The following is a 115,343-nucleotide window of genomic DNA, read 5'->3' on the forward strand; positions in this document are numbered from 1 at the left end:
CTATTAGGTGAAAATGGCTCAGGTAAATCAACATTAGCCAAGATGCTCGCTGGCGTGATCACGCCAACAGAAGGCATTGTTCGTGTTAATGGTGAAGTACTTCATCACCATGATTATCAAACCCGCTGTAAATTAATTCGAATGATTTTTCAAGATCCAAATACTGCGCTAAATCCACGTATTCAAATTGGACGTATTCTTGAAGGGCCATTAAAACGAAATACGAATATGACCCCTCAAGCACGTGAGCGGCGCATTATGGACACCCTTAAGCGAGTAGGTTTACTGCCAGAGCATGCCTATTTTTATCCTCAAATGCTTGCAACAGGACAAAAACAGCGTGTATCACTAGCGCGAGCATTGATTTTGCAGCCCTGTATTATTGTCGCAGATGAAGCATTAAATGGTTTAGACATGTCAATGCGTTCACAGATGATAAACCTACTACTTGAATTACAAGAAGAGATGGGGTTGTCTTATGTATATGTGTCGCAACATATGGGAGTGGTGAAACATTTCAGTGACAAGGTCATGGTTATGCAAGATGGTGAAGTAGTTGAAAAAGGACGAACCGCTAACGTGTTTGATAATCCGAAGCATTCATTAACCCAAAAACTCCTTGATAGTCACTTCAGCTCACCAACTCGAGAAAAAAGTACTCGAATACTTAATAGCACCCCTAAAATCAGCTATTAGTAATAAAAATAACGCCAGTATTATCACGTTATTAAGGTGAAAAATACTGGCGTTATCGTTTGCTTAATACATTAAATTTATGCCAATGTTTTATTGATTGCGGCTAATACTGCAGCAGGATCGCTTGCTTGAGTAATAGGACGACCAATTACTAAATAATCAGACCCAGCAGCGATAGCTTCAACAGGTGTCATCACTCGACGCTGATCACCCGCTTCACTTCCTACAGGACGAATGCCCGGTGTTACCAACTTAAATTGTTGGCCAAGTTGAGCTTTTAATAAACTCGCTTCTTGTGCAGAACAAACAACACCGTCAAGACCGCTATTTTTGGTCAATGTCGCTAAGTTTAATACTTGTTGTTGCGGCTGACATGCAATACCAATACCCGCTAAATCACTGGCTTCCATGCTGGTTAACACTGTAACACCAATTAGCAATGGACGATCTTTACCATACGGCTCAAGGATTTCACGTGATGCCGTCATCATGCGCTCACCACCACTCGCATGCACATTTACCATCCATACACCTAATTCAGCAGCAGCTCTTACGGCTTTTGAACAGGTGTTTGGAATATCATGAAATTTTAAATCCAGAAATACAGAATGGCCCCGATCATGCAGTTGACGCACGAAATCAGGGCCAAAAAAAGTAAACATTTCTTTGCCGACTTTTAAGCGACAACTTCCCGGCTCAATACGATCGACAAAAGCGAGTGCCTCATTATGATTATCATAGTCAAGGGCAACGATTACTTTAGGGTCTGTTACTTTAGCGTCTAGCATTGAGGCTCCTATTATCTCTAAATATATCCACTGAACGGTTATCCCACCGCCGGCAGGATTTTACATCAATTGATTAAATTTGATAGCTACAACTACAAAAAAACCAGTACATTACTGCACTGGTTTTAATACGATATAAACAAACGGTGGCAACTATTCACCATCAAGCCCTCGAATTGGCTTTATTTGTCCCCAGCTTTTACAAGAAGGGCATTGCCAATACAAGGCATGCGTTGCAAACCCACATTGGCGACAACGGTAACGAGGTTTTACTTTAAGCTGCTCACCAACTAAGTGGCGTAAGCTAGTCAAACTCTCTTTTGCACGGCCTTCTTCAGCTTCATCAAGATGGTATTCCATCAACTGATAAAAGCCTTTCATAGTTGGATTTTTTTGAAGTTGGCGGGTCATAAAAGATTGCGCCGTTACAGCACCATCATGTTTTGCTATTTCATCAGCAAGCATGAGTTCTGCACTCGCCCCGGCTTTTTGATCAACACAATGCTGTAAATACTTAAGCCATGCGGTTTGATTATTCATCGCCTCATAGCACTCAAGTAACAGTGGCAAAGCTTCACCAACAAACTCAATATCTTGTTCTGAGATACGTTCTAATGTTTTTGCCGCTTGCTTATATTCTTGTTGCTTAACCTGAATTTTGGCAACAACGATGGATGCGCGTACACAATGTTTATCTACTGATAGTGCTTTTTTTAGCAGTTGAATGGCTTTATCTTGATTTTGAGCACTAAGCTCAAGCATCGCAAGCTCACACCAGTAATGGGCAATATCATGCTTTAATTTGGTTTTGCCTAGTTTTACCAACTGAGAAGCCATTTCAATGGCTTTTTCCCATTCTCGGGTTTGTTGGTAAATCGCCAAGAGTTGTTGTAAAGCAGGCTTACGATAGTCTGGTTCATCTAACAACTGTTCAAAAATACGTTCGGCTCGATCAAAAAAACCAGCGACCATATAATCTTTAGCTAACTGTTGTAATGATAAGTTACGTTGTTCAATCGATAAATTTGGTCTTGCTATCAAATTCTGGTGAATACGAATGGCGCGATCAACCTCTCCTCTGCTGCGGAATAAATTTCCTAAAGCAAGATGAGTATCAATAGTTTCACTGTCAACCTGAAGCAATTCAATGAACAGGTCTACTGCTTTATCAGATTGATCTGATAACAACATATTAAGACCTGTTACATACTGGCGAGATAAGTGGTCAGACTTTTCTTGCTTTTGGTTATTTGCGCTCCTGTTACCCATATACCAACCGTATGCGGCTGCAATGGGTAAAAGTAGGAACAACAATTCAAGCATTAATTCTTATTCCTTAATAGGCTGAGCACGAAGCTGATCTAGTTCTTGCTGCTGCTTCGCTACTTTCTTCGTTAGACGATTTTTAGCAAATCGTGCTTTTAGATATAAAGTACCACAAATTACCCAACCAATAACAAAGCCAGCACCAAATGCTGTTCCTAATAACGTAGAAAGCTGAAACTCACCCTGAGCAATTAAATAATCGAAATTAACCATTATTTGATTTTGCGCGCCAAGAGCCAGAGTGATCAAAAAGGCAGCTACTAGAACAATAATTCCTAAAATCTTCATCGTGAATCCTCTCACTAAATCTAAATTATAATTACTGATTATGCAGTAATTTTGCCGATCAAACCATGATCTATAGACATAAAAAAACGGCATACAGAGAGTATGCCGTTTTTTTGTTCTATTCGCGGTTAAGCAGCTATCGATGCATTAACACGGTCACGTAATTCTTTTCCTGGCTTGAAGTGAGGAACGTACTTGCCGTCCAACTCAACTTTATCACCTGTCTTTGGATTACGACCAACACGAGGAGCACGGTAATGCAAAGAGAAGCTACCAAAGCCACGGATCTCAATGCGATCACCTTCTGCAAGTGTGTTCGCCATATGTTCAAGAATATCCTTGATTGCATCTTCTACCTGTTTGGCAGAAAGATGTGTTTGTTGACTACACAGTCTTTCAATTAATTCAGACTTTGTCATAAACACTCCGTTTTAGTAAGTTTCTCAATAGTATAGCCGTTTGGAGGGAAAAAGCTAAAGCGATTTCCCCCCAATGCTCAATTATTCGCCTTTAGCAGCTTTGAAAGCGTCAGCCATAGCGTTACCAAACGCAGCATCGTCTGCTTTGTTTAGTGTAGCCATTGCTTCTTGCTCTTCAGCAACGTCTTTAGCACGTACAGAAAGGTTGATTACGCGGTTCTTACGGTCAACACCAGTGAACTTAGATTCAATAGCGTCGCCAACTGCAAGAATTAGAGTTGCGTCTTCAACACGGTCTACAGATGCTTCAGAAGCGCGTAGGTAACCTTCAACACCTTCAGCTAGCTCAACAGTTGCGCCTTTAGCGTCAACAGCAATAACTTTACCAGTTACTAGAGCACCTTTCTTAGTGTCAGCTACGAAGCTGTTGAATGGGTCTTCTTCGATTTGCTTAACGCCTAGAGAGATACGCTCACGCTCTGCGTCAACTGCAAGAACTACTGCAGAAATTTCGTCGCCTTTCTTGAAGTCACGAACTGCGTCTTCACCAGAAACATTCCAAGAAATGTCAGATAGGTGAACTAGACCGTCGATGCCGCCTTCAAGACCGATGAAGATACCGAAATCAGTGATTGACTTGATCTTACCAGTTACTTTGTCGCCCTTAGCTTGCATTTCTGCAAATGACTGCCATGGGTTAGCTTTACACTGCTTAAGACCTAGAGAGATACGACGACGTTCTTCGTCGATATCAAGAACCATAACTTCAACTTCGTCGCCCACGTTAACAACTTTAGATGGGTGGATGTTTTTGTTAGTCCAATCCATTTCAGAAACGTGTACTAGACCTTCAACGCCTTCTTCGATTTCAACGAAGCAGCCGTAGTCAGTTAGGTTAGTTACGCGGCCAGTAAGCTTAGTGCTTTCTGGGTAACGCTTAGCGATTGCAACCCATGGATCTTCGCCAAGTTGCTTAAGACCTAGTGATACGCGAGTACGCTCACGGTCGAACTTAAGAACTTTAACGTTGATTTCATCGCCAACATTAACGATTTCAGAAGGGTGCTTAACACGCTTCCAAGCCATGTCAGTGATGTGTAGAAGACCGTCAACACCGCCAAGATCAACGAATGCGCCGTAGTCAGTAAGGTTCTTAACGATACCTTTAACTTCCATGCCTTCTTGTAGAGAAGCAAGTAGCTCATCACGCTCAACACTGTTCTCAGACTCGATAACAGCACGACGTGAAACAACAACGTTGTTACGCTTCTGGTCAAGCTTGATTACTTTGAACTCAAGTTCTTTGTTTTCTAGGTGAGCAGTGTCACGAACTGGACGTACGTCTACTAGAGAACCTGGTAGGAACGCACGGATGCCGTTAAGTTCAACTGTGAAGCCGCCCTTAACTTTACCGTTGATGATACCAACAACTGTTTCAGCATCTTCATAAGCTTTTTCAAGCTGGATCCAAGCTTCGTGACGCTTAGCTTTCTCACGAGAAAGTTTAGTTTCACCAAAACCATCTTCGATCGCGTCAAGAGCAACGTCAACCTGAGCGCCAACTTCGATTTCTAGTTCGCCAGCAGCGTTCTTGAATTCTTCAGCAGGAATAGATGACTCAGATTTTAGACCAGCGTCAACTAGTACATAACCGTTTTCGATAGCGATTACAGTACCTTTAACGATTGCACCTGGGCGAGTTTCAACTTGGTTTAGCGACTCTTCAAAGAGTTGAGCAAAAGATTCAGTCATTTAATTAATCTTCAATATGATAAACAACCATGGGTATCCTACCGCATGGGGTTGATAATAAAGTCAGTTATCATCCGTGACACCGACGTTATTTAGCTGCTTACGCAACTAAATATGGATTCGTTTATTTTAGCTTAGCATCAACATATGCCAAGACTTTTTCAAGCACTTGTTCAATTGACATTTCAGTTGAATCAAGCACTAAAGCGTCATCAGCAGGACGTAAAGGCGCTACAGCACGATTACGATCGCGGTAGTCTCGCTCCTGAATTTCGCTTAAAAGGCTGCTAAAACTAACATCTAAGCCTTGTTTTTGCAACTGATTCATACGACGAGTTGCACGTTCTTCAGCACTGGCATCTAAGAAGATCTTCACTTCAGCCGATGTGAATACAACTGTACCCATATCTCGGCCGTCGGCAACCAATCCAGGTTGCTCACTAAATGCACGCTGACGGCGTAATAATGCTTCACGCACTCGAGGTAAAGCCGCTACTTTTGAAGCAGCATTGCCTACTTTTTCAGTACGAAGTGTATCAGAAACATCTTCACCTTCAAGAATAACTCGAACCAATTCACCTTCAGCAACAAACTGAACATCAAGATGTGCAGCAAGAGGTACTAAAGCATCTTCAGATTCAGTATCTACTCCATGATGAAGTGCTGCAAGTGCAAGAACACGGTAAATAGCACCGGAATCAAGCAGATTCCAGCCAAGCTTTTCTGCTAACAGCATACATAGTGTGCCTTTACCTGCACCACTTGGCCCATCAACAGTAATGACTGGAGCATGAGTAGACATAAGTTTTCTCCGAATAGGTGTCCGTAATAGCAGCAACTTAACCTTAATTAGGGTTAGCCATCAAACGGTGGCACATTATACGGAAAAAATTCTTAGATTTATAGCGTTATTCCCTTTTCTATCATACCTTTTTATACTAATTAAAAACCCAAAGTAATCCTATAAGGCAACTATAGATGTAAACTTAGAAATTAATAATTAATCACTCAAGTTTACGCACTCAGACCTTGAAGCCGAACAAAGTAATCAGGGAATGTTTTTGAGGTGCATTTAGGATCATTAATCGTGACAGCCGTATCACTTAACGCCACCAGCGAAAAGCACATTGCCATACGATGATCATCATAAGTATCAATCTCTGCATGTTTTAATTGTGTTGGTGGTGTAATCACAATGTAATCTTCACCTTCTTCTACTTCTGCACCCACTTTGCGTAATTCTGTTGCCATTGCAGCAAGACGGTCGGTCTCTTTTACACGCCAGTTATACACATTACGGATTGACGTTGTTCCTTTAGCAAACAAGGCTGTGGTTGCAATCGTCATTGCAGCGTCGGGAATATGATTAAAATCCATATCAATTGCTTTTAATTCACCACAACGCGCAATGACATAATCATCGCCCCATTCAATATTCGCCCCCATTTTGGCAAGTGCATCTGCAAATTGAATGTCACCTTGAATACTGTTTTTACCAATACCGGTTACTTTTATCGCGCCACCTTTAATTGCAGCAGCTGCTAAAAAATAAGATGCCGATGACGCATCACCTTCAACCAAAAATGCACCTGGTGATTGATATTGTTGAGCCCCTTTCACCACAAACTGTTGGTAATCATGGTTCTCAACTTGAACACCAAATTGCGCCATAATATGCAACGTAATATCAATATAAGGTTTTGAAACCAAATCACCTTTAATATTAATCACGGTGTCAGCACCAGCCAGAGGAGCCGCCATCAAAAATGCCGTTAAAAATTGACTTGAAATCGAGCCATCAATATCAACCTCACCGCCATTTAAACCTGTGCCAATAATTTTTAATGGTGGGTAGTGTTCGTTTTCAAGATAAGTGATTTCTGCGCCAGCACTACGTAGAGCATCAACAAGATGACCTATTGGGCGCTCTTTCATTCTTGGCTCACCTGTCAGCGTATACTCACCTGAGCCCAAACACAGTGCGGCAGCTAATGGTCGCATCGCTGTTCCGGCATTACCTAAATATAATTCAAGCGGCTGTATCGTGGTAAAAGCATGACCTAAACCGTCAACTTCACATTCGGTCTTATCTGCCGACAAACGGTAATTTACACCGAGTTGCTTTAATCCATTCAGCATATGACGAATATCATCACTGTCTAACAAATTGGTTAAACGTGTTGTTCCCTGCGCTAAAGCGGCTAATAACAATGCACGATTTGACACACTTTTAGAGCCCGGGAGATTGACTTCACCATTCACTTTTGCAATCGGCTGTAAGGTTAAACTTTCCATTGATTATTCTTCCAATCCTAATTTTTCTTATTTAGCAGAGTACCCAATAATGTGACAGTTATCTAGCGGCAGTTTTTTAAAATTTTGTCACCACTATTGAATATTATGCCAGTATCTAAACAACAATTACGGTAAAGTGCTTGTATATAGCAGCAATGATATTGAGGTCATAATGAGTGCAATAACCCCCATGGTTGGAATTGGAATTATTATCGTTAATCAAGATGGTCAAATCTTAATTGGCAAACGTAAAAATAGTCATGCACCTTATTACTCTATACCTGGTGGGCATATGGAACTAGGTGAGACCTTTAGTCAATGCGCTATTCGTGAAGTAGAAGAAGAAACAGGGCTTACCATCTATCAACCACAAGTGATTGCTGTAACCAATAATCTTGCTACCTATTCAGAATCAGGTAAGCATTATATCAGCGTCGCCTTACTTGCTACTGAGTTCAGCGGCGAATTGACCTTAAAAGAACCGGATAAATGTGAAGGATGGCAATGGGTAAATCCAACTCAAGTACCTTCGCCACAATTTGATGCCAGTGAGCAGTCGATTCAATGTTATTTAGAACAACAGTTTTGCATCAACGAGTAGTCACTGTAAATAAACCAACCGTTCTAAAACGCAAAAAGCGCCTCAATATATAGGCGCTTTTGACTCGAGGTTCGAGGTTCGAGGTTCGAGGTTATTTAATCATCTTCACGTTCTATTTCACGTGCAACGTAACGACTACCTATAATTACACCTTCAACTTCAACACGAGAACCATCAAGATCGACAAGTTTTTCATTTTTATCAACAAAGGTTTGGCTATCAATTTCAATTTTAAAATCATTTACAGTAAAACTAGTGGCTGTAATGTTAGCTAACATGCCTTTTTTCTCAAATTCATGCCAAGCATCACCAAAATCACCATCGAAATCATTTTCAAATTCTATCTCACGAGCAATACCATTTACGGCAGTAACTTCAACCATCACTCCAATATTTAAATTCGCTTTAGTGCCGTCTTCAAAATAAGTTGAGCCTGTTACCATAAAACGGCCGCGCGCGTTTAATTCAAACTGAGACTTATCATTACTAACCCAAGTTACAACACCTTCGATCTCATTATCATTATCAGATGCATCGTAAGTTTCAACGTCCACTTCAGAGGCGTCAAAGGTATTGCCAACCATTTGACCTTTAACTTCTACCCACTGACCATTTTGTAATGTTGCATTATCTTCAATAATATTATCGGCATAACGCACTTGAATAGCAGCACCAAGCGTAAAAGTTTTATTATTCTCATTTAACAAAGATAAACGACCTTCAACCTCATACTGACCCACAAGACCTTCATGTTCAAATTTCACCACTGAAAGTACTTTATAACCCAAACCAGTTTCAGTCGCTTGTGGTAATGATGACACCATCACCCAATCATTAACGTCAATATTTTGATCAAGACTAAAGGTTAATGTTGCGCCATTAATGACAAATGTTGAGTTAGCACGATCAATATGAGTAACCATGCCAACCATAGTTGGCTCTAATTGCACTAAAGCACCGGCTTTTGATGAAGTAGAAATAGCAACCATCATATTTTTTTGCAGATCTTTTATTGAATACTGAGTATCTGCACCATACGCAACCGATGCTACATCGTAACTATAACCGTTCACTTCAATCGTGTTAGCTGAAACATTCACTGCATTAATTGTACCTTGAACAGCTAGAGGCTTTGTTTCAATAGGCGGTTGCGGTGCAGTACTATCATCACCGCCGCCACCACCACAACCCGTAAGAATTAGACCAATCAGCGCCGCCAGTGTGATTTTGTTCATGAATACAGACCTTTTTATTAATAAATTATGAATATTGTTTTATTGATAAGTATACTAAAACGCCAAACGTGAAATATTCGTGAAGAGTCTAACCAAAAAGATGAAAATTCTTATTGTTGATGATAACCATCAAATTGTTGAAACGATTGCTGATTACTTAGAGCTAGAAGGGATGACAGCAGATTGTGCTTATCATGGTCAAGCTGCACTCACTTTTATTGAAAATAACCATTATGACGTCATCATTATGGATATTATGATGCCTAAAATAGATGGCATTGCTGCTGTTCAAAAAATCCGTAACGAGCTGTATTGTGGCACCCCTATTCTCTTTCTAACCGCTAAAGATACCCTTGACGATAAAGTTGCCGCCTTTAAAGCTGGCGGTGATGACTATTTATTAAAGCCTTTTGCAATGGAAGAACTGTGCCTACGACTTCATGCCTTAGCTAACCGTGGGCCTCGTCAAGATGTTGGGTTATTAAAATACGCCGATCTGGTGATGAATAACCGCAGTGATGAAGTAAGTCGTGATGGAAAAGCCATTAAACTTAGTCGCATTCAATTTAAAATTCTTAAAGTTCTATTACATCACGCTCCTAATATTGTAAATCGTCAGCAAGTCATTGACGCGGTTTGGGGCGAAGAGTCCCCCTCTAGCGATGCCTTACGCAGCCATATTTATGGCTTACGCAATGCCATTGATAAAGACTTCACTACATCACGATTAGAGACAATTCATGGACAAGGTTACCGCATCAAAACTGCCTAGTTTTCCTAGTATTTATCGAAAAGTTGGTTTAAGTTTTGGATTAATGACATTTGGTATGTTTATTCTATTTTGGGCTGTGATTTATATTGCAGAGAACCAATTAGAAGTGATTAGTCTTCATCATTGGCTAGACAAAGAATCAAGCCAATATGTTATCGACTATAAAACTATGGGGGATAATGCACCGCTACCAAACAATAGCGAATTTAAGAGTTACTGGAGTGAACATTCATTACCTAAGTGGTTAGCAAAATATAACCAGCCGGGCTTTTTTGAACATTTACGAGGCACTGAAGATAAGCACTTCTTAGTGTTTGATCACCCCTCAGGAAAAGGGCTCATGTATGTTGTTTATCAAGATGATGCTGATGATTACCTTGATGATTATGAAGATAACCTACATTACTTCACGTTTATATTTGGCTTATTATTATCATTAGTTATGGGAAGCTATAGCTTTTATTTTATTCGATCGTTATCGCAGCCATTGGCTAAAATAGATCAAAAAATTCGTCAAATGCCCCCAGATCAACCTAATTTTGAAGTTGAAACTCAATTTCGCGAAACACGAAAGATTGAACAAGCGTTACTTGATAGTAAAAATAATATTGCTGGTTTTTTTCAACGAGAAAAAGAATTTAGCCGTTTTGCTTCTCATGAACTACGAACCCCAATCATGATCATTCAAGGTTCGACAGATTTACTCAATAAAGTCCCCAATCAACCCAATGTTGCCAAAAAAGCCATTAATAGATTACATCAAGCCAGTGCTGATATGCGAATACTCACTGAAACCTTCTTACTATTAGGCAAAGAATCGATTGAAAGTCATCATTTTAGCCACTGTGACCTAGCGAACGAACTCCGCCAACAGTTATTAGTAATGGAGCCTTTATTTGCCAAACAGGATGCCAGCTACTATCTTGAGATAAATCACTCCGCCACAATTAATGCGCCACTGAGTTTTATCACTATTATTATTAATAATCTGATCAAAAATGCCTTTAGCTACAGTATTGGCGACATAGAAATAAAGTTAACCCATGATCGCCTCACGATAATAAACCGCCATGATGGCAATGAACTTTATAATCAGGGTTATGGCTGTGGATTAGTTATCGTGCAACGTATTTGTGAACGTATGCAATGGGCCTTTACCGTAACAGAGAATAAAGTGACATTTACAGCTGAAGTGGTTTTTTTTGCTTCAAAATGATCAAATAAGGAGGAAGGGATGCTTACTTATATTAAATGGAGTTGCTGTGCTATTTTACTAAGTCTAACCATGGGCTGCACAACAGGTAAGCCTAATAATGTTCAGCCCGTAACAAATTTTGATATCAATCGCTATTTAGGCCAATGGTATGAAATTGCACGATTAGACCATAGTTTTGAACGTGATTTGGACCGCGTTACCGCCACTTATAGCTTAGAGAAAAATAATACAATTAAAGTCGTTAATCGAGGCTTTAATGAAATGAACCAACAATGGCAACAGGCACAAAGTAAAGCAAAATTTGTTGACCAACCAAACCTTGGACATCTCAAAGTTTCTTTCTTTGGCCCTTTTTATGGCAGCTATATTATTTTTGCACTTGAAGATGATTATTCTGCCGCATTAGTCAGTAGCTATAATTACGACTATTTATGGATATTATCGCGAAACAAAAAACTCGATCCAGTGGTACTCGAACGTTATCTTAATCGCGCAAAACTTGCAGGATTTGATACTGAGAAGCTCATTTACCCACAGCAATAACGACTAATATTCATCAATACATTAGGCATTACTGTGGTAATGCCTAATTAAAAAGATGAAAACCTTGTGACAATGCAACAACTGCAGATATCGAACAAAGTCCTAAAACACCATATTGCATTACTTGTTTTTTAACTTTATTACGCACACGATAAGCAAGTAAGCTCGCTATAATCGGTGCTGGTAATAACCATACAATCGTATTGAAATCAGCCAGAGAAAAACGGCCAGAGAAATGTAGCGCTGTCAGTGACACAATATTCGTTAAACAAAAAAATGCAGCTAAGTTTGCTCGAATTTTTTCAGGTTCTTCATTTTGCATCAGTAATGCAATAACGGGTCCACCGATACCTGTAGTGGTGCCAGTAATCCCTGAAATAAAACCACCAATAAATAAATTACGAGGTGTGGAAGCTAAACGTAACTTTGCAAAGCTCAATATAACCGCACCTAATACCGTTACACCCAGCATGATTTCCAATTGATCAGTAGAGATTACCATTAATACATAAGCGGCAACAAAGATACCAGGTAAACGCCCTAAAAAAGCAAAAATCAAAAAACGAAGCGATAAAGCATGACGATATTGATACCACACAATTGCGGACATAAACATGCCAATAAAAATGATCGCGCATGGCATTAATCGTGGTTCAAGCAGAAGAATAAAAGGACCAACAAGGACCCCCATACCAAAACCAATCGTACTCTGAATGAAACACCCGCCAATAAAAACCAGCAAGCAAGTAATAAAAATAACAGGATCCATAACATTCTTATAAGGAGAAACTCCCTTTTAGATCCTACTCTTTATTTTTACCCATAAAGCACAATTAACACTTAACAAATGCAAGCTTAGATTGATGAGCACTTTCATCATTTTTAATGTTTAAGTTAAACTTTTTTAATCCACGTTAACACATCATAAAATGCCATTGGCTTAGCAAAATAAAAACCTTGGCAAATATTGATACCACACTGCTGCACAAACTGTTTTTCTGCTTCGGTTTCAACCCCTTCAGCAACTAATATACAACCTGTCACCTCACTTATTTTAGCCAACAGCTGATATAAGTTTTTTTCACGATCGTGTTCGATATTTCTCAATAAAGCGCGATCTAACTTTACTTTATCAAAGTTAAACTTCAACAAATGAGGAAAAGACGCATAACCCGAACCAAAATCATCAATGGCAACCGTTATTCCTAATGCTTGTAATACCTCAATATTCTCTGATACTTGTTTGTCATCTTCAAGTATGGCTTCTTCTGTAATTTCTATTTCTAAATTCAACGGTGAAATAGAATAAAAACTCAAGCGTTCTACAAGATAGGCAATAATATGTTTATCTGAAATTGTTTCAGCGGAAACATTAACCGCAATTTTGCAACCATTATCAAGAGGCATTTTTTGCATATCTTTTAGCACTAAATCAATCACCATTTGATCCAGTTGCTTCATCGCCCCTACTTGTTGAAAATCTTGAATAAATAATGGTGGTAATATTTTACCATCGACATCTTTATAACGAATCAGCGACTCAAACGATAATCCTTTATCATTATTTAAATTAATTTGAGGTTGATAAAACATCACAAACTCACCATGGCTTAACATACGACTGACACGACGACTAATATCATGCTTACTAACATAACTTGTCATAGCTTGATTCACATCACCCAAAAATGATTTAAGCGTACTACGCCCTAGCTCATATTGCTGACTGATCGATATATTATTAGATCGACTTTTCCCTACATAATGCAGATAAAATGGACGATAAATAGCAATGCCGATAGCAACCACAATCATCTGTAATATCACGCCAGATAAACTATGCTGAGTCGCCATATAACCACTAATAAAAGGAGGTGTCATCCATTCAACGATTGTCGTCACTGGATGTACTAATCCTGATGAAATCGCACCATACACAACCACAAAACTTACTAAAGGCACACAAACAAAAGGAACAATTAATATTGGATTAAAAATAATCGGCAGCCCAAAAAGTAATAATTCATTAATATTAAAAATCACCAGCGGCAATGCTGATAGTGCTAACGTAATATGTCGTCTTTCTTTTGAAAAAAATAAAATACAGAACAAAAGACTGATCATATTTCCAGAGCCGCCCATCGATAAAAAAGCATCATAAAAACCCTGCCCTAAAACATTGAGCGAGGCTTCTCCTGCTTGCCAATCAGCAATATTTTGTTGGGTAACTTCAAATAATTGCTGCTTTGTTCTAAAAAGAAAATTATGTCCATTAATACCAATTGCACCTAATAAACCCAAAATAAATTGATAGGTTAAGCCGCCATAAAACGTCAGTGGATTTGGAGCAATATAATTATGTATATTTTGACTAAACGAGATCACAATCTTAGTTAATTCTTCTAACCCTACGGTTAATAAAAGAAAACAAAAAAAATGTAATACATGCTTATACAGCGTACTAACAAAATCTATTCGCGAAGGATCAAGTGGAAAAAGGCGAAATGAAATACAACACGATGCAGAAATCAATGCTGATAGTAATGCGACTAATGGGTTATTAGGCAACCCGTTATGATCAGAGACCAAACCATTGGGAACGGAGACTGCAATTAACAATAATAGTGAATATGGCACAACAACCAAAGCATTAACGCCATGTTTGGTGGCCAGATAATAACTAGTGATTAAGCATAGTGCTATCGGGTAGATGCCAATTAATAAATTGGAAAAATAAAAAAAATGATTTGCTAATTCACTTAGCTCAACCCACTTTAATGCATAACCAACAAATAATGTAATTGCATTACAAATAATTAAAGGCAGTAACAATAAAAAAACAATAGAAATATCACGGATATAATCGTTGTAATATGATTTTAATATTGAACTTTTGCTCATATATTCACAGTCACAATAGAAGGGTTCTGGATTATATAGAGCGATAGTAAATGCTCAAGCAAAAAGAGTGTAACAAGTTATTACGGTTCTAAAATAAAGCTAAAAAAATACACACATAATGTGTGTATTCTACCTAGCAATAGCTTTTAGCGTTTACGCATTATTTTTTTCAAACTTCTGCATAAAATCAACCAATGCTTGTACGCCCTCTAAAGGCATCGCATTATAAATTGAAGCTCGCATACCACCGACAACACGGTGCCCCTTCAATGCTTTTAAGCCAGCGGCGTCCGCTTGAGCTAAAAATACCTCATCAAGATTCGAGTTTTTCAATTGAAATGGTACATTCATGATTGAGCGGTTATCCGCATGAACATTATTAATGTAGAAATGTGAGCTATCAATAAAATCATACAATAATTTTGCTTTCGCAAGATTACGTTGTTCCATTGCAGCCACACCACCTACACTTTTAAGCCATTTAAATACTTCACCCGCTAAATACCATGCGAACGTCGGTGGAGTATTAAACATCGATTCTTTATCAACCAATACCGTATAATCTAAAATACTCGGTAAAATTGATTTAGCTTTACCTAATAAGTCATCACGAACAATAACGATCGTTAACCCTGCTGGACCAATATTCTTTTGAGCACCAGCATAAATAACACCATATTTAGACACATCAATTTGACGAGATAAAATAGTAGATGACATATCAGCGACAATCGGCTTATTCGTTATCGGTAAATCACGAATTTCTATACCATCGATAGTTTCATTTGGACAAAAATGCACAAACGCAGCATCATCAGAAAGTGGCCATTCTGTTGCAGGTAAAATGGCTTTTTTACCCTCTTTTATGCAGGTGATATCAACATTATTAGGCTGACAATATTTTACTGCTTCTTCAACAGCACTGTGAGCCCAAAAACCACCATCCATATAATCTGCGCTGGTTGCTTCACCTAATAAATTAAGAGGAACAGCCGCAAATTGACCACGAGCGCCACCATGACAAAATAAGACATGGTAATTAGCAGGAATATTCAGTAAATCACGTAAATCTTGTTCTGATTGAGCGGCAACCGCAAGAAACTCTTTACTACGATGGCTGATTTCCATAACGGAAGTGCCTAAACCCTGCCAGTTAATTAATTCTTGCTGGGCTTGCGCCATAACATCTGCGGGAATCATTGCCGGACCGGCACAAAAGTTATAAACCTTATCCATAATGTTGTACTTGCTCCTGCTCGAGTGACAAAATAAAAATTAACTGCTTCATAAAGCTAATAGCATCACAATTGGTACTACTTTTAGCATTACAAAACAGACAGTAAAGATAAATCTCAACATTGTGACAGATATCATTCATTTATTTTTACACCTTTATTGCGCAACTTTAAAGTGTTAATTAACGATTCGTTGTTTATAAATATGCAGGCAAAAAAAAACGCAGCCATTTGGCTGCGTCTTGTTCAGAATAAAGCACTATAGGGCTTACTCTTGCTCGGTTGAATCACCTGATTCTGCATCTGTTGCTGGTAGTTCTGTATTTTCAACAGTCTCACCATCAACTAATTCTGCATCTTCAATTAATTCAACTTCTGCTGGCTCATCAATACGCTGTAAGCCAACAACTTTTTCGTCTTCAGCAGTACGAATAAGTGTAACACCTTGAGTATTACGACCTACACGGCTTACTTCAGCAACACGAGTTCGAACTAATGTACCACCATTGGTGATCATCATAAATTCGTCGCCGTCTTCAGCTTGAACAGCACCAACAACGCTACCGTTACGCTCAGAGACCTTAATTGAAACTACACCTTGAGTGGCACGACTCTTCGCCGGGTACTCAGCAAGGCCAGTACGCTTACCATAACCATTTTCAGTTACTGTAAGAATATCGCCTTCATTGTGTGGAACAATTAGCGAAACAACTTTGTCGCCTTCAGCAAGTTTAATACCACGCACACCTGCCGCAGTACGGCCCATGCCGCGAACACCACCTTTCGCATTGCCTTCAGCATCAATCACTGGGCTTTCGTAGAAACGCACTACTTTACCGTATGCTGAGAACAGCATGATATCGCAGTCACCATCAGTAACATCAACACCAATCAATGAATCGCCTTCGCGTAGATTTACGGCAATAATACCGGCACTACGAGGACGACTAAAGTCGGTTAATGGCGTTTTCTTCACCGTACCATCAGCTGTTGCCATAAAGACAAATTTGTCTTCTGTGTATTCACGCACAGGAAGAATAGCTGTAATACGCTCATCTTCTTCTAGTGGTAGAATATTCACAATTGGCTTACCACGTGCAGTACGGCTCGCTAATGGTAATTGGTATACCTTCAGCCAGTACATACGACCGCGGCTTGAGAAACATAGAATCGTGTCATGGGTGTTAGCGACCAACAAACGTTCAATGAAGTCTTCTTCCTTCATGCGCGTTGCTGCTTTACCTTTACCACCACGACGCTGTGCTTCGTAATCGCTTAGAATTTGATACTTAACATAACCTTCGTGAGAAAGCGTAACAACAACATCTTCTTTAGTGATCAGATCTTCTAAATCAATATCATTGCTTGCTGCTGTGATTTCAGTACGACGTTCATCGTTAAACTGTTCTTTCACTAGCTCTAATTCTTCACGGATCACTTCCATCAAACGCTCAGAGCTTGATAGGATGAACATCAGTTCAGCGATTTCTTCAAGAAGTTGCTTATATTCTTCAAGAATTTTGCCGTGCTCAAGACCCGTTAGCTTATGTAAGCGAAGGTCAAGAATAGCTTGTGCTTGTTGCTCAGTTAAATGGTATAGATTATCACGAATACCAAATTGCTCTTCTAGCCAATCTGGACGCGCAGCATCAGTACCAGCACGCTCAAGCATTGCAGCAACATTACCTAACTGCCAGCCACGAGCAACAAGTGCTGCTTTAGCTTCTGCTGGTGTATTTGCATTACGAACTAATTCAATAATTTCATCGATGTTCGCAAGAGCAAGCGCTAAACCTTCAAGAATATGAGCGCGATCGCGAGCTTTACGCAATTCGAAAATAGTACGACGGGTCACCACTTCTCGGCGGTGATTAACGAAGCACTTAATCATTTCTTTAAGATTAAAGATCTTTGGTTGGCCATTATCAAGCGCAACCATGTTGATACCAAATGTTGTTTGCAACTGCGTTTGAGCATAAAGATTGTTCAGAACAACTTCGCCAACCGCGTCACGCTTACATTCAATAACAATACGCATGCCGTCTTTATCTGACTCATCACGTAATGCGCTAATGCCTTCAACTTTCTTATCTTTAACTAACTCGGCAATCTTTTCGATCAAACGTGCTTTGTTAACTTGATAAGGAATCTCATGAACAATAATGGTTTCACGACCATTCTTTTCAGTTTCGATTTCAGCTTTGGCGCGCATGTAAACTTTACCGCGACCAGTATGGTAAGCATCAACAATACCTTTACGGCCATTGATCATCGCAGCAGTTGGGAAGTCAGGGCCTGGAATGTATTCCATTAGCTGATCAATAGTGATGCTCTCATCATTGATATACGCTAAACAGCCGTCAATCACTTCGCCAAGGTTATGGGGTGGTATATTCGTTGCCATACCTACCGCAATACCAGAAGAACCGTTCACTAATAAGTTAGGGATCTTTGTTGGTAAAACAGCTGGTATTTGCTCGGTTCCATCATAGTTAGGAACGTAATCAACCGTTTCTTTGTCTAAATCAGCCAATAATTCATGGGCAATTTTAGACATACGGACTTCGGTATAACGCATCGCAGCGGCAGAGTCGCCATCGATTGAACCGAAGTTACCTTGACCATCTACGAGCATGTAGCGAAGTGAGAACGGTTGCGCCATACGTACAATAGTATCGTATACAGCACTATCACCGTGTGGGTGATATTTACCGATAACATCACCTACCACACGGGCAGATTTCTTATATGCTTTATTCCAGTCATTGCCTAGCACATTCATCGCGAATAAAACGCGGCGGTGCACAGGCTTAAGGCCATCACGCACATCAGGAAGAGCACGACCAACGATAACTGACATCGCATAGTCGAGATAAGAGCTTTTCAGCTCCTCTTCAATATTTATGGGCGTGATCTCTTTTGCAAGATCGCTCATGGAGCCAATATCCCTCAGGTAATTTCTGTCGTATTTTTATACGTGCAAGGTGCAATAATATAGCATATTTCAGCCCTAATAGGCACACCTTTCACGACTTATGTTATGAGTAATTTAGCGGAATTTATAGAAAACAGAAACAAACATCGTCACATCTGTGGATTAATCACATATTACTGTTTATTTATTGTTCATAATACCAACTATATAAACTACTCTTTTTAACCTACAGAGTATGTAACCATTTGTAAAAACAAGATGTAACACCGTTTTATATATAGAACAGCTTAAAATTAACAAAATAAAATCAAAAATGCGACATTTGACCATTTATTAATCATTACTATTGCGCACACTATCGGTGATGGTTAACCATAAGTACCAAAAATAGATTTAAATACTAACAAACATGTTAATGCTACAAACAGCGCTATCATTCAATTGATCAACCTATGCCACAACCGCATAGATTCACTGAGGATAAAGTCATGGGTACAGCAATTAATATCATTGGTCTATCAATCATTGTTGGTAAATATATTTTAATGCTCATCCTTGCTATTACCACCTTATTTGGCGGTATTTTCTCACCGGAACTCATTCCTGCCACCATCAGCAGTTTCAATGAGTAATTTGTGACATCGCCAAGTAATACTATTGTGCTTGGCGAGTTTCATCCCCACGATGATAGAAATCAAATTTTCCTATTTGTGTTTGTCATAGTTATTCTTTGCAACAACGCGTTTATTTCGCATAATAGACATTACCAATTAAGGAAAATGGCACCACTAAAATGACTAAATCACGCAATGTTGACCTTGCAGAAATCGAAAAATTTGAACAAATAGCTTCACGTTGGTGGGATCTTGAAGGTGAATTTAAACCGCTTCACCAGATAAATCCATTACGTTTAAATTATATCATTGACCATGCTAATGGCTTATTTGGTAAAAAAGTCCTCGATGTGGGTTGTGGTGGTGGTATTTTAGCTGAAAGCATGGCAATTGAAGGTGCACATGTTACCGGTCTTGATATGGGTAAAGAGCCCTTAATGGTTGCCAAACTGCATGCCTTAGAAACAGGCACTAAGCTCGACTATGTTCAATGTACTGCAGAAGAACATGCAGAACATCATCATGAAGCTTATGACGTCGTCACTTGTATGGAAATGCTTGAGCATGTTCCTGATCCCGCATCGGTGATTGCTTCATGTGCCAAAATGGTCAAACCTGGCGGGCATGTATTTTTTTCAACATTAAACCGTAATATTAAATCGTATTTATTTGCGATTGTTGGCGCTGAACATGTCATGAAATTAGTCCCTAAAGGTACTCATGACCATCAAAAGTTTATTCGTCCTTCAGAACTTATCGCTATGATCGATAAAACACCATTACAAGATCGTCATATTATTGGACTTCACTACAATCCACTCACCAACACCTATAGTCTAGGCAATAATGTTGATGTGAATTATATCGTCCATACTATCAAGCCATAATAGTTAACTCTTACCAATATTAAAGGAGATCAGTTTTTCTCCTTTAGCTACATTATACTAACAAAGATCAAACCACTCACTATTTTAGTGAACAAAAAAAACCAACAAGATCAAGGACTATTATCACTTTATTTAATCAAAAACCCACCATTTTACTGATTCAAATTCGTTCTCAAAAAGCAATAAAAATAAATTTTATTTATCTAAAAAAATACCGTAAAAAGCATTGATTTTTACTATCTATTTGATGCTATTCGCTACATCAGTGAGTTGGTACTAACTTTTTTATTGAAATCCCCATGTTATCCACAGCTGCTCAAAAAATACCATCTTGCAAAACCACGCATTCACCACTATCTTGTAAGCACTTTCGCTCAACACCCCAACATGTAGTGTTTTTGCCGAATAACGATATTTATAATAAAGATCACATTCTTTGCTAATCTAAATAGATAAATTGCAAAAAAATATCATCTGCAAGGAAAACTGGGAAAATAACAACAAATGACTCAACAACTAACAGTTACCAAGCGCAACGGCCGTAAAGAGCTTATCGATCTCGACAAAATCCACCGAGTAATAGACTGGGCAGCAGAAGGCCTAGAAAATGTCTCGGTATCCCAAGTCGAACTCAAGTCGCACATCCAGTTTTATGACGGTATTCGTACTGATGATATTCACGAAACTATCATTAAAGCAGCTGCGGATCTGATTTCAGAAGAAACACCTGACTACCAATATCTTGCTGCTCGATTGGCAATTTTCCACCTTCGTAAAAAAGCCTATGGTCAATTTGAGCCACCAAAATTATTTAACCATGTAAAAAACTTGGTTGAAAAAGGTAAATACGATAGTCACCTACTTGACGATTACACCGAAGAAGAATTTGCAGTGATGGATACATTTATCGATCACTGGCGCGACATGAATTTCTCTTATGCTGCGGTTAAGCAACTCGAAGGTAAATACCTCGTTCAAAACCGTGTATCAGGTGAAATTTTTGAAAGTGCACAGTTTCTTTATGTATTAATTGCAGCCGCATTATTTAATAAATACCCCAAAGAAACACGTCTTGATTACATTAAGCGTTTTTATGATGCTTCATCAACGTTTAAAATTTCATTACCAACGCCAATTATGTCAGGTGTACGTACACCTACACGTCAATTTAGCTCATGTGTATTGATTGAATGTGATGACAGCCTTGATTCAATTAACGCAACAGCAAGCTCTATTGTGCGTTATGTTTCACAACGTGCAGGTATTGGTATTAATGCGGGCCGAATTCGCGCATTAGGCTCTGAAATTCGTGGCGGTGAAGCTTTCCATACAGGCTGTATTCCGTTCTACAAATACTTCCAAACAGCGGTTAAATGCTGTTCTCAAGGTGGTGTTCGTGGCGGTGCAGCAACGTTGTTCTATCCTATTTGGCACCGTGAAGTTGAATCTTTATTAGTGCTAAAAAACAACCGTGGTGTTGAAGAAAACCGCGTTCGTCATATGGACTACGGCGTACAAATCAACCGCCTGATGTATACCCGTTTGATCAAAGGCCAGAACATTTCATTGTTCTCTCCTTCTGATGTTCCAGGACTATACGATGCGTTTTTTGCAGACCAAGTTGAATTTGAACGCTTATATAACTTGTATGAGCAAGACGACAGCATCAAAAAACAATCGATTAAAGCAATCGAACTGTTTTCACTATTGATGCAAGAGCGAGCTTCAACCGGTCGAATCTATATTCAAAACGTTGACCACTGTAATACGCACAGTCCATTTGATCCTGCAGTAGCGCCAATTCGACAATCAAACTTATGCCTTGAGATTGCATTGCCAACCAAGCCATTAAAGAATGTTGAAGACGAAAATGGTGAGATCGCATTATGCACATTATCTGCATTTAACTTAGGTGCGATTGATAGCTTAGATGATTTAGAAGAGCTTGCAGAACTGACCGTTCGTGCACTAGACGCACTGTTAGATTATCAAGATTATCCATTACCAGCAGCACGCCGTTCAACCATGAATCGCCGTACTTTAGGTGTGGGTGTGATTAACTTTGCTTACTACCTCGCTAAGCATGGTGTACGTTACTCAGATGGTAGTGCAAATAATCTAACCCATGAAGCTTTTGAAGCGATTCAATATTACTTATTGAAAGCATCGGTAAATTTAGCCAAAGAGCAAGGTCCATGTCCGTTATTTAATGAAACGACTTATGCTCAAGGCATTTTACCTATCGATACTTATAAAAAAGAAATCGATAATATTTGCAGTGCCGACTTACATTATGATTGGGAAACACTACGCGAAGAGATCAAGACTCATGGTCTGCGTAACTCAACTCTTTCAGCGCTAATGCCATCAGAGACCTCATCGCAGATTTCAAATGCGACCAATGGTATTGAGCCACCACGTGGATACGTTTCCGTTAAAGCATCGAAAGATGGTATCCTCAAGCAAGTTGTTCCTGAGTTTGCTAAATACAAAGACAACTATGAGTTACTTTGGAACATTGGCAGCAACGATGGCTACCTACAACTTGTTGGCATTATGCAGAAGTTTATTGATCAGGCTATCTCAGCAAATACGAACTATGACCCAAGTAAGCAACCTGGCGGCAGAGTTCCAATGAAACTGCTATTAAAAGATCTGCTAAATGCTTATAAATTAGGTGTTAAGACACTGTACTACCATAACACTCGCGATGGCGCAGCAGACAGCCAAAGCGATCTAAGTGATGATGATTGTACAAGTTGTAAAATTTAAATATTAAAAGGGAGCCGATGGCTCCCCTTTGATTTGAGGATATCATGGCCTACAGTACTTTTTGTCAAACAAGCAACGATCAACTTAAAGAACCAATGTTCTTTGGTCAATCTGTCAATGTTGCGCGTTATGACCAGCAAAAATTTGAAATTTTTGAAAAACTTATCGAAAAACAGTTATCTTTCTTTTGGCGTCCAGAGGAAGTTGATGTATCGGGTGATCGCATTGATTACAATAACTTACCCGATCATGAAAAACATATTTTCATCAGTAATTTAAAATACCAAACATTACTTGATTCTATTCAAGGGCGTAGTCCAAACGTCGCATTATTGCCGATCGTTTCACTGCCAGAATTAGAAACATGGATTGAAACATGGTCGTTTTCAGAAACGATCCACTCACGCTCTTACACGCATATTATTCGTAACATTGTGAATAACCCGTCGATTATTTTTGATGATATTGTTCGTAACGAACACATCATTAAGCGTGCTGGTGACATTTCTAAATACTATGATGATTTAATCACAGCAACTAATGACTATCATCGTTATGGTGAAGGTCAACATTCAGCAAACGGTATTGCTTTCACTGTTGATTTACATGAAATCAAAAAGAAATTGTACTTATGCCTAATGTCAGTCAATGCGTTAGAAGCGATCCGTTTCTATGTTAGCTTTGCATGCTCATTTGCTTTTGCTGAACGTGAAGTGATGGAAGGTAATGCAAAAATCATAAAGCTAATTGCGCGTGATGAGGCATTACACCTAACAGGTACTCAACATATGTTGAACTTGTTACGTAATGGCCATGACGATCCGGAAATGGCAATAATTGCTGCTGAATGTGAAGATGAATGTTTCAGCATCTTTAAAGCTGCAGCAGAGCAAGAAAAAGAATGGGCTGAATACCTATTTAAAGATGGTTCGATGATTGGTTTAAACAAAGAGATTTTGTGCCAATACGTTGAATACATCACAAATCTACGTATGGCTGCTGTTGGTTTACGTCCAGCCTATGATGGTGCTAATCAAAATCCAATTCCATGGATTAACTCTTGGTTATCATCAGACAACGTTCAAGTTGCACCGCAAGAGGCTGAAATCAGCTCTTATCTTGTTGGCCAAATCGACAACGATATTAGTGCTGATGATCTTGGTGACTTTGAATTGTGAGTCAATTAACCATTACGGTTAACGGTATAAAGGTTTGTGGCAATAGCTGCGAACCTTTATTGACTCAGTTAGAAAAAGCCGGCATTCAACCTGAATATCAATGTCGCAATGGCATCTGTGGCGCTTGTCGTTGCAAACTGGTTTCAGGTACCGTTACTCAACCAGAAACGTTAGCTTTTATTGGACCAAATGAAGTATTAAGTTGCTGTTCAATACCACAACAGAATATTGAAATTAACTTTGATTACCAACTCAATACTCCGCAACAACCAACTAAAACTAAAATAGCCCTTTAACGTTATCTTATTATTAAAATCAAGATAAACAATAAAGAGCTATTTTTTATTGTCTGTAAGTGATGCCGCTACTTCACACACATTACATGATAAACGCCATCTTCGACTTCAGTCCCTTCAGTCTCATGCTCAAAACCAGGAAATTCTTTATCCCAAATTTCTAAACTATGTAAATAACCAATCTGTGGACTATTGGCATCACCAAAGTTCTCACCTGACATCAGCATTGGAATACCCGGTGGATACGGAATAACCGCATTTGCAGCTATACGCCCTTGTAGCTTATTAGATGGCACCATTTCTACATTATCATCAACAATTGCTTCAAATGCAGCACGAGGGGTAATATCCGCTTTAGGTAATGTTGAATAAGCAGCATTTAACATTTCTGACGGAGTATGGGTTTTCAGATAAGTGAACATTTTGTCACCCAAATCTTTCAATCCTAAATCGCCATACACTTTCGGGTGACTTGCTGCCAAATCAGGTAACACTGATTTCAATGGCGTATTATTATCATAATGAGTTTTGAAACTAAGTAAGGTATTAACTAAAGTAGCCCACTTACCTTTGGTTATCCCCATTGAAAATAAGAACATAACTTGGAAATCAGTAGTACGAGTTGGCACAATACCAAAACGAGTTAAATATTGAGTCACTAACGCGGCTGGAACACCAGTATCAAGTAACTTGCCATCATCCCCCATTCCTGGCGCTAAAATACTGACCTTAATTGGATCGAGCATGCACCAATCTTTAGGGATATCATCAAAACCATGCCACTTATCCCCCGGCTTCATGATCCAAAAATCTTGCGTTGTTGCTAATAATTCAGCGGGAGCATCTTCAAAACCATATTCAATACCGGTTTCAGGATCAACAATAGATTCTGCATTCCATGGTTTGAAGAACCAATCACCATCAGCGACAAACTCACGGTGTAAACGCCCCATTGCTTGACGATAATCAACCGCTTCTTTGATAACTTCATTGGTCAGTGACTCACCACGATTACCCGCCATTTGTGACACTGCAATATCATTTGAAACACTAATAGCATACAGTGGCGATGTGGTTGCATGCATCATATATGACTGATTAAAACGCTCAAAATTAATATGATCTTTACCATAGCGCACATGGATCCACGATGCTTGAGAAAGCGCATTTAATAATTTATGGGTTGAATGCGTTGCAAAAACCGTTGGCCCGTCATCTGGTGTCTCTTCTAGCTCACCGCGCATTGCAAAGTGATCGGTATAAATAGGATTAAAACGCGCGTAGCCATACCATGCTTCATCAAAGTGGATACGGTTACTACTCTCACTTAAAATATCTTGTGCACGCTTTGCGTTGTAACATAAACCATCATAAGTACAATTTGTAACAACAGCATATGTGGCCATTCCACCCGCTAGATCTTTTGTTAGTTCACTACTTTGTGCCGATTTTTTTAACCCTTCTGGTGACATTTGATCGGGATAAATCGGACCAATAATGCCGTAGCGATTACGTGTAGGCACCATATAAACAGGCAATGCCCCGGTTAACATCAACCCCTGCTCAATCGATTTATGGCAGTTTCGATCACAAATTGCGAGCGTATTTTCGCGCATACAAATCTGCATGATTGTACGGTTAGCACCTGAAGTACCTGTTACCAATGAATAAGATTTATCAGCACCAAAGACTTTAGCAGCATAATCTTCACTTTCACCAAAAGCCCCCGTGTGATCAAGTAATGATCCTAAAGAACCTCGTTCAATCCCCATGTCGGAACGGAACAGCCCTTCGCCATAATAATTATAAAACCGCTGACCTTCTGGTGTTTTAAGAAAACCGACACCGCCCTGATGACCGGGAGCCGCCCATGAATATTCATGAACACTATTATATTTCATCATGGCATTTGCCAATGGTGGTAATAACTGATCACGGTAACGTTGCATCGCTGCAATCGCACGCCCAGCCATAAAATCAGAGGTATCTTCTAAAATCCAAGCAAACTCACTCACTAATGACATTAAGTGACGATCGACGGTTAAAGTCATTTTCTTACGTTCCGCGAGTAAGAAAACAGGGACCCCTTGTTGGCGCTGATTTAATTTTTCAATCAAAGAAAAGAACATATCATTCTCTTCTTGTTGATGCCCCGTCATACTCGATGTCAACATAAAGCAATCAATAGCCATATTAACGTTTAGCATCGAATAACAATCATCGTAAGTTGATGCTTTGGCAACAATAATTGATTCATCTTCAAATTGTTCAACTAATCGATCGATAGCATTTGCAACCACACCCGTAGCTTGAGAGTTATCAAAAATTAGCACTCTCATATGCTTACCATAATTCAACATATACAATCCTTTAATATCAGAATAATAATTAAAATTTTGTTAATACTATAAATTTCACGATGACACTTTATTATTTAACGCTTCTCGACTAGCAATAAACCCATAGAAGAAATAACCAATTAAAGTGATGATAGCGCCATAAAACACCGCTTCTTCACCAGTAGAATAAGCACCATATATACTATAGAGCACAGCTACCGACCCAATAATAATACCGTTCTTATATTCTTTTTGATCAACATTACTTTGTTTCATAATTATTCCTAGCGCGGTTAATGCTAATACATAAGGAACCATATTTATAAATACAGCTAAGTTCACTAATACGTTAAATTGCTTTAATAGTGTTGGTGAAATAGTCATAACGGCAAGTAACAATTCAAAGGCTAACATAATCATCATGCCTTTAAATGGTGCATCATACTTATTTACATCACCAAAGATTTTAGGGAATAAACGCATATCTGCGGCAACTTTCGATACTTGAGCATTAGTAAATTGCCAACCAAGTAGCGATCCTACACAAGCCATAATCGCCATAGCCGTAATAATTTCACCAACTAATGGACTAAACATTTGAGCAAAAACAAGTCCAAAAGGAGAGTCTGATTTTGCTAAAATCTCATTAGGAATAATGCCTTGAATAACTGTTGTTGAAGCAATATAAGTCGCCGCTGAAAATACCGTGGCCAACATACATGCAAGAGGAACATTACGTTTTGGGTTTTCTACTGTACCTGAGTTAGCACCTGCGGATTCAATGCCCAAAAAAGCCCACAACGTCAGTGCCATACCGGAATAGATAGCACTACCAACCGAGATATCATGAGGGTTCCAAGCTTCTTCAAAAACTTTTGTATCAAACCAAAACCAACCAATAATTGATAATCCCAGTACCGGAATGATAATACCCCACACTGTAATTGTAGATATTTGCCCGGTGATCTTAGCGCCTTTCACATTGGCAAACATGGTAATAATTAAAATGGAAATCACACCGACAAAAGTATGAATCGGAGTTTCTTTTAACCACGGAATAAAGTATTCCAAGTAACCAACACACGACACTGCAATAGCGACAGCACTAATAACAAGACACACATAGTAAGTATAAGAGGCAATAAAAAAACTGGATTTACCATGCGCTTTTTCAGCATAAGCAGACATACCGCCATCGTCAGTACAATACATACCACATTTAGCAAATGCATACGCAATGGCTAAAGCTCCAATGGCTGTAACAACCCAAGCAAGTAGTGCAATCCCTCCTGTTGCAGCTAAACTGGAGGGCAATAATATTATCCCCGATCCCATCATATTAACGGTAACTATGGTCGTTAATCCCATTAGTCCCATTTTGTTACTATTTGAACTCATAGTGTAAACTACCTTATAGCTTATTAATTATATTTAAAACCATATTATTAATAATGGAATTACCCATCACTGTGTTATATCGAAATAAGTATAATTTAAAAAATCAAGGTAGGTTTTTTTGTTAATGATATATTCTTATATTTTGACAAATATATAATTAAATAATATTTTTTTTGCGTATTTGAATTTTTTGAACTAGGTTAATTTGTTAATTGTTTAATAATCAGCAATTAATACCCACAAAAAAAAAGCGTATAAAGGTAAATTTCCTTTATACGCATAGTATATTTTTATTAAACTTTTATTTTATTTTATTTTAAATGTCGCAATAATATCAGCGTTATTATTTTTAATACTTAATATATTATTATTAATACTGTAGCTGGCAAATTCAGGTAATGCTGCTAAGAATGCTTGTTCTAACTCCATTCCTTCCATACACATTTTACGCGTTGATGCAGCTTGACCTACTGTGAGTGTTGTTGCCGTTTGTGCTTCTAATGCACCATGGAAATTATTACAACCAGAGAAACCACTCACACTATTGGTTGTTGCATCAAATTGAATAAAGGCATTATTGCCACCAGCACCAGGCTGTACAGTTTGACCAGATAATGTCACTAATTGCCATTGTGGGCCAGCAAGGGTTGGTTGACTCGCTTGAGGAGCGGCATTTTGAGATGGTGCAACACGATCTAATTGAACCTCTAAAGGTTGTTTTGCATCAGTTGCAAACGGATCCATAGCCGACGTTGAAGTCATGATTAATTTATCATCAACTTTTACTGTGGCACGTACATTATAACGGTGATTCGCTTGTATTTTATTTGCGTCATAATTTAACGTAACAGGATAAGGTGGTGCACCTGCAATATCCATTGATTCAGTACTCAATGTTACCGATGGTGCATCTGCAAGAGATACATCTTCAAGAGCAACATTCAGCACCGCACCTGGTGGTAACATACGGCGATCTAAATAGATAACACTGACTTTTAATGGTTTCATATCGGCTTTTTCTGCTTTAACAACAGCTGTCGGTTGCTGAGGGCTCTTTACCGTTGCTTCATTATCATTACATGCTTGAAGCATCAGTGCTGATAATATTACTGATGTCGCTAATACTACTTTTTTAAGTTTGAAAGCCATTATTTTTCCTTAAATTTACATATGCTTATTTGAAGAAATTACGTTGCTTATTTTAGAGTAGCTAATCATTATTATAAGCTTATTTATAATTGTACAAGCGATGATTAGTCACTAAGTTGATTGAATGTTAGCACTTATCTTTGCAATAATACAGCATTCAAAATAACAAACAAACTGCCATAGGCACACCAATTATAAAATCACTATGCTATAAATGTTCACTTGCAACACGATCTAGTGACTCATAACACCCAAATATTTCTTTACCTTGTAAATAGCGGCGCAACATATCAAACATAACCGTTGAGATAATCCAACGTCGATTATAATTACTATATTGACGCTTAAATATTAGCTGCTGACACCAACAACCATCAGGCGTTGTAAGGCCTAACATAAACCCACCTTCCGTTGATGATGGTCCTGTTGTTAATGTATACGTTGCAGGTGCATGCAAATGCAATCGTTGGGCTCGTAAAGCTATCAATGTTGAGAGTTCAGCAGCACAAGCATTATCGTCAATATCATCAGCCATCACTTCACTCACCGCTAATCGAGCACTTAATGAAGGTACATCTTGAAGCCAATTAATTGCAAATCCACCTGAGCTTTGTTCTGATAATGCTAACGTTGTATCATCAGCTAATAAGTCAGCAACAGTATTCAATAAATCTCCCCCATCACCGACAATATTATCACCAAGTAATTTAGCCATTTGTGCCAATAATGTCGGTACTTGCGCGTCATTTTGTGGCGCAAATAGCTTTATTTCGATAAAAGGCAATGATGAGCGATAGCCTAAACTGCATGTGGCGGGCAATGATAATAATTGAAACAAATCACTAATGCCCGACTCAGACAGGCCATACGTGTATAAACGATGACAAACTTTGCTGTCCGTTACATTAAACATTGTTTTTAAGCGCGGTAAAATTTGATCATTCACCATGACTTTAAACTCGCTCGGCACGCCGGGAGTAAAAAATAACCACGCTCGATTTAACTGCATTATAAACCCACAGGCAGTACCAACAGGGTTATCAATTAACTCAGCTCCCTCTGGTAACATTGCTTGTTTAAGATTCGCAGCAGGCATCACACGACCCATTTGTTGATATTTGACGGTCATTTCAGCGACCCAAGCATCTGATTGCTCTAAACCGACATTGGCAGCCATGGCCGCAGACGCTGCGGTAAGATCATCTGACGTTGGCCCTAAGCCACCATTCACAATCACAATATCAGCACTTAAACTGCACATTTCTATTTCTTTAGCTAATGCTTCATAGTTATCACCCACAGTAACTCGACGTGTCATCGCAAAGCCTTGCTCAAAAAACTGTGCCGATAACCATGCTGCATTAGTATCGGTAATATCGCCATACAGCACTTCTTCACCCGTACTGATCATCACTACACTGAGCATGGTTATTATGTCCTATAAAAAGATTATGAATTAATTACAGTTTATGCCGAACCTCACGCCATGGACAGAATATTATGCATCATCATTATTATTGATTTATTTTTCACACCACCAAACCAAGTGTAAATAAAAATTTACACAATAAAGATAAGTTGACAGCCATAATCTCTATCGTTAATGTAGCACTTAGCAGCAAATTACCGTTAATTTACGATTATATTCAGCTTAGAGAGAGTAAACGTGCTAATTACCCATCCTAATACAGCCTATCGATAGCCACAGTGGCTAAATCTAGGTGTAAACATTTTAAAACACTTCATCTCGATTATGCCATTGTGGCCTGCTTTATATATAGGGAGCGACCACAGGTGTATTTATACCCCCTCCCAAGTTAAATTTTTATCCTTCAGGGAGCGACATAATCATGTCTTTAAATAAAACATTCGGCAGTATGCTGATTATTGCAGGTACCACGATAGGTGCAGGTATGCTAGCTCTTCCCCTTGCATCAGCAGGGTTAGGTTTTACCACTGCAACTATTATTATGATTGGAATTTGGGCCTTAATGACCTACACAGCATTATTAATGCTAGAAGTCCATCAACACGCAAATCCTTCCGCAACATTAAACACGTTAGCCTACGAATTATTAGGCCGTAAAGGGCAAACCATCGCAACATTGGCAATGTTCTTCTTATTCTACGCATTATGTGCCGCTTACATTGCCGGTGGTGGTAGCCAATTAAGTGAAAAATTATCATCTTGGACAGGAACAGCCATCGCTCCTCAAATTGGCGCTGTCATTTTCACGGTAGTGATTGCAAGTGTCGTATCAATCGGTACCCACAGTGTGGATATGGTTAACCGTGTGCTATTTACAGCAAAAGTCATTGCTCTTGCCGTAATGCTAGGGTTATTACTACCCAACGTTCAAGGTCAACATCTGGTTGAGATGCCAGTAGAGAAAGGATTAATTCTGTCAGCCTTGCCTGTTATTTTTACCTCTTTTGGCTTTCACGGTAGCATTCCTTCAATTGTTCGTTACATTGGTATCGACATCAAGGCATTGAAGAAAATCATGATTTTTGGATCGGCATTGCCATTAACCGTGTATATTTTATGGCAATTAGCGAGCCAAGGTATTATGGGTCAACCGCAATTAATGGCTAACAGTACGCTAGGTGCATTTATTGGCAGCTTAAGTGAATTACTTCATAATCCAATGGTAGGTCAATCAGTTTCTATCTTTGCAGATCTGGCACTAGCAACATCCTTTCTTGGTGTAAGTTTAGGTTTGTTTGATTTTTTAGCTGACACACTTAACCGTGGTAATCATCTTTCAGGCCGTGGGCAAACCGCTTTAATCACATTTTTGCCTCCACTAGCTTTTGCTGTGTTCTACCCTCAAGGGTTTATTATGGCATTAGGTTATGCTGCCATTTCGTTGGTTATTTTAGCCATATTTCTGCCCGTTGCGATGGTACGAGCACAACGAAAAACACAGACAGCAACCAACACCTCGTCAGGCTATATTGCTAAAGGCGGCTCATTTACTTTAGGACTGATAACTGTCATTGGTATTATTATTATCGCGGCTCAGTTATTACAAATGGTAGGAATAATACCAGCCGTCGGTTAATTATAATGATGCACATAAACAAATGAGGTTATTAATAACCTCATTTTTTAATCTGATTGGTTTAAAAATACATAATTTATATATCAAAACGTGGACTAATATCACGTAGCTATAATATTATAATGCTTAACGCTTCCATTTCCGTTATTCTTTTAAAATTAACACGTAAAAAGAAAGAAGTTGGAGATGGATCCATTCTCACCTCTATATTATCTCCAAAATCCAATCTGGGTATTTGACGTTGATAATAAAAAAATCTTGTGGGCTAATGACAAATCATTACGTTTATGGGAAGCGACATCTATAGAAGAACTTTTAAATCGAGATTTTGGTCAAGATATGTCTGCAGCGGCGGCCGCAACATTATTAGAATATCAACAAACATTTAAATTAAATAAAACAATTAAAACATGGTGGCGATTTAATCCTAAACAAATAACAAAAAATATGTTGTGTTTATTTTCAGGTATTCCACTGGAAGATGGACGCATGGCTATGCTTGTCGAAGTGATAGCCGATGAATCTTCTCTACGACGAGATCTGGCCTTTTCAGATTGCTCAAACCTCGCACTTCTCTTTAGTGGTAATGGCGACTTTATTAGTGCAAATGCTGCATTTTCAAGTAATTATGGAGAAAGCCTAGTTGATCTTTCTGAGTTTGTTGGTGATATTACAATCGCACAACAATGGATAGAAGATGCGAAAAAGAATAACTACTTTACTTGCAACCGTTTATGTTGGACGGGCCAGCGCCACCATTGGTTTGATATTGAAGCTAAGTGGTTAAATGATAATTCACAATTATTATTACAATTAGTGAATATCACTAAAGATAAAGAAAAACTGAATAAAGAAAAATATAATGCAGAACATGATTTTCTGACAGGATTAATGAACCGTCGTGGTGTTTCTGCGGCATTAAAAGCCAGTCATCACCATCGTTCTCATTATAGTTTATTATTTCTTGACCTTGATGGTTTCAAACTTGTTAACGATTCTTACGGCCATGCTGCAGGCGATAAATTACTTCGAGCTGTTGCCATTCGTTTATTAAACGTTGTAAAAGATAAAGGCCTTGTAGCACGGTTTGGTGGTGACGAATTTATTATTCAAATAGAGAAGCGTAATTATACTACCATCGCTAACTTTACTGACCAAATAATAAAAACATTAAGTCGACCTTTCCATATTAAAGATATTGGTGAACTCTCTATTAGTTGTAGTATTGGTACTGCAAATTATCCTGATGACGCTAATAATTTTGATACGCTTGTCACCCAAGCAGATATGGCAATGCATCGCGCGAAACAACGAGGCCGTAATTGCTATTATCCTTTCTTACAAGAAATGGCAGATGCGCTATATCGAAAAATGACCTTGCGCCATCATTTGTCTCTGGCTCTCGAAAACCATGACTTTGAGCTATATTATCAACCTATTATCGATTTAAAAAACCAACAATTAAAAGGTTTTGAAGCATTAATCCGTTGGCATGATGATTTACTTGGTCAAGTTTCACCGGCAGAATTTATTCCACTAGCAGAAGAAACAGGTCAAATAGTCCCTCTAGGACTTTGGATTCTACACAGTGCCTGTCAACAACTTGCCTATTGGAACCAACGTTACGCACAGCGATTTATTATTAGTATTAACCTCTCACGGGCGCAATTACAACCCAATCTAGCACAGACAATTGAACAAATTATTCGCCAATATAACGTTAATCCATCGCAGCTAGCCTTAGAAATTACTGAATCAGCGATGCTACAAGATTACTGTGAAACCAAGCCCTGCTTAGATGCATTAGCCGCAATGGGCATCGAACTTTATTTAGATGATTTTGGTACTGGCTATTCTTCTTTATCACAATTACATGAGCTTCCCATTAGCACGGTTAAACTTGATCAAAGTTTTGTTCAAGGTCAACACTCAAGTAACAAAGTTATCATAGAAGCAACCAAGGCTATTTGTGACAAACTTAATTTAAAAATAGTCGCCGAGGGAGTAGAAACGCAACCCCAACTGGATTATATCACCCAATGTGGTTTTGATTATTGTCAAGGGTATTTCTTTAGCAGACCTCTGCCAGTGTATGAACTTGAAGAAAAATATTTTAGCGAGCCAATAACCAATAAATCAGCACAACTCTTACTATAGTGGTATTCCCTATCATTCGTTTGATAGGGAACCTACTCGACTCATTAAGCCATTTTACGCCGTTCTGCATGAATTAATAAATTACGAGGGGTTATTGGTTTATCACAAAAAGTGCCAAGTACGACCTTATAACCTTGCTCTTCAAGAAAGCAAACCCGATCTAATGCCAACCAAATTTCAAGTGGTCGCCTAAATAATTGTCGAACAAGTTCCATACGCTCAATAATAGCAAATCGTTTTTCACCTTGCCGCAGCCACTTATCGAAATCAATATTCTCTGGTAAATCAACACCTCTTTTTGCTGCAGCCCATAGACAAAAAGCTTCAAAACCTTGATTCAGTAAAGCTTTTTGTACATTTGGCACTGAAAGATATGTTTCTGTTTGGCCAATTTCTCGCTGTAATAAATCAAACCCTAATCGAAAGCTAACTTCCACAAATCGTAGCTGCTTAACTCGATTACCCGCAGTAACAGTTTCTTGCAAAGGAAGACGTAAATCATGCTTAGATAGCACTAAAGGGCTTGTTTTGGCAATTGCCGACATTGGTTGGTAGTGGGATTGATGAATGAGGTGATAGCAGCACGGTGAAATACTCACTGCCGCCCCTTTATTAGCAGCGACCCGTTGCAATAATGACACATGCAAATCACCACAAGCATGAAGTGCAACTGCATGTTGATGAGTTGTGATTGCATTATCACTCTCACTACTAAATGCATCAGCATGAATGAAGTTAATCGCTAGCCCTAATTGTTTAGCGGCTAGTTCTCCATCAATGCATAATTGCGACTGCCATTCGAGACTTGTCACCGAATGCTGATGTGAAGCGGCCAACACTCGCCCAAGATACCCCTTACCCGCACACCACTCGAGCCATGGCAATCCTAATGGGGGTAACACTTCATTGAAGGCAATGATTTGCTGCCATTTTCGTCCAGGGATTCCACTATCAAGCCCTTGCGGAACCGTTCTTTGCGTACGTGTTAACGGTTTAATTTTATTACTAAGTTGAGTTAATGCTTCTGCATCACTAATCCACGGCATAAGGGCTGTTGTTAGTGCACTCATGTCATGGCTTAATAATTGTAATTGGCTATCATCTAATCCACTTAACCATTGGCAAAATGGTAAATTTTGATGCCACACAAAATCACGTTCAGCAAAAGGCATAAATTGCCAAAATTGCCTATTTTTTACCAATAATGCATCGAGATGACGAAAAAGCTCAACGTAGTTAGACATAAACAACCATTAACCTACCCAAAATGGGAGCTAGTGTATACCAAGCTTACGTTTGACACATTAACCAAATAAAAAAACCGCTATCACTAGCGGTTTCAATTATTTTAGTAACAACAACGACATTATCTAACCGGTAATTCCATTGAAGCAAACATATCATTTATTTCTGCAGCATTTTTTAATGCGATAGCTTGATCAACAACACTACGTGTTAGGTGTGGCGCAAAACGTTCCATAAAATCATACATATAAGTACGCAAGAATGTTCCTTTTTTGAAACCTATCATAGTCGTACTTGAATCAAAAATATGACTCGCATCCAAAGCAACTAAATCATCATCAGTATCAGGATCCATCGCCATACTCGCGATCACACCAACACCAAGACCTAATCGAACATACGTTTTAATAACATCAGCATCTGTTGCTGTAAATACAATTCGAGGTGTCAGACCTGAACGATTAAATGCACTATCGAGTTCAGAACGTCCAGTAAAACCAAAGACATAAGTGACTAATGAATACGCAGCTAAATCGTGAATAGTAATAGTTGGTTTAGTCGCAAGAGGATGATCTTTACGTACCACAATTGAGCGGTTCCAATAATAGCAAGGCAACATAATCATATCTTGATATAAATGTAATGCTTCAGTTGCGATTGCAAAATCAGAGTTTCCTTTACCTACAGCATCTGCAATTTGACTTGGCGTTCCTTGATGCATGTGTAAAGAAACTTTAGGAAATCTTGTTGTAAAACCTTGAATCACATCAGGTAGCGCGTAACGTGCTTGAGTATGTGTCGTCGCAATATTTAGCGTTCCCATTTCAGGATGAGTATGCTCACTTGCAACAGCTTTAATACTTTCGACGCGAGATAAAATATCGCGTGATATACGAACAATCTCTTCGCCAGCAGAAGTTACTTTAGTTAAATGCTTACCACTACGTTCAAAAATTTGAATACCTAATTCATCTTCCAATAAACGTACTTGCTTACTAATGCCCGGTTGAGAAGTATATAAACTCTCAGCGGTTGATGAAACATTGAGGTTATGGTTTACAACCTCAACAATATAACGTAATTGTTGTAATTTCATGGTCTCGCCCAATCAATAATCCGTTACCTTTCATACTTAGTCCTAAAATCTTTACCTGATTTTCATCTCAAAGCATGATCGTGCAACCATGTAATAAATATTTTATATATTGAATTAACGTTGTTTCATAGTATTTATTTAGTTTTAATCGTAAAAATACTTTTTCATCGTCAAATAAGCATGAAGCAATGTTAACACTTTATATTCAACGTCTTTTTTAATTACTGGAAAATAGCACTCTTTGTTACGTTGTAATGCTGCATGTTGAAGTAATTTCGGCATAAAAACAAAGCATTTAAATTAAAAAGCCAGATATTTCTCTATCACGTTATTTAGTTAGCATTTTTTACTAACAAACTACCACCAAACAACGAGATAGTGTATCTTTCTAAGTAATACATCAACCATGGAAGATAGACACACTTTATGAGTATCCCTCTCGTTATTGGCCTAATCAGTCTTCTGCTAATTTTAGTTATTGGCTACAGCATTATCATTCAATATCGTCAACGGTTAGAAAGTGCTAAGCAACAAGAATTGGCAAAGCAAGTTGCAATTATTGACGCCACAGAAGAGCTCATTAGTAATGCTAGTCACTTACCTTATAGTAAAGAACTCTTAGTTTGTCTTAATAAACGTATTCTTTATGCACTAGAAACTATTGCTGAAGTTGACACCAAAGATCGTTCATTAAAGCAACGAATTCATCACGTAAGCGAACAAATATCACATTTAGAAACACATTTTGACCAAACGAATGTTGTCCCTTTCCAAGTGCCGAATTCCGATCGTCAAGCTATTGGTATGTTACAATTAGTCAAACGCTTAAAAAGTGTGATTAAAGGAGAACATGGTAAAGGCCGTATCGCCACTCAAGCCTATGTTATTGAAAATACGCGTTTAGAAAATATACAATTAAGAATTAATATTGAAAATGTTGTTAAACGAGCCAATGATGCACGCTTAAAACGCCAATTTGGTACAGCCAAACAATTACTGAAGAAAGGAATTGATGTTTTATCTTCTCGTAATGATGAGTATGCAACAAAAGCGCAGCAGAAATTGCAGTATATGCTCAATGAAATTGATAATAATATGAGTGTCAGTAGTGAGCAAGAACGACAACAATTACTCGACAAAGATAATGATGAACTTGATGTATTATTTCAGCCAAAACGGAAATGGTGATTTAACTCTTTTTGTCTTACACTAACTCAACGATAAAGGTCGCCAATGCGGCCTTTTTTGCGCCTTCAATAACTATAAATAAAGACATGCCTTATGGATAACGACAACACTCAACAAATGGTTAATGAATTACTCAAGCCTATTAACCAATTTCTTCAATGTGAGACCCCTGATAGCTGGATCACTGAAGCTATTAAGCCAGAGAACCTGATTCCATTATTAGTCGATCACTGTAATTGTGAATTAAAAGCAAGTCAGACTGCGATGTTTATGGTGCGTAAATACGCGGTCGACAAACAGAGTGGTGAAGCACTAATGGCATGGGCAAAACCTTATGAAGATTTTGTTTACGGTGGGAGTAATCGCTCAACGGCCCTTTTTCACAGTAAGAAAAATGGTCTTTTAGCGCCATTAACACCTCGGGATGACTTCATTCACGGACAAGAATTAATTGATAAAATGGTGCGATTAATAAAAGAAGAGTTCCATCATTTTGAACAAGTATTAGAGATCATGGAAAAACGTAATATCCCTTATAGTAACCTTCATGCTGGACGTTATGCTAAAGGATTAATGAAAGCAGTACGCACTCATGAGCCAGCAACCTTAATTGATAAGCTTATTGTTGGCGCCTATATTGAAGCACGTTCTTGCGAGAGATTCGCCAAACTCGCCCCTTATTTAGATTCCGAATTAAGGAAGTTTTATATCTCGTTATTACGTTCAGAGGCACGCCATTATCAAGATTACCTGACATTGGCTGAAAAAATTGCGGGAACAAACATTGCCGATCGTATTCGCGCAATTGGTAATAAAGAAGCAGAGCTAATTACCTCGCTCGATGATACGTTTCGTTTTCATAGCGGTATTCCTATCACTTCTATCGCTTGTGTTTAAAATCATAAGATCACTAACACCTACAAAAAAACCGCCAAATTTGGCGGTTTTTTTTAATCACAGAATAACGAATTACTCTTCTTCTGCTGATTTTTCTTTTTTAGGCTTTTTACGCTTATCGGTAATTTCCCACTTACCGTCCACAAATAAACCCGTCCAGCCTGTTGGCTTACCGTCTACTTCTGAACGCACGTAATTCTCTTTGGTTTTACGTGAGAAGCGAATCACTGTTGGTAGACCATCAGGGTCAGCCACAGGCGCATCAGTTAAGTATAAGAACTTAGGTGATAGGCGTTCTTTAAAGCGTACAAGCTCTTCCACTAACGGTGCACGTGTTTCACGTGACTTAGGGAACGTACTCGCTGCCATGAACAAACCAGATGCACCATCACGTAAAACAAAGTACGCGTTGGTGTCTTGTGTACATGGAATTTCTGGCAAATGTACAGGATCTTCTTTTGGTGGCGCAACTTCGCCATTCTTTAGAATCTTACGGGTATTCTTACATTCTTCGTTAGTACACCCCATGTACTTACCAAAACGACCGTTCTTCAGTTCCATATCAGAACCACACTTGTCGCATTCAATCAACGGGCCTTCATAGCCTTTAAGCTTGAACTCACCTTTTTCAACAATGTAACCATCACAGCTTGGGTTATTACCACAAACGTGCAGCTTACGATCTTGATCAATAAGGTAAGCATCCATTGCCGTGTTACAAATAGGACAACGTTTTTTAGCGCGTAATGCGGCTGTTTCAACGTCTTCCTCTAGAACATTAACAATGCCTTCTTCACTGCCTAAGTTGATCGTTGTTTTACAACGTTCTTTAGGTGGCAGTGCATAGCCAGAACAGCCAAGGAAAACACCCGTTGATGCAGTACGAATACCCATTGGACGCGAACATGTCGGACATTGAATATCAGTTAATACGATATTATTAGGCTGCATACCGCCTTCTGATTCATCCAACTCCGCTTTTTGAAGCTCAGTTGTAAAATCAGAAAAGAACTCATCGAGTACTTTCTTCCAGTTTTTCTCACCTTCAGCGATTTTATCAAGATTACCTTCCATGCGGGCAGTAAAATCAAAATCCATCAAATCAGGAAAACTATTGTCTAAACGGTCAGAAACAATCTCACCCATCTTTTCTGCATAGAAACGACGTTGATCAACACGTACATAACCACGATCTTGAATGGTTGAAATGATCGACGCATACGTTGATGGACGACCAATGCCACGCTTTTCAAGTTCTTTAACCAATGCTGCTTCTGTAAAGCGTGCTGGCGGCTTAGTAAAGTGTTGCTTAGGCTCAAGTTGCTCTAACTTCAATACATCGCCTACGTTAACTTCTGGCAATGTCGTGTCTTCATTTTTACCAGAAGGACGCTGTACTAATGTCCAACCTGCAAAACGTAAAGTACGGCCTTTCGCTTTTAGCAAGAAATCCCCTGCTTTAACGTTAATCGTACTTGAGTCATATTTTGCTGGCATCATCTGACAAGACACAAATTGACGCCAAATTAAGTCATACAACTTAACTGCATCTTGATCCATGCCTTCTAAATTTTCAGCTTTCACTTCTACGTTTGAAGGACGAATTGCTTCGTGCGCTTCTTGCGCATTTTTCTTACTGCCATAAACATTAGCATTTTCAGGTAAATACTCATTACCATACTCATTACCAATTAGCTCACGTGCTGCTTCAACGGCCTCTTTTGAAAGGTTAGTCGAGTCAGTACGCATGTAAGTAATATAACCCGCTTCATATAGGCGCTGTGCAAGGCCCATAGTGCGCTTAACACCATAACCTAGACGTGTACTTGCCGCCTGCTGAAGTGTAGAGGTGATATAAGGCGCAGAGGGCTTGCTGCTAGTTGGGCGATCTTCACGCTCAATCACTTCATACGCTGCTTTTTCAAGTAACGCATGTGCTGCCATCGTATCGGCTTTATTTTCAGGACGGAATGCTTTACCCGCCTGTTGTGCAACCATTAACCGTAAAGCGTCTTTGCCTACCGTTAGTGTATCTGCATGAATATCCCAAAACTCTTCGGGATCAAATGCATTGATTTCATGTTCGCGCTCAACAATCAGTTTTACCGCAACTGACTGTACACGACCAGCAGATAAACCACGGGCAACTTTTTTCCACAATAGTGGTGATACCATGAAGCCAACAACACGATCGAGGAATCGACGTGCTTGTTGCGCATTCACGCCATCAATATTCAATTCACCTGGTTGTTCAAATGCTTGTTGAATAGCATTTTTAGTGATTTCGTTAAATACCACTCGTTTATAGCGTGATTCATCGCCACCGATGATCTCACGAAGGTGCCACGCAATGGCTTCTCCTTCGCGGTCTAAATCCGTTGCGAGATAGATGCAATCAGCATCTTCAGCTAATTTTTGAAGTTCACTAACAACTTTTTCTTTACCTGGAAGTATTTCATAATGCGCATTCCAATCATCATAGGGATCAACACCCATTTTGCTGATTAACGCTTTACGATCTTTCTTCTGTTTAATTGCTGCTTTTTCCTCAACACTCAACCCTTTAGTCGATGTTGCTACAGCTTTTTTACCGCCACTGCGGGCGCCCGTTGGCAAATCACGTACGTGACCAACGCTTGATTTTACAATGAAATCCTTACCCAAGTACTTATTGATTGTTTTCGCCTTGGCAGGGGACTCCACGATAACGAGAGATTTACCCATAATGACCCTATTACGTCCTCGTGCTCGCTAATTCTAAAAATATAAATAACTGCTTAGCTAATCATTAGCGCCACAACATTCGACCAATCTCATTAAGTCACTAATCGAAATTATAAGAGCAGTGAATTAATATGATGAGTTACAATTTGAGAATGATACATATTTGCAATTAATTATTGCACTTCATTTACGTAAAATACTCTTTACATATTGGGCTAGAAAACAAGAAGGTCAACTGCTTTTTAATTAATTTCGTCTATTTGGTTGTACCTTCCGCACTTGTTATTAAGTTGTGAATATTTAAAAGGCGACATTTACAGCCCTTTCAACGTACTGATAATCAAAGTGATAAAATTAAAATTTGTCTTATATGACAATCACTTTGATGACTTACAGTCGCTGTAATCACAGAAAACCGCATCATCATTATCATTGATATAGAATTATTTGATCTGCTTTACTAATTTTTTTTGCATTTAATCACAATATTTGTTTTTTTTAATATGATTCGCACCTATATCTGAATAGATATTAACCAATTAACAAGCCTGTTATTTGTTTTCTCATAGCAACTTACTTAGACTGTGTTTATTCCACTATCAATGAGTATTAATCATGGCTAATAAAGCTGAAATTTCGATCAATGAACTATTAATGATCGCGAATCAAATCATTCAAGATCACAAAGATTATGTTGAAGGTATGCGTGCAACATCAGTAATAGAAAAAGATGGTGTATTAATCTTCAAAGGCGAATACTTCCTTGATGATGATGGCTTACCAACAGCTAAAACGACGGCTGTATTTAATATGTTTAAGTTCTTGGCTCATAAATTATCACCAGAGTTCACACTAAACACATTACTTGTTTAAGCAAAATTCAAATAAAAAACCCGCAATCAGTGCGGGTTTTTTCATTTAGCAACGTTAATTATTATTACATAAATGGACGTTGACCACGTGCAACCCACTTCATTAATAATGTATCAGCAGCTTCACTTGATGCGCCAGATAACTTCTCGATTAACTTCTTGCGGCGTACATATTTAACTTGTAATACTTCACGCGCTTTACAAGCTTCGGTGATCAAATCATCACTGGTGCTAATCTGATCCACCAAGCCTAATTCAAGTGCTTGTTGACCAAACCAATGCTCACCTGTTGCCACTTTATTTAAGTCAAGTTCAGGGCGGTGAACAGCGATAAATTGTTTAAATAAACCGTGTGTTTCTTCAATCTCTTCTTTGAATTTTTCACGCGCTTTATCTGAGTTTTCACCAAACATAGTTAAGGTACGTTTAAACTCACCAGCAGTGATTTGTTCAAACTCAATATCGTTTTTCTTCAATACCTTACTAAAGTTTGGTAGTTGTGCAATCACGCCAATAGAGCCCACAATAGCAAACGGTGCTGAGACAATTTTATCCGCAACACACGCCATCATATAACCACCACTTGCCGCGACTTTATCAACAGCTATCGTTAACGTAATACCAGCAGCTTTTAAACGATCAAGTTGTGATGACGCTAAACCATAAGCATGTACCATACCGCCACCCGTTTCTAAACGTAGCAAGACTTCATCACCTTCAATTGCAATGGCTAAAATAGCACTAATTTCTTGACGTAATGACGATACTTCACGTGCATCAATACTGCCGTGAAAATCAATAACAAATAAACGAGGATCACGGATTGTGGTTAAATTACCATTTTTCACCGCTTGTTTTACTTCATTTTGGCGAGCTTTATCTTGTTCTTTATCTGATTTTTTATCCGCTTTATCACGTGCTTTTAATAATGCTTTGTCAAATAAATGAGATTCTAACTGTTCAACGGTCTCTTTATATTGTTCAGTCAAGTCGGTAACTTCTAGTTCACCTTTTTGAGAACCATGACGACCATTTAACGCTTTTGTTAATACCAACACACCCACAATTGCAATAACAACTGTCGCTATTTTGGCGAAAAACAAACCATATTCAAACAAAAATTCCAAGATTCAATCCTCTACTAGGCAAGAAAAAACGCCATAATTTATTGTAAAAATGTAATAACTATCGCCATTCTTAGTTCGATTTATCCTTATAATAAATCAATATCATCGACACGATATTCACATAAAACTACATTCTCTCAGAATATAAATTCTGATATGTTTTAGTAGTAATCGATATTACAGTCAAGCTCAAGACTTGATGCGTTCTTAGATGAAAAAACACTCAAATATCGACAAAAAGACACTATTTAAAAGGAAGCTACTGTGGATTATCAAATTGCTGCGGATAATTTAAAAGATCGCGTGATATTAGTAACTGGGGCTGGTGATGGTATCGGCCGAGAAGCCGCACTTCAATATGCTGCTCATGGTGCGACCGTGATCATGTTAGGCAGAACTGTCGCTAAGCTTGAAGCTGTTTATGATGAAATAGAAAAAAATGGCAGCAAGCAAGCTGCGATTATTCCATTAGATTTAATGGGGGCAACTAAACAACACTATATTGATATGGCAAATACCATTCAGCAGCAATTTGGGCGCTTAGATGGCGTACTACACAATGCAGGATTATTAGGCGCATTAAGCCCACTTGATCATATTGAAGAAGCTATTTTTGATGATGTGATGCAAGTTAACGTAAAAGCGCAATTATTACTTACTCAAGCAATTTTACCGTTAATCAAACAATCACCAGATGGCCGAATTATCTTTACCTCATCCACCGTCGGTCATATTGGACGTGCTTTTTGGGGAACCTACGCAATATCTAAATTTGCCACAGAAGGCATGATGCAAGTCTTAGCTGATGAACTAAGTGATACACCAATTACGGTCAATGCCATCAATCCAGGTGGAACTCGTACAGGTATGCGAGCACAAGCCTTTCCTGCTGAAGATGCCCGCTTACTCAAAACACCATTAGATATTATGCCACTTTACCTATATCTTATGGGACCTGAAAGCCGTCATGTTTCGGGACAATGTATTGATGCTCAGCCTAAGCGTAAGCCCGGCATTAGCAACGAACAATAAATAGCAGTTATAAAAAAGCCGACATCGCTGTCGGCATTTTAATATCAATCGTGCACTTTACGCATTAGTCGCGTTTAAACACTTACTTACGTGTGCGAGGTTTAGCGGGCTTATTCGCTAATGGGTTACGACGATTTGCCGCATTACCAGAAGGTTTACGCTTGCCAGAACCATTTTGTGGCTTATCTGATGAATTATAAGGCTTCTTCTCATCATCTCTTGGCTTACCTGCAATATGTACAGGTTTACCTTTAGCACGATCTGAACGAGGTTTAGCGTTATCGCGACCTGTTGGTGCAGGTTTAGCGCGGCCACGACCACCACGTTGCTCTTGTTGTTGTGAATCAACTTCAGCATTACGACTTGAGCTTGATGGTGCGCGACGATCATTATTACGACCACGACGACCACCTGTACCTGTTGTTTCTACACGCTCTTCATGACGACGAACAGCACGACGAATTTGACGAATACCTTTTTTACGCTTCTGACCTTCAACCGTTAATACTGTTTCAGTTTCAGGTGGCAGCTCAACGGTAGCACGAAGTTCATTCACTTCTTTTAGTTCTAGCTCACTCCAACCGCCACGAGGCATGTCTTTCGTTAAGTAAACATCACCATAACGAACACGTTTCAGACGGCTAACCGTTACACCCTGAGAATCCCATAAACGACGAACCTCACGGTTACGACCTTCAGTGATCACTACGTAGAAAGTATGGTTCATACCTTCACCGCCAGAATAAACAACATCTTCAAAACGTGCTACGCCGTCTTCAAGCTCAACGCCTTTAACGACATTCTTAATCATCTGCTCGTTTACTTCGCCAAATACACGTACCATGTACTCACGTTCAACAGTACGGCTTGGGTGCATTAAACGGTTAGCTAATTCACCATCGGTAGTGAAAAGTAATAAACCAGAGGTGTTAGCATCTAGACGACCAACAGAAACCCAACGGCCTGTTGTTAGACGTGGTAAACGATCAAAAACAGTACGACGACCTTCAGGATCATGACGAGTACATAATTCACCTTCAGGCTTGTTATAGGCCAAGATACGGCAGATTTCTTCATCTGACGAAATTAATGCAATATTGTGGCCGTCAATGCGTACGCTAACGCTAAGATCGTCAAGACGATCACCAAGTTTAGCAACAACACCATCGACGCTCACACGGCCGTTTTGGATCATCAATTCGATTTCACGACGAGATCCTTGTCCTGCACGCGCTAATACTTTTTGTAATTTTTCGCTCATTGTAAACAAACCTTTGTCGCCTTCACAGGCGTCGAAATTCTCATCAAAGTCCTCTTCTCAGTTTTCTTTTCTATTATTGCAATAACTGCATAAAAAAGAAGACGAGGGGAAATAATGCGAACAGCAATAATTTGGATTCTAGCGCGATAATCAATTATCTATCATGCTAGATATGTAGCCGATTATTATCGCAAATCTAACGGTTATTTACCATAAAAATAGCGATAAAAAAAACGCATCATAAACAATATGATACGTTTATAAAAATGCATATACCGCCAATGCATTTACCGTGGAAATTAAGTGATTTTATTCAAACGGGGTAATATCACCAGCACCAATACGTACAATATCAATGTTACCGTCACTAAAATCGATAACGGTTGTTGGCTGCTCACTGAGATAACCACCATGCATGATAAGATCAACAGCATGTTCTAATTGGTCACGAATCTCATCAGGATCCGCTTCTGTGGTCTCTTTACCCGGTAAAATCAAACTGGTCGACATCATCGGTTCACCCAAAGCTTCAAGCAGTGCTAAAGCAATATTATTATCAGGAACACGAATACCAATGGTTTTACGCTTAGCGTTCATTAATCGCCGCGGAACTTCCTTAGTGCCTTTAAAGATAAAGGTATAAGCACCTGGCGTATTATTTCGCAATAAACGAAACGCAATATTGTCAACGCGGGTATATAGCGATAGCTCAGATAAATCACGGCATAATAAGGTAAAATTATGCTTATCGTTTAAACGTCGTATTTGACAAATACGCTCCAGCGCTTGTTTGTTTTCCATTTGACAACCCAGGGCATAACCTGAGTCGGTAGGATAAACAACAACGCCACCATTTTTAATAATATCAACCGCTTGATTAATTAAACGCGTTTGAGGTGTTTCTGGATGAACATAAAAAAACTGACTCATTTTTCCTCCTTCGAGGCAGATAACTCAGTGGTTATTTCTACCTCTACTCGCTTTTTCTCTACCGTCCAATCCTGCCATAACGGCACCACATCTTTCGGTAACCACAAATTGCGGCCTAATTCGGTCCATGGGGATGGATAATGAAAATCAGACCCTTGTGAAGCAAGTAAATTATATTGGATGGCGTAATCCCCAAAAGTACGTCGTTCTTGCGGTGCTTGTTGTGGCTGAGCAACCTCAATGCCATCGCCTCCCGCTTCAATAAAGTGCTGAATTAAACGCTTTATCCATTTAGCCGTCATTTGATAACGACCGGGGTGAGCAATAACAGCTTGACCACCAGCGGCATGAATCACCGCGACAGCATCGGCAATTGAGCACCAACTTGGTGGCACATAACCAGGATTACCACGGGTTAAGAATTTCTTAAACACCGCTTGTATAGTTTTGGCATAACCTTGTTCAACTAGCCAACGAGCAAAATGCGCACGCGTAATCGAGGCGTCGCCCGCTAATGCCATTGCGCCTTCAAAAGCCCCTGGCATTTTATTTTTTTCTAACCGAGCACCAATCTCTTTTGCACGTTCAAGTCGATGTTCGGCTTGAGCGCTAATAAATGAAACTAACTCAGGATGATTGGGATCTATATTAAGCCCAACGATATGAATATCAAAGTTTTGCCACACCGTTGATATCTCAATACCATTAATTAATGTAATCGGTAATTGTTCTTGTTCAATAACAGCATGCGCTTGTGCGAGCCCATCAATCGTATCGTGATCGGTAATTGCCAACACATCAACTCGCATATCCACGGCGCGTCGAACAAGATCTTGCGGCGATAAGCGGCCGTCTGACGCTGTAGTATGACAATGTAAATCAAACAACATAACTTTACTTCTTGACTTTGTTTTTATGAACTAGTTTACTAGTACGTGATAACTAAGGGTGATATTGTTTTATCATCACAACCTTTAGCAAGTTTAAACCAATTCACCGCGATACACCTTGGTAAACTTTGGCTATAGCGGCAGACAAATAGGATAGCGCCATGTTACAGCAAATTAGTACACAACGACCGCCTTTCTTGATTATTTACGAGTGGCAAGCAATGTTATGGCAACGGTAAAATACAGTAACATTCTGTACTTTTACTCAAGCCTATCGTTATCGAAGGCTTTTTTTTGGTCATTCTAAGATTACTAATAACAACCCAATACATTGATTATTATAAATTTGACCAAAACAAAACATCGCAACACACTTTGTTAATAATTGTCGCTAAAAGTAAAAAACTAGTCTTGCTCAAAGACTAAGTTTACGCCACTATCGAACAATGAAAGCAGGATCGCATTTGTACAAACGGCAGGGAGAACGCTATGATAACTCACTCTATTGGATCGCATATCTATAACACAAAACCTGAAAACCAACATCCAATTAAGGTGCTAAACCTTGATGTACCCTATCTGGCAGACCCTACTGACGCCTATTTTACGCTCTGTGGTGATAGTCCCTGCCACCTCTTACTCGAATCGGCTGAAGTCGATTCTAAGCAAGATCTTAAAAGTTTATTATTGATCGATGCTGCTGTACGTATTGTTTGTCATGGTAAAGAAGTAGTGTTAGAAGCTCAATCTAACAATGGTCAACGCATCCTCCATATTCTAAACAGCCGTCTCAAGTCCGATATTAAAGCGACCTATAGCACTGATACGCTTCGGTTACTTTTTCCAACTAATATTGAAGCATTAGATGAAGATTCTCGCTTACGCCAAACTTCATCTTTTGACGCATTACGCCTTATCCAGCATGCCTTTGATACCGAAAATCATCCTCGAGATGGGTTATTTATCGGCGGCTTATTTGCTTATGATTTAGTGGCTGACTTTGAACCACTTATCAAGGTTGATGCGGACAATAACTGTCCTGATTATATTTTTTATATTGCTGAAACATTACTGATTATTGATCACCAACACCAACAAGCGCACTTACAAGCGACGCTGTTTGAACATGATACTCCATCAATTTATGATGAACTTCGACAGCGATTAATCACCCTGAAAACACGTTGCCTTACTCCTCAAGCATTACCTGTTGCACCGGCCATCACTGCTTGTGTTCCTGTTCCAACAATCACGGATCACGACTTCAACCAAACCGTTGCTGCTTTAAAACAATTTGTTATTCGAGGGGATGTATTTCAAGTCGTGCCATCTCGACAATTTACGCTACCGTGTCCTTCGCCACTAAACGCATATAAGGCATTAAAGATTGGTAACCCAAGCCCATATATGTTTTATCTGCATGATACTGACTTTACCTTATTTGGTGCCTCACCAGAGAGCGCATTGAAATATTGCACTCAGTCTAACCAAGTTGAAATTTATCCAATTGCAGGCACACGTCAACGCGGTAAAAACAAAGATGGTTCAATTAATCTCGATCTCGATACTCGTATTGAATTAGAACTTCGCTGTGACACCAAAGAAAATGCTGAACATATGATGCTGGTTGATTTAGCCCGTAATGATGTCGCTCGTATTTGCCAAGCAGGAAGCCGCCACGTTGCTGACTTATTACATGTTGATCGTTATAGCCATGTGATGCATTTAGTATCACGAGTTGTGGGTCAATTGCGCCATGATCTTGATGCCCTACACGCTTATCAAGCTTGCATGAACATGGGAACCTTAACCGGCGCACCTAAAATTAGAGCCATGCAACTTATTCGTGAAGTTGAACAACGTCGCCGTGGAAGTTATGGCGGCGCTGTCGGCTATATCACCGGTCATGGCGATATGGATACCTGTATTGTGATTCGTTCCGCTTATGTCGAAAATGGCATCGCAAGTGTTCAAGCGGGGGCGGGCGTGGTTTATGACTCGATACCACAAGCGGAAACAGATGAAACTAAGTCAAAAGCACAAGCGGTAATCAATGCCATTCGTCATGCCCACCAAGGGTAAGGAGTACAAGATGACAATCACGAAAAATCACCATAATGCTCATATTGTGCTACTGGATAACTTTGATTCATTTACTTACAACCTTGTTGATCAATTTCGCAGTTTAGGTTTTCCCGTTACGATTTATCGTAATCATTTATCAGCACAACAAATAGAACACGCATTATATGAACATCAAAATCCAGTATTGGTGTTGTCACCAGGCCCTGGCGCACCAGCAGATGCGGGATGTATGCCTGAACTTATTCAACGAGTAAAAGGCAAAATTCCAATGTTGGGTATTTGCTTAGGACATCAAGCCATTGTTGAAGCTTATGGTGGCACCGTCGCTGGCGCTGGCGATATCGTGCACGGTAAAGCGGCGATGATGACTCACAATCAACACCCCGTTTTTGGTCAGCTTTCGAGCCCACTCGCCGTCGCCCGTTATCATTCTTTAGTCGCAACCCATGTTCCTGCGAGCCTTGATACGATTGCTGATGTAAATGGATTAGTAATGGCGGTCGTTAATGAACACGACAAAGTCTGTGGCTTTCAATTTCACCCAGAATCGATCCTTACGACTCAAGGCGCAGAACTACTTACTCATACACTGGCTTGGGTTATCAAAGCACCCACCACATGCCTAAATACTCATTAAGGAAGATGATGATGAACGCTACTATTTCTAAACTTGCCGATAAACTCTATGCGCAACATCCCTTGAGCGAAGAAGAAAGTCATATCCTCTTTGATGCGATCATCAATGGCGAAGTTGAGCCGATTGTATTATCAGCAGTATTAACAGCATTAAAAATTAAAGGTGAAACCCCAGCAGAAATTGCAGGTGCTGCCAAAGCATTAGTTAAAAATGCCAACCCTTTTCCACGCCCCAATTATGATTTTGCAGACATTGTAGGTACAGGAGGAGACGGGGCCAATACCATCAATATTTCAACTACTGCAGCCTTTGTCGCAGCAGCCTGTGGCGTCAAAGTGGCTAAGCACGGTAATCGTGGTGTATCAAGCAAATCAGGTTCATCAGATTTATTAGATAAGTTTGGGATTAATTTAGCCATGCCCGCCCAAACCGCACGCCAAGCGTTAGATGATCTTGGCGTCTGTTTTTTATTTGCGCCTGAATATCATGGTGGGGTTCGTCATGCAATGCCTGTCCGACAAACATTACAAACCCGTACTATTTTTAATGTGCTAGGTCCATTAATTAACCCAGCCAAACCTACTATTCAATTAATGGGGGTTTACGATATCGCCCTAGTACGCCCAATTGCTGAAACCTTAGCGACCATGGGATTAAAACGAGCAGCAGTAGTACATGGTAGCGGGCTGGATGAAGTTGCCATTCATGGTGAAACCCATGTTGCTGAAATTATTGATGGGGTCATTAGCGAATATACCCTCACTCCTGTCGATTTTGGACTTCAAAGCTATCCTTTAGAAGCCATTCGCGGTGGTGAGCCAGATGAGAATCGTACCATCATTGAACATATTTTGACGGGGAAAGGAACACTCGCACAAGAAGGCGCCGTCGCCGTCAATGTTGCACTTTTATTGCGTCTTTTCGGCCATCACGATCTTAAAGCCAATACTCAACGCGCGATCACCGCAATGCGTTCAGGTAAGGCGTATCAACTTGTAGAACAACTGGCAGCACGAGGTTAATCATGGAAACAGTCCTTACTAAAATTATCGCAGATAAAAAAATCTGGGTCGATGCTCGTAAAGAAGCGCAACCTCTCGCCAGTTTTCGCCACCAGCTGACCCCGAGTGATCGTGATTTCTACCACGCACTCGCCAATACTGACCGACATGGATGCCATCGCCCAGCTTTCATTCTTGAATGTAAAAAAGCATCACCGTCAAAAGGTTTAATCAGAGAAGACTTTAATTTAGATGATATTGCAGCGGTTTATAATCAATACGCCAGTGCAATTTCAGTGTTAACCGATGAGAAATATTTTCAAGGCAATGTTGAGTTCTTGCCTAAGGTCCGTAGCCAAGTTACTCAACCGATATTATGCAAAGACTTTATGATTGATAGTTATCAAGTCTATTTGGCGCGTCATTATCAAGCAGATGCGATTTTATTAATGCTGTCGGTACTGGATGATGAACAATACCAAGCACTTGCAACAGTAGCTAAATCACTTCAACTTGGCATTTTAACCGAAGTAAGTAATGAAGATGAACTTACACGGGCCATCAAACTCAAGGCAAAAGTCGTCGGGATTAACAACCGTAATTTACGTGATTTGAGTATTGATTTAAATCGCACCAAACAGCTCGCACCCGATCTACCTGAAGGCACGGTTATTATTTCTGAGTCAGGGATTTATACCCATCAACAAGTACGTGAACTTTCATCTTATGCTGATGGTTTTTTAATTGGTAGTTCATTAATGGCAGCTGACAACCTTGATTTAGCCGTTCGAAAGGTTTTATTTGGTGAGCATAAAGTCTGCGGATTAACCTCAAATGAAGATGCCCATCAAGCTTACCTGCAAGGGGCAGCCTATGGTGGTTTGATTTTCGTACCATCATCACCGCGAGCGATTAATCTCGACCAAGCATTGACCGTTATCTCATCAGTACCTCTTAATTTTGTCGGTGTATTTCAAAACAGCCCATTGACAGACATTGTGACTACAGCAACAACTTTAGCCTTAGCGGCAGTGCAATTACACGGTAATGAATCACCACAATATATTGCACAATTGCGTGAAGAGCTACCGGCTACCTGCCAAATATGGAAAGCCCACGCCATCACCGATAGCGTACCTGAACTTGCACAATGGTCTGTCGATAAACATTTATTTGACAGTAAAGTCGAGGAAAAAAGTGGCGGCACAGGTGTCACCTTTGATTGGTCTTTAATTGCTCCTGAAGATCGCTCAAATAGCTTACTCGCGGGAGGGCTCAATCCGGATAATGTACATCACGCAGCCTCACTTGGTTTTAGCGGCCTAGATTTAAATTCCGGTGTAGAAAGTACACCGGGTAAAAAAGATCCCCATAAATTAGCGGCAGCCTTTACGGCAATCAAACAAATTAAGGACGATAAATAATCATGAGTAAATTGAATGCCTATTTTGGTGAGTTTGGTGGTCAGTATGTCCCTCAAATTCTGGTACCAGCCCTCGACCAACTTGAAAATGCTTTTATCGAAGCTCAACAAGATCCACAATTTCAACATCAATTTATAACGTTATTAAAAGAATATGCTGGGCGACCAACGGCGTTAACGTTATGCCAAAACTTAACTCAAGGCACAAAAACTAAGCTTTATCTTAAACGAGAAGATTTGCTGCATGGTGGTGCGCACAAAACTAACCAAGTTTTAGGCCAAGCTTTACTGGCACAACGCATGGGTAAAACTGAAATCATCGCAGAAACAGGAGCAGGACAACACGGCGTTGCAACAGCATTAGCCTGTGCTTTACTAGGGTTAAAATGCCGAATTTATATGGGGGCGAAAGATATTGAACGTCAAAGTCCCAATGTCTTTAGAATGAAATTAATGGGCGCAACCGTTATTGCGGTTCATTCTGGTTCTGCCACCCTAAAAGATGCGTGTAATGAAGCGATGCGTGATTGGTCTGCTAGCTATGACAAAGCCCATTACCTATTAGGAACCGCCGCGGGTCCTCACCCATTTCCAACCATAGTACGTGAGTTTCAAAAAATCATTGGTGAAGAAACCAAGACCCAAATTATCGCTAAAGAAGGTCGTTTACCAGACGCAGTCATTGCATGTGTTGGTGGTGGTTCAAATGCAATTGGTATGTTCGCTGATTTTATTGAAGAAAGTAATGTTCGTTTAATTGGTGTTGAGCCCGCAGGTAAAGGCTTAGATACCGACATGCATGGCGCGCCATTGAAACATGGCAAGCTCGGTATTTTCTTTGGTATGAAAGCACCGTTAATGCAAGATGAACATGGCCAAGTTGAAGAGTCTTACTCTGTTTCAGCAGGGTTAGATTTCCCTTCTGTTGGGCCTCAACATGCTCATCTTAATGCTATTGGTCGCGCAGAATATGGTGCTGTTACCGATGATGAAGCGCTGGAAGCGTTTCAACTATTAGCTCGAAAAGAAGGCATTATTCCGGCTCTTGAATCTGCACATGCATTAGCTTATGCATTAAAAATGATTGCAGATGAACCCGAAAAAGAGCAATTGCTGGTAGTTAACCTTTCCGGTCGAGGCGATAAAGATATTTTCACTGTGCACGATATTTTAACGGCAAAAGGAGTTTTATAATGGATCGCTACCACAATTTATTTACTCAACTAAGTGCCCGTAATGAAGGTGCATTTGTCCCCTTTGTTACTCTTGGCGATCCAACACCACAACGTTCAATGGAGATTATTGATACTTTAGTTGCCGCTGGCGCTGATGCCTTAGAGCTCGGAATTCCTTTTTCTGATCCTTTGGCTGATGGCCCAACCATTCAAGGAGCGAACGTTCGCGCTCTTGCTGAGAAAACAACACCAACTATCTGTTTTGAAATGTTAACTCAAATTCGTGCTAAATATCCTCAATTACCGATTGGATTGCTGATGTACGCTAATTTGGTATTTTCGACAGGTATCGATAATTTTTATGGCCGTTGTGCTGCAGCGGGTATTGATTCAGTATTAATTGCAGATGTACCTGTAAATGCATCACTTGAATTTAGAGTAGCAGCAGAAGCACAAGGTATTCATCCTATTTTTATCGCTCCACCAAATGCTGATGCGGAGACCTTAAAAGCGGTATCTGAGCTAGGCGGTGGTTATACATATCTATTATCACGCGCAGGGGTCACCGGAGCCGAAACTAAAGCAGAAATGCCAATTGAGCCATTGTTAGCTGCATTAAAAGCCCATAATGCGCCACCAGCATTACTTGGTTTTGGTATTTCAACGCCAGAACAAGTGCATGAAGCCGTTAAAGCCGGTGCTGCTGGGGCGATTTCAGGTTCAGCTATTGTTAAAATTATAGAAAATAATCTAAATAACCATCCTTTACTGCTCTCGACACTAACAACATTTATAACCGATATGAAAGCTGCAACACGTCGCTAAGCTACAATTAACTATTCGCTATAAACCATTAATCACTGTCATCAAATAAATTTTGATGGCAGTGATTTCCCCGCCATCGAAATCGATTTTTTCATTAAGACAATGGAACAGGTATACTCTCGCTAATTATCTTTAATGAGTTAGGACCAATGAAACAAATTATAGAATTTATTCCGTTACTGATCTTTTTTGTATTATTTAAAACTAATGGTATTTTTGTTGCGACAGGTGCATTAATTATCGCAACAGCAATCCAACTGATCGTTACGTGGTTTATCTATAAAAAAGTAGAAAAGATGCAGTTAATCACCTTTGTTATGGTTGCCATATTCGGTGGTTTAACGCTGTTTTTACATGATGAAAACTTCATTAAATGGAAAGTTACCATGATCTATGGTCTGTTTGCGCTCGCATTGCTTGTCAGTCAGATTATGCATAAGCCATTGATTAAATCGATGCTAGGTAAAGAGATAACTCTGCCAGATAACGTTTGGTTACGTATGAATCTTGCATGGACCATATTTTTTGTTGTTTGTGCTATTGTAAACATTTATATTGCATTCAATTTTCCGCTTGATATCTGGGTGGATTTCAAAGTATTTGGTTTATTAGCATTAACGCTGCTATTTACCCTTGCTACGGGTGGCTATATTTATCGCCACTTACCTAAAAGCCCTGATGATAAATAAAGTTGTATAACCGATGACTACTGAAAACAATATCCCTCGTGGACAGCTTCTACTTCGTACATTAGCGATGCCTGCCGATACCAATGCAAATGGTGATATTTTTGGTGGTTGGATCATGTCGCAACTGGATCTTGCTGGTGCTATTTTAGCTAAAGAGATTTCTCGCGGCCGTGTCGTTACTGTTTCGGTTGATAAAATAGAATTTAAAGCCCCCGTTGGTGTTGGTGATGTGGTTTGTTGTCACGGTGAATGTAAGCGCATCGGTAATACATCGATGAGTGTAGGCTTAGAAGTATGGGTAAAACCTGTTGCTGTTGATGGTATCGGTGAGCGTTACCGCGTCTGTGAAGCGACATTTAATTATGTCGCTATTAACAGTGAAGGCCGCCCGCGTAAGATCGAAATTACGCAATAATCCTTCCCAATAAAAAAGCACTTAATTAACACTAAGCACTGACTACGGTTGGTGCTTTTTATTATTTGCTTAAATCTACTTGTCCATGTTCAATATTTAGTTAGTATGGTGGCATATTAAAAACAGCACGAAGAATAATTCGTTGTTTAAACCATAACTAAATAGGGAATCCCGACGATGTGGTATGTGATTTTTTCTCAAGATATTGAAAACAGTCTAGAGCGCCGCATGAGCGTACGTGAACAACATTTAGCTCGCTTAAAAGAACTTCAACAACAAGAGCGTTTATTAGTCGCAGGACCTATGCCTGCTATTGATGATGAAAATCCAGGTGAAGCAGGTTTTACAGGTTCAACGGTCATCGCTAAATTTGAATCACTAGAACAAGCACAACAATGGGCTAATGCAGATCCGTATATTGATGCAGGTGTCTACGCTAATATTATTGTTAAACCATTCAAAAAAGTTTTACCTTAAATCTATTTAGGATCAACCAGTGAATCTAACTACAACAAAAAAATGGCTTGTCGCCGCTGTCGGTCTTTTCATTCTTGGTGGCTGTGCTTCGCACGATCAACAAATGGTCGCAGAATCGTTAGCACAATCACGCGCCGCTGCGATTGATAGCAAAGCACCCTACCCAAAAATAGATGCGTATCAAATCACTCAAGCTTATGCGAGTAAAAACACGGTAAAACTCAACATTATTTATGGTGGTAATGGACGAGTAAAACCAACCGCAGCGATAAAAACAGCCAGTGCTAATTACTGTAATAACGCTGAATTAATGCCACTCTTTAAACATGGCGTGGATTATTTAATTACTATCCGTGATGTCAGCGGCCGTCAATTAGTTTCACAAACAATTTCAGAACAATATTGTGAATCACTAAAATAATCTACACCGTATACTATAAAAATCCCTAACCAATAAATTGCTCCAAAATAATTGAGAATTGCTGGTTAGGGCTTTTTATTTTTATCCCGCTATAATTATTCTACTGGAATACTTTCCACATCAATCGCGTCATTAATCTGCACTTCAAATGCACGCAACCGCTTATAAATCGACATTAATTCAACAATCGTACTCCATGAGTGTACCAGAAATTGAAAAGACTCTTCTACTTTACCAAAAGCCCTAAGTATCTGTTGTAATACACCTAGAGTTAATGCTCCTGAAATAATAGCAGGGCCCAGTGCGATATAAGGCACGATCACCGTATATTGAATATATGACCATTTGGCGATATCAAAATATAAATAATGCCGATAAAGATTAAAGTAATTTTTACGAACATTAAAAAAGAGGTCTTTTACAGTTTCAGGTTTGGCGCGATGTGCGTTATCTTCACCAAACACAAGTTCTTTGCGATAAGCGGCTTCTACTTTTTGATTCTTAAATTCTAACCCAGGTAATCGAATACCGACCACCGCCAACAACACGGTTCCAAATAATGCCGAAATAATGGCTAAATACACCAACGAACGATCAACACTGCCAATCCACGGTAACTCAGTAACATTTTCACTTAACGTCCACAGAATAGGTAAAAACGCAACTAACGTCATTAAGGATCGCATAAAGCTCACCCCAAGGCTTTCAACTATACGAGCAAAACGCATCGTATCTTCTTGAACTCGCTGAGATGCCCCTTCAATATGACTAATTTTGTCCCAATGCTTCATGTAATAATCATTCATTGCGGTACGCCAGCGAAAAACATAATGGCGCACGAAGAAATCAAGAATAACGGCAATAATGATATACACTGACACAATATTGAAAAACTCAATACACCCGGCTAAAAACTCATCAAATGTCACAGCATTGGGCTTAGCTAATGCCTTTTGAATAAGATCATAAAAACTACCAAACCATTCATTCACTTCTACGTCTATCTGCACTTTATACCAAGTAACATATAAAATAATGGCACTACCGACAATCGACCATAAAAACCACCGACGATCGAGAAAGAACGATTTAAACATAACTACACATCCTTAATGTATTTAGATTGAGTGCACCCCTTGCACTGCGAATAGAATGAATTGATCTTATTGTTAATCACTTATTTTAGTATTTGTCACCAAACTCCAAAACGCAACAAGTACACCACAATAAAGGTCATATTATTCATTATAATAAACAAATTACTGCTAATTTTAGATAAAAAAATCCCTTATTTACTCTTAACTAAAACTAGTGGAGTCGATAAGGGATTCTTATTTTAACGATTTATATCATCGCTATATTAGCTCTGGCGCTCAAAAACTAAGGCTTTAAGCCCTGCTTCTGGTTCTATATCTTTAAATTCAGCCGGGTTTTCTAAGCGATGAGAGAACACCATATCTGGTGCTTCAGCAGCCATGCCATCAATTAAAAATTGGCAGGTTAATGTTGGATCATTAACACAGGCTAAAACAACACCATCAGCGGTTAATAATTCAGGCAAGCGACGTAAAATCTTTTGGTAATCTTTAGTCAGAGCAAAGCTGCCTTTTTGAAATGATGGCGGATCAATAATGATTAAATCATAAGGCCCCATTTTGCGTACTTTACCCCATGACTTAAATAACTCATGGCCTAAGAAACTCACTTTCTTTAAATCATGGTTATTGAGGTGATGGTTATCACGACCACGACTTAATGCCGCTTTGGCCATATCAAGATTCACCACATAATCTGCGCCACCAGCAATAGCTGCCACAGAAAAACCACAAGTATAAGCAAATAAATTCAGCACTCGTTTGCCCGCAGCATGCTCTCGCACCCAATCACGGCCATAGCGCATATCAAGAAATAGACCGTTATTTTGATTACGCCCTAAATCTAATTTATAGGTTAATCCACTTTCAATGACATCTTGATAATCAGAACTTTGCCCCCACAAGACGTCCATTGGCGAACCTTGACGGTCACGGTGTTGAAGTAGTAAAGAACATGCACCGCTAGCTTGCCAAGCTTCTGTTTGCGTCAATGCTATCAATAGATCCGTCAATGCTTGCATAAAATCAGCATCAGGCTCTTTGAATAAGGAAACCAGTACTTGCCCCTGAAGCCAATCAACCGTAATTTGTTCCAGCCCTAGCCAACAGCGACCGCGGCCATGAAATAATCGGCGAACTTCTGACGGTGGTGTTGCTAAAGCCGTTAATAAATGGGCTTCTAAAGTAGGTAACGCGCTAATTTCCATAACATCATTCAAAGTAGTCAATTAAGGCGGGCTATTCTATACGTTGCGCTCAGGAATACCAACAGCAGGATAAAATAGAGTCATTTATTCAGGTTTAGCACGTAGAACATATTCAGCTGAATAATCAAGTAAACTCGTGGAATGTAGTGTCAATGTAGCTGATGATGAAAGGAAATGACGCGGAGTAGTTTCAGGTAATATCAAATATTGTTGGGCACGATTTCGACGATGATGTGATTGACGTTTTTGTTGAGAAACTCGCATTTTCAGCGTACGTGAATGAGCACTGCGCATTGTAAACCTCTAACTAATACATTCTGTAATATAGTATAAGTTATCAATAACAAAAAGAAATGCGCATCCACATTTTACCAATCGATTGCTGATAATATCACCACTTATAAAGCAATGGGTGGTATTTAGCTCACTCTACTGTTTTTTAGTAGCTAATACTGGCCATGATAGCGTCCAAGGTTGTAGCCATTCAGTAAAGGCTTGCTGTGCTTCTGCTGTTGACCATAATTTTCCGATACTAGGCGGACACAAAAACTGTTGTAACTCACCTTGGTAAGGAAAACGCAAACCATAAGCATGTAGATAGCCGCGATCTGCCGTTTCATTACCGTAAATATCATCCCCCGTAATACCAGAACCAACACTGCGCAACGCTACGCGAATTTGATGGGTTTTACCTGTATGAGGTTTACATAAAAAAATACGTCGCCCTTCACCACCAGCAGCAGAAAAAAACTGAGTAATCGCAGGGTTAACTTTAGTCGTTTCTAATTTCCAACTACTTCGACGTGAACGGGTCATATCACCAATCACAACACCTTGTTTTTTCTTTGGCTTTTTAGTGGCAATTGCTACATAAAACTTTTCAACTCGGCGTTCGGCAAAATTAGCACATAATGCAGCTGCCGCTGTTTTGTTACGCCCTAGTAGTAACAACCCTGAGGTCATTTTATCAAGACGATGAATAAGATATAGTTTTTCATCGCCCGTTTGCTCAGCAACAGCCGCCAGTAATGGCTGATCATTATCATCTTTATGTACACTGATCCCTGGATGTTTATTAATAACCAAGAAATCAGAGTGCTGGTAAACAAGATCAAACATAATGAAAATAACGCCTTTACGGTACAAAGATGGCGCGAGTATAACCAGCCGCTCAAAAAAGAAAAGTCTTAAGGCGAATATTCAATTTATTATAAAACGTTAATTAGATTCAAAAACAATAGCCTACGACAATATCCACCATTATATTACCGTTATTTTTTTATGTTAAAGTGATAATGCTTCCTCAAAAATAACCTTGAATATTCAACATAAGCATTAATGAGCACTGAATATTAGGTTTTTTTCTCATTTCAATGCACTATATATACAAATTATATTTATATATTGATGAAGTCATTCGATGGAACAGTTTTATCAAATCTTAACGTGGATCGGCATTTTCGCCTATTGGCTGTTAATTGCCGCTGTCACTGTACGCGTAGTCTTCAAACGTCGAGCTGTCGGCGTCTCCCTAGCCTGGATGATGATTATTTATATCGTCCCTATTGGTGGCGTTATTGCCTACCTACTATTTGGCGAACTTAATTTAGGCAAAAAACGAGCTGAACGGGCACGTGAAATGTTTTTTCCGTTTCAAAGCTGGTTTCAATGCTTGACTGATTGCCCTGGCCACATGCCTCAAAAAATGAGTGATGTAGCAAAGCCAATTAACGATCTGTGTGAAAACCGTTTTGGGTTACCCGGTTTAGTCGGCAATCATCTGTCATTAAAATCATCAACCGATGAAATTCTTCGAGCGCTTATTGATGATATAAATAACGCTCAACATTCCATTCATCTAGAATTCTATATTTGGAATCCTGGCGGTCTTGCTGATGAAGTGGGTGTTGCTCTTATCAAAGCGGCAAAGCGAGGTATTAGAGTTCGCGTATTACTTGATTCTGCCGGTAGTATGCGCTTCTTCCGTTCTCATTGGCCAAAACTGATTAGAGGGGCAGGCATCGAACTTATCGAAGCTTTGGCGGTTTCACCATTTCGTATGTTCTTACGCCGCTTAGATTTACGTCAGCACCGTAAAATCGTAGTTATTGATGACAACATTGCTTATACCGGTTCAATGAACTTAGTTGATCCCGCTTTCTTTAAAGTTGATGCTGGAGTCGGTCAGTGGGTAGATGTCATGGTAAGAATCAGTGGCCCTACGGTTTCAGTACTTAATTGTATTCAAGCATGGGACTGGGAGGTTGAAACAGGACAACGGTTTTTACCGCCATTACCGACTTGCCAAATACCAACGGAAGATGAACCACAGTATGACACCGTACAAGTGATCCCTTCTGGCCCAGGCATGCCCGATGATATTATTCACCAAGTATTGCTGCTAAGTATTTACCAAGCAAAGAAAAGTATTGTTATCACCACACCTTACTTTGTGCCAAGTGAACACTTATTACATGCGATGAAAGGTGCCGCAGAACGAAATATTGCCGTTCATATTGTGCTTCCAAATAAAAATGATTCAACTATGGTTGAATGGGCTAGCCGTTCTTTCTTTAGTGATTTATTAAGATCAGGAGTACATATTCACCGTTTTCATGGCGGCTTATTGCATACTAAATCCGTTGTCATTGATGATACTCACTGCTTAATCGGAACAGTTAACCTTGATATGCGCAGCTTATGGCTCAATTTTGAGGTCACAATGGCGGTGGATAATCTTGAATTCACTCATAAGCTAAGTCAATTACAGCAAAGTTACATTGCCGACTCAGAGCCTGTAGATAAAGAGCAATGGGAAAAGCGTTCAGTACGTAATAAATTTGGTGAACGCTTCTTCTATATGTTTAGCCCACTGCTATAAACATAGTTAAATTATTGATATTAAATTAATAACATCTTAATTATGAAAAATAAAAACGCCTCAATCATGAGGCGTTTTTTACGCATTATATGTTGCTAATATTATCTCGTTACTATTCGCGATTACATTGCAGACATAAAGATTTGTGAAATTTCTTCATGTGTCGCTTGCTTAGGATTAGTAAAACCACACGCATCTTTTAACGCATTATCAGATAATAATGAAATATCTTCTGCCTTCACATTCAGATCTTTTAAACCCGTTGGAATACCAACATCTTTAGACAATGCCATGATTGCATCAATTGCAGCATCTGCACCTTGTTGTGGTGTCATATCACTCACATTCACACCCATAGCGGCAGCAACATCACGTAAGCGCTCAGGACAAACTTGCGCGTTATAACGTTGAACATGTGGCAATAATACAGCGTTACATACACCGTGTGGCAGATTATAAAAACCGCCTAACTGGTGCGCCATTGCGTGAACATAACCTAGTGATGCATTGTTAAATGCCATGCCCGCCATAAATTGAGCATAAGCCATTTGCTCACGCGCATTTAAATTTTGACCATCCTTAACGGCGGTACGTAAATTGGCTTCAATCAATTCAATGGCTTTAATCGCAACGGCATCAGTGATTGGTGTAGCAGCAATAGAAACATACGCTTCAATAGCGTGAGTTAATGCGTCCATACCTGTGGCTGCTGTTAATGAGGCTGGTTTAGCTAGCATTAATTTAGGATCATTAACTGACATTAATGGCGTGGTATTTTTATCAACAATCGCCATTTTAATGTGACGAGCTTCATCTGTAATAATACAGAAACGGGTCATTTCAGACGCAGTACCAGCCGTTGTATTAATTGCGACTACAGGTAATTGAGGTTTTGCTGAACGATCAACACCTTCGTAATCACCAATCTGACCGCCATTCGCTGCTAATAACGCAATGCCTTTTGCACAATCATGAGGAGAACCACCACCTAATGAAATAACAAAGTCACAACCGTTATCTTTTAACAGTGTTAAACCTTGATCTACATTAGTGATAGTTGGGTTTGGTTGAGTACCATCGTAAACAACCGAATCAATGCCACGTTCGGTTAATAGCACTGCAACTTGCGTAACAACACCAATTTCGTTTAATACTTTATCCGTAACAATTAATGCTTTTTTAAAGCCGTGCGCTTTAATTGCATCCGCTGCCGCTGTTAAACAACCCGCACCCATAAAGTTAACACATGGAATATAAAATGCACTGCTCATAATAACTTACCTTATTTTTCAAATACTCATTATCAAATCAGTCTTTCCTTTAAGACATATTTAACTAATGGCACTACCAAACAATTCCTCTTTGGTATTTTTACGCCTTTGTTTTAAAAATCTATTTGATCTAAAACAAGCATTGAAAAAACATTGCAATTTATCTACAAGAATATGAACTAAGTCTCAAAACAATTATTTTATTATCCACTCTAGTAAACAATATCATTCATTAAGGAAACATTACTTCCTTCACTATTCCCCATGAAGCAGTATCACGTTTCAATTTAATCGGTACAAAAGTCCAGTAAATGTTTGTTTTATCATCTTACTACCACAGCAATTCCCCCCTACTATGCGGTTAACGCAGCATCTTATTACTCTTACCTCTTGAGAATATTCACTCTTGGCCGACGTGAGCATTCCTGCACTACATATCTGTTAGGTGGTACATTATGACGTTTAAATTAACTCCAATCGCTATTTCGCTGGTATTGTCATTAGGTTTATTTGGGTGTAACAACGACAACAATAATCAAACCCAACCTGAAGTCACCCTACCAGCAACGCCTATTATTGATATGAGCGTTTTAAAATACATAGATCCGATGATTGGTACTGCAGCATCTGGACATACATTCCCTGGTGCCGTTGTACCCCGTGGAATGGTGCAATTAAGCCCTGATACATTTAAAGGAACAAATACCAATACTGAGACAGGCCAAAATCCATGGCATTCAGCATCGGGTTATTGGGATGCGAGTGATTACGTTGCCGGAGATGTATTTGCAACGGATCTTAATCTTTACGGTTTCTCACATACTCACCTATCAGGCACTGGTGCAACTGACCTTGGTGATATTTTAGTGCTGCCTTATTCTGATGATGCTAACCGTGAAAATAATGCCTTTGATAAAGCAACTGAGATCGCATCACCAGGTTACTACTCAGTGGTATTAAATAATGGCAATATTAAAGCAGAATTAACCACTACAACCCGTGTCGGTGTCCATCGTTATACCTATGAACAAGGGGCTGATCGTAAAATAAAACTTGACCTTGCTCATACACTGGCCGCCAACAATGGTGAATCTCTGCAAAACCGAGTTGAATTAGTCGATGAATACACTATTCGTGGCCGCCGAGTTTCTACAGGTTGGTTCCAAGGCCAAGATATTTTCTTCTATGCCCAATTTAATCAGCCAATTGCTCATGCATTGATTGCCCGTGATGGTGGCGAAGCAATGGAAATGCAAATAGGGGCAGTTTACGGCTCAATCAATAATCCAAATAAAGAACAGATCACTTACCTTGATTTTGGTAAAGGCGATCAACCGATTGAAATGCGAGTGGCACTCTCTCCTGTCGATTGGGAAGGCGCACAAAAGAACTTAGAAGCTGAAACACCAACCTATAATTTTGCTAACGTTAAAGCCAATGCTGAACTTACATGGGCAAAAGAGCTTGCAACCGTTCAAGTAAAAGGCGGTTCTGAGGCTGAGAAAACTAACTTCTATACTGCGATGTATCACGCCATGATCGCGCCAGTTGAATATCAAGATGTTGATGGTCGTTACCGTGATTTGCTAGGCGGTGTTCGTCAAGCTGATGGCTATAAAAACTATTCAGTTTATTCTACATGGGATACTTTCCGTGCGGTTCATCCACTGCTAACCATTACTAACCCACAACATGCAACTGACTTAGCTAACGACTTGATTCGTAAATCACAAGAAACAGGACTACTGCCGAAGTGGGAAGGCTACGGTGAAGAAACCGGTACTATGATTGGCTACCCTGCCACCGCGATTATTGGTGATGCGGTTGTCAAAGGCCTTGATGTTGATGCTAAAAATGCTTTAGAAGCGGCAAAGAAATCAGCTTATTACCGTCCATATGATTTTCCTCAAATTCCTGATCACACACTGCAAGCCGTGATGGCGGGTCAGTTAAGTTATTACGAGCGTGATAAGTGCGTTGGTGTAGGTAATTGGAATTCCGTTTCTTACGCGCTAGAGTTTTCATACTATGACTGGACGATTGCGCAAATGGCAAAAGTAGCCGGTGATGACACCACTTATAATGAGTTTAATGATCGTGCTTATTGGTCTTTAAATCATTGGGATAAAGACGCGGGCTTCTTTGTACCAGTAAAACTCGACACCTGTGAAAAAGAATTCACCTCTAATGACTTTAATCCATACAGTTCAAGCCCTGGCTGGTATACCGAAGGCAACGCATGGCAGTGGCAATGGACATTCATGCAAGATATTAACAAGTTAACTGAGGTCATGGGTGGCACTGAAGGGTTTAATACTAAGCTTAATGACTTATTTACTGCTGATGCGAATGGCGGTGAAAATCATCAAGATATGACAGGTTTTATTGGCCAATATATTCATGGTAACGAGCCATCGCACCACGTGATTTACTTGTATAACCGTACCAATGAATCTTGGAAAACCCAAGAATACCTCGATAAAGTTTACAAGGAATTCTATAAGCCAACCCCTGACGGCATCATTGGTAATGAAGACGTCGGTCAAATGTCAGCATGGTACATTATGTCGGCAATGGGCTTCTATCAAGTAACACCAACGGATCCAACCTACACCATTGGTCGCCCTATTTTTGATGAGGTAAAAATCCAACTACCAACGGGTGATTTCACCATCACGGCTGATAATAACAGCAGTGACAATAAGTATGTGAAATCCGTGCTGATTAACGGTAAACCTCTAAATGTATTTAATAGCTTTGAGCACAGTGAAATAAAAGCAGGTGGAACGCTTCACTTTGTAATGACTGCTGATAAATCACAGGCAATGGCAGCCCGACTTAACTAGGTAAATCGTTGTAACTCACACCATTATTAGTACCATAAAAAAATCCCTCGTTATGACTAGCGAGGGATTTTTTAGTTAATATATTAATAACAAAAAGCGATCAGTTTCTTGATTGATCTTATGACCAGAAGTCGTCAATAGGCGCTGGTTTGTTTTTGCGTTTCTTTTTACCCGTACCTTCAGGTTTTGCCATTGGTTTTGCTACTGCTAATAAAGCTTCTGATTCATCAACTTCAAAACCCTCAACTTGTTCACGCTCAAGTCGAACTTTGTTCTTCTTCTCAATAACCTTAAAGTGATGGCTGTCTTCATAATCGATCAATGACAGTGCTAGACCGACTTCACCTGCACGACCACTACGACCAATGCGGTGCATATAATCTGCTGGGCTACGTGGTAAATCAAAGTTAATCACAACCGGTAGCTTTTCAATATCAAGACCACGAGCAGCAATGTCTGTTGCAATCAATACATCAATTTCACCTGACTTAAACGCTTCTAATACTCGAGTACGCGCACCTTGGCCGCGGTCACCGTGGAATACTTCAGCAATAATGCCACGCTTAGACAGTTTATCAGCTAAGTGCTCACAGCTATTTTTAGCATTAACAAAGATAAGTGCCTGACGCCATTGATGCTGTTTAATTAAATGAGCTAATACTGCGGTTTTCTCGCCCTTATTAACAGTAAAAACACGTTGTACTAATGTGCTTGCATCGACACTTTGTAGTTGCAGTTCAACAGGATCGTTAAGTAATGCTTGAGTTAACATCTTAACTTGTTCAGGGAACGTCGCTGAAAATAATAATGTTTGCTTGTTATTAGGTAGTAACGCTAGTAGCGCAGACAACTCTTCAGTAAAGCCAAGACTTAACATACGATCGGCTTCATCAAGTACTAAGGTTTTAACCCGATCAAGTTTTATGGCATTACTTGAAATCAAATCTAATAAGCGACCTGGGGTTGCCACTAAAATATCAGTACCGCCCCGTAAAGCTAACATTTGGGTATTAGCTGATACACCACCAAACACAGCAACCGTTTTAATAGCACCGTTGAAATGTGTCGCATAAGATTTAATGCTATCTGCAACTTGTTTTGCCAGCTCACGGGTTGGAACTAAAACAAGACCAGTAACATAATTACCTTTCGCATTTTTATTCTCAGAAGCTTTTGTTTGATGTAACTGTTGTAACAACGGTAAAGCAAAGGTTGCCGTTTTACCTGAACCGGTATTTGCCCCCGCAATTAAGTCACGTCCCGCTAATACACTCGGAATAGCTTGTGCTTGAATAGGCGTTGGCTGTTGATATTCCAGCTCCGTTAATCGTGCTAACAAAGGCGAAATAAGGCCAAGTTCTGTAAAGTTGGCTGGTGTTGTAATAGTGGTCATTAATATACAGGGCTCAAAACTAAAATAATTAACCCATATTCTAGCTTATTTGACCTGTATTCAGTTAATCATATTCCATCATGATAGTAGTGAGGGTATTTACGAAGAGTTTATAAGGCTATTGCTTATGCGTTATTTTCAGCAACAGCCATTCTCATCGCCATCGGGTGATCAGCACTTAATTCCAATAAATCCCAAAGATTACCGTATAAATCTTCAAAAACAGCGACTGTTCCATAATCTTGAACTTGTGGCTCACGAACAAATGTAATTCCCTCAGAAACCATACGATTATAATCTCGCCAAAAATCATCAGTATTTAAAAATAAAAACACTCGTCCACCTGATTGATTACCAATAAAATCGTTTTGCTCAGGTTTTGATGCACGAGCTAAAAGCAAAGTAACACCTTTTGAACCAGGAGGAGAAACAACAACCCAGCGCTTATCTTGTTCGGCTTGATAAGTATCTTCAACCAATTCAAATTTTAATTTATTCACATAAAAATCAATGGCTTCATCATAATCTTTTACCACTAAAGCAATATGAATGATGGATTGTTTCATTGATATAATCCTTTTAATATTTTCACGTTTAAGTATCCAAAATATTAACGCTAAACCAGAAGCTTGTCTTTAAATAACAAAATTATCGTTAATAAATAAGACATGAAAAAGAAGAATATCACTAAAGATAATTACTTTAGATTCAATCAAATAAGAAATTTAATTATTTAAAACAATCGGCAAACTAACCGCAGCATATCCTTATGTTGAATACCATTTTCATATATTTCTTCATCATAATTATCGACAAAAAAATCTTTCAAAATAGCATCAACTCTAAATCCATGCCGTTGATAAAATGATAATTGATAACAAAAAGTCCCCGTACCTAACTCAACTTGGCTATACCCCATCAGCACTAATTCATTTAATACATACTGTAGAAGTTGTGAACCAATCCCCTGCTGTTGGTACTGTGGCTCTATCGTAATATTGTAGATTTCTACTATCGAATCACTAAGTTGTTTACTAACACAAATCCCGACTAATTCATTATTATCAAATGCCCCTAAACAAATTGAATCTTTTAAATATTTATTAATACAATCTTCAGATGGATCTGCTTCAAGTAATAACGTCATTGGAACTAAGTTTGATGATATTTGTTTAAACTTAATCACATTGTTTACCTTTGAAAGGGTCGGAATAAAACTAAAAATAAGTATCAAATATGTGGCAGATATAATTATACGATATATTTGGACATCAAAACCATCATCTCAAAAACGAAACATGGGCTATCCGTGACCTATTCACTACGCCATTAAGTATTAAAGCTGCCAGTGAAAATATATTGAAACATCACAATGCAAATAGTAATGCTACAACACGCTGCTAATAGATTCCCTATCTCGTTCGTAACTTCACTGTAGGGAATGAGGAACAAAGTTCAGACGCAAGAAAGCCGGATCTGCTTCGAGGATTAGCGGATTTGAACCCTGCTTTACTCACCAGTCTAAACACCCACTCTTATTTAGATGTAAAAAAGCCGCTGTAAAAACAGCGGCTTTTTTGAATGTGGCGGAGCTGCTTCGAGGATTAGCGGATTTGAACCCTGCTTTACTCACTCAGTCTAAACACCCACTTTTATTTAGATGTAAAAAAGCCGCTGTAAAAACAGCGGCTTTTTTGAATGTGGCGGAGAGATAGGGATTTGAACCCTAGATACGCTATAAACGTATGCCGGTTTTCAAGACCGGTGCTTTCAACCACTCAGCCATCTCTCCAATTTTATATCTCTTAAAGAGATATGGCGGTGAGGGAGGGATTCGAACCCTCGATACGTTGCCGTATACACACTTTCCAGGCGTGCTCCTTCAGCCACTCGGACACCTCACCACATTGTTGCCAACAACGCTTTGCTTGTCGACGGCGTGTAATATATTGATTTATGGGATCAGGGTCAAGGGTTTTTATGTGAGTTTTTTCTATTTGCTGACTTATACTGCGATTTGCACTGTTCTTATACCAAAATTGATAATTACCACCTTTTAAAAACAACAAAAGCACCTTATAGGTGCTTTTGATTAATTCAAATAATGAGAAAACTATTTAAATTGTTGGTTGAGCACACGCAGTAACACGGAACATTTTGCGGCATAACTCAAGAAACTGACCATAAACAACGCCTAATGCACCAGAAACAAAAATATTACTCATTACTGCAGCAATTACTTGCTCTTTATTCGCCCCTACAGCTAAAAGAATACAAGCATAGATAGGCGACTGGAATACAACATAGGCCACCATATCAGACAAACCTTTCATCCACCGTGCAGAAGACAGCTTGCGGCCACAACCAATAACATAATCACGGAACATGCCATAAGGCCATGCAATCGCAATATTAATCGGTATTGATAGCGTACGTGATGCTAATGACTGTTCAAATGACATGCCTGAAATAAAAACTTCAATCATCATCCCTGTAATAAAGCTAAACACCACCATTGCAAATATATCTGCGGCAGCATTTCTAACCTTAAATGGCACTTTAACAACAGACATTTACTTCCCTTACTCTAGCAAAATCGACCAGTATTATCATGGTTAACGTTACTTAAAACTATCTAACTAACACCATGCAGTTTATGTGCGCATTAGAACAGCTTTTATATAAAATAAGGTTCTGTATTTAATGTTGGTTTCGAGTAAATAACTGCTATTTTAGTTAAAAATAGGTTTTTTATCTGGCATAAAAGTAACCATTAAAGCATTTAATTGTCACTGTTAATTTATTTGATATAACAAAATAGCAACAAGTAAGAATCCGAATTTTAAACTAAATTCGGATTAGTTATTTGTATATATTTAGCAGCTTATTGCGCTAAAGATGGCTGCGGTAATTTAATGGTTAATGCGATAATTAATGAAACAATTAACAAAGCAAACATTAAGTAGAATGTCGCAATAAAGCCACCAAAGACAGAAGCAACAATTGAACCAATGAAACTACCGATACCAAACCCTAAGTAAATGATACCGTAATTTTTAGTCAGGTTGTTTAAACCAAAGAAATCACTCACTAATGAAGGGAATACCGTAATTGTGCCACCAAAACTAAAGGCAATGCAGGCAACAGCAATATAAAAGCTCATCTGACTTTGATGAACAAACAATAATGCGCATACTCCGGTTAAACACACAACTAATGAAATAGCGACAACCTTAGTTCGAGCCATTTTATCTGATAGGATACCAAGTACTAAACGCCCACTTAGGTTAGCAATAGCAATAATAGCAACACTGGCAGCAGCAACGTCTAATGATAAGTGTACGTAACCCTGACCGATATCTTTGGCAACACCAATGACATACAGACCACTCATACAAACAGTCAAGAAAACTAAAGCAAGCATCCAAAATTGAGGACATTTCATTGATTGTGAAAGACTGAAATCACGCACTTCAGCAGCAGATTCTGTGGCCGATACTTGTTGTTTAGGTGCATCCTTCATCATTAAGCCACCAATGATAACCATGACCATTGCAATAATGCCCCAGTAATCAAAGGTACTTTCTAAACCATTATGCTCAAGAAAATACATATTAATAAATTTAAAACCTAAACTACCTAAACCATATGCACCAATAGCACAGGCTGAAATTAACCCTTTACGCTCAGGAAAGAATTTCACACAATTAGACAAGGTCATTAAGTACCCGGTACCATCAGCAAAACCAATTAACAGGCCAGCAAAAATATATAACAACCAAATATTGGTGGCATGCGCTGTGAGTAATAAACTTGCCCCTAGTAAAATACCCGCACCAAGAGTGACATTACGCACCCCAAACCGTTCTTGCATTTTACCCGCCATTGATGATGCAACCGCCAAGGCTAAACTCATAATACCGAAAGAAAAAGCAACACGACTGACTGGCTCAGATAATTTACCTGCAAGCTGAGCGTTAAATAAACTCCATGTATAAACTGAACCCAAAGCAAACTGAGTAATGATGGTACCCAGCAACGTAAAATAACGGCTACGACTGGTAAGTTGATTGGTCATGGTGACATCCTTTTTGGTGAAATACTCAAGGCCATATTGCAGATTGCCTTGCTGCTGTTCACCAAAATACGACAATAACCATAGATAACAAGAGGGTAAAAAAACAATAAAATCAGTGGTAACGTATGAGGAATAAAATGCAATATAGCGGCATGAAATGCATTTTGCCGCTAATCATTAGTTAGCGTTTACAACTGCATTAAACACCGAAAAGCTTTTAGATTACTACGACTCACAGGAATATGCGGTTCAACATGGGCTAATTTGATCATATAAGTACTATTAACCCATGGAATAATCTCTTTAACATCATTAATATTTATGCAGTAAGATCGGTGGCAACGGAAAAAATCACTCGTTGGTAAACGTAGCATCAATTCACTTATCGTAATCGGTGCCACAAAACACCCTTCAGCAGTATAAACATGGGTCACTTTTTCATTAGCAATGGCACAGCAAATATCACTAATCGCAGTAACATGAATATGATTATTAAGCATTAAATTTATAGTATGACTACGTATATTTGTCGTAACTTGCGGGGGTTCTTGTTCTTGAGCCCGCGCCTGTAACTTAGCTAATAAGCCGATTACTCGCTGCTCGTTAAGTGGCTTCAATAAATAATCAACCGCTTCTAATTCAAAAGCATCTACCGCATATTCTTTATAAGCCGTTGTAAATACAATTTGAGGTTTGTGAGAGAATTGAGCAATATTACGAGCTAATAACATGCCATCAATTGATGGAACATTAATATCTAAAAAAACAACATCAACCTTGTTAGATTGCAAAAATTTAAAGGCATCCAGGCCATCATCAAACGCAGCAACAATATTAATTGTGCTATGTTTTTCAATTAAATAGGTTAATTCTTCACGAGCAAGATATTCATCTTCCACGATCAAAGCATTTAGTTGCATGATATCAATCCTGTTCTTTTACAAAAAATTGCATACTGGTTCCTTGCTCAAGCCGAGTAATATGTAATCCATCGCTATATAATAATAATAACCGTTGGTGGACATTATTGAGTCCAATATGGTGTGAATCTATTTTGCTTTGGTATAATTTATCGATTGTTTTTTGATCTATCCCCCCCCCTGTATCTGTGATTGTTATCACGACATCATCCATTCTTTTCTTGACTGAAATAACAACCTTACCAGCCACGCGAGATGGCTGAATACCATGTAAGATCGCATTCTCAACGAGTGGCTGAATCAATAAGCATGGTATGTGAGGATGGACATCATCAATATCAAACTCTACCTCTAGTTTGGAACCAAAACGGGCTTGTTCAATGGCGACATAATCACGTACTTGTTGTATTTCTTCCTGAATATCAATTAATTCAACATCACGTTCTAAATTGTAACGTAAAAAATCGGCCAAATTAGCAATCAGCTGACGAGCTTCATCAGGACGAATACGAATTAACGTCGAAATTGCATTAAGTGCATTAAATAAAAAATGCGGATTAATTTTACTTTGTAGGGCTGAAAACTCAGCTTTTGCTGCCATCTGCTTTAATTGTTCAATCCGTGAAACTTCCATTTGAGTCGATATGATTTGTGATAAACCAATCGCCATTTCACGTAATGACATGCGAATATGATCAGGCTGACAATAAAATATTTTAAGCGTGCCACTTACCTCACCATTTTCCCACAGTGGAATAATAAGTAACGAGTGGAAATTATGTACATTGAGATTATTACTTATTATTTGTTCACCACTTTCTACTGCTTGGCGAGTCATTTGGCTTATTTTATGATGGGCATCTAAAAAGTGCTCTTCCCCACGACCAACATACGCACGTACGTCTTGCGTATTAGTAATTGCAACAGCGTCAGCATCCGTATAAAACCGAATAATGCTGCATACTTTTTGTAGGGCATTACGGTTGTTAATACGAAAATAAGGTAAGGTTTTATTCGCAATATCAAGAGCGAGTTTTGCTTGTTGAGCAGCAATAAGATCTTGTTCTTCATCGAGATCTTGGACTAATTTAATAATTAACCCAATCGATAATGTACCAAGGATCATGGGAAAACTAATATGGGTAACAATATTGTAAGCCAGTGCTTTATTATGTGATAACAACACAATCAATACCATTGTCAGTATTTCACAGCACATACCAGCTAAAATACCCAATTGGGCGTAATTTTTTTTAGCACACTTACAATGGATCCAGGTTGCTAATAAGCCTGCAAAAATACTCGTTATTAAACAAGCAACAGATGTAGGACCGTCAATATCAATTAAATAACGGTGAATACCTGCAATAATACCAGCGGGAATACCAATCCATGGACCAAATATAATGCCACCCGATAACACCGCTATAATACGTACATTAACCAGTGAGCCATCAACATTTAAACCGGTATATGTACTAAACACCGCAAATAAAATAAACAATGCTGAAATCATCGCAGTTTCAACAGGACGTCGATGGGTCTTCTTAACGATAGATTGAAACAATTGGGTACGCGTTAATAAAAATAATGTCATCAGCATTAAGGCGGCACGTTCAAATACGGCCAATAACATCATAAATTGCTCGCTATACATTGCTTCACCTTAATAATAAGTAAAATTATGTCATCATCTGATATGTTTTAGCTACGTAAACGGGTTACGTAATTAAGAATTATGTTATTAGTGAAGACTTCATGTTTTAATTAAAATCAACAATAAGCAATTTAATGTCAGCAACTGCACTTTGTCCGTCTTTTTTGACACAAGATGACAAAATATCTTTGACCATTACTAGGTTGTTACCCAGAGGCTGTTACAATAGAGGCATAAAGTTCAGTGATGCATGTATAGTTAATGCACCTGAACACTTAATCATTATTAAGCTGAGATTGTTTTATGTCTTCACAACTAAGTACTATCCTCGAAAACTCTCAACTAGCAGATCAATTGCTATCTGAATCACAAACACGTGGCTTTGTTACCGCAATGGCTGCCGCACCTCACCTGATAGATCCTACAGAATGGTTAGCGTTTATGTGGGGTGGCGAAGAAACATCACCTTTCGATAGCCATGAAGACTTAGAGAATTATGCAAAAGCAATTATTGCAATCTGGAACGAAGCTCGTGCGGCATTATTTGAGAGCACTTGGCAATGGCCTGAAGGTTGTGCATTAGATGATAGCCAGATCGTAACCGAAGCAACCAGCAACTTCTGTGAAGGCATGCTTCAAGGATGGCAATTAGCACGTGATGATTGGGAAACAATTATGCCACCAGAAAGTGAAGATAATGCTCTACTTGGTGGCGTATTACTTTCTTTTAGCTTGTTATTTGATCCTGAAACAGCATTAGAAGCACTTAAAGAACAAAACGCAGATGCATTGGCACAGTTTGAAGAAATCTTCAACGCAATTCCCGTTATGTTATGTGGCCTAACACAACGTGGCGCACAATTAGTTGCCGCTCAGTAATAATTGCTGCAATAGCAATAAAAAAGGCGAATCGATTCTGTTAACTAAAATAAGTATCAGATCGAGTCGCCTTTTCTTTTCTTACCGTAAGTAATTACTTACGTATTACCTTTTACTTTTAATTGTAACTCAGCGGCAAAATTTAACATTCGATTCAGTGGAATAAGTGATTTCACTCGAATGGCTTCATCAACAAAAATTTCATGTTGCTGACCGCCTTCAGCTAAAGCAGTATAAATAGCTTTCAAACCATTCATCGCCATCCACGGGCAATGTGCACAGCTACGACATGTCGCTCCAGCCCCCGCTGTCGGCGCTTCAATTAATTCTTTATTTGGCACCATTTGCTGCATCTTAAAGAAAATGCCTTTATCAGTTGCCACAATTAATTTAGTTTGTGGTAGTGTTGTTGCCGCTTTTATTAATTGACTCGTCGAACCAACAGCATCAGCTAATGCAACTACGCTAGCTGGTGATTCTGGATGAACCAAAATAGCGGCATCAGGGTGAAGATGATTCATCTGTTTTAGGGCTTGTGCTGAAAACTCATCATGCACAATACACTCCCCTTGCCACAGTAACATTTCAGCACCGGTTTGCTTTTGAATATAACCACCTAGATGGCGATCAGGTCCCCAAATTATTTTACGACCTTCACTATCGAGGTGATCAATAATTTCTAATGCGATACTCGATGTTACCACCCAATCAGCCCGTGCTTTAACTGCCGCTGAAGTATTTGCATAAACGACCACTGTATGGTCTGGATGCTGATCACAAAACTCAGTAAAGGCATCCACCGGACAACCAAGATCGAGTGAGCATTCAGCCTCTAATGTTGGCATTAACACTTGTTTTTCCGGCGTTAATATTTTGGCTGATTCACCCATAAACCGTACTCCGCAAACAATCAAGGTTGTTGCAGAATGCTGATTACCAAAGCGTGCCATTTCAAGGGAATCACCGACAAAACCTCCCGTTGCTTCAGCTAGGGCCTGAATTTCGGGAGCGGTATAATAGTGTGCAATCAATACTGCATTATTACTCTTTAGCAGTTGCTTGATTTTTGTAATGTAAACCTGCTTTTCATCATCCGATAATAGCGCTGGTTTAGGTGGAAATGGATAGACCATTTTCGATGGATCAAATGTAATATTCATTATTCATTTGCTCGTCAGCATTCCTTACGTGTTTGATCATTATACGCATGATTTTTGAAATATCATTATTAACCAACAAACACTTATATAACATCACATACACACAAAATACCCTTTATGCTATCTATATTCCCTTTAAGGATACATAAAAGTGAAAATTTATTGCTTTTATTCTGAGAATCCTCTGAGAACATCTCAGAAAAATTATTATTGATATGAATCACAGTTTTAAAGCTAACTATATTAAATAATGTTTTATCGCTTTAACGCACTGATTTAACTACCTGTAGAAGAGGTGAGACATTTGATGAATGTCTATAACTATCATCAAGCTAGCCCTTACGGCACATTATTATAAATTAAGCCGACAAGCCTTTCTCACTTGAGAAAGGCTTTATTTTTAAATATCAGGCTATTTTTTGAAACGCAGAAGAAAGTATTAATAATTTCTTTTGGTAAATGAGTATTACTCAACACTTTTACTATATTAACGTTTTGCCCAAAAAACACATTGGCTTCAAGTTCAGTAACAGAAATAACACTATCTGGGTGATCAAAAATATATTTTATGAATCGATAGTTACCACTACCATCACGTACTGATATTATTTTTTTTCCATCACAAAAAACGGTTTTCGTTTTTTCATCAAAAGATAAGCATCTTTCTTTTTCATCAAAAGACATCAATAAATAGATATAAGAAACAACTGTCATGATACAAAAAAAGATAAGCATCACAATCATAAAGAGATCCATCTATATAACCTATTGAGTTTGTTCGCAAATTTTAGATATATTCTTCACAGTAACCCAGTGACGAAATTGTTGGCGATCACTTTGGCATAACGTAATAATTGACCCCGTTTGTGCCGTCCAATTATCTTTTTTCCATAACGCTATTTTCGCTAAGATTGCCGCTTCTGAATCTGTATGGTGTAATGATTGCTCTATAATATTAAAGGCATTTTCCCCTGCCATTTTAGTGGCATAATCTTTATTTATTTTAGTACCATAAAGAAATACACCACCAGTCACCCAACCTGATAAAGCCAATAAGACTAAGAATACCGACATTAATTTATTCATAAAAATAACCTCGGTAGTTATATACGTAAACGGCAAATTGTTACGATGGCAGAATCAGAAAGAATTTGCTTTAATTTATCTCGGTCATTATCACAAATAGTGGTTACAGAGCCTGTTTGAGCTGTCCACCCTTTGGCAAACCATTCTTGAATTTGAGCGATAATTTCTGGATCTGTTTTTTTATCTTGTAATGATTGAGAAACGATATTGTAGGCATTTTCAGTGATCTTATCATTGATAAAATCACGATCATTACTGAGATGTGTGAACATTAGATAAGCAGCAAACAACCAGCCTGAAATTGAAATCAATGAGTAACATAATATTTTTTTTTGACTTAACAAAATAACTCCAACTATCCATAGTAATAACATTATATTGAGTAACAATAGCTACTCATTTCATAAGGTCGAATAATACCAAAAAAAAAAGTAATTTCCATGATAGTTTGTAGGATTAAAATAATATTATTGACCTTTCTGTGTTTAACCTAATAAACATAGATAAGCATTATTAATAATGAATAAAAAGCAAAAAAAAACCCACAAAATTGTAGGTTTTTAATAGCTTAAACTAAGAATATTTAGTGTTTTGATAAAATTTTCAACGCAGACTGTGCTTGCTTAGCGCTAGTTGAGTTAGGGTAATCTTTCTCAACTTCCGTATAGTAAGACATCGCTTTAACAGTATCATTACTGCGCTCAGCAATAACACCAAGCTTTAATAACGCATCAGCACGCTTACTTGAGTCTTTAATACTTGCAACAACCTCAAAATTCTTTGCAGCTTGCGCTAAATCATTCTGAGAGAAATGCAACTGACCTAGCCAATAGCTTGCATTTGGCTTATACACAGAATCAGGATAAGTCGTTAAGAAAGTTTCAAACGCTTGAGTTGCGCCTTGGTAGTCTTTCTTTTTCAAAATCAAATTCACCGCATTTTGATAAGCATCATTCTCACTCATATTGTTAGAATATGCTTCAGTGGGTGCTTTGGTGGCCTCTTTAGCGGTTGGAGCCGCTTTTACAGGCTGACGACTTAGCTGATCAACATCTTTATATAATTGGCGTTGGCGTTCTTTCATCTGCTTAATATCGTAGCTATTACGTTCTACTTTGCCACGAATATCATCAATATCAGCTGACATTTGATCTAGCTGACGTTGAACCTGCAATTGTGATTGCCCTTGTGCTTCAAGCATACGCTCTAATGTTTGTAAATTAGCGGCTGAAGCGGGCGCGGCGACCACTTGGGTCGCCGCACCAACCAGCAACACTAATGCAAATTGACGCATTATTTTGTTACTGTTCATAATTATTAACCTAACTCTTAATTAATATACGATCACTGCGCGACGATTTTTCGCATAATCTGCATCAGTATGTCCAAATAATAATGGTTTTTCTTCACCATAACTAACAATAGACATTTGGTTTGCAGAGACTCCTAATGCTTGTAAGTATTGAGCAACAGCCGTTGCACGACGTTCACCCAACGCAATGTTGTATTCAGGTGTACCACGCTCATCAGCATGACCTTGAACTACTACTTTTGTATTTGGGTGATTACGTAAGTATTCCGCATGAGCTTCTAGCATGTTTTGGTACGCAGGTTGAATTTCAGCGTTATCAAATTTAAAGAAGACGGTTTGCTCTTCTTGACGCAACTTCTGCATTTGTTGCTCATGCAATTGCTGTTCAGTCATTGCACCACTTTGAGAAAGGGGTGTTGAAACTGTAGATTGACCAGAGCCATTAAGACCACTGACTTCAGCACCGCTAGTTTGGTTTTGAGAGCCAGCAGAAGTACCTGTACTATCGGTTGAACTACATGCTGCCAATGTCATCATTGGTAACGCAATGGCTAAGCCTTTTAAAATTCGGTTAAGTTGCATCTATTTTTATCCTTCATCATTCAGTAATACCCATTAATTGGATATATTATTGTTCTATAATCCTATTATAGGAATGGACCCCAAGCTGGTGCACGAACGCGTTTACTTGTTGACGGTAAACGTGCTTGGAATCGACCGTCAATAGACACTAGAGACAATTCATAACTATTATTTTGTGCTGAGCTATAAATAATCATACTACCGTTAGGTGCAATACTTGGTGATTCTGCTAATTTTGCTTTGGTTAAAATCTGAACTGCACCAGTTTTTAAATCTTGTTTAGCAATGTTATAACCACTATCAGAACGGTTTACCATTACTAAAAAACGACCATCTGGAGTAATTTGCGCTCCCATATTTTGGCTACCTTGCCATGTTACACGTTGTGTCTCGCCTGTTGCCAAATCAAGATGATAAATTTGTGGGCGTCCACCACGATCTGAAGTGAAATACATTGATTTCCCATCAGGCGTCCAAATTTCTTCGGTATTGTTCGCTCGACCATGAGTTATTTGACGTAATTGCTTTGTTTTAAGATCTTTAATATAAATCTGTAAACTGCCCGTCTTTGATAACACCATTGCTAGCTTAGTGCCGTCTGGTGAAAATTGTGGAGAACCATTGTGACGAGGATAGTTAGCAACAAGCTCACGAGTACCTTTATAAATATTCAGTACAAAAATTTCAGCTTTACCATTTTCAAAGCTTACATAGGCTAACTTACTGCCATCAGGAGACCACGCCGGAGACATTAATGGTTGCTTTGATTTTAGAACGACACGCTCGTTATAACCATCATAATCGGCAACCCGTAACTGATACGGAAATTGCGCTCCTTGATTATCATCAACATACGCAATACGGGTTAAAAATGCACCACGCTCGCCAGTCAGTTTTTGGTAAACCATATCAGAAATACGGTGTGCGTATTGACGCATACGATTTGGTTTTACAACGGCACGGTTATTTAGCAGTAAGTAATCACTTGCAGTACCCTGCGCATCACTATTTAGCTTACCTTTAACAATATCAACTAATTGATAGCTGATAACATAATTACCTTCGGCATTTTGAGTAATACTACCTGTAACGACAGCATCAACACCTAATTTAGTCCAGGCATTATAATTAATTTGGCTTTCATTATAAGGACGTTGAGGTAATTTACTATTCGCTATCGGGCTAAATTTACCACTGCGTTGTAAGTCAGAAGCTATAACCGCTGAGATATCAGTCAGTAATTTATTTGTGCCTTGCCATTCAAAAGGCACAATACCAATTGGGCGAGCGGAATCAACACCATCAGTGATGACTAAATCTAGTGCTGCATGTGCAAATTGGCTAACGCTTAGTAAGGCAAAACATACGCCCATCATCCAACGTTTCATCAATCGCTCCTTATAGTTACGAAAGCCGCAACTATTGTTGCGGCAAAAATAAAGTCTATATTTACAAATTTCGCCAATAATCTACGGGCTTACTGTTAAATTAATCACCCGTAATTGCTTAACCACATCTGGGTTATCTGGCATTGGAAATTCGCTTACTTGTAATACTGCTGACTTAGCGGCACGACAAAGTGTGTCATTACCAGCTAACTGTGAAACATCCAACACTAAGCCATTCGATGACAAACGTAAGGTTAGCTGACATTTTTGGCCTTTAAAGCTTTGATCAACCAATAAATTTTGTTGAATCATTTGCTTATATATCGAGCCATAACGTGATACTTCATCAGCAATATGCTTACCTCTAGCGCCACCTCGTTGTTCATTTTCAGCTTCTAATCCTGAAAACATATCATTAAGTGCTGCATCTTGTTTAGCTTGAGCTTCTACTTTCGCTTTAGCATCTGCCTTCGCTTTAGCGTCTGCCTTTGCTTTAGCGTCTGCCTTTGCTTTAGCGTCTGCCTTAGCTTTAGCGTCTGCCTTCGCTTTAGCGTCTGCCTTCGCTTTAGCGTCTGCCTTCGCTTTAGCGTCTGCCTTCGCTTTAGCGTCTGCCTTCGCTTTAGCATCTGCCTTGGCTAAAGCGTCGGCCTTCGCTTTAGCGTCTGCCTTGGCTTTAGCGTCTGCCTTGGCTTTAGCGTCTGCCTTGGCTTTAGCGTCTGTCTTTGCTTTAGCGTCTGTCTTTGCTTTAGCGTCTGCCTTCGCTTTAGCGTCTGCTTTGGCTTTAGCGTCTGCCTTCGCTTTGGCTTCTGCTGCTTGTTGTTGTTGCAATTGACGCTGTTTTTCAGCTTCACGTGTTGCTTTTTCAGCTGTTAACTTATCTTCTTTTAATTGACGAATACGTTCAGCATCAGCTTTACGTTGTGCTTCAAGTGCTTCTGTTTGTTGCTGTAAACGAGCTTGACGGGCCTGTTCAGCCTCTTTCGCTGCTTGACGCTGTTGGCGAATTTGCTGAGCTTGTTGATTTAAAATTGCAGGATCAATCATTGTTGCCTGAATAGTATTACCCACCGATTGTTTTTTATCGAGAGTAAAATCAGCCCCCCACAATAACAGCACAATAAATAAGCCATGTACGAGGACTGATATAATGACTGATGTCGAATAATTACTCTTTTTCATGCCTTAATTTCCAGGCTTATCTAATGGATCAGTCATTAAACCTACCGATCCAACTCCAGCATGGCTTAGTGCATCCAAGGTTTCGACAATATTGGCATAAGGAGTACGTCCATCCCCTCCTACCATCACCAACGTTTTTGGATTACTCGCAAGTTCTGCTTTTACTCGAGCAATTAATTCATCAAGACTCAAGCCATGCGCCATATCATCATTATTGATACTCACTCCTAAATTACCATCTTTATCAACTTCAACAATGATAGGAGGTGTATCGTTATCTTGATTTAACTGCGCGATTGTTTCAGAAGTCTGTGTTTTAGGTAAATCAACATCGACCCCTTGGCTTACAAATGGCGCTGTAACCATGAAGATAATTAATAATACCAACATAACGTCAATATAGGGGACGACATTTATTTCTGCCGTCATTTTGCGTTTCTTCGGTTGATAAGCCATTGCTTATTACTCCTGATTCGCTGCAAATGCCTGACGGTGTAAAATACTTGAAAACTCTTCCATAAAAGTGGCGTAAGTATGTTCAAGTTTAGTCACTTTATTTGTAAGGCGGTTATAAAACATAACAGCAGGAATCGCAGCAAATAGACCCATTGCAGTTGCGACCAATGCTTCTGCAATACCAGGAGCAACCATCGCTAATGTCGCTTGCTTTACCGCACCAAGAGCAATAAATGCTGTCATAATGCCCCATACAGTACCAAAAAGGCCAATATAAGGACTGATCGAACCAACAGTAGCAAGGAACGGTAAGTTAGTTTCTAACTCATCAACCTCTTTTGATAATGAAACGCGCATAGCACGTCCAGTACCTTCCATAACAGCTTCAGGCACACGCCCATTGCTATGATGTAGGCGCGCAAATTCTTTAAACCCTGAATAGAAGATTCTCTCTGAGCCAGAAAGATCATCTTTACGTTGTTGTACTTCTTGATAAAGCTGTGAAAGATCAATACCAGACCAAAATCGGTCTTCAAATTGAGTTGCATTACGTTCAGCACTTTTTAAAACTTGTGAACGTTTGATAATCATTGCCCAAGAAGCAATCGACATTCCAAGTAAAATAAGCATAACCAGTTTTACCAACAAACTTGCTTGTAAAAAAAGGTCTAAAATGGTTAATTCTGAGTTCACTTAATTGTTCTCCAGCTTTAATTGTGCAGGTAACGCTATAGGTTTCATAATGGTTGGATCAATACAGGCGATTTTTACAACGGCATGGCAAAATACCACATTATTATCATTAACCAGCTCTTGGTTAAATTCTATTGACGCACGACGTACATTTTGAATAGTTGTATTAACAACCAGTTGATCATCTAACTTAGCACCACGGATAAAATCAAGATTCATACTACGTACAACAAAACTCATGTTATCTGCAAATAATTGCTGCTGACTTAAGCCTACATAGCGTAATAATTCAGTTCGTGCTCGTTCAAAAAATTTTAAATAATTAGCGTGATAGACCACACCACCTACATCTGTATCTTCATAATAAATGGTAATCGGCCATTTAAAAATATCTTGTTCTTTCATTTAGTATCCATAACCGTCATGCCTACACGGTACTAACAATCGCGCTTGACACTACTATACCCTAAGTCATCCGTTGATAGTTATCATGGAGCGAATAGATAACCGCATTTAACTGAAAAATGAAATTTGTCAGTAGGTTCTGACAATCAAATCACAATTCTGTTCAGTAATCATGCATTAAAAACGAATTCTTGAAAATGGTTACAATTTACTCGTATAAAAAAAGCCTGTTCCATTACGGTAACAGGCTTTTTAGCTCTACAGATTAAACGTTATAAAAAACGTAATCCAAGAATATAAAGCAATATAGGCAGTGCGATATAGGGTGTAAAGAACACCTGAAAATACCATCGATGAGGAACAAAACCCATGCCAAATACCATTGCACTACAGGTTGCCCAAATCATCAACGGGGCTAATCCTGCACTAAATCCACCAATATCTTTGGCAAATTGCTGCGGTTCCCACATTAATAGCCCAGTAATAGTCAACGCCATTACTACTGCTAATAATTTAAGAGGTAACACGCTTAAAGGTGCATGAATTAACTTAACCGCACGATCTATCTTACTCACTGTCTTTATCCATATTTTCAGTCGTTTCAAGCCATAATGCATTGACAATACCGAACGCACAAGCCAGTAAAATACCTAAAAACCAAGCAAAATACCACATTGTTAGTCTACTCCTTAGTACAGTGAAGTCTTGTTGTCTTCGATATATTTAGTATCAAGACGACCAAACATTTTGTAGTAACACCATGAGGTGTAAGCCAAGATTACAGGTACCATAACAAATGCTACTACTGTCATAATCTGTAATGTGTATTCAGATGAAGTTGCATCCCAAATAGTTAAACTAACACTTGGATTTAAGCTTGATGGCATGATGAATGGGAACGTCGCAAATCCAAACGTTAATACCACACCGACAACTGTTAAGCTTGAAAACAAGAATGCAAAACCTGCACGCTCAGCTCGTGAACATAATGCAGTTAGCACTGGCATAGCAACTGCAAGTATTGGTGCAATCCATAATACTGGGTAGTTATGGTAGTTAATAAACAACGCGCCAACTTGACGAACAACGTCTTTCGTTAACGGATCTGATGCTACATTCGGTAATACCTGAGATGTAATCACATAACCGCTAATACCTTGAGAAACAAAACCAGCAATAATAAATACAACAGCCATTAATACTGCAGAGATTGCTGCAACATTACGAGCCCGTGCATGAATTGCATCGGTTGTTTTCATTTGTAGGAAAGTAGCGCCTTGAGTAATAACCATCAGCAGACTAACAACACCACAAAGTAAAGCAAACGGATTCAGCAAACCAAAGAATGACCCGGTGTAAGTCGTCATCATAAGTTCATTTACTTCAAACGGTACACCTTGCATTAAGTTACCAAAAGCAACACCGAAAATAACTGGCGGTATAAAGCTACCTACAAAGATACCTTTGTCCCACAAGTTACGCCATTTTGGATCTGTCAACTTAGAACGGTAATCAAAACCTAATGGACGTAACCACAGTGACGCTAACGTTATGATCATTGCCACATAAAAACCAGAGAATACTGTTGCGTAAACTAATGGCCATGCCGCAAATAATGCACCACCAGCGGTGATTAACCAAACTTGGTTACCATCCCAGTGTGGTGCAATTGAGTTAATCATTACACGACGTTCGTTATCTGTCTTACCGATGATTGGTGACAGCATACCCACGCCCATATCAAAACCATCTGTGATTGCAAAACCGATGCACAAAACACCAATTAGTACCCACCAAATGATTCGCAAGCTTTCATAATCAAACATTATTCTGTTTCTCCCTGCTTACACTTCAACCTGACGTGAAACCACATCTTGTGCTGTCTCTTTTTGCTCAAAATGATAACGACCTGTTTTCAAGCTACTTGGACCTAAACGTGCAAACTTAAGCATCAAGTACACTTCAGCAATCAAGAACAGAGTATAAAGTCCGAAAATTGCAGCTAGTGAGAACCATAGTTGCGATGGTTCAAGATTTGATGCGGCCATATGTACTGGCAGAATTTCACCAACAGCCCATGGCTGACGGCCATACTCAGCAACAAACCAACCCGCTTCAATTGCAATCCAAGGTAATGGAATACCAAACAATGCTGCTTTAAGTACCCACTTATTACCTGTGATTTTATGGCGGCAAGACTGTACAAACGCAGCGCCAATGATCGCAAACATTAAGAAGCCAGCACCTACCATGATACGGAAGCTAAAGAATAGCGGCCACACACGCGGAATTGAATCATCAACTGCTTTTTGAATTTGCTCTGGTGTCGCATCAACAACTTTATCAGTGTAAGGCTTCAACAATAGGCCGTAACCTAAGTCACCTTTTACTTCATTAAAGGCAGCAACATTCGCAGGTGTTCTTTCACCTGAACGTAATTTTTCAAGTAAGCCGTATGCCACCATACCATTACGAATACGCACTGCATGTTGCTTCTTAAGATCACGAATACCCATGACTTGAGTATCAAGTGAACGTGTCGCAATAATACCCATTAGATATGGAATCTTAATTGCGTAATCCGTTTCCATTGTTTCTTGATTCGGGAAACCAAACACGGTGAAGGCTGCCGGTGCGGGTTCAGTGTGCCATTCAGCTTCAATTGCTGCTAATTTTGTTTTTTGAACATCACCTAATTCATAACCTGATTCATCACCCAAAATCATAACTGAAACGATTGATGCAAGACCAAAAGCAGCTGCAATTGCAAATGAACGACGAGCAAAGGCAATATCACGCCCTTTAAGCATGTAGTATGAACTTATGCCAAGAATAAACATCGCGCCACAAACGTAGCCAGAAGCTACGGTATGAACGAACTTAACTTGAGCAACAGGGTTAAAGACAACTTCCGCAAAACTCACCATTTCCATACGCATGGTTTCATAGTTGAAATCCGCGCCTACAGGGTTTTGCATCCAACCATTAGCGATTAGGATCCACAATGCAGAGAAGTTAGACGCTAATGCTACTAACCATGTCACTGCAAGGTGTTGACGTTTTGATAGACGATCCCAGCCAAAAAAGAACATACCGACTAAAGTGGATTCGAGGAAAAACGCCATCAGGGCTTCGATAGCCAAAGGCGCACCGAAAATATCACCAACATAATGGGAGTAATAAGCCCAGTTTGTACCAAACTGGAATTCCATGGATAGGCCAGTAGCCACACCCAATGCAAAGTTAATCGCGAAAAGCTTACCCCAGAACTTTGTCATGTCCTTATAGATTTGCTTGCCTGTCATAACATAAACTGATTCCATGATGGCAAGTAAGAAAGCCATACCTAGAGTCAGGGGAACGAACAAAAAGTGATACATCGCAGTAAATGCGAACTGTAACCGCGATAGTTCGACGACATCAGTGAACATTGATAACTCCTTTTTTCACCAGCTGACTGGCGCAGTACTACACAGTGTACCGATTATTGGGCTTAGCCAATCGTAGATAACAAACCGCAATATTGGTGATATTTCTGATCGCATTTATCATAGTGATAATAACGGCCATCTTATTTGTTGCAGCTTTGTATCAAAAATATTGTTTTACTGTTATTATTCTACAGCTAATAAAGTCAAGGCTAATATTACAGATATCAGCAATAATCTTCAAAGTATTTATTAATAGTTTTGCTTTGATATTTATCAAATAAAATATCACCGCAAGATATCGACAGCACCAAGTATGATCTAGATCAATAAATATTGCATTTTTTTGACTTTATGCCACAAAATACCATATTTATATTTTTAATATCTATCTTTAATACTGTCACATCACAATATAATTTATTGCTATTTGTTCATAATTGTCATCACCACCTCATAAGAAGATCGAGCAGTAAATTAAAAAAGTATTATGAAACAAAGCATTGCATAATACCACTACCGAATAATTACATTCTAAAAAAACATTACTAAAACAAGGTGATTATAATAAACCCACCATAAATACTTACTCTTAAAAATAAAAATACCAATATAACAATAAGTTACGTTAATAATGGCAATTATCTTTTGCTATCACATACTCAGTCGATCATTTTGTATTAAATAGATTTTAATTATGAGTAAATATTTTTTAGCTATTTTTGTCATTTAAAAGCAATATATGGCCTTGTTAAATAATTGTGCTCGATTTATTTCTAATTCAAAGTCAGGATGCCGTTATTAAATAGTAATCAATGTTATTTTTAATAACATTCTTGTTGACCTTTTTCATTATCTTTTTATTAGAGATATCAACCTTAAAAGTGATATAAAAAAAAACGAGACACTGATAGCCTCGTTTTTTATACTTTCTATTTCTTTATTATTATTTTGTTTTTGGTAAATCAAGCCCAAAATGCAAATAAGCACGTTGAGTTGCAATACGTCCACGCGGTGTTCGCTGTAAAAAGCCTTGTTGAATTAAATAAGGTTCCAGCACATCCTCAATGGTGTCTTTTTCTTCACCAATTGCAGCAGCAAGGTTATCCAACCCAACCGGGCCACCCATGAATTTTTCAATAATGGCCATTAATAATTTACGATCCATATAATCAAAACCGCTACTATCAACATCGAGCATATCAAGGGCTTTATTGGCTATATCAGGACAAATATGACCATTACTTTTCACTTCAGCATAATCACGAACACGGCGTAATAAACGATTAGCAATACGAGGTGTACCACGAGCCCGCATCGCCATTTCCATTGCACCGCCATCCTCTAGTGATAAGCCAAGATAACTCGCACTTCGTGAAACAATATCTTTTAAATCTTCAACTTTATAATATTCTAAGCGCTGAGTAATACCAAAACGATCGCGCAATGGTGATGTTAACGATCCCGCACGCGTTGTTGCCCCAATTAAGGTAAAAGGTGGCAAATCAATTTTAATCGACCGTGCTGCAGGGCCTTCTCCAATCATGATATCTAATTGGTAATCTTCCATTGCTGGATAAAGTATTTCTTCAACCTGCGGACTTAGACGATGGATTTCATCAATAAATAACACATCGTTTTCTTCTAGGTTAGTCAATAAAGCAGCTAAATCACCCGCTTTTTCTAATACAGGTCCGGATGTGGTACGAATACTTACACCCATTTCATTAGCGACAATATTGGCTAAGGTGGTTTTACCTAATCCTGGAGGACCAAAGATCAATAAGTGATCAAGTGCCTCATTACGTAGTCTTGCCGCTTGAATAAAGATTTCCATTTGATCACGGACATGATCCTGACCTTGATAATCATTCAGTAACTTAGGACGAATAGCACGATCAATAATGTCATCTTCGCGCGGTGTCTCGAAATTGCTCGAAACCAGTCTATCGGCTTCAATCATAATAAATACCTATTACAGAATGTGTGATCACACCATTGAACGTAATGCATCACGAATCATCGCTTCGCTGGTCATTTCAGGTTGAGCAACTTGCGCTACAACTTTCGCCGCAATTTGTGGTTTATAACCTAGAGCAATCAATGCACTTACCGCTTCATCTTCAGCACGTGCTTGATTTGATGGGTTCTGAATCGCGGCATTAGATGCAGCAGTATCAAGAGCCGGAGTAAAGAGATCCCCTTCCCCCCATCCTTTAAGACGATCTTTCATCTCAACAACTAATCGTTCAGCCGTTTTCTTACCCACACCTGGAATTTTAACCAATGTCGATACATCTTCTAATTCAACACTGCGCACAAATTGGCTAGCAGTCATCGCTGATAAAATTGCTAAGCCTAATTTAGGTCCAACACCATTGGCTTTAATGACCTCACGAAATAATTCGCGCTCACTTTTTTTATTAAAGCCATACAATAATTGGGCATCTTCACGCACGACAAAATGAGTAAAAATAATCGCTTCTTGGCCTAACTCAGGTAACTCATAGAAACAGCTCATTGGCATGGAAACTTCATAACCAATACCGCTTACTTCAAGTAATACTTCTGGTGGCTGTTTTTCAATCACAATTCCGCGTAGTCGGCCAATCACAACATCATCTCTATAATAGGAACTAAACTGGCACTAGAATAGTAAACTACTGGATCAATATCCAGCCCTTTATGCGTATCAGCATCAAACAATGCGCCATCTTACTACGATAAAATACCCTATTAATAAAAAAGCAGCCGCTGCTGCTTTTATGTAACGGCAATTATCAACAACACAAACATCAAAATGTCATCAATTAACGGTAACGTCCACGGCGTGCACTCGTCGCCTTACCCGCCATTGCTATTAACGTTTTATGAGTATGAGCATGACAAATAGCAATAGCTAAAGCATCGGCAGCGTCCGCTTGCGGTTTCCCTTCAAGTTTTAATACCGAACACACCATATGCTGCACTTGTACTTTGTCCGCTCCACCGTTGCCAACAACCGCTTGCTTTATTAATCGCGCAGCATATTCACTCACGGGCAGATCTGCATTTACAGCAGCAACAATTGCACTACCACGGGCTTGTCCTAACTTAATGGCAGAGCTAGCATTTTTCCCCATAAACACTTGTTCAATCGCAAAACAATCGGGTTGAAATTGAGTAATGACTTCAGAAACCCCTGCGTAAATCTGTTTTAATCGACCAGGAATATCAGGACATGATGTACGAATACAACCACTACCTAAATATTCTAGCTTACGACCAACTTGTCGAATAACGCCGTATCCCGTAATACGCGAACCTGGGTCAATACCTAAAATGATAGACATGAATCCAATATTACCATTTATTTAATACACCAATAATTTATCGCCGTTGGTTATCTTTAATTACTGATATGTACACAATAACTCAGCCCTAATCGTGATAACTCTGCATAAACATTAGTATAAACATAAAAATAAGCCGACCACTTATTACTAAGGGTCGGCCTGTTATTAACTATCGTTAATGGGATTAATAATAGTTAAGTTAATCAAATTAAGTAATTTAACTTACTTATTCTTGATCAATTTTCTTTTTTGCAATATTAACCGCAATTGAAAGTTCTTCCAATGAAGCTGGATTTGCTAGGCTTGGCGCGTCTGTTAATAGACATGCCGCTGCGGTTGTTTTAGGGAACGCAATAACATCACGAATGTTATCAGTACCACAAAGTAGCATTACCAAACGGTCAAGACCAAATGCAAGACCTGCGTGTGGTGGTGTACCAAACTGTAGTGCATCAAGTAAGAAACCAAACTTCAGACGCTGTTCTTCAGTTGAGATACCTAAAATATCAAACACTGTCGATTGCATTGCTGAGTTGTGAATACGAACTGAACCACCACCAACTTCGTAACCATTAATAACCATATCGTATGCATTAGATAATGCATCAGCAGGGTTAGCCGCTAATTCTTCTGGGGTTAGGTTTAATGGAGAAGTAAATGGGTGGTGCATTGCAGACAATGAACCATCTTCATTTTCTTCAAACATTGGGAAATCAACAACCCAAAGTGGTTTCCATGCAGACTTATCAGTTAGCGCTAGATCTTCACCCAGTTTAAGACGAAGTGCACCCATCGCTTCTGTAACAACACGCTTGCTATCAGCACCAAATAGAATGATATCGCCAGATTCTGCTTGAGTACGCTCAAGTAAGTTCTCAACAATTTCTGCGTTTAGGAACTTAGCCACTGGAGATTGAACACCCTCAATACCTGCAGCGCGATCGTTAACCTTCATCCATGCTAAACCCTTAGCACCGTAAATACCTACAAACTTAGTGTATTCATCAATTTGCTTACGGCTTAGAGATGCGCCACCCGGAACACGGATAACAGCAACGCGACCTTTTGGATCATTTGCTGGTGCTGAGAATACTTGGAACTCAACATCTTTAACAATATCAGCAATATCTACTAACTCTAGAGGGTTACGTAGATCTGGCTTATCAGAACCGAAGCGACGTGCCGCTTCTTCAAATGACATTACAGGGAATGCGCCAAGATCTACATTTAGTAGTTCTTTCCACATTTCTGTGATCATTTTTTCAGTTGTCGCACGTACTTGATCTGCTGACATGAACGATGTTTCGATATCGATTTGAGTAAATTCAGGCTGACGATCAGCACGTAAATCCTCATCACGGAAACATTTAACGATTTGGTAGTAACGGTCAAAACCAGACATCATCAACAATTGCTTAAATAGCTGTGGTGATTGTGGTAATGCGTAGAATTTACCTTTATGTACACGACTTGGTACTAAGTAGTCACGCGCACCTTCTGGTGTTGCTTTAGTTAGTACTGGAGTTTCTATATCTAAGAAAGCATTATCATCAAGGAAACGACGAACAAAGCTTGATGCTTTAGCACGTAGCTTGATGCGGTCGCTCATTTCTGGACGACGAAGATCTAAATAACGGTATTTTAAACGTTGCTCTTCTGAGTTCTTTTGGTTGAAGTCAAGAGGTAACGCTTCTGAACGGTTGATGATCTCAAGGCCAGTTGCATAAATTTCAACTTCACCTGTTGCCATGTCTTTATTACATTGGCTTTCAGGACGCTCACGCACTTCACCCGTTAGACGAATACAAAATTCGTTACGTAATTGGTTTGCTAGTCCAAAGATCTCTGTCATATCAGGATCAATAACAACCTGAACCACACCTTCGCGATCACGCATATCAATAAAGATAAGACCGCCCAAATCACGGCGACGGTTAACCCAACCGCATAAATCTACTGTTTGTCCTGCAAGGGACTTATTTAGGTGTCCACAATAATGGGTGCGCATAAGAAATTCCCAATCTATCTATTTAGCATATTCGTACTCGAATTACAGCTTACCGCTAACCCAAGTACAACTGGTTCAATCCCGACCGCTTGCTGTCTAATTTACGCATAAAATTGGATAGCAAGCAGGCCAAGAGGCAAAAATAACAAGCTATTATACCCAAACAGCCTCAGTTTGCGAAGTGAACCGCACGTTTATTCGCATGATCTACCGCCAATCAAAAACGGAATCATGATTAATTGTTTTTTAGTCATGGATATTTAAGCTTTTCAGAAGCAGTTACGCTAAAATCCTCATGTCTTATATCAACCACTTGGGCTTTCAATGATGCCAACCACAGCCAAAGATCTTCCGCTTCGAATCGGCTTAGCACAATGGTCACATAATCATTGGGTTCATAGTTTATACGGTAAAGGCTGTAAAAGTGGTGAGCGTCTAGCACGTTATGCTGATGTTTTTTCAACCGTAGAAGGCAACACCACATTCTATGCTATACCGAGTATGGCGACCGTACAAAAATGGCATGATGCCACGCCTCATGATTTTCGATTTACGTTTAAACTGCCGCAAACCATTACTCACCAACAACAATTACGGCATTGTGATCAAGCGGTGGCGGATTTTTTAAATACAATGCATGTTTTAGCACCAAAGACGGCCATTTGGAAAATTCAACTTCCCGCACAATTTGGACCTGAATCTCTACCTATTTTGGCACAATTCTTAGCCAAATTTCCACCGCACCTAACGACGGGAGTTGAAGTTAGACACCCAGATTTCTTTGCCAAAGGCCCTGCCGAACAGGCTCTTAACCGCTTACTCATTGAACATCAGAGTAATCGCATTATTATGGATAGCAGACCACTTTTTTCTGCATCCCCCTTCTCTGAAGCAATCATCGATGCACAACGAAAAAAGCCTCAAATTCCAGTTCATGCTATCGCAACGGCAAACAACCCTGTTATTCGTTTTATTGGCCATCCCAATGATAGCGACAACGACCCTTTTTTTAAAAATTGGCTCCAACGACTACCGTTATGGATAGCCGAAGGAAAACAACCGTACTTATTTATCCATTCACCCGATAATAATGCGGCACCAGAATCAGCAATACGCTTATATCAATGCTTACAAACCCAACTACGTTCTGCGGTTGACTTACCTGATTTAGGTATTCCCATTCATCAGCAGACACAGCAGCAAATTACCCTGCTATAGCCATCATCTAACTGTGATGATTATTTTTGAGCAACAATATGATATTGATTAAAAATCTGCTCACTGATAGCAACAATTACTTTATTAAGCTCTGGCAGAGTTTTTAACGTTGAATTAGCAATAAAGATTCCAATAAACACTGGCTGATGATCTTTATTCCAAACCATCGCAGTTAATGTGCGAGAGCCATTTACGCCACCGCCACTGCGATCTGCAATTTTCCATCCTTGAGGTAACACTGCGCGAGCTAACCCATCAGAGACCATATTATTAGTCATCCATAATTGTAATTGCGCTTTATTTTCAGCATTAAGCACATTGCCAATTAATAATTTTTTGATGGTATTCATCATTGCAATAGGTGTGGTCGTATCATTCTCTGCCCCTTTTTCAACATAATTTAGCTGAGGTTCAAAATGATCAAGGCGTGTCTTGTTATCACCTATCTTACGTAAGAAAGCGGTTAAACTTTGAGGGCCACCAATCTGCTCTAATGCTAAATTCGCCGCATAATTATCACTCATCAACATGGCAGCCCCACAAACACTTTGTAGTGACATTTGGCCGCCAACAAAATTTTGTGTAATTGGATTCCAGTTAATTAATCCCGCTTTTGTAACATCAATCTTCTGAGTCAAACTTAATTTATTTTGTTGTACGTCATATAACACATTGGCACACGCTAATGTTTTAAATACACTCATCATTGGAAAATGTTGTGACCCATTAAAATCCCATTGAGTCTTGTGTTGAGTATCTATAATAGCAACACCAATTTGGCCTTGAATTTGCTGTTCAGCATGTCGTAAATACTGTTCCAGATTGGCAGCTAATGTCGTTGATGAAAATAAGATTAATAAGCCAAATACCCAATATTTTTTCATTTTAGATCCATTAAAGTAATAAAAATGCCCGCATTCTAAAGAAGAATTTAGTCAGCAACAACCTTACGCCCACACTCCATTAACACGATTAACCCTGACTCATTCAACAATTGTTAAAGACAAATGAAGCTATTTTATCTACAATACGCGACTTTTCAAAGGTGATGGATCGCCTGATAGCAGTGCTTTAATCCAGCCCTATCGTAGTCCCTGTAGGATACTTGTTCTTTATATATGATGAGGTTCGTGAGAATGGCAAGCCACGATAATATTTTTGCTACGCCAATTGCAAAGCTCGGTGATTTTACGTTTGATGAACGTGTTGCTGAAGTTTTTCCAGACATGATTCAACGCTCGGTACCGGGTTATAGCAATATCATCTCTGCTATTGGTATGCTTGCTGAACGTTTTGCTAAGCCACATTCGAAAGTATACGATCTTGGTTGCTCACTTGGCGCTGCCACTTTATCGATGCGTCGTCATATTGATCAAGAAGGCTGTGAAATTATCGCGATTGATAATTCAGCAGCAATGGTTGAGCGTTGCCGCTTATTAGTCAATGCCTACCGTTCTGAAACCCCAGTACAAGTTATTGAAGCAGATATTCGTCAGGTTGATATTCAAGACGCTTCTGTTGTTGTGCTGAACTTCACTCTCCAATTTCTCTCTCCCGATGATCGCCTTGCATTATTAGAAAAAATCTATGCAGGTTTACGCCCCGGCGGAATATTGATCTTATCGGAAAAATATATTTTTGATGATGAACGCGCAAATGAACTGCTAATCGATCTTCATCACGACTTTAAACGAGCCAATGGTTATAGCGAATTAGAAATTAGCCAAAAACGCAGTGCTATTGAAAACGTAATGCGTCCTGACAGCATTGAAACTCATAAACAACGTTTCAATAATATTGGTTTTTCTAGCTCTGAAGTGTGGTTCCAGTGCTTCAATTTTGGCTCAATGTTTGCGATTAAATAAGGTTTACAGTTCCAATATGTTTAGTTTTTCTGCTTTTTATCAACTTCTTGCTCAACATGAGACTCTGCGTCCATGGTTAAATACTCTGCCACAACAATTAAGTGACTGGGAACAACAAGAACATGGCGATATGGCTCGTTGGGTACGCGCTCTGCAAAAATTCCCAACCGATAAGCCTGATATTATTGATCTAAAAAATGAAGTCAGTGTTCGCAATGAAGTACCTATCGCAGATGGCGAGAAAAAGCGTTTAGAAAGTTTATTACGTTTACTTCACCCATGGCGCAAAGGTCCCTTCACTGTCCATGATATCCATATTGACACTGAATGGCGTTCAGACTGGAAATGGGATCGTGTATTGCCACATATTACGCCATTAAAAGGTCGTAGTGTATTAGACGTTGGTTGTGGTAATGGCTATCACATGTGGCGCATGCTGGGTGAAGGAGCAAAATTAACCGTTGGTATTGATCCTTCAAGCTTATTCTTGATCCAATTTGAAGCAATCAAACGCTTAATGGGACAAGATGAGCGTGCTTATTTATTACCATTAGGTATTGAGCAACTACCAGAACTAAAGGCATTTGATACTGTATTTAGTATGGGAGTGTTATATCACCGTCGTTCACCTCTTGATCATATTCTTCAATTGAAAAATCAATTACGTGCCGGTGGTGAAGTGATTCTAGAAACACTGGTCATTGATGGCGATGAAAATACTGTCCTTGTGCCAACCCACCGTTATGCGCAAATGCATAATGTCTATTTTTTCCCTTCTGCTAAGGCATTAAAAGTATGGATGGAAAAATGTGGCTTTGTTGATGTTCGTATTGTTGATGAGAATATCACTACCACAGACGAGCAAAGATCAACCAATTGGATGACCAATAATTCCTTACCAGAATATTTAAATCAAGATGATAGTTCAAAAACTATCGAAGGATATCCAGCCCCTAGACGTGCAATCTTAGTCGGCAGGAATCCTGACTAACGACTGACAAAAGGGATGCTGTGCGCATCCCTTTTTTGATGTAAACTAATGTTGTTATTATATAAAACAGACGCACATAGGAGATATGATGCTTCGTCTTAGCGTGTCATTCATTGCACTAGCGATACTTTCAGGATGTACCTCAAACGCAACGCTAGAGAAAAACCACCAGCAAACTTTAGCCGCTCTCAATAATGTCGAAACTCATCTTGATAACAAAATCAAAAACGTTTCTACACACGTTGAAAATCAACAACAATATATTGGCCAACTTGAAAGAAAATTAGCATCTATCTCAAAAGATATAAAATTTCTTAAGCATAAGAGCCTAACTCAGCCTAAAGTCATTGTTGAAAAACAAATTATTCGAGTTCCAGTTGAGCAACCAATTACTGATTCTAAGACTGCTAACGGTAAAGTAATTTTAGGACAAGAAGAATGGGTCTGGATTGATTCGGTTAAGAGTCATTTTAAAGCCCGTGTAGATACAGGTGCTACAACATCATCATTAAATGCTGTTGATGTTCAAACATTTGAGCGCGATGGTAAAGAATGGGTTCGTTTCAATTTAAGCCATGACTCAGCAATTGATACACCAGCTGAAATTGCAGCGAACAATAAAGCAAAACCAGAAACTATCGAAGCACCTATTTTCCGTTGGGTACGTATTCGTCAGTCAACCTCTGAAGAAGCGGTTCGCCGACCTGTAATTGAAGCATGGATTACGTTAGGTTCCTTACACGAAAAAGCACAATTTACGCTAGCAGATAGAACAAAGATGGATTTCCCAGTTTTACTTGGGCGTGAATTCTTTAAAGATATTGCGTTGGTTGATGTAGGTAAACAATTTGTACAAGGAGAGACTGAGCCAAAGCCAGTCCAAGTTAACAAATAAATCAAGAGGCTATCATGACGTCTAGAATACCTTTTTATATACTGATATCCCTGCTGATCATTTCAGGCATTGGATTAAGCGTGTATCGCCATGATATTTATGGTGTGCCATGGACTCCAGGAAAAGAACGTGCGGTATGGGAAGTAGAAGCTCGAGTACAATTTGATGCCATTGGCGATCCCGTACAAGTAAAAATGTCAGCACCAGGCACACAACAAGGTTTCACTCTCATTGATGAAAGCACATCATCACCCCCAAATTATTCTGTTGTGATCCATGATACTAAAGATGGCCGTGAAGCTGATTGGGCAACACGAACTGCAATTGGTAAACAAGTACTGTATTACAAAACGCAACTACTGGTTGATGAGCACGCTCGGTACAAATCTGTGCCACCAACAGGTGAGCCCACTGACGTTAGTTTAAGTAATCCACAACAAACAGCAGCGACAGCACTGTTAACTCAAGCTCGCAATTTATCCGCCGATGATGTCACATTAGCGCGAGAGTTAATTCGTGAATTGCATGATAAGCAGAACCAAAATGCTGCTGTATTGCTTGATACAATGTCACCGGCCGATGTTGTTACCAGTCTATTGTCACTTGAAGGTATTCACTCTCGTATTGTCAGTGGTTTAACTCTTGAAGATGGTCGTCGTCGCCAAAGCGTATCACCTATGGTTGAAGTGTGGGATAAACAACAGAAAAACTGGCAGTTATTTAATCTCACAACAGGCGAGCAAGGCAAACCTGAAAATGTGATGATTTGGAACCAGCAAGGTAATGCGTTACTTGACGTTGTTGGTGGCCGAAACTCAAATATCAGCTTCTCTATTATTGCCCAAGACATTACGCCACAGCGTGCAACACAAGAAAAAATTAAAGTTGAAGATCTTTTAAACTTCTCGATTCATAGCTTACCTCTTGAAGAACAGGCAATGTTCAAAACCATCATGTTAGTACCAATTGGTGCATTAATTGTGGTGTTCTTACGTATCATTGTCGGCCTAAAAACATCAGGCACATTTATGCCAGTGTTAATTGCGGTTGCCTTTGTGCAAACTCAACTATTAACCGGTATTGTCGGTTTCCTATTGATTGTCGGCACAGGTTTGATCATTCGAAGTTACCTCTCGAAACTCAACCTACTTCTGGTCGCTCGAATATCCGCGGTGATAATTACCGTAATATTGATCATTTCAATATTCACTGTGGTGGCATTTAAGATTGGTTTAATTGAAGGTCTAACAATTACCTTCTTCCCAATGATCATTTTGTCATGGACAATCGAGCGGATGTCGATTCTATGGGAAGAAGAAGGGGCGAAAGAAGTGTTTATTCAAGGTGGCGGTTCGCTGTTAACATCCGTGTTAATTTACCTTGCAATGACAACACCAATCATACGTCACTTAACATTTAACTTTATTGGCGTTCAATTTATTATCCTTGCAGCTATCTTAATTTTAGGTAACTACACCGGTTATCGCTTAAGTGAGCTTCGTCGCTTTAAGCCACTGACCGAGGACTAATATATGTCATTATTTTCACAGTTTACTTCACCAAAAAAACTGCGTGATCGTGGCATCATGGGAATGAACAAACGTAACCATAGCTATATCGGTCGTTATAATGATCGTAGTCGCTTTCCCCTTGTGGATGACAAGCTAAAAACCAAGTTCATTGCTCAACAAGCGGGAGCAACCGTTCCCGATTTGATTGGTGTTATCGATAGCCAAGCCGCTGTTAAACATATTCATCAGATGGTTAAAGACTGGCCTGGGTTTGTAATCAAACCAGCTCAAGGTTCAGGCGGTAAAGGTATCTTAGTGATTGTGAAGCACAAAGATGGAATTTATGTAAAACCATCAGGTGCCGAAATCAATCAACAAGATGTTGAACGCCACATTACCAATACCCTTGCCGGACTATTCTCGCTTGGTGGTAAAAATGATGTTGCGATGGTCGAAAACCTGATTCAATTTGACAATGTGTTTGATGGTTTTAGTTATGAAGGTGTACCTGATGTACGTGTGATCGTATTTAAAGGCTACCCTGTAATGGCCATGATGCGTTGCTCAACCGCAGCATCTGACGGCAAAGCAAACCTTCACCAAGGTGCCGTAGGTGTCGGTATTGACATTGCCTCAGGTAAAGCGATTAGAGCGGTACAGTTTAACGTCCCCGTTGAACGTCATCCCGATACTGAACGCTTATTAAGTGAACTCAGAGTCCCTGAATGGAACAAACTGCTAGTGCTGGCAGCCAGTGCATGGGAAATGACAGGCTTAGGCTACATAGGTACCGATATGGTATTAGATAAAGACAAAGGCCCAATGGTACTTGAGCTTAATGCTCGCCCTGGCCTCGCTATTCAAATTGCGAATGGTACAGGGTTATTACCACGTCTACGTCATATTGAAGCCATGGGAGTCACTGCACACACACCAACGCCAGAAGAACGCGTGGCTTACTGTGCACATCAGTTTGGTGCCAAACCTGATTTCTAAACAATTATCAATGCGATAATATTATTAGCCCTGACATGTTCAGGGCTTTTTATTACCAAAAGAAATCGTTAAAGTTATTGTTTTTTATGTCGATAACCTTAATACCTTATTTAATATGGCCAGTTCTTGATTACATGCAAACTCAATCAATTGATAATGTACAGCTTATTAATGAAATCCAACTCGGCACAAACCTTAACCATGCGGTTGAAGGTGGGCGTCGCGCTGATTTTGCATTAATGTTAGCGTTATTATCTGCTGATCTGCATGAAAATATTCCTGTTGATACGACTCCAATAGAAACACAATCATCACAACAGCTACGGGCTTATTTTGAAATTCCAGCTTCACAGCCCCTCACATCAACACCAGACTGCTACCAACGAGCAGCTGAACAAGCACAAGCCTTTCATCAAGCAAGCTTAACCAGTACGCGTTTACTTGCCGAACTACAACCAACAGCGCTATCCTACCCTCCTCAACAAACAAAAGGTTTACCGGAAGATTTGTTTCATAACTTATCAATTCACGAACGCCGTAAGCTTCCTCCTGTTGAACCTAAACCACTACAAGCAACACCGCAAGATCTGTATTTAGCATTAATTAAATCAAAACGTATGAGTGAAATGAACTGGGCTGCATAAGTCAATATTTGCAGTTGATCAAAGATAAAATATGCCTTTTATGATGCAAAAATAATAACCATATTTGATCGTGACTTTGCTCATAATTTCTTCTTTATTATTATTAGTTTGCGAGCTTATTGACTAGTATTGATAAGAGTAATGGCCTTAGATATAACCTTCATAAAAAAAATACCAATAAGGCTTTAAATAAGACGATTTAAACATTAAGGCTAGCAATATATGCATATCGGACAATCAGTCGCTATAATCACCGATGCTGGTAATCCTATTGGTAAAGCGGTGGCACTTCATTTCGCATCATTAGGGGCAACCTTGGCACTTGTCGATAATAACGAAGTTGAACTAAAAAAAACGTTACAGTCTTGTCGAAAAATCAACGAATCATCAGCAGCTTTTTACATAAAACACTATGATGAAGCCAGTATTAATACCTTATTTCAACAAGTCAGAGAGCGATTTGGTACAATAAATATTTTATTAAATACTTGGACGGGTACAGAAATCCCCCATTTATTATCTCCGACATCGATCAGTGATTTTAATAATATTATGCAAAAAAGTGCGGCTAGCTTTTTTATATTTGGCAAAATAGCCGCTGAATTTATGCAACATCAGCCTCATCAGAGTGTGATTGTAAATCTAGCATTAAGTCATGAAAACCATCAACCACATACTCCCACAACCAGTAAAACGGTAGTAAGTGGCTTGACTCAAAATTGGGCCAATGAGTTAGCCGAATTTAATATTCGTGTTGGAGGTATTGTCCCTATTAATCTACAAGATAAACCCAACGATCAACTAGGGATTATCAATGTTCCAATGCAAGATGAAATAGCACGTAATGTCGAATACATTGTGCGTAATGATTCATTTAATGGGCGAATGCTTGAGTCAGAGATTGGAGTTTAAGCGGTAATAACAAAATTAACTAAAAAGGCTAAGTAGAAATACTTGGCCATTTTTAGATTCAAGGGTTACTCAGTTTATTTGAATCACTTATCGACACGATAAATCCCCAAATAAAAAGCCCGTCTATTTCTAGACGGGCTTCATTATATTTTAATCAGTAAAGATATTAAGCTTTTGCTTTTTTACCTTTAGCAGCAATTTGTACTGGCTCTGATTTCTTGATTACTGTTGTACCTTCAAACGCTTCACCTTCAATGAAAGGCTTACCGTAGTAAGAAGCAAGTAATACTTCTTTAAGCTCAGAGATTAGAGGGTAACGTGGGTTTGCACCAGTACATTGGTCATCAAACGCTTCTACCGCTAACTCATCAACTTTAGCTAAGAAATCAGCTTCAGCGATACCAGCATCACGGATAGATGTTGGGATTTGAAGATTGATTTTTAGTTCTTCTAACCAAGTTAATAGACGCTCAATTTTCTGTGCAGTACGGTCACCAGCGTGTGATAGACCCAAATGATCAGCAACTTCAGCATAGCGACGACGAGCTTGTGGGCTTGCGTACTGTGAGAATGCAGTTTGCTTAGTTGGGTTATCATTCGCGTTGTAACGAACAACGTTAGAAATCAATAATGCGTTTGCAAGACCGTGTGGTACGTGGAACTCAGCACCTAATTTGTGTGCCATTGAGTGACAAACACCTAGGAATGCGTTCGCAAATGCGATACCAGCGATAGTTGCAGCATTGTGTACTTTTTCACGAGCGATTGGGTCAGCAGCACCATTCGCGTAGCTTGATGGTAAGTACTCTTTAAGCATTCTTAGTGCTTGAAGTGCTTGACCATCTGAGTATTCGTTAGCAAGAACAGATACGTAAGCTTCTAATGCGTGAGTTACTGCATCGTAACCACCAAATGCTGTTAGCGACTTAGGCATATTCATAACAAGGTTCGCATCAACGATAGCCATGTTAGGTGTTAGTTCGTAATCTGCTAGTGGGTATTTAGCACCAGTTTTGTCGTCAGTTACAACAGCAAACGGTGTTACTTCAGAACCTGTACCAGATGTAGTTGTGATACATACTAGCTCAGCTTTCTTACCCATTTTAGGGAACTTGTAGATACGCTTACGAATGTCCATAAAGCGCATTGCTAGTTCTTCGAAATGCGTTTCTGGGTGCTCGTACATTACCCACATGATCTTCGCAGCATCCATTGGTGAACCACCACCAAGCGCGATAATAACATCAGGTTGGAAGCTCTTCATTGCTTCAGCGCCTTTCTCAACAACAGATAGTGTTGGATCCGCTTCTACATCAAAGAAAGTTTGAACTTCAATACCTTGTGCTTTAAGCAATGCTACGATTTCATCAGTGTAACCGTTGTTGAATAGGAAACGGTCTGTTACTAGGAACGCACGCTTCTTACCTTCTAAATCGCTTAGTGCAATTGGAAGGCTACCACGACGGAAGTAAATTGATTTAGGTAGTTTATGCCACAACATATTTTCAGCTCGCTTCGCTACTGTTTTCTTGTTGATTAGGTGCTTAGGACCTACGTTCTCAGAGATAGAGTTACCACCCCATGAACCACAACCTAGTGTTAGCGATGGTGCAACGTTAAAGTTGTAAAGGTCACCGATACCACCGTGAGTAGTCGGAATGTTTACAAGAATACGTGCAGTTTTCATACGGTCGCCGAAGTATTTAATACGGTCAGCATTAGTATCTTGGTTAGTGTATAAGCCAGATGTATGACCGATACCGCCAATCTCAACCATTGTTACTGCTTGGTCTACTGCGTTTTCAAATGAAGACGCGCGGAACATACCTAGTGTAGGAGATAGTTTCTCGTGAGCGAACTCATCATCGTAAGAAACTTGCTCACCTTCACCGATAAGAATCTTAGTATCAGCAGGAACTTTAACACCAGCCATTTCAGCAATCTTAGTTGCTGGCTGGCCTACGATATCTGCGTTTAGGTTGCCGTTAATTAATAATACTTTACGTACTTTGTTTGCTTCATCTTTAGATAAAACATAACCGTTGTGAGAAGCAAAACGTGCTTTCACTTCGTCATATACTTCATCCATAACGATAACTGCTTGCTCAGAAGCACAAACAACACCGTTATCAAATGTCTTTGACATAAGTACTGATGCTACTGCACGCTTGATATCTGCAGTTTCATCAATAACAACTGGAACGTTACCCGCACCAACACCGATAGCTGGCTTACCTGAAGAGTATGCCGCTTTAACCATGCCTGGACCACCAGTTGCAAGGATAAGAGCGATACCATCGTGCTTCATAAGAGCATTTGAAAGCTCAACTGAAGGTTGGTCGATCCAACCGATGATGTCTTTAGGTGCGCCTGCTGCTACTGCTGCTTCTAAAACAAGTTTAGCTGCATCGTTAGTAGAGTTCTTAGCACGTGGGTGTGGCGAGAAGATGATACCGTTACGTGTTTTAAGAGCGATAAGTGATTTAAAGATCGCTGTAGATGTTGGGTTCGTTGTTGGAACGATACCACAAATGATACCTACAGGTTCTGCGATAGTCATAGTGCCGAACTCTTCGTTCTCTTCTAAAATACCGCAAGTCTTTTCATCTTTGTATTTGTTGTAGATAAATTCTGAAGCGAAGTGGTTTTTAATAACCTTATCTTCAACAATACCCATGCCAGATTCAGCAACAGCTTGCTGTGCTAGAGGAATACGTGCATTGTTTGCAGCAAGAGACGCTGCGCGGAAAATTGCATCCACTTTTTCTTGAGAAAAAGTAGCGAATTCTTTTTGAGCCGCTTGAACACGTGCAACCAGTGTATCTAGTTCAGCCATATTTGTTACAGGCATACATAACTCCTAGCTTTAAAATTAAAAATCATTTAGTAAGAACATGCTGAAATCTTTTCACATAAGAGCGTTAAAACTTATTAACACTTTCAACAATACACATACTTAGTAAATTGCTTTCAAAACTGATTATAATTTTTCACACTATAAAAGAAATTGATTTAGATCACCACACCATCAAAATGCTGAAATAATCATTAAAACATGGAATATAGTGCTTTTATCATACTTTTACATGCAATTTCATGAGCCTAATAGTTGATTTAACTAATATGCACCAAAACCATTTATTTCACAAGACGAAATATTACGTAATAAAAATACATTTGCTAGTCCCTATGACGATCAATTGTGACAGAAATCACGATTTATTGCGTTAACTGCTCAATATTTGTTGCATATAAACATGATGAATCATTATTTCACTAAGCCTAATACACAAATTTACACTTTACATAATTTATCTGACATAAAATTATCTACGTCTGAAGTCGCATTAATTGGCTTTTATTGGTAGATGAAATACTTAGCTTAGATTAAAATATGGTCTGAATCGTATTTTCCAATCATACATCCTTATAAAAGACTGACTAAAATAGTGCCTATTAAGATCACAGAATCCAGCTATTGTTTAGTCTTTATTTTCAATATGGCAATGAGAACACATATTCTCTGTTGTACTAACGCCACAATGAATACAGATAATTTAATAGGTATTAATTATGCAGGCTTTTGATATAGCAATATTTTTACACTTTTTTGTTGGGCTCATTGCCACTGTCAACCCTGTAGGTATCATGCCTGTTTTTGTTTCTCTTACAGGAGCGATGAGTCCTGAAGAGCGAAATAAAACCGCATTAACAACCAATATTGCCGTTGTTATTATTTTAGTTGTCGCATTAATAGCTGGGCAACATTTACTGGATCTATTCAGTATTTCCATCGAGTCATTTCGTGTTGCGGGGGGATTACTGCTACTGAGCATCGCATTTTCAATGATGAGTGGTAAAATCGGCGAGGTTAAGCAAAATAAAGAAGAAAAATCAGAATCTATCAGCCGTGAACAAGTGGGTGTCGTTCCATTAGCAATGCCGTTAATGGCAGGTCCTGGTGCCATAAGCTCGACCATTGTATATGGTGCTCGCTACCCGAGCCTGACATCAACGATAGGTATAGCTATCACTATTGCTGTTTTTGCATTTTGTTGTTGGCTATTGTTTCGCTCAGCACCTTATATTGTGCGCTTTCTAGGTCAAACAGGTATTAACGTTATTACACGTATTATGGGTTTGATTCTTGCTGCTCTTGGTATTGAATTTATTATCAATGGGCTACGCGTGATGTTACCGGGGCTCAGCTAACTATTTCAACCAACTCCTGAGCCTCAGCCCATTTATTGGCTGGGGCTTTTTTACATCTGATAAATACTTAAGTCACTGCTGGGTTTTGATATACTAGATGGTATTCAAGCCAATTAGTCACACAACACTATCCTTAAAATATTATGTTGGCGTCTTAATCTGTTAATAAACACAATTTAATTATGACAAAACTCACACTCACTCCAAGACAGCGTCTTTATCAAATTATTTTCGGCACTTCTACCCGCTTAGGTCAATGGTTCGATATTGCTTTAATTATTGCCATTGTAAGTTCTGAACTAATTTTAATTATCTCATCTGTTGCAAGTATTGAATCGCAATATTCTCACTTACTGGTTATTGCTGAATGGTCGTTTACGATCCTATTCACTATTGAATATATTTTACGTTTATATTGCTCTCCGCGCCCCTTTGCTTACATGCGTAGTTTCTATGGTGTTATTGACTTAATGGCAATTTTACCAGCCTATATTGCCTTTTTAATTCCGGGATCGAACTACTTACTCATCATTCGTCTTATTCGTGTGTTACGTATTTTCCGTGTGCTTAAGCTGGCAAGGTTTCTGCAAGATTCCAATATTTTATTACGCTCACTTCGTCACGCTCAACGTAAAATATTTGTCTTTTTTAGCTCAGTTTTAATTCTGGTTACGGTCTTTGGTTCATTAATGTTCATTATTGAAGGTCCAGAAAATGGCTTTACCAGTATTCCTAAAAGTATTTATTGGGCAATAGTCACTATTACGACTGTAGGTTATGGCGATATTGTACCTCACACCGTTATGGGTAAAGCATTAGCGTCACTCACTATGTTGTTGGGTTATTCTATTCTTGCTGTGCCTACCGGAATTATTACCGCGGAATTAAATCAAGAAATAAAGGCCCATCGCGGCCTTATCCGTTGCCCTAATTGTGCAACTAGCGGTCATGAAATGGATGCAGAATACTGTAAGAAATGTGGTACCAAGCTACCTGAAACGTTATAGCGCCAACAAAAAGCCCGTACCAACGAGGATACAGGCTCTTTGTAATCAGAAAGGGAGTTAAATAATAAAGTATAAATTAATGCTGTAGAGGTTGGCGTTGTAAGAAGCTAACCGCTTTATCTGGAAAATCGGTAAAGACGCCATCAACACCCGCTTGATTATAAAACACCGCTAACATGCCATCGTAATCTTTAGCATAAGCAGGAATACGATCTTTATCCGCTCTAAAAGTATAAGGGTGCACAACCATACCGTTCGCATGGGCATTCTTCACCATATCAGTGAGTTCAATGTGCCCTAAGGTTGAACTGTCTTTCACTACCATCGGTTTCCATGGACCAATACCATCAGCATATTGAGACAATATTTTCATACCATCTGGCTTAAACATCCAATCATAGCTATAGGGATGCGCTTTACCTGATTTGTCATACACCATAGTCTCATTCCAATCAGTTTCTGCCATCAGTTGTACCAAATTCAAATCCATACCCAGGGCTGGCATTAATTGATCATTAATACGCTTAAGCTCATTGAAATCAAACGTTTGTAAATAAACGTTACTGTTTTTATCAATATAACCATATTGTTTTAATACCGTCAGCACCGCTTTACTGATGTCTTTGCCTTCATGGCGATGAAACCATGGCGCTTTAATTTCCGGATACAAGCCAATGTCATAACCCAAGGTTTTATTTAATCCTTGAATCATTTCAATCTCTTCTTGGAACGTTGGAACGGTAAAATGAGACTTCCAAATAGGGAAACGTTCAGAGAAACCTTGTACTTGCTTACCATCTTTAATATTAAAGCCTTCGGTTACACTCAACTGCTTAATTTCTGCCAAGGTAAAATCAATCGCATAAAAACGACCGTCTTTACGGGCTCGATTGGGAAAAACAGCAGCAACATCGGTCACCCGATCCAGATAATGGTCATGTAACACCACCAACTGATCATCTTTCGTCATTACCACATCTTGCTCGATATAATCAGGTTTCATCGCATAAGCCAGTGCCTTCGCAGGTAAGGTATGCTCTGGCAAATAACCTGATGCACCACGATGAGCAATAACAACTTTATCAGTATTAGGTTGAGCAATAACATGCGTGGACAATACAGCACAGCCAATCATTGTTGCTAGAATCATTTTTTTCATTATTATTCCTTCAATCACACATTGGTTCATATCGAACATGTAAATGCTCATTCGAAGCAGAATAATACGGATAATAAATGACAATTTTGCGATCAGATGCGTATATAACGATTTTTTTAGCTTAAATAATAACTTTTATTCTCGAATGGTGACTTTAATTCCAAAGTGGAATAAAGCGATTAAATATTCATAGTATCGACTTATTTGTTTCATATTTTGCTTCTATCACGACGAATACTTGATCAATATAAAGTGGAACTAACACTAAAAGCCTGATCAACATGCCTAAATTAAGTACACAACATAAAATCAAAATATAAAAAAACCGAGGCAAATAGCCTCGGTTTGATAAACAACCGCTTGAATTATTTACGACGCCAAGTAGTGCCTTGCGCACCATCTTCTAAAATAATGCCCATCGCAAGTAACTTATCACGAGCATCATCAGCAGCAGCCCAATCTTTTGCTGCACGGGCATCTAAACGCTGTTGAATTAAAGCTTCAATTTCAGCAACATCATCGTCTTCACCAGCACCACCTTGTAAGAAAGTTTCAGGATCTTGTGACAATAAGCCTAAAATATCAGCCAATTCACGCATGCGTGCACCTAATAAAGAGGCAGCAGCAACATCATCAGTTTTAAGACGATTGATCTCACGTGTCATATCAAACAATACTGAATATGCCTCAGGCGTATTGAAGTCATCATCCATTGCTTCTTTAAAACGAGCAACAAACTCTTCACCACCAGCGGCTTCAACAGCGGTATCCAAACCACGCAGTGACGTGTATAGACGTTCAAGTGCAGAACGTGCTTGTTTTAGATTGTCTTCGCTGTAGTTTAGCTGACTACGGTAATGACCAGACATTAAGAAATAACGTACTGTTTCTGGATCGTAGTGGTTTAATACATCACGAATAGTGAAGAAGTTACCTAATGACTTAGACATTTTTTCACGATCAACCATTACCATGCCACTGTGCATCCATGTGTTCACGTATTGACCATCGTGAGCACAGCATGATTGCGCAATTTCATTTTCGTGGTGAGGGAATTGTAAGTCTGAACCACCACCATGAATATCAAAGTGATCGCCAAGAATAGATGAGTTCATTGCTGAACATTCAATATGCCAGCCAGGGCGACCAGGCCCCCATGGTGATTCCCATGTAGGCTCACCAGGCTTCGACATTTTCCACAAAACAAAGTCCAATGGACTACGCTTTGCCATGTCGATATCAACTCGCGCGCCCGCTTGAAGTTGATCAAGATCTTGCTTAGAAAGACGACCATAATCATCGTATTTGCTCACTTCAAACATTACATCGCCATTTGAAGCAACATACGCAAAACCACGTTCAATTAAACGTTCACAAAGCGCAATAATTTCAGCGATAAATTGTGTCGCACGAGGTTCAACATCAGGACGTTTCATGCCTAAAGCATCAAAGTCAGTATGCATCTCATTAATTAGACGCTCTGTTAATGATTCACAGCTTTCGCCATTTTCAGCAGCACGCTTAATAATTTTGTCATCGATATCAGTAATGTTACGAACGAAAGTAAGATCGTAGCCTGAGTAACGCAAATAACGCGACACAACATCAAAAGAGACAAATGTACGACCATGTCCAATGTGACATAAATCGTAGATCGTAACGCCACAAACGTACATACCGACTTTGCCAGGATGGATGGGTGTAAATACTTCTTTTTGTCGTGTGAGCGAATTATAGATCTTTAACATGTCTCAGCATTACTCATTAGTTTCGAATTTGTCGGTAATTACACCTTTTATAGCATTTGATCGCAAGGAAAATTCAAGTATGGATGCTATTTTAGCAATTAATGCAGATTAAGCGGGTAATGTTTGTCTGACACGGCTAAGGTAAGTTAATATTCAGACTTAAAGAAAATACTCCATTTAAGGAAAAAATCATGATTACCCTTCACACAAATTTCGGTGACATCAAAATTAATCTTTTTGAAGATAAAGCACCGGTAACATGTGCTAACTTCCTACAATACTGCCGTGACGGTTTCTATAATGGCACTATTTTCCACCGCGTTATTGATGGTTTCATGGTTCAAGGCGGTGGCATGCTTCCTGGTATGGAAGAGAAAGAAACTCGCGCGACAATCAACAATGAAGCAAACAATGGCCTAAGCAACAAAACAGGCACATTAGCAATGGCGCGTACTAACGCACCACACTCTGCTAGCTCACAGTTCTTCATTAACGTAAAAGATAACAACTTCCTAGACTTCACAGGCGAAAACATGAGCGGCTGGGGCTACTGTGTATTTGCGGCTGTTGTTGAAGGCATGGATGTAGTAAACAAAATCAAAGCAGTAAAAACAGGCCGTAACGGTTACCACGATGACGTACCAGTTGAAGACGTTATCATTGAAAACGTAACAATCGAAGACTAATACTTCGCAAAGGGCGGTCAGTTACCGCCCTTTATTAATCACTTATGACCACATTATTTATCTCAGATTTGCACTTAAGTGCTGAACGTCCTGACATTACCGCTTGTTTCTTACGCTTTATGGCCGAGGAAACCCACCATATAGATGCCTTGTATGTATTAGGGGATTTATTTGAAATGTGGATCGGCGATGATGAAGACTCCCCTTTCTTACAGCAAGTCAAATGTGCTTTCAAAACACTGACTGATGCTGGCACCCCGTGTTATTTTATTCATGGCAATCGTGATTTTTTAATTGGTAAACAATTTAGTCGTCAAACGGGAATGACCTTATTGCCTGAACATACGGTGGTTGATCTGTATGGTACACCAACGTTAATTTTACATGGTGATACGCTATGTATTGAAGATCAAGCCTATCAACGCTACCGTAAAAAAGTCCACAATCCTGTTATTCAATGGTTATTTGCTCGATTACCGTTATCGTACCGCATTAAAGTTGGTGATAAATTCCGTCAAAATAGCGGTAAAAATAATCAAACCAAAAGCCAATCGATTATGGATGTTACCCAAACTGAAGTGATACAAGTAATGCGTGATGCACATGTCACTCAAATGATTCATGGCCATACACATCGCCCTGATATCCACGATCTTAATATTGATGGTGTTCCAGCACAACGTATAGTACTTGGTGATTGGTATGATCACGGTTCGGTGCTGGTATATAACCCTGATGGATATCAACTAGAAAACCGTGATTTCAGTCTCTCTAGCACAAAATAATAAACAAAAAAAAGGTACGCCATGCGTACCTTTTTTATTGCTATAAATTCTTATACAGATCATTTATTAGCACGACACTTATTGTGCTTTTAGCGAAGTATTAGATATCGCTTTTCTATCTGCAAGCCATGAGCGATACATAGTGAACGAGGTATAAAACACCACAATACACACTAACCATGCTAATACATGCATGTTTAACGATTTCACTAAATAAGCCGCAATAATCACCATGATCGGCCCAACAACAGCAACGGTAACTGTTGCACGACTATTAAAGCGATTATGACGAATAAAGCTTGCTGATGAAAAGAAACTCAAAAACGCACATGAACACATCATTACCGGAAAAGCTGCCAATGGGTTCATACCCAAAAGGTAAATCATTACCATACAGGGAGCATACAGACCAATACCAACGGTCATTAACGCGCCAAAGATAAAGTTACCAATAATTCCAATAACTAATTTCCAGCCATTTAAGCCAAGACTACTACCACCTAATGGAAATAACTTTAATTGGCCGGCAAGCATTAAACTCGCCACAATTAACAAAGCGACACTCATTACAATACGAATGTGTTGTCTGTCCCAACTAGAAACTAAGCGCGCACCTATGGTAGCACCAATGCAAGCAGAGACGACCAAGCTTAATAACGTCACTGAATCAACAGCAACAGCAGTCATAAAAATAAATGACTGAAACACAGTTGGTAAGACTGATTGACTATTCAATGTTCCTGGTAATTGCTGATCATCAATAAGCTTAAACTGCTTATAACCAGAGGTCATTATAGCAAAACTGCCAATACCTAAGGTGTCACAAAAGTGTGCAAAGCCACCGATAATCGCAATCGGAATAATACGTGTATCAGCTTCCTGCTTGTGATTTCTTCGCCATGCTGCAAACAACATCAAACAAAAGATACCACCGCCAACAAGCAATCCCGCTTGTATCAAGGTAAATATGGACATAACGACTATTAAAAAAGAGAGTTATTTGAGGAGCACAAAAGGTGCATTGCAAATGGCAATTATTCCAGCCACAAATATTATGTACTTATACGCGATGACTTACCATTGTTTTAGTGATTCACTCAATATATTGCGGTAAATATAAACACTGATTGCTAATTGAGATAATGAAAACGTAAAATAGTCCTAATTTCTTGACTAAAATCGGCTAAATAAAGATGTCAAAACACCATAATGAATGTCCTTGCGGCAGCCAAAAACTACTTGTTGAGTGTTGTAAGCCCATTCATCTTAATCATGCATCAGCAACACACCCAGAGCAGCTTATGCGCGCGCGTTACAGTGCCCATGTATTGGGATTAGTTGATTTTGTGGTGCAAACTTATCATTCTAGTTGTGAAGCAGAACATCACCGTGAAGCAATAGCTGAGTCGATTAATCTTACATGGCTTGGTTTAGAAGTGATGAACAGTGAAATCGCAGCTAACGGTCAAGGCTTTGTTGAATTTAAAGCTTGCTATAAAGAAGCAGGGGAAGAATACATTCTGCAAGAACGATCTCGGTTTGTACAAGAATCGATTAATGGTCAGCAGTATTGGTTTTATATTGATGGTGAATATCCTCAACCACCACCAAGTGAACAACCTTCGGCACCAAAACCAGTAACCACTGCAAAAACTGTTGGTCGTAATGATCCTTGCCTATGCGGCAGTGGTAAAAAATATAAAAAATGCTGTGGCTAAGCTAACGCATTAACATCATCCATCAATAAAACTGAGCACGAAAAATCAGTTTTATTGATGCAATACTTGTTACACTATTGGGGAAACACCCTTAAATATTTTACATTCAAAATATCCCCCCTTATCGCACCCTTTTCAAAAATAAAATAATCCATTAAAGTTCATAATCTTAACCATTAAATCATTAGATTTCATTCCCCTTACGCATCAACACAATTGATTAACATTTATTTTAAATTTTTACTTAAATTATTGTTGCAAAAAACAACAAGCTTCGTTAGTGTGAATGACAACAGCAAATAATGTTCAATTTTACTGAGTAACTTTTTATGCGTATCCAAATGATTCTATCTCAACACCATCATCATCCTGACTAGTCTTTCGGGAGGATACGCCTCACCCTGGAAGACGCTTTTTTTCTTCCAGTGGTCATAACGGAATATCTCATTCAGACCCTCGGAAGAAACTTCTTTCGAGGGTTTTTTAATACCTAATTTTCAATCTGAAATTTTTATTATTTGAATGAATTTAGACAAGGAATATAACTATGCAAACACAACGATTACGTATTGCGATTCAGAAAAAAGGTCGTCTTAGCAAGGAGTGTCAAGACTTACTTAAACGCTGCGGGGTTAAATTTAATATGGTCGGTGAACGCTTAGTCGTTCACGCTGAAAATATGCCAATTGATTTATTACTGGTTCGAGATGATGACATTCCTGGTTTGATCATGGATGGTGTGGTTGATTTAGGTGTTATTGGTGAAAATGAACTCGAAGAAGTTAGCCTTGAGCGTGCTGCACGTAATGAAGCCAGTGATTACCTCAAACTGCGTCGATTGGACTTTGGTGGTTGCCGTCTTTCTATCGCAATAGACAAAGATACCGACTACAACGGTCATCAAGATCTCAATGGCAAACGTATTGCGACCACTTACCCGCAGTTAGTCAAACGTTATATGGACAATATCGGCGTTCAATTTACAACTTGCATGCTCAATGGCTCTGTTGAAGTCGCACCACGCGCAGGTTTGGCGGATGCCATTTGTGACTTGGTCTCGACGGGTGCCACCCTTGAAGCAAATGGTTTAAAAGAAGCCGAAGTGATTTTGCGTTCAAAAGCTGTATTAATTCAATCAATGGCGGCGATCAGTAATGACAAACAAGCATTAATTGAACGACTACTGACCCGTATGCAAGGTGTTATTCAAGCTAAAGAATCTAAATACATCATGCTACACGCCCCCACTGACCGGCTTGATCAAATCAAGCAATTATTACCCGGCGCTGAAGATCCAACAGTATTACCCCTTGCTGATGATAAAAACCGTGTTGCGATTCACCTTGTTAGCTCTGAAAACCTGTTCTGGGAAACCATGGAACAACTTAAAGAGTTAGGTGCGAGCTCTATTTTAGTCTTGCCCATTGAAAAAATGATGGAGTAAGTCATGAAAACCGTACTATGGCAATCACTCACAAAAGACCAGCAACAACAACTGTTGGCGCGCCCTGCTGTAAATAACAGCGCGAATATCACGGCTATTGTCAGTGACATTATTCAACAAGTCCGTCAACAAGGCGATGGTGCACTATTTACGCTTACCGAAAAATTTGATGGTATTCGCCCTACAACACTCGCTGTTTCAACAACTGACGTTAATGCGGCTTGTGCTCGATTAAGTGATGATATGAAAGCATCCTTAGAGCAAGCACATCGTAATATCACCACCTTCCACCTTGCACAACAACAACCAACATTACGCGTTGAAACACAAGCAGGAGTGATTTGTGAACAAGTTACGCGTCCTGTTAATGCTGTGGGTTTATATATTCCCGGTGGCAGTGCACCATTACCATCAACCGTATTAATGTTAGGTGTGCCGGCTCAAATTGCAGGTTGTCGTAAAATCGTATTATGTTCCCCACCTCCAATTGCCGATGAAATTTTGTATGTTGCCAAACTATGTGGCATTGATGCTATTTACAACGTTGGGGGATCACAAGCCATAGCAGCAATGGCTTATGGCACTGACACTATCGCCAGTGTTGATAAGATTTTTGGCCCAGGTAATGCCTTTGTTACCGAAGCAAAACGACAAGTCAGTAATGACTTCAACGGTGCAGCAATTGATATGCCAGCCGGACCCTCTGAAGTATTAGTCATTGCCGATGAAACAGCTGATCCTGAATTTATTGCCGCTGATTTATTAAGCCAAGCCGAACACGGGCCTGATTCACAAGTTATCTTAGTCACATCAAGCCAAACTATTGCCAATCAAACTGCAGCAGCGATTGAAAATCAATTGCGCCAACTAACACGGGCTGATATTGCTCAACAAGCTTTAACATCTAGCCTTTTGATCGTCACCGAAACATTGCACCAATGTGTAGCAATTTCTAATCAATATGGCCCTGAACATTTAATTGTTCAAACCTGTGAGCCAAGAGAATTAGTGTCATTACTCGATAAT

General features: G+C 39.2%; 104 protein-coding genes, 2 tRNA genes and 1 other annotated feature (2 of these 107 cut by a window edge). Of the genes, 44 read left to right on the forward strand and 62 right to left on the reverse strand.

The window, feature by feature from the left end; all coding sequences use genetic code 11:
• Positions 1 to 696: the 3' portion of a peptide ABC transporter ATP-binding protein gene (locus VXS03_RS01410; RefSeq protein WP_327761571.1), read on the forward strand. Its footprint begins 129 nt before the window's first position; 696 of the gene's 825 nt are visible here — the last part of the coding sequence; the start codon falls outside the window, past its left edge; its stop codon occupies positions 694 to 696.
• Positions 697 to 773: 77 nt separating this feature from the next.
• On the opposite strand, the gene pyrF is transcribed toward VXS03_RS01410, so the two are convergent.
• From pyrF to aroA, 7 genes are all read right to left on the reverse strand, one after another.
• Positions 774 to 1,484, reverse strand: coding sequence for an orotidine-5'-phosphate decarboxylase (gene pyrF, locus VXS03_RS01415; RefSeq protein WP_327761572.1), 711 nt, complete (start codon positions 1,482 to 1,484; stop codon positions 774 to 776).
• Positions 1,485 to 1,637: 153 nt separating this feature from the next.
• Positions 1,638 to 2,807 carry a lipopolysaccharide assembly protein LapB gene (gene lapB, locus VXS03_RS01420; RefSeq protein WP_327761573.1) on the reverse strand — a complete coding sequence of 390 codons (1,170 nt, stop codon included), beginning with the start codon at positions 2,805 to 2,807 and terminating at the stop codon, positions 1,638 to 1,640.
• 6 nt (positions 2,808 to 2,813) lie between these two features.
• On the reverse strand, positions 2,814 to 3,098 hold the full coding sequence (locus tag VXS03_RS01425; protein ID WP_327761574.1) for a LapA family protein: 285 nt from the start codon (positions 3,096 to 3,098) through the stop codon (positions 2,814 to 2,816).
• Between the two features lie 128 nt (positions 3,099 to 3,226).
• On the reverse strand, positions 3,227 to 3,517 hold the full coding sequence (gene ihfB, locus VXS03_RS01430; RefSeq protein WP_036795301.1) for an integration host factor subunit beta: 291 nt from the start codon (positions 3,515 to 3,517) through the stop codon (positions 3,227 to 3,229).
• A gap of 81 nt (positions 3,518 to 3,598) precedes the next feature.
• Positions 3,599 to 5,269 (reverse strand): 30S ribosomal protein S1, encoded by a 1,671-nt coding sequence (gene rpsA / locus VXS03_RS01435; protein ID WP_080156725.1) that lies wholly within the window; start codon positions 5,267 to 5,269, stop codon positions 3,599 to 3,601.
• A gap of 124 nt (positions 5,270 to 5,393) precedes the next feature.
• Positions 5,394 to 6,071 (reverse strand): (d)CMP kinase, encoded by a 678-nt coding sequence (cmk, locus tag VXS03_RS01440; protein ID WP_327761576.1) that lies wholly within the window; start codon positions 6,069 to 6,071, stop codon positions 5,394 to 5,396.
• 212 nt (positions 6,072 to 6,283) lie between these two features.
• Positions 6,284 to 7,564: a 3-phosphoshikimate 1-carboxyvinyltransferase gene (aroA, locus tag VXS03_RS01445; protein WP_327761577.1), complete on the reverse strand. Its 1,281-nt coding sequence runs from the start codon at positions 7,562 to 7,564 to the stop codon at positions 6,284 to 6,286.
• A 172-nt stretch (positions 7,565 to 7,736) separates the two neighbouring features.
• On the opposite strand from aroA, the gene VXS03_RS01450 reads away from it, so the two are divergent.
• Entirely contained in the window at positions 7,737 to 8,165 is a 429-nt protein-coding gene (locus VXS03_RS01450; protein ID WP_327761579.1) for a nucleotide triphosphate diphosphatase NUDT15, read from the forward strand.
• 95 nt (positions 8,166 to 8,260) lie between these two features.
• Here VXS03_RS01450 and VXS03_RS01455 read toward each other — a convergent pair whose 3' ends face one another.
• Positions 8,261 to 9,400 carry a DUF5666 domain-containing protein gene (locus tag VXS03_RS01455; RefSeq protein ID WP_327761581.1) on the reverse strand — a complete coding sequence of 380 codons (1,140 nt, stop codon included), beginning with the start codon at positions 9,398 to 9,400 and terminating at the stop codon, positions 8,261 to 8,263.
• A 100-nt stretch (positions 9,401 to 9,500) separates the two neighbouring features.
• Here VXS03_RS01455 and VXS03_RS01460 point away from each other — a divergent pair, with 100 nt between their 5' ends.
• The 3 genes from VXS03_RS01460 to VXS03_RS01470 are packed head-to-tail and all read left to right on the forward strand — an operon-like array spanning position 9,501 to position 11,931.
• A complete protein-coding gene (locus tag VXS03_RS01460) occupies positions 9,501 to 10,172 on the forward strand; it encodes a response regulator transcription factor (protein ID WP_327762023.1) in 672 nt (223 codons plus the stop codon).
• Positions 10,141 to 11,388 carry a sensor histidine kinase gene (locus VXS03_RS01465; RefSeq protein WP_327761582.1) on the forward strand — a complete coding sequence of 416 codons (1,248 nt, stop codon included), beginning with the start codon at positions 10,141 to 10,143 and terminating at the stop codon, positions 11,386 to 11,388. The genes VXS03_RS01460 and VXS03_RS01465 overlap by 32 nt, the downstream gene beginning before the upstream one ends.
• Positions 11,389 to 11,406: 18 nt before the next feature.
• Positions 11,407 to 11,931, forward strand: a complete 525-nt coding sequence (locus VXS03_RS01470; protein ID WP_327761583.1) for a lipocalin family protein — start codon at positions 11,407 to 11,409, stop codon at positions 11,929 to 11,931.
• 43 nt (positions 11,932 to 11,974) lie between these two features.
• On the opposite strand, the gene VXS03_RS01475 is transcribed toward VXS03_RS01470, so the two are convergent.
• The 4 genes from VXS03_RS01475 to gyrA all read right to left on the reverse strand — a co-directional run bounded on the left by VXS03_RS01475 (position 11,975) and on the right by gyrA (position 19,002).
• The gene (locus VXS03_RS01475) at positions 11,975 to 12,700 is read right to left on the reverse strand and encodes a sulfite exporter TauE/SafE family protein (protein ID WP_327761584.1); all 726 of its coding nucleotides are present in this window, start codon (positions 12,698 to 12,700) and stop codon (positions 11,975 to 11,977) included.
• Positions 12,701 to 12,825: 125 nt separating this feature from the next.
• A complete protein-coding gene (locus VXS03_RS01480; protein ID WP_327761585.1) occupies positions 12,826 to 14,832 on the reverse strand; it encodes an EAL domain-containing protein in 2,007 nt (668 codons plus the stop codon).
• Between the two features lie 153 nt (positions 14,833 to 14,985).
• A complete protein-coding gene (gene serC, locus VXS03_RS01485; protein WP_327761587.1) occupies positions 14,986 to 16,068 on the reverse strand; it encodes a 3-phosphoserine/phosphohydroxythreonine transaminase in 1,083 nt (360 codons plus the stop codon).
• A gap of 267 nt (positions 16,069 to 16,335) precedes the next feature.
• The gene (gene gyrA, locus VXS03_RS01490; protein WP_080156736.1) at positions 16,336 to 19,002 is read right to left on the reverse strand and encodes a DNA topoisomerase (ATP-hydrolyzing) subunit A; all 2,667 of its coding nucleotides are present in this window, start codon (positions 19,000 to 19,002) and stop codon (positions 16,336 to 16,338) included.
• A gap of 488 nt (positions 19,003 to 19,490) precedes the next feature.
• Between gyrA and VXS03_RS01495 the strand changes: the two genes are divergently transcribed.
• The 5 genes from VXS03_RS01495 (at position 19,491) to yfaE (ending at position 24,749) form a co-directional block, all read left to right on the forward strand.
• On the forward strand, positions 19,491 to 19,634 hold the full coding sequence (locus tag VXS03_RS01495) for a hypothetical protein (protein ID WP_327761589.1): 144 nt from the start codon (positions 19,491 to 19,493) through the stop codon (positions 19,632 to 19,634).
• Positions 19,635 to 19,795: 161 nt separating this feature from the next.
• Complete coding sequence (gene ubiG / locus VXS03_RS01500; RefSeq protein WP_327761591.1) at positions 19,796 to 20,503, forward strand: bifunctional 2-polyprenyl-6-hydroxyphenol methylase/3-demethylubiquinol 3-O-methyltransferase UbiG; 708 nt, start codon at positions 19,796 to 19,798, stop codon at positions 20,501 to 20,503.
• 504 nt (positions 20,504 to 21,007) lie between these two features.
• Positions 21,008 to 23,275: a class 1a ribonucleoside-diphosphate reductase subunit alpha gene (nrdA, locus tag VXS03_RS01505; RefSeq protein ID WP_327761592.1), complete on the forward strand. Its 2,268-nt coding sequence runs from the start codon at positions 21,008 to 21,010 to the stop codon at positions 23,273 to 23,275.
• A 44-nt stretch (positions 23,276 to 23,319) separates the two neighbouring features.
• On the forward strand, positions 23,320 to 24,453 hold the full coding sequence (gene nrdB, locus VXS03_RS01510; protein ID WP_327761593.1) for a class Ia ribonucleoside-diphosphate reductase subunit beta: 1,134 nt from the start codon (positions 23,320 to 23,322) through the stop codon (positions 24,451 to 24,453).
• Positions 24,450 to 24,749: a class I ribonucleotide reductase maintenance protein YfaE gene (yfaE, locus tag VXS03_RS01515; RefSeq protein ID WP_327761594.1), complete on the forward strand. Its 300-nt coding sequence runs from the start codon at positions 24,450 to 24,452 to the stop codon at positions 24,747 to 24,749. The genes nrdB and yfaE overlap by 4 nt, the downstream gene beginning before the upstream one ends.
• A 68-nt stretch (positions 24,750 to 24,817) precedes the next feature.
• Here the strand turns inward: yfaE and adiA are convergent, their stop codons facing one another.
• The 4 genes from adiA to VXS03_RS01535 all read right to left on the reverse strand — a co-directional run bounded on the left by adiA (position 24,818) and on the right by VXS03_RS01535 (position 31,061).
• Positions 24,818 to 27,109 (reverse strand): arginine decarboxylase, encoded by a 2,292-nt coding sequence (adiA, locus tag VXS03_RS01520; RefSeq protein ID WP_327761595.1) that lies wholly within the window; start codon positions 27,107 to 27,109, stop codon positions 24,818 to 24,820.
• Between the two features lie 54 nt (positions 27,110 to 27,163).
• Positions 27,164 to 28,486, reverse strand: a complete 1,323-nt coding sequence (gene potE, locus VXS03_RS01525) for a putrescine-ornithine antiporter (RefSeq protein ID WP_327761596.1) — start codon at positions 28,484 to 28,486, stop codon at positions 27,164 to 27,166.
• A 306-nt stretch (positions 28,487 to 28,792) separates the two neighbouring features.
• A complete protein-coding gene (locus VXS03_RS01530) occupies positions 28,793 to 29,635 on the reverse strand; it encodes an META domain-containing protein (protein WP_327761598.1) in 843 nt (280 codons plus the stop codon).
• 208 nt (positions 29,636 to 29,843) lie between these two features.
• Positions 29,844 to 31,061, reverse strand: coding sequence for a CinA family nicotinamide mononucleotide deamidase-related protein (locus VXS03_RS01535; protein ID WP_327761599.1), 1,218 nt, complete (start codon positions 31,059 to 31,061; stop codon positions 29,844 to 29,846).
• Between the two features lie 424 nt (positions 31,062 to 31,485).
• Here VXS03_RS01535 and VXS03_RS01540 point away from each other — a divergent pair, with 424 nt between their 5' ends.
• Together VXS03_RS01540 and VXS03_RS01545 are read left to right on the forward strand one after the other, a co-directional pair.
• Positions 31,486 to 32,700 (forward strand): aromatic amino acid transport family protein, encoded by a 1,215-nt coding sequence (locus tag VXS03_RS01540; RefSeq protein ID WP_327761600.1) that lies wholly within the window; start codon positions 31,486 to 31,488, stop codon positions 32,698 to 32,700.
• Positions 32,701 to 32,886: 186 nt separating this feature from the next.
• Positions 32,887 to 34,857, forward strand: a complete 1,971-nt coding sequence (locus VXS03_RS01545; protein WP_327761601.1) for a putative bifunctional diguanylate cyclase/phosphodiesterase — start codon at positions 32,887 to 32,889, stop codon at positions 34,855 to 34,857.
• A gap of 44 nt (positions 34,858 to 34,901) precedes the next feature.
• On the opposite strand, the gene VXS03_RS01550 is transcribed toward VXS03_RS01545, so the two are convergent.
• The 3 genes from VXS03_RS01550 to VXS03_RS01560 all read right to left on the reverse strand — a co-directional run bounded on the left by VXS03_RS01550 (position 34,902) and on the right by VXS03_RS01560 (position 37,480).
• Complete coding sequence (locus VXS03_RS01550) at positions 34,902 to 36,101, reverse strand: methyltransferase (protein WP_327761602.1); 1,200 nt, start codon at positions 36,099 to 36,101, stop codon at positions 34,902 to 34,904.
• A gap of 122 nt (positions 36,102 to 36,223) precedes the next feature.
• Positions 36,224 to 37,198: an HTH-type transcriptional regulator CysB gene (gene cysB / locus VXS03_RS01555; RefSeq protein ID WP_327761603.1), complete on the reverse strand. Its 975-nt coding sequence runs from the start codon at positions 37,196 to 37,198 to the stop codon at positions 36,224 to 36,226.
• A gap of 144 nt (positions 37,199 to 37,342) precedes the next feature.
• Positions 37,343 to 37,480: a hypothetical protein gene (locus VXS03_RS01560; RefSeq protein WP_327761604.1), complete on the reverse strand. Its 138-nt coding sequence runs from the start codon at positions 37,478 to 37,480 to the stop codon at positions 37,343 to 37,345.
• A gap of 144 nt (positions 37,481 to 37,624) precedes the next feature.
• Between VXS03_RS01560 and VXS03_RS01565 the strand changes: the two genes are divergently transcribed.
• Positions 37,625 to 38,386 (forward strand): DNA repair protein, encoded by a 762-nt coding sequence (locus VXS03_RS01565; protein ID WP_327761606.1) that lies wholly within the window; start codon positions 37,625 to 37,627, stop codon positions 38,384 to 38,386.
• Between the two features lie 93 nt (positions 38,387 to 38,479).
• Complete coding sequence (miaE, locus tag VXS03_RS01570; RefSeq protein ID WP_327761607.1) at positions 38,480 to 39,283, forward strand: tRNA isopentenyl-2-thiomethyl-A-37 hydroxylase MiaE; 804 nt, start codon at positions 38,480 to 38,482, stop codon at positions 39,281 to 39,283.
• 72 nt (positions 39,284 to 39,355) lie between these two features.
• On the opposite strand, the gene topA is transcribed toward miaE, so the two are convergent.
• The gene (gene topA / locus VXS03_RS01575) at positions 39,356 to 42,007 is read right to left on the reverse strand and encodes a type I DNA topoisomerase (protein ID WP_327761608.1); all 2,652 of its coding nucleotides are present in this window, start codon (positions 42,005 to 42,007) and stop codon (positions 39,356 to 39,358) included.
• A 615-nt stretch (positions 42,008 to 42,622) separates the two neighbouring features.
• On the opposite strand from topA, the gene VXS03_RS01580 reads away from it, so the two are divergent.
• Positions 42,623 to 42,880 carry a DUF2498 family protein gene (locus tag VXS03_RS01580; RefSeq protein WP_327761609.1) on the forward strand — a complete coding sequence of 86 codons (258 nt, stop codon included), beginning with the start codon at positions 42,623 to 42,625 and terminating at the stop codon, positions 42,878 to 42,880.
• A gap of 64 nt (positions 42,881 to 42,944) precedes the next feature.
• Here the strand turns inward: VXS03_RS01580 and sohB are convergent, their stop codons facing one another.
• On the reverse strand, positions 42,945 to 44,006 hold the full coding sequence (gene sohB, locus VXS03_RS01585) for a protease SohB (protein ID WP_327761610.1): 1,062 nt from the start codon (positions 44,004 to 44,006) through the stop codon (positions 42,945 to 42,947).
• A 264-nt stretch (positions 44,007 to 44,270) separates the two neighbouring features.
• On the opposite strand from sohB, the gene VXS03_RS01590 reads away from it, so the two are divergent.
• Positions 44,271 to 45,038, forward strand: coding sequence for a YciK family oxidoreductase (locus VXS03_RS01590; RefSeq protein ID WP_327761611.1), 768 nt, complete (start codon positions 44,271 to 44,273; stop codon positions 45,036 to 45,038).
• A gap of 82 nt (positions 45,039 to 45,120) precedes the next feature.
• On the opposite strand, the gene rluB is transcribed toward VXS03_RS01590, so the two are convergent.
• From rluB to rnm, 3 genes are all read right to left on the reverse strand, one after another.
• Positions 45,121 to 46,299, reverse strand: a complete 1,179-nt coding sequence (gene rluB, locus VXS03_RS01595) for a 23S rRNA pseudouridine(2605) synthase RluB (RefSeq protein WP_080156757.1) — start codon at positions 46,297 to 46,299, stop codon at positions 45,121 to 45,123.
• A gap of 309 nt (positions 46,300 to 46,608) precedes the next feature.
• Positions 46,609 to 47,229 (reverse strand): L-threonylcarbamoyladenylate synthase, encoded by a 621-nt coding sequence (locus tag VXS03_RS01600; RefSeq protein ID WP_045035658.1) that lies wholly within the window; start codon positions 47,227 to 47,229, stop codon positions 46,609 to 46,611.
• Positions 47,226 to 48,119, reverse strand: a complete 894-nt coding sequence (rnm, locus tag VXS03_RS01605) for an RNase RNM (RefSeq protein ID WP_327761612.1) — start codon at positions 48,117 to 48,119, stop codon at positions 47,226 to 47,228. Before rnm ends, VXS03_RS01600 begins: the two co-directional genes overlap by 4 nt.
• A gap of 489 nt (positions 48,120 to 48,608) precedes the next feature.
• On the opposite strand from rnm, the gene VXS03_RS01610 reads away from it, so the two are divergent.
• The 10 genes from VXS03_RS01610 (at position 48,609) to gspS2 (ending at position 57,267) form a co-directional block, all read left to right on the forward strand.
• Positions 48,609 to 50,201 (forward strand): anthranilate synthase component 1, encoded by a 1,593-nt coding sequence (locus VXS03_RS01610; protein WP_327761614.1) that lies wholly within the window; start codon positions 48,609 to 48,611, stop codon positions 50,199 to 50,201.
• A 10-nt stretch (positions 50,202 to 50,211) separates the two neighbouring features.
• Positions 50,212 to 50,841 carry an aminodeoxychorismate/anthranilate synthase component II gene (locus VXS03_RS01615; RefSeq protein WP_327761615.1) on the forward strand — a complete coding sequence of 210 codons (630 nt, stop codon included), beginning with the start codon at positions 50,212 to 50,214 and terminating at the stop codon, positions 50,839 to 50,841.
• 11 nt (positions 50,842 to 50,852) lie between these two features.
• Entirely contained in the window at positions 50,853 to 51,863 is a 1,011-nt protein-coding gene (gene trpD / locus VXS03_RS01620) for an anthranilate phosphoribosyltransferase (RefSeq protein WP_327761616.1), read from the forward strand.
• Positions 51,864 to 51,865: 2 nt separating this feature from the next.
• Positions 51,866 to 53,266 carry a bifunctional indole-3-glycerol-phosphate synthase TrpC/phosphoribosylanthranilate isomerase TrpF gene (gene trpCF / locus VXS03_RS01625; protein WP_327761617.1) on the forward strand — a complete coding sequence of 467 codons (1,401 nt, stop codon included), beginning with the start codon at positions 51,866 to 51,868 and terminating at the stop codon, positions 53,264 to 53,266.
• 2 nt (positions 53,267 to 53,268) lie between these two features.
• On the forward strand, positions 53,269 to 54,459 hold the full coding sequence (gene trpB, locus VXS03_RS01630) for a tryptophan synthase subunit beta (RefSeq protein ID WP_327761618.1): 1,191 nt from the start codon (positions 53,269 to 53,271) through the stop codon (positions 54,457 to 54,459).
• On the forward strand, positions 54,459 to 55,265 hold the full coding sequence (trpA, locus tag VXS03_RS01635) for a tryptophan synthase subunit alpha (protein WP_327761619.1): 807 nt from the start codon (positions 54,459 to 54,461) through the stop codon (positions 55,263 to 55,265). The genes trpB and trpA overlap by 1 nt, the downstream gene beginning before the upstream one ends.
• Before the next feature lie 149 nt (positions 55,266 to 55,414).
• On the forward strand, positions 55,415 to 55,954 hold the full coding sequence (locus tag VXS03_RS01640) for a septation protein A (protein WP_327761620.1): 540 nt from the start codon (positions 55,415 to 55,417) through the stop codon (positions 55,952 to 55,954).
• A 13-nt stretch (positions 55,955 to 55,967) separates the two neighbouring features.
• The gene (gene yciA, locus VXS03_RS01645) at positions 55,968 to 56,369 is read left to right on the forward strand and encodes an acyl-CoA thioester hydrolase YciA (protein ID WP_080156766.1); all 402 of its coding nucleotides are present in this window, start codon (positions 55,968 to 55,970) and stop codon (positions 56,367 to 56,369) included.
• A 177-nt stretch (positions 56,370 to 56,546) separates the two neighbouring features.
• Positions 56,547 to 56,846 carry a YciI family protein gene (locus tag VXS03_RS01650; RefSeq protein ID WP_327761622.1) on the forward strand — a complete coding sequence of 100 codons (300 nt, stop codon included), beginning with the start codon at positions 56,547 to 56,549 and terminating at the stop codon, positions 56,844 to 56,846.
• Positions 56,847 to 56,865: 19 nt separating this feature from the next.
• Positions 56,866 to 57,267, forward strand: a complete 402-nt coding sequence (gspS2, locus tag VXS03_RS01655; protein ID WP_327761623.1) for a type II secretion system pilot lipoprotein GspS-beta — start codon at positions 56,866 to 56,868, stop codon at positions 57,265 to 57,267.
• Between the two features lie 95 nt (positions 57,268 to 57,362).
• Here the strand turns inward: gspS2 and sbmA are convergent, their stop codons facing one another.
• From sbmA to VXS03_RS01675, 4 genes are all read right to left on the reverse strand, one after another.
• Positions 57,363 to 58,364 carry a peptide antibiotic transporter SbmA gene (gene sbmA / locus VXS03_RS01660; RefSeq protein WP_327761624.1) on the reverse strand — a complete coding sequence of 334 codons (1,002 nt, stop codon included), beginning with the start codon at positions 58,362 to 58,364 and terminating at the stop codon, positions 57,363 to 57,365.
• Positions 58,365 to 58,627: 263 nt separating this feature from the next.
• Positions 58,628 to 59,569: a class I SAM-dependent methyltransferase gene (locus tag VXS03_RS01665; protein WP_327761625.1), complete on the reverse strand. Its 942-nt coding sequence runs from the start codon at positions 59,567 to 59,569 to the stop codon at positions 58,628 to 58,630.
• Positions 59,570 to 59,653: 84 nt separating this feature from the next.
• A complete protein-coding gene (locus tag VXS03_RS01670) occupies positions 59,654 to 59,863 on the reverse strand; it encodes a hypothetical protein (RefSeq protein WP_080156771.1) in 210 nt (69 codons plus the stop codon).
• A gap of 135 nt (positions 59,864 to 59,998) precedes the next feature.
• Positions 59,999 to 60,688, reverse strand: a complete 690-nt coding sequence (locus VXS03_RS01675) for a TIGR01621 family pseudouridine synthase (protein WP_327761626.1) — start codon at positions 60,686 to 60,688, stop codon at positions 59,999 to 60,001.
• Between the two features lie 301 nt (positions 60,689 to 60,989).
• Between VXS03_RS01675 and cls the strand changes: the two genes are divergently transcribed.
• Positions 60,990 to 62,450, forward strand: coding sequence for a cardiolipin synthase (gene cls / locus VXS03_RS01680; RefSeq protein ID WP_327761627.1), 1,461 nt, complete (start codon positions 60,990 to 60,992; stop codon positions 62,448 to 62,450).
• Between the two features lie 122 nt (positions 62,451 to 62,572).
• Here cls and yiaY read toward each other — a convergent pair whose 3' ends face one another.
• On the reverse strand, positions 62,573 to 63,721 hold the full coding sequence (yiaY, locus tag VXS03_RS01685) for an L-threonine dehydrogenase (RefSeq protein WP_327761628.1): 1,149 nt from the start codon (positions 63,719 to 63,721) through the stop codon (positions 62,573 to 62,575).
• A 455-nt stretch (positions 63,722 to 64,176) separates the two neighbouring features.
• Between yiaY and VXS03_RS01690 the strand changes: the two genes are divergently transcribed.
• Positions 64,177 to 66,567, forward strand: coding sequence for a GH92 family glycosyl hydrolase (locus VXS03_RS01690; RefSeq protein ID WP_327761629.1), 2,391 nt, complete (start codon positions 64,177 to 64,179; stop codon positions 66,565 to 66,567).
• Between the two features lie 118 nt (positions 66,568 to 66,685).
• Here VXS03_RS01690 and VXS03_RS01695 read toward each other — a convergent pair whose 3' ends face one another.
• From VXS03_RS01695 to VXS03_RS01735, 9 genes are all read right to left on the reverse strand, one after another.
• Positions 66,686 to 67,960, reverse strand: coding sequence for a DEAD/DEAH box helicase (locus VXS03_RS01695; protein ID WP_327761630.1), 1,275 nt, complete (start codon positions 67,958 to 67,960; stop codon positions 66,686 to 66,688).
• A 125-nt stretch (positions 67,961 to 68,085) separates the two neighbouring features.
• Positions 68,086 to 68,526 (reverse strand): VOC family protein, encoded by a 441-nt coding sequence (locus VXS03_RS01700; protein WP_327761631.1) that lies wholly within the window; start codon positions 68,524 to 68,526, stop codon positions 68,086 to 68,088.
• Positions 68,527 to 68,693: 167 nt separating this feature from the next.
• Positions 68,694 to 69,146: a GNAT family N-acetyltransferase gene (locus VXS03_RS01705; RefSeq protein ID WP_327761632.1), complete on the reverse strand. Its 453-nt coding sequence runs from the start codon at positions 69,144 to 69,146 to the stop codon at positions 68,694 to 68,696.
• A gap of 515 nt (positions 69,147 to 69,661) precedes the next feature.
• A tRNA-Ser gene (locus VXS03_RS01710) sits at positions 69,662 to 69,752 on the reverse strand.
• 24 nt (positions 69,753 to 69,776) lie between these two features.
• A tRNA-Ser gene (locus tag VXS03_RS01715) sits at positions 69,777 to 69,864 on the reverse strand.
• A gap of 213 nt (positions 69,865 to 70,077) precedes the next feature.
• Positions 70,078 to 70,533, reverse strand: a complete 456-nt coding sequence (locus tag VXS03_RS01720) for an L-alanine exporter AlaE (protein ID WP_327761633.1) — start codon at positions 70,531 to 70,533, stop codon at positions 70,078 to 70,080.
• Between the two features lie 311 nt (positions 70,534 to 70,844).
• Positions 70,845 to 72,038: an L-lactate MFS transporter gene (locus VXS03_RS01725; protein ID WP_327761634.1), complete on the reverse strand. Its 1,194-nt coding sequence runs from the start codon at positions 72,036 to 72,038 to the stop codon at positions 70,845 to 70,847.
• Positions 72,039 to 72,226: 188 nt separating this feature from the next.
• Entirely contained in the window at positions 72,227 to 72,958 is a 732-nt protein-coding gene (locus tag VXS03_RS01730; protein ID WP_080156779.1) for a LytR/AlgR family response regulator transcription factor, read from the reverse strand.
• Between the two features lie 4 nt (positions 72,959 to 72,962).
• A complete protein-coding gene (locus tag VXS03_RS01735; protein ID WP_327761636.1) occupies positions 72,963 to 74,615 on the reverse strand; it encodes a sensor histidine kinase in 1,653 nt (550 codons plus the stop codon).
• Between the two features lie 303 nt (positions 74,616 to 74,918).
• Here VXS03_RS01735 and VXS03_RS01740 point away from each other — a divergent pair, with 303 nt between their 5' ends.
• Positions 74,919 to 75,494 carry a UPF0149 family protein gene (locus tag VXS03_RS01740; protein WP_327761637.1) on the forward strand — a complete coding sequence of 192 codons (576 nt, stop codon included), beginning with the start codon at positions 74,919 to 74,921 and terminating at the stop codon, positions 75,492 to 75,494.
• A 98-nt stretch (positions 75,495 to 75,592) separates the two neighbouring features.
• Here the strand turns inward: VXS03_RS01740 and nadA are convergent, their stop codons facing one another.
• The 19 genes from nadA to aspS all read right to left on the reverse strand — a co-directional run bounded on the left by nadA (position 75,593) and on the right by aspS (position 92,526).
• Positions 75,593 to 76,654 (reverse strand): quinolinate synthase NadA, encoded by a 1,062-nt coding sequence (nadA, locus tag VXS03_RS01745; RefSeq protein WP_327761638.1) that lies wholly within the window; start codon positions 76,652 to 76,654, stop codon positions 75,593 to 75,595.
• 378 nt (positions 76,655 to 77,032) lie between these two features.
• Positions 77,033 to 77,410 carry a hypothetical protein gene (locus VXS03_RS01750; protein ID WP_327761640.1) on the reverse strand — a complete coding sequence of 126 codons (378 nt, stop codon included), beginning with the start codon at positions 77,408 to 77,410 and terminating at the stop codon, positions 77,033 to 77,035.
• Positions 77,411 to 77,419: 9 nt separating this feature from the next.
• On the reverse strand, positions 77,420 to 77,740 hold the full coding sequence (locus VXS03_RS01755) for a hypothetical protein (protein WP_327761641.1): 321 nt from the start codon (positions 77,738 to 77,740) through the stop codon (positions 77,420 to 77,422).
• A gap of 17 nt (positions 77,741 to 77,757) precedes the next feature.
• A complete protein-coding gene (locus VXS03_RS01760; RefSeq protein ID WP_327761642.1) occupies positions 77,758 to 78,084 on the reverse strand; it encodes a hypothetical protein in 327 nt (108 codons plus the stop codon).
• 239 nt (positions 78,085 to 78,323) lie between these two features.
• The gene (gene ybgF, locus VXS03_RS01765) at positions 78,324 to 79,052 is read right to left on the reverse strand and encodes a tol-pal system protein YbgF (protein ID WP_327761644.1); all 729 of its coding nucleotides are present in this window, start codon (positions 79,050 to 79,052) and stop codon (positions 78,324 to 78,326) included.
• A gap of 21 nt (positions 79,053 to 79,073) precedes the next feature.
• Positions 79,074 to 79,634: a peptidoglycan-associated lipoprotein Pal gene (gene pal, locus VXS03_RS01770; protein ID WP_327761645.1), complete on the reverse strand. Its 561-nt coding sequence runs from the start codon at positions 79,632 to 79,634 to the stop codon at positions 79,074 to 79,076.
• 65 nt (positions 79,635 to 79,699) lie between these two features.
• Entirely contained in the window at positions 79,700 to 81,022 is a 1,323-nt protein-coding gene (tolB, locus tag VXS03_RS01775) for a Tol-Pal system beta propeller repeat protein TolB (protein WP_327761646.1), read from the reverse strand.
• Positions 81,023 to 81,103: 81 nt separating this feature from the next.
• Positions 81,104 to 82,201, reverse strand: coding sequence for a cell envelope integrity protein TolA (gene tolA / locus VXS03_RS01780; RefSeq protein WP_327761648.1), 1,098 nt, complete (start codon positions 82,199 to 82,201; stop codon positions 81,104 to 81,106).
• A 3-nt stretch (positions 82,202 to 82,204) separates the two neighbouring features.
• Positions 82,205 to 82,657 carry a protein TolR gene (gene tolR, locus VXS03_RS01785; protein ID WP_327761649.1) on the reverse strand — a complete coding sequence of 151 codons (453 nt, stop codon included), beginning with the start codon at positions 82,655 to 82,657 and terminating at the stop codon, positions 82,205 to 82,207.
• A 6-nt stretch (positions 82,658 to 82,663) separates the two neighbouring features.
• Positions 82,664 to 83,350, reverse strand: a complete 687-nt coding sequence (tolQ, locus tag VXS03_RS01790; RefSeq protein WP_327761651.1) for a protein TolQ — start codon at positions 83,348 to 83,350, stop codon at positions 82,664 to 82,666.
• Complete coding sequence (gene ybgC, locus VXS03_RS01795; protein ID WP_327761653.1) at positions 83,351 to 83,755, reverse strand: tol-pal system-associated acyl-CoA thioesterase; 405 nt, start codon at positions 83,753 to 83,755, stop codon at positions 83,351 to 83,353.
• Between the two features lie 272 nt (positions 83,756 to 84,027).
• Positions 84,028 to 84,330 (reverse strand): cyd operon YbgE family protein, encoded by a 303-nt coding sequence (locus tag VXS03_RS01800; RefSeq protein ID WP_327761654.1) that lies wholly within the window; start codon positions 84,328 to 84,330, stop codon positions 84,028 to 84,030.
• Positions 84,323 to 84,430, reverse strand: a complete 108-nt coding sequence (gene cydX, locus VXS03_RS01805; RefSeq protein ID WP_327761655.1) for a cytochrome bd-I oxidase subunit CydX — start codon at positions 84,428 to 84,430, stop codon at positions 84,323 to 84,325. The genes VXS03_RS01800 and cydX overlap by 8 nt, the downstream gene beginning before the upstream one ends.
• Before the next feature lie 14 nt (positions 84,431 to 84,444).
• Positions 84,445 to 85,581 carry a cytochrome d ubiquinol oxidase subunit II gene (cydB, locus tag VXS03_RS01810; RefSeq protein WP_327761656.1) on the reverse strand — a complete coding sequence of 379 codons (1,137 nt, stop codon included), beginning with the start codon at positions 85,579 to 85,581 and terminating at the stop codon, positions 84,445 to 84,447.
• An 18-nt stretch (positions 85,582 to 85,599) separates the two neighbouring features.
• A complete protein-coding gene (gene cydA / locus VXS03_RS01815; RefSeq protein WP_327761657.1) occupies positions 85,600 to 87,186 on the reverse strand; it encodes a cytochrome ubiquinol oxidase subunit I in 1,587 nt (528 codons plus the stop codon).
• Positions 87,187 to 88,129: 943 nt separating this feature from the next.
• On the reverse strand, positions 88,130 to 89,146 hold the full coding sequence (gene ruvB, locus VXS03_RS01820; RefSeq protein ID WP_327761658.1) for a Holliday junction branch migration DNA helicase RuvB: 1,017 nt from the start codon (positions 89,144 to 89,146) through the stop codon (positions 88,130 to 88,132).
• Positions 89,147 to 89,173: 27 nt separating this feature from the next.
• Complete coding sequence (gene ruvA / locus VXS03_RS01825) at positions 89,174 to 89,797, reverse strand: Holliday junction branch migration protein RuvA (protein WP_327761659.1); 624 nt, start codon at positions 89,795 to 89,797, stop codon at positions 89,174 to 89,176.
• Positions 89,798 to 89,993: 196 nt separating this feature from the next.
• On the reverse strand, positions 89,994 to 90,515 hold the full coding sequence (gene ruvC / locus VXS03_RS01830; RefSeq protein ID WP_297483909.1) for a crossover junction endodeoxyribonuclease RuvC: 522 nt from the start codon (positions 90,513 to 90,515) through the stop codon (positions 89,994 to 89,996).
• 229 nt (positions 90,516 to 90,744) lie between these two features.
• Positions 90,745 to 92,526: an aspartate--tRNA ligase gene (gene aspS / locus VXS03_RS01835; RefSeq protein WP_327761662.1), complete on the reverse strand. Its 1,782-nt coding sequence runs from the start codon at positions 92,524 to 92,526 to the stop codon at positions 90,745 to 90,747.
• Positions 92,527 to 92,850: 324 nt separating this feature from the next.
• Between aspS and VXS03_RS01840 the strand changes: the two genes are divergently transcribed.
• On the forward strand, positions 92,851 to 93,744 hold the full coding sequence (locus tag VXS03_RS01840) for a DUF72 domain-containing protein (RefSeq protein WP_327761663.1): 894 nt from the start codon (positions 92,851 to 92,853) through the stop codon (positions 93,742 to 93,744).
• Positions 93,745 to 93,764: 20 nt separating this feature from the next.
• On the opposite strand, the gene bla is transcribed toward VXS03_RS01840, so the two are convergent.
• A complete protein-coding gene (bla, locus tag VXS03_RS01845; protein ID WP_327761664.1) occupies positions 93,765 to 94,628 on the reverse strand; it encodes a class A beta-lactamase in 864 nt (287 codons plus the stop codon).
• 252 nt (positions 94,629 to 94,880) lie between these two features.
• Here bla and cmoA point away from each other — a divergent pair, with 252 nt between their 5' ends.
• The 7 genes from cmoA (at position 94,881) to VXS03_RS01880 (ending at position 101,558) form a co-directional block, all read left to right on the forward strand.
• The gene (gene cmoA / locus VXS03_RS01850; RefSeq protein ID WP_080173083.1) at positions 94,881 to 95,609 is read left to right on the forward strand and encodes a carboxy-S-adenosyl-L-methionine synthase CmoA; all 729 of its coding nucleotides are present in this window, start codon (positions 94,881 to 94,883) and stop codon (positions 95,607 to 95,609) included.
• Between the two features lie 16 nt (positions 95,610 to 95,625).
• Positions 95,626 to 96,600: a tRNA 5-methoxyuridine(34)/uridine 5-oxyacetic acid(34) synthase CmoB gene (cmoB, locus tag VXS03_RS01855; RefSeq protein ID WP_327761665.1), complete on the forward strand. Its 975-nt coding sequence runs from the start codon at positions 95,626 to 95,628 to the stop codon at positions 96,598 to 96,600.
• An 88-nt stretch (positions 96,601 to 96,688) separates the two neighbouring features.
• Complete coding sequence (locus tag VXS03_RS01860) at positions 96,689 to 97,495, forward strand: ATP-dependent zinc protease family protein (RefSeq protein ID WP_327762024.1); 807 nt, start codon at positions 96,689 to 96,691, stop codon at positions 97,493 to 97,495.
• A gap of 14 nt (positions 97,496 to 97,509) precedes the next feature.
• Positions 97,510 to 99,024, forward strand: coding sequence for an inactive transglutaminase family protein (locus tag VXS03_RS01865; RefSeq protein ID WP_327761666.1), 1,515 nt, complete (start codon positions 97,510 to 97,512; stop codon positions 99,022 to 99,024).
• 3 nt (positions 99,025 to 99,027) lie between these two features.
• The gene (locus tag VXS03_RS01870) at positions 99,028 to 100,002 is read left to right on the forward strand and encodes an alpha-L-glutamate ligase-like protein (RefSeq protein ID WP_327761667.1); all 975 of its coding nucleotides are present in this window, start codon (positions 99,028 to 99,030) and stop codon (positions 100,000 to 100,002) included.
• A 134-nt stretch (positions 100,003 to 100,136) separates the two neighbouring features.
• Positions 100,137 to 100,646: a VC2046/SO_2500 family protein gene (locus VXS03_RS01875; RefSeq protein ID WP_327761668.1), complete on the forward strand. Its 510-nt coding sequence runs from the start codon at positions 100,137 to 100,139 to the stop codon at positions 100,644 to 100,646.
• A 222-nt stretch (positions 100,647 to 100,868) separates the two neighbouring features.
• Positions 100,869 to 101,558, forward strand: coding sequence for an SDR family oxidoreductase (locus VXS03_RS01880; RefSeq protein WP_327761670.1), 690 nt, complete (start codon positions 100,869 to 100,871; stop codon positions 101,556 to 101,558).
• 166 nt (positions 101,559 to 101,724) lie between these two features.
• On the opposite strand, the gene adhE is transcribed toward VXS03_RS01880, so the two are convergent.
• The gene (adhE, locus tag VXS03_RS01885; RefSeq protein ID WP_327761672.1) at positions 101,725 to 104,409 is read right to left on the reverse strand and encodes a bifunctional acetaldehyde-CoA/alcohol dehydrogenase; all 2,685 of its coding nucleotides are present in this window, start codon (positions 104,407 to 104,409) and stop codon (positions 101,725 to 101,727) included.
• Positions 104,410 to 105,131: 722 nt separating this feature from the next.
• Here adhE and VXS03_RS01890 point away from each other — a divergent pair.
• On the forward strand, positions 105,132 to 105,770 hold the full coding sequence (locus tag VXS03_RS01890; protein ID WP_327761673.1) for a YchE family NAAT transporter: 639 nt from the start codon (positions 105,132 to 105,134) through the stop codon (positions 105,768 to 105,770).
• 182 nt (positions 105,771 to 105,952) lie between these two features.
• A complete protein-coding gene (locus VXS03_RS01895) occupies positions 105,953 to 106,777 on the forward strand; it encodes an ion transporter (protein WP_327761675.1) in 825 nt (274 codons plus the stop codon).
• A gap of 76 nt (positions 106,778 to 106,853) precedes the next feature.
• Here the strand turns inward: VXS03_RS01895 and glpQ are convergent, their stop codons facing one another.
• Positions 106,854 to 107,936: a glycerophosphodiester phosphodiesterase gene (glpQ, locus tag VXS03_RS01900; protein ID WP_327761676.1), complete on the reverse strand. Its 1,083-nt coding sequence runs from the start codon at positions 107,934 to 107,936 to the stop codon at positions 106,854 to 106,856.
• 365 nt (positions 107,937 to 108,301) lie between these two features.
• Complete coding sequence (gene cysS / locus VXS03_RS01905; RefSeq protein WP_327761677.1) at positions 108,302 to 109,684, reverse strand: cysteine--tRNA ligase; 1,383 nt, start codon at positions 109,682 to 109,684, stop codon at positions 108,302 to 108,304.
• A 191-nt stretch (positions 109,685 to 109,875) separates the two neighbouring features.
• On the opposite strand from cysS, the gene VXS03_RS01910 reads away from it, so the two are divergent.
• The gene (locus tag VXS03_RS01910) at positions 109,876 to 110,370 is read left to right on the forward strand and encodes a peptidylprolyl isomerase (protein ID WP_036795443.1); all 495 of its coding nucleotides are present in this window, start codon (positions 109,876 to 109,878) and stop codon (positions 110,368 to 110,370) included.
• Between the two features lie 44 nt (positions 110,371 to 110,414).
• The gene (lpxH, locus tag VXS03_RS01915; protein ID WP_327761678.1) at positions 110,415 to 111,155 is read left to right on the forward strand and encodes a UDP-2,3-diacylglucosamine diphosphatase; all 741 of its coding nucleotides are present in this window, start codon (positions 110,415 to 110,417) and stop codon (positions 111,153 to 111,155) included.
• Positions 111,156 to 111,233: 78 nt separating this feature from the next.
• Here the strand turns inward: lpxH and VXS03_RS01920 are convergent, their stop codons facing one another.
• A complete protein-coding gene (locus VXS03_RS01920) occupies positions 111,234 to 112,130 on the reverse strand; it encodes a sulfite exporter TauE/SafE family protein (protein ID WP_327761679.1) in 897 nt (298 codons plus the stop codon).
• A 218-nt stretch (positions 112,131 to 112,348) separates the two neighbouring features.
• On the opposite strand from VXS03_RS01920, the gene VXS03_RS01925 reads away from it, so the two are divergent.
• The 3 genes from VXS03_RS01925 to hisD all read left to right on the forward strand — a co-directional run.
• On the forward strand, positions 112,349 to 112,873 hold the full coding sequence (locus VXS03_RS01925) for a YchJ family metal-binding protein (RefSeq protein ID WP_327761681.1): 525 nt from the start codon (positions 112,349 to 112,351) through the stop codon (positions 112,871 to 112,873).
• Between the two features lie 352 nt (positions 112,874 to 113,225).
• Positions 113,226 to 113,361 (forward strand) — a sequence feature (His leader region).
• A 59-nt stretch (positions 113,362 to 113,420) separates the two neighbouring features.
• On the forward strand, positions 113,421 to 114,317 hold the full coding sequence (gene hisG / locus VXS03_RS01930; RefSeq protein WP_327761682.1) for an ATP phosphoribosyltransferase: 897 nt from the start codon (positions 113,421 to 113,423) through the stop codon (positions 114,315 to 114,317).
• Positions 114,318 to 114,320: 3 nt separating this feature from the next.
• Positions 114,321 to 115,343, forward strand: partial view of a histidinol dehydrogenase gene (gene hisD / locus VXS03_RS01935; RefSeq protein WP_327761683.1) — the 5' portion only. 279 nt of this gene lie beyond the right edge of the window; only the first 1,023 of its 1,302 coding nucleotides appear in the window; it begins with the start codon at positions 114,321 to 114,323; its stop codon lies beyond the right edge, outside the window.

Origin of the sequence: Photobacterium sp. S4TG1, assembly GCF_036040035.1 — a bacterium.
In the GTDB taxonomy this organism is placed as follows: domain Bacteria; phylum Pseudomonadota; class Gammaproteobacteria; order Enterobacterales; family Vibrionaceae; genus Photobacterium.

Bases quoted from the DNA above. Each gene is read 5' to 3' on its own strand.
- pyrF (WP_327761572.1), bottom strand. From the start codon at position 1,484: ATGCTAGACGCTAAAGTAACAGACCCTAAAGTAATCGTTGCCCTTGAC.
- lapB (WP_327761573.1), bottom strand. From the start codon at position 2,807: ATGCTTGAATTGTTGTTCCTACTTTTACCCATTGCAGCCGCATACGGT.
- VXS03_RS01425 (WP_327761574.1), bottom strand. From the start codon at position 3,098: ATGAAGATTTTAGGAATTATTGTTCTAGTAGCTGCCTTTTTGATCACT.
- ihfB (WP_036795301.1), bottom strand. From the start codon at position 3,517: ATGACAAAGTCTGAATTAATTGAAAGACTGTGTAGTCAACAAACACAT.
- rpsA (WP_080156725.1), bottom strand. From the start codon at position 5,269: ATGACTGAATCTTTTGCTCAACTCTTTGAAGAGTCGCTAAACCAAGTT.
- cmk (WP_327761576.1), bottom strand. From the start codon at position 6,071: ATGTCTACTCATGCTCCAGTCATTACTGTTGATGGGCCAAGTGGTGCA.
- aroA (WP_327761577.1), bottom strand. From the start codon at position 7,564: ATGGAAAGTTTAACCTTACAGCCGATTGCAAAAGTGAATGGTGAAGTC.
- VXS03_RS01450 (WP_327761579.1), top strand. From the start codon at position 7,737: ATGAGTGCAATAACCCCCATGGTTGGAATTGGAATTATTATCGTTAAT.
- VXS03_RS01455 (WP_327761581.1), bottom strand. From the start codon at position 9,400: ATGAACAAAATCACACTGGCGGCGCTGATTGGTCTAATTCTTACGGGT.
- VXS03_RS01460 (WP_327762023.1), top strand. From the start codon at position 9,501: ATGAAAATTCTTATTGTTGATGATAACCATCAAATTGTTGAAACGATT.
- VXS03_RS01465 (WP_327761582.1), top strand. From the start codon at position 10,141: ATGGACAAGGTTACCGCATCAAAACTGCCTAGTTTTCCTAGTATTTAT.
- VXS03_RS01470 (WP_327761583.1), top strand. From the start codon at position 11,407: ATGCTTACTTATATTAAATGGAGTTGCTGTGCTATTTTACTAAGTCTA.
- VXS03_RS01475 (WP_327761584.1), bottom strand. From the start codon at position 12,700: ATGGATCCTGTTATTTTTATTACTTGCTTGCTGGTTTTTATTGGCGGG.
- VXS03_RS01480 (WP_327761585.1), bottom strand. From the start codon at position 14,832: ATGAGCAAAAGTTCAATATTAAAATCATATTACAACGATTATATCCGT.
- serC (WP_327761587.1), bottom strand. From the start codon at position 16,068: ATGGATAAGGTTTATAACTTTTGTGCCGGTCCGGCAATGATTCCCGCA.
- gyrA (WP_080156736.1), bottom strand. From the start codon at position 19,002: ATGAGCGATCTTGCAAAAGAGATCACGCCCATAAATATTGAAGAGGAG.
- VXS03_RS01495 (WP_327761589.1), top strand. From the start codon at position 19,491: ATGGGTACAGCAATTAATATCATTGGTCTATCAATCATTGTTGGTAAA.
- ubiG (WP_327761591.1), top strand. From the start codon at position 19,796: ATGACTAAATCACGCAATGTTGACCTTGCAGAAATCGAAAAATTTGAA.
- nrdA (WP_327761592.1), top strand. From the start codon at position 21,008: ATGACTCAACAACTAACAGTTACCAAGCGCAACGGCCGTAAAGAGCTT.
- nrdB (WP_327761593.1), top strand. From the start codon at position 23,320: ATGGCCTACAGTACTTTTTGTCAAACAAGCAACGATCAACTTAAAGAA.
- adiA (WP_327761595.1), bottom strand. From the start codon at position 27,109: ATGTTGAATTATGGTAAGCATATGAGAGTGCTAATTTTTGATAACTCT.
- potE (WP_327761596.1), bottom strand. From the start codon at position 28,486: ATGAGTTCAAATAGTAACAAAATGGGACTAATGGGATTAACGACCATA.
- VXS03_RS01530 (WP_327761598.1), bottom strand. From the start codon at position 29,635: ATGGCTTTCAAACTTAAAAAAGTAGTATTAGCGACATCAGTAATATTA.
- VXS03_RS01535 (WP_327761599.1), bottom strand. From the start codon at position 31,061: ATGCTCAGTGTAGTGATGATCAGTACGGGTGAAGAAGTGCTGTATGGC.
- VXS03_RS01540 (WP_327761600.1), top strand. From the start codon at position 31,486: ATGTCTTTAAATAAAACATTCGGCAGTATGCTGATTATTGCAGGTACC.
- VXS03_RS01545 (WP_327761601.1), top strand. From the start codon at position 32,887: ATGGATCCATTCTCACCTCTATATTATCTCCAAAATCCAATCTGGGTA.
- VXS03_RS01550 (WP_327761602.1), bottom strand. From the start codon at position 36,101: ATGTCTAACTACGTTGAGCTTTTTCGTCATCTCGATGCATTATTGGTA.
- cysB (WP_327761603.1), bottom strand. From the start codon at position 37,198: ATGAAATTACAACAATTACGTTATATTGTTGAGGTTGTAAACCATAAC.
- VXS03_RS01560 (WP_327761604.1), bottom strand. From the start codon at position 37,480: ATGCCGAAATTACTTCAACATGCAGCATTACAACGTAACAAAGAGTGC.
- VXS03_RS01565 (WP_327761606.1), top strand. From the start codon at position 37,625: ATGAGTATCCCTCTCGTTATTGGCCTAATCAGTCTTCTGCTAATTTTA.
- miaE (WP_327761607.1), top strand. From the start codon at position 38,480: ATGGATAACGACAACACTCAACAAATGGTTAATGAATTACTCAAGCCT.
- topA (WP_327761608.1), bottom strand. From the start codon at position 42,007: ATGGGTAAATCTCTCGTTATCGTGGAGTCCCCTGCCAAGGCGAAAACA.
- VXS03_RS01580 (WP_327761609.1), top strand. From the start codon at position 42,623: ATGGCTAATAAAGCTGAAATTTCGATCAATGAACTATTAATGATCGCG.
- rluB (WP_080156757.1), bottom strand. From the start codon at position 46,299: ATGAGCGAAAAATTACAAAAAGTATTAGCGCGTGCAGGACAAGGATCT.
- VXS03_RS01600 (WP_045035658.1), bottom strand. From the start codon at position 47,229: ATGAGTCAGTTTTTTTATGTTCATCCAGAAACACCTCAAACGCGTTTA.
- rnm (WP_327761612.1), bottom strand. From the start codon at position 48,119: ATGTTGTTTGATTTACATTGTCATACTACAGCGTCAGACGGCCGCTTA.
- VXS03_RS01610 (WP_327761614.1), top strand. From the start codon at position 48,609: ATGATAACTCACTCTATTGGATCGCATATCTATAACACAAAACCTGAA.
- VXS03_RS01615 (WP_327761615.1), top strand. From the start codon at position 50,212: ATGACAATCACGAAAAATCACCATAATGCTCATATTGTGCTACTGGAT.
- trpD (WP_327761616.1), top strand. From the start codon at position 50,853: ATGAACGCTACTATTTCTAAACTTGCCGATAAACTCTATGCGCAACAT.
- trpCF (WP_327761617.1), top strand. From the start codon at position 51,866: ATGGAAACAGTCCTTACTAAAATTATCGCAGATAAAAAAATCTGGGTC.
- trpB (WP_327761618.1), top strand. From the start codon at position 53,269: ATGAGTAAATTGAATGCCTATTTTGGTGAGTTTGGTGGTCAGTATGTC.
- trpA (WP_327761619.1), top strand. From the start codon at position 54,459: ATGGATCGCTACCACAATTTATTTACTCAACTAAGTGCCCGTAATGAA.
- VXS03_RS01640 (WP_327761620.1), top strand. From the start codon at position 55,415: ATGAAACAAATTATAGAATTTATTCCGTTACTGATCTTTTTTGTATTA.
- yciA (WP_080156766.1), top strand. From the start codon at position 55,968: ATGACTACTGAAAACAATATCCCTCGTGGACAGCTTCTACTTCGTACA.
- VXS03_RS01650 (WP_327761622.1), top strand. From the start codon at position 56,547: ATGTGGTATGTGATTTTTTCTCAAGATATTGAAAACAGTCTAGAGCGC.
- sbmA (WP_327761624.1), bottom strand. From the start codon at position 58,364: ATGTTTAAATCGTTCTTTCTCGATCGTCGGTGGTTTTTATGGTCGATT.
- VXS03_RS01665 (WP_327761625.1), bottom strand. From the start codon at position 59,569: ATGGAAATTAGCGCGTTACCTACTTTAGAAGCCCATTTATTAACGGCT.
- VXS03_RS01670 (WP_080156771.1), bottom strand. From the start codon at position 59,863: ATGCGCAGTGCTCATTCACGTACGCTGAAAATGCGAGTTTCTCAACAA.
- VXS03_RS01675 (WP_327761626.1), bottom strand. From the start codon at position 60,688: ATGTTTGATCTTGTTTACCAGCACTCTGATTTCTTGGTTATTAATAAA.
- cls (WP_327761627.1), top strand. From the start codon at position 60,990: ATGGAACAGTTTTATCAAATCTTAACGTGGATCGGCATTTTCGCCTAT.
- yiaY (WP_327761628.1), bottom strand. From the start codon at position 63,721: ATGAGCAGTGCATTTTATATTCCATGTGTTAACTTTATGGGTGCGGGT.
- VXS03_RS01690 (WP_327761629.1), top strand. From the start codon at position 64,177: ATGACGTTTAAATTAACTCCAATCGCTATTTCGCTGGTATTGTCATTA.
- VXS03_RS01695 (WP_327761630.1), bottom strand. From the start codon at position 67,960: ATGACCACTATTACAACACCAGCCAACTTTACAGAACTTGGCCTTATT.
- VXS03_RS01700 (WP_327761631.1), bottom strand. From the start codon at position 68,526: ATGAAACAATCCATCATTCATATTGCTTTAGTGGTAAAAGATTATGAT.
- VXS03_RS01720 (WP_327761633.1), bottom strand. From the start codon at position 70,533: ATGTCTGTTGTTAAAGTGCCATTTAAGGTTAGAAATGCTGCCGCAGAT.
- VXS03_RS01725 (WP_327761634.1), bottom strand. From the start codon at position 72,038: ATGACCAATCAACTTACCAGTCGTAGCCGTTATTTTACGTTGCTGGGT.
- VXS03_RS01730 (WP_080156779.1), bottom strand. From the start codon at position 72,958: ATGCAACTAAATGCTTTGATCGTGGAAGATGAATATCTTGCTCGTGAA.
- VXS03_RS01735 (WP_327761636.1), bottom strand. From the start codon at position 74,615: ATGTATAGCGAGCAATTTATGATGTTATTGGCCGTATTTGAACGTGCC.
- VXS03_RS01740 (WP_327761637.1), top strand. From the start codon at position 74,919: ATGTCTTCACAACTAAGTACTATCCTCGAAAACTCTCAACTAGCAGAT.
- nadA (WP_327761638.1), bottom strand. From the start codon at position 76,654: ATGAATATTACATTTGATCCATCGAAAATGGTCTATCCATTTCCACCT.
- VXS03_RS01750 (WP_327761640.1), bottom strand. From the start codon at position 77,410: ATGGATCTCTTTATGATTGTGATGCTTATCTTTTTTTGTATCATGACA.
- VXS03_RS01755 (WP_327761641.1), bottom strand. From the start codon at position 77,740: ATGAATAAATTAATGTCGGTATTCTTAGTCTTATTGGCTTTATCAGGT.
- ybgF (WP_327761644.1), bottom strand. From the start codon at position 79,052: ATGAACAGTAACAAAATAATGCGTCAATTTGCATTAGTGTTGCTGGTT.
- pal (WP_327761645.1), bottom strand. From the start codon at position 79,634: ATGCAACTTAACCGAATTTTAAAAGGCTTAGCCATTGCGTTACCAATG.
- tolB (WP_327761646.1), bottom strand. From the start codon at position 81,022: ATGAAACGTTGGATGATGGGCGTATGTTTTGCCTTACTAAGCGTTAGC.
- tolA (WP_327761648.1), bottom strand. From the start codon at position 82,201: ATGAAAAAGAGTAATTATTCGACATCAGTCATTATATCAGTCCTCGTA.
- tolR (WP_327761649.1), bottom strand. From the start codon at position 82,657: ATGGCTTATCAACCGAAGAAACGCAAAATGACGGCAGAAATAAATGTC.
- ybgC (WP_327761653.1), bottom strand. From the start codon at position 83,755: ATGAAAGAACAAGATATTTTTAAATGGCCGATTACCATTTATTATGAA.
- cydX (WP_327761655.1), bottom strand. From the start codon at position 84,430: ATGTGGTATTTTGCTTGGTTTTTAGGTATTTTACTGGCTTGTGCGTTC.
- cydB (WP_327761656.1), bottom strand. From the start codon at position 85,581: ATGTTTGATTATGAAAGCTTGCGAATCATTTGGTGGGTACTAATTGGT.
- cydA (WP_327761657.1), bottom strand. From the start codon at position 87,186: ATGTTCACTGATGTCGTCGAACTATCGCGGTTACAGTTCGCATTTACT.
- ruvB (WP_327761658.1), bottom strand. From the start codon at position 89,146: ATGATTGAAGCCGATAGACTGGTTTCGAGCAATTTCGAGACACCGCGC.
- ruvC (WP_297483909.1), bottom strand. From the start codon at position 90,515: ATGTCTATCATTTTAGGTATTGACCCAGGTTCGCGTATTACGGGATAC.
- aspS (WP_327761662.1), bottom strand. From the start codon at position 92,526: ATGCGCACCCATTATTGTGGACACCTAAATAAGTCCCTTGCAGGACAA.
- VXS03_RS01840 (WP_327761663.1), top strand. From the start codon at position 92,851: ATGATGCCAACCACAGCCAAAGATCTTCCGCTTCGAATCGGCTTAGCA.
- bla (WP_327761664.1), bottom strand. From the start codon at position 94,628: ATGAAAAAATATTGGGTATTTGGCTTATTAATCTTATTTTCATCAACG.
- cmoA (WP_080173083.1), top strand. From the start codon at position 94,881: ATGGCAAGCCACGATAATATTTTTGCTACGCCAATTGCAAAGCTCGGT.
- cmoB (WP_327761665.1), top strand. From the start codon at position 95,626: ATGTTTAGTTTTTCTGCTTTTTATCAACTTCTTGCTCAACATGAGACT.
- VXS03_RS01860 (WP_327762024.1), top strand. From the start codon at position 96,689: ATGCTTCGTCTTAGCGTGTCATTCATTGCACTAGCGATACTTTCAGGA.
- VXS03_RS01865 (WP_327761666.1), top strand. From the start codon at position 97,510: ATGACGTCTAGAATACCTTTTTATATACTGATATCCCTGCTGATCATT.
- VXS03_RS01870 (WP_327761667.1), top strand. From the start codon at position 99,028: ATGTCATTATTTTCACAGTTTACTTCACCAAAAAAACTGCGTGATCGT.
- VXS03_RS01875 (WP_327761668.1), top strand. From the start codon at position 100,137: ATGCAAACTCAATCAATTGATAATGTACAGCTTATTAATGAAATCCAA.
- VXS03_RS01880 (WP_327761670.1), top strand. From the start codon at position 100,869: ATGCATATCGGACAATCAGTCGCTATAATCACCGATGCTGGTAATCCT.
- adhE (WP_327761672.1), bottom strand. From the start codon at position 104,409: ATGCCTGTAACAAATATGGCTGAACTAGATACACTGGTTGCACGTGTT.
- VXS03_RS01890 (WP_327761673.1), top strand. From the start codon at position 105,132: ATGCAGGCTTTTGATATAGCAATATTTTTACACTTTTTTGTTGGGCTC.
- VXS03_RS01895 (WP_327761675.1), top strand. From the start codon at position 105,953: ATGACAAAACTCACACTCACTCCAAGACAGCGTCTTTATCAAATTATT.
- glpQ (WP_327761676.1), bottom strand. From the start codon at position 107,936: ATGAAAAAAATGATTCTAGCAACAATGATTGGCTGTGCTGTATTGTCC.
- cysS (WP_327761677.1), bottom strand. From the start codon at position 109,684: ATGTTAAAGATCTATAATTCGCTCACACGACAAAAAGAAGTATTTACA.
- VXS03_RS01910 (WP_036795443.1), top strand. From the start codon at position 109,876: ATGATTACCCTTCACACAAATTTCGGTGACATCAAAATTAATCTTTTT.
- lpxH (WP_327761678.1), top strand. From the start codon at position 110,415: ATGACCACATTATTTATCTCAGATTTGCACTTAAGTGCTGAACGTCCT.
- VXS03_RS01920 (WP_327761679.1), bottom strand. From the start codon at position 112,130: ATGTCCATATTTACCTTGATACAAGCGGGATTGCTTGTTGGCGGTGGT.
- VXS03_RS01925 (WP_327761681.1), top strand. From the start codon at position 112,349: ATGTCAAAACACCATAATGAATGTCCTTGCGGCAGCCAAAAACTACTT.
- hisG (WP_327761682.1), top strand. From the start codon at position 113,421: ATGCAAACACAACGATTACGTATTGCGATTCAGAAAAAAGGTCGTCTT.